At 68.3% G+C, this 112797-nt stretch carries 102 protein-coding genes, 2 tRNA genes, 1 pseudogene and 2 riboswitches (1 of these 107 only partly in view); of the genes and pseudogenes, 52 read left to right on the top strand and 53 right to left on the bottom strand.

Features of this window, described 5'->3' with window-relative positions:
• Window positions 1-215: 215 nt before the first annotated feature.
• Window positions 216-710, bottom strand: a complete 495-nt coding sequence (locus AC1PZ7_RS00005; protein WP_482357476.1) for an Lcl C-terminal domain-containing protein — start codon at window positions 708-710, stop codon at window positions 216-218.
• A 175-nt stretch (window positions 711-885) separates the two neighbouring features.
• On the opposite strand from AC1PZ7_RS00005, the pseudogene AC1PZ7_RS00010 reads away from it, so the two are divergent.
• Window positions 886-2055: pseudogene (locus AC1PZ7_RS00010) on the top strand (IS3 family transposase).
• A 47-nt stretch (window positions 2056-2102) separates the two neighbouring features.
• Here AC1PZ7_RS00010 and AC1PZ7_RS00015 read toward each other — a convergent pair.
• From AC1PZ7_RS00015 to AC1PZ7_RS00025, 3 genes are all read right to left on the bottom strand, one after another.
• A complete protein-coding gene (locus tag AC1PZ7_RS00015; protein ID WP_482357477.1) occupies window positions 2103-3710 on the bottom strand; it encodes a plasmid recombination protein in 1608 nt (535 codons plus the stop codon).
• Window positions 3711-4020: 310 nt separating this feature from the next.
• Window positions 4021-5217 (bottom strand): plasmid replication protein RepC, encoded by a 1197-nt coding sequence (repC, locus tag AC1PZ7_RS00020; protein WP_482359712.1) that lies wholly within the window; start codon window positions 5215-5217, stop codon window positions 4021-4023.
• Between the two features lie 278 nt (window positions 5218-5495).
• Window positions 5496-5570: transfer RNA gene (locus tag AC1PZ7_RS00025), tRNA-Thr, on the bottom strand.
• 238 nt (window positions 5571-5808) lie between these two features.
• Between AC1PZ7_RS00025 and AC1PZ7_RS00030 the strand changes: the two genes are divergently transcribed.
• From AC1PZ7_RS00030 to AC1PZ7_RS00080, 11 genes are all read left to right on the top strand, one after another.
• Window positions 5809-6003, top strand: a complete 195-nt coding sequence (locus tag AC1PZ7_RS00030) for a hypothetical protein (protein ID WP_482357478.1) — start codon at window positions 5809-5811, stop codon at window positions 6001-6003.
• A 187-nt stretch (window positions 6004-6190) separates the two neighbouring features.
• On the top strand, window positions 6191-7480 hold the full coding sequence (gene murA / locus AC1PZ7_RS00035) for a UDP-N-acetylglucosamine 1-carboxyvinyltransferase (RefSeq protein ID WP_482357479.1): 1290 nt from the start codon (window positions 6191-6193) through the stop codon (window positions 7478-7480).
• 89 nt (window positions 7481-7569) lie between these two features.
• Window positions 7570-8052 (top strand): DUF2948 family protein, encoded by a 483-nt coding sequence (locus AC1PZ7_RS00040; protein ID WP_482357480.1) that lies wholly within the window; start codon window positions 7570-7572, stop codon window positions 8050-8052.
• Between the two features lie 158 nt (window positions 8053-8210).
• Window positions 8211-9503 (top strand): histidinol dehydrogenase, encoded by a 1293-nt coding sequence (hisD, locus tag AC1PZ7_RS00045; protein WP_482357481.1) that lies wholly within the window; start codon window positions 8211-8213, stop codon window positions 9501-9503.
• A 10-nt stretch (window positions 9504-9513) separates the two neighbouring features.
• Entirely contained in the window at window positions 9514-10011 is a 498-nt protein-coding gene (locus AC1PZ7_RS00050; protein WP_482357482.1) for a UPF0262 family protein, read from the top strand.
• Between the two features lie 83 nt (window positions 10012-10094).
• Window positions 10095-10502: an arsenate-mycothiol transferase ArsC gene (locus tag AC1PZ7_RS00055; RefSeq protein ID WP_482359713.1), complete on the top strand. Its 408-nt coding sequence runs from the start codon at window positions 10095-10097 to the stop codon at window positions 10500-10502.
• 103 nt (window positions 10503-10605) lie between these two features.
• Entirely contained in the window at window positions 10606-11229 is a 624-nt protein-coding gene (locus AC1PZ7_RS00060; protein ID WP_482357483.1) for a Maf-like protein, read from the top strand.
• Window positions 11230-11245: 16 nt separating this feature from the next.
• Complete coding sequence (gene yacG / locus AC1PZ7_RS00065; RefSeq protein WP_482357484.1) at window positions 11246-11464, top strand: DNA gyrase inhibitor YacG; 219 nt, start codon at window positions 11246-11248, stop codon at window positions 11462-11464.
• A gap of 372 nt (window positions 11465-11836) precedes the next feature.
• Window positions 11837-11912 (top strand) — tRNA-Phe (locus tag AC1PZ7_RS00070).
• 156 nt (window positions 11913-12068) lie between these two features.
• The gene (locus AC1PZ7_RS00075) at window positions 12069-13304 is read left to right on the top strand and encodes a tyrosine-type recombinase/integrase (RefSeq protein ID WP_482357485.1); all 1236 of its coding nucleotides are present in this window, start codon (window positions 12069-12071) and stop codon (window positions 13302-13304) included.
• A 794-nt stretch (window positions 13305-14098) separates the two neighbouring features.
• A protein-coding gene (locus tag AC1PZ7_RS00080; protein WP_482359592.1) for an IS3 family transposase occupies window positions 14099-15462 on the top strand; the annotation gives its coding sequence in 2 pieces (ribosomal slippage) (window positions 14099-14446 and window positions 14449-15462; 1362 coding nt in all).
• 241 nt (window positions 15463-15703) lie between these two features.
• On the opposite strand, the gene AC1PZ7_RS00085 is transcribed toward AC1PZ7_RS00080, so the two are convergent.
• Window positions 15704-16099, bottom strand: coding sequence for a VanZ family protein (locus tag AC1PZ7_RS00085; protein WP_482357486.1), 396 nt, complete (start codon window positions 16097-16099; stop codon window positions 15704-15706).
• A 174-nt stretch (window positions 16100-16273) separates the two neighbouring features.
• Here AC1PZ7_RS00085 and AC1PZ7_RS00090 point away from each other — a divergent pair, with 174 nt between their 5' ends.
• A complete protein-coding gene (locus AC1PZ7_RS00090; protein ID WP_482357487.1) occupies window positions 16274-16498 on the top strand; it encodes an AbrB/MazE/SpoVT family DNA-binding domain-containing protein in 225 nt (74 codons plus the stop codon).
• A 14-nt stretch (window positions 16499-16512) separates the two neighbouring features.
• Window positions 16513-16890 (top strand): type II toxin-antitoxin system death-on-curing family toxin, encoded by a 378-nt coding sequence (locus tag AC1PZ7_RS00095; RefSeq protein ID WP_482357488.1) that lies wholly within the window; start codon window positions 16513-16515, stop codon window positions 16888-16890.
• 563 nt (window positions 16891-17453) lie between these two features.
• Here AC1PZ7_RS00095 and AC1PZ7_RS00100 read toward each other — a convergent pair.
• Entirely contained in the window at window positions 17454-17702 is a 249-nt protein-coding gene (locus AC1PZ7_RS00100; RefSeq protein ID WP_482357489.1) for a hypothetical protein, read from the bottom strand.
• Window positions 17703-18008: 306 nt separating this feature from the next.
• On the opposite strand from AC1PZ7_RS00100, the gene AC1PZ7_RS00105 reads away from it, so the two are divergent.
• Window positions 18009-19070 (top strand): DMT family transporter, encoded by a 1062-nt coding sequence (locus tag AC1PZ7_RS00105; RefSeq protein WP_482357490.1) that lies wholly within the window; start codon window positions 18009-18011, stop codon window positions 19068-19070.
• A 58-nt stretch (window positions 19071-19128) separates the two neighbouring features.
• On the opposite strand, the gene AC1PZ7_RS00110 is transcribed toward AC1PZ7_RS00105, so the two are convergent.
• On the bottom strand, window positions 19129-20022 hold the full coding sequence (locus AC1PZ7_RS00110; protein WP_482357491.1) for a helix-turn-helix transcriptional regulator: 894 nt from the start codon (window positions 20020-20022) through the stop codon (window positions 19129-19131).
• A 152-nt stretch (window positions 20023-20174) separates the two neighbouring features.
• On the opposite strand from AC1PZ7_RS00110, the gene AC1PZ7_RS00115 reads away from it, so the two are divergent.
• The 5 genes from AC1PZ7_RS00115 (at window position 20175) to AC1PZ7_RS00135 (ending at window position 24983) form a co-directional block, all read left to right on the top strand.
• Window positions 20175-21323: an ABC transporter ATP-binding protein gene (locus AC1PZ7_RS00115; RefSeq protein ID WP_482359714.1), complete on the top strand. Its 1149-nt coding sequence runs from the start codon at window positions 20175-20177 to the stop codon at window positions 21321-21323.
• Window positions 21304-22467 carry an ABC transporter substrate-binding protein gene (locus AC1PZ7_RS00120; protein WP_482357492.1) on the top strand — a complete coding sequence of 388 codons (1164 nt, stop codon included), beginning with the start codon at window positions 21304-21306 and terminating at the stop codon, window positions 22465-22467. The genes AC1PZ7_RS00115 and AC1PZ7_RS00120 overlap by 20 nt, the downstream gene beginning before the upstream one ends.
• A 68-nt stretch (window positions 22468-22535) precedes the next feature.
• Entirely contained in the window at window positions 22536-23399 is an 864-nt protein-coding gene (locus AC1PZ7_RS00125; protein ID WP_482357493.1) for an ABC transporter permease, read from the top strand.
• Window positions 23399-24214: an ABC transporter permease gene (locus AC1PZ7_RS00130; protein WP_482359715.1), complete on the top strand. Its 816-nt coding sequence runs from the start codon at window positions 23399-23401 to the stop codon at window positions 24212-24214. The genes AC1PZ7_RS00125 and AC1PZ7_RS00130 overlap by 1 nt, the downstream gene beginning before the upstream one ends.
• Window positions 24215-24221: 7 nt before the next feature.
• Window positions 24222-24983 carry an SDR family NAD(P)-dependent oxidoreductase gene (locus AC1PZ7_RS00135; protein WP_482357494.1) on the top strand — a complete coding sequence of 254 codons (762 nt, stop codon included), beginning with the start codon at window positions 24222-24224 and terminating at the stop codon, window positions 24981-24983.
• A gap of 36 nt (window positions 24984-25019) precedes the next feature.
• On the opposite strand, the gene AC1PZ7_RS00140 is transcribed toward AC1PZ7_RS00135, so the two are convergent.
• The 7 genes from AC1PZ7_RS00140 to AC1PZ7_RS00170 all read right to left on the bottom strand — a co-directional run bounded on the left by AC1PZ7_RS00140 (window position 25020) and on the right by AC1PZ7_RS00170 (window position 31767).
• On the bottom strand, window positions 25020-25292 hold the full coding sequence (locus AC1PZ7_RS00140; RefSeq protein ID WP_482357495.1) for a hypothetical protein: 273 nt from the start codon (window positions 25290-25292) through the stop codon (window positions 25020-25022).
• Window positions 25293-25448: 156 nt separating this feature from the next.
• Complete coding sequence (locus AC1PZ7_RS00145) at window positions 25449-26852, bottom strand: diguanylate cyclase domain-containing protein (RefSeq protein ID WP_482357496.1); 1404 nt, start codon at window positions 26850-26852, stop codon at window positions 25449-25451.
• A 120-nt stretch (window positions 26853-26972) separates the two neighbouring features.
• Window positions 26973-27194 (bottom strand): hypothetical protein, encoded by a 222-nt coding sequence (locus AC1PZ7_RS00150; RefSeq protein ID WP_482357497.1) that lies wholly within the window; start codon window positions 27192-27194, stop codon window positions 26973-26975.
• Between the two features lie 164 nt (window positions 27195-27358).
• Entirely contained in the window at window positions 27359-28189 is an 831-nt protein-coding gene (locus tag AC1PZ7_RS00155) for an ABC transporter permease (RefSeq protein WP_482357498.1), read from the bottom strand.
• Window positions 28190-28351: 162 nt separating this feature from the next.
• Entirely contained in the window at window positions 28352-29203 is an 852-nt protein-coding gene (locus tag AC1PZ7_RS00160; protein ID WP_482357499.1) for an ABC transporter permease, read from the bottom strand.
• A gap of 87 nt (window positions 29204-29290) precedes the next feature.
• Complete coding sequence (locus AC1PZ7_RS00165; RefSeq protein WP_482357500.1) at window positions 29291-30625, bottom strand: ABC transporter substrate-binding protein; 1335 nt, start codon at window positions 30623-30625, stop codon at window positions 29291-29293.
• 47 nt (window positions 30626-30672) lie between these two features.
• Entirely contained in the window at window positions 30673-31767 is a 1095-nt protein-coding gene (locus AC1PZ7_RS00170) for an ABC transporter ATP-binding protein (protein ID WP_482357501.1), read from the bottom strand.
• 350 nt (window positions 31768-32117) lie between these two features.
• Between AC1PZ7_RS00170 and AC1PZ7_RS00175 the strand changes: the two genes are divergently transcribed.
• Entirely contained in the window at window positions 32118-33080 is a 963-nt protein-coding gene (locus AC1PZ7_RS00175; protein WP_482357502.1) for a Bug family tripartite tricarboxylate transporter substrate binding protein, read from the top strand.
• A 117-nt stretch (window positions 33081-33197) separates the two neighbouring features.
• On the opposite strand, the gene AC1PZ7_RS00180 is transcribed toward AC1PZ7_RS00175, so the two are convergent.
• Together AC1PZ7_RS00180 and AC1PZ7_RS00185 are read right to left on the bottom strand one after the other, a co-directional pair.
• On the bottom strand, window positions 33198-34442 hold the full coding sequence (locus AC1PZ7_RS00180; protein ID WP_482357503.1) for a URC4/urg3 family protein: 1245 nt from the start codon (window positions 34440-34442) through the stop codon (window positions 33198-33200).
• A 258-nt stretch (window positions 34443-34700) separates the two neighbouring features.
• Window positions 34701-35969, bottom strand: a complete 1269-nt coding sequence (locus AC1PZ7_RS00185; RefSeq protein WP_482357504.1) for a GTP cyclohydrolase II — start codon at window positions 35967-35969, stop codon at window positions 34701-34703.
• Between the two features lie 220 nt (window positions 35970-36189).
• On the opposite strand from AC1PZ7_RS00185, the gene upp reads away from it, so the two are divergent.
• The 4 genes from upp to hemA all read left to right on the top strand — a co-directional run bounded on the left by upp (window position 36190) and on the right by hemA (window position 40401).
• Entirely contained in the window at window positions 36190-36855 is a 666-nt protein-coding gene (gene upp / locus AC1PZ7_RS00190; protein ID WP_482357505.1) for a uracil phosphoribosyltransferase, read from the top strand.
• Window positions 36856-36938: 83 nt separating this feature from the next.
• Window positions 36939-37058: riboswitch (guanidine-I (ykkC/yxkD leader) on the top strand.
• A gap of 93 nt (window positions 37059-37151) precedes the next feature.
• A complete protein-coding gene (locus AC1PZ7_RS00195; RefSeq protein ID WP_482357506.1) occupies window positions 37152-38375 on the top strand; it encodes an agmatinase family protein in 1224 nt (407 codons plus the stop codon).
• 142 nt (window positions 38376-38517) lie between these two features.
• A complete protein-coding gene (locus tag AC1PZ7_RS00200; RefSeq protein ID WP_482357507.1) occupies window positions 38518-39039 on the top strand; it encodes a hypothetical protein in 522 nt (173 codons plus the stop codon).
• Window positions 39040-39174: 135 nt separating this feature from the next.
• Window positions 39175-40401 (top strand): 5-aminolevulinate synthase, encoded by a 1227-nt coding sequence (gene hemA, locus AC1PZ7_RS00205; RefSeq protein ID WP_482357508.1) that lies wholly within the window; start codon window positions 39175-39177, stop codon window positions 40399-40401.
• Between the two features lie 75 nt (window positions 40402-40476).
• Here the strand turns inward: hemA and AC1PZ7_RS00210 are convergent, their stop codons facing one another.
• Window positions 40477-41592, bottom strand: coding sequence for an AbrB family transcriptional regulator (locus AC1PZ7_RS00210; RefSeq protein ID WP_482357509.1), 1116 nt, complete (start codon window positions 41590-41592; stop codon window positions 40477-40479).
• A 110-nt stretch (window positions 41593-41702) separates the two neighbouring features.
• On the opposite strand from AC1PZ7_RS00210, the gene hemN reads away from it, so the two are divergent.
• A complete protein-coding gene (hemN, locus tag AC1PZ7_RS00215) occupies window positions 41703-43022 on the top strand; it encodes an oxygen-independent coproporphyrinogen III oxidase (protein ID WP_482357510.1) in 1320 nt (439 codons plus the stop codon).
• A 127-nt stretch (window positions 43023-43149) separates the two neighbouring features.
• Here hemN and AC1PZ7_RS00220 read toward each other — a convergent pair whose 3' ends face one another.
• The 10 genes from AC1PZ7_RS00220 to mscL form a co-directional block, all read right to left on the bottom strand.
• On the bottom strand, window positions 43150-43791 hold the full coding sequence (locus tag AC1PZ7_RS00220; RefSeq protein WP_482357511.1) for a helix-turn-helix domain-containing protein: 642 nt from the start codon (window positions 43789-43791) through the stop codon (window positions 43150-43152).
• 174 nt (window positions 43792-43965) lie between these two features.
• On the bottom strand, window positions 43966-44280 hold the full coding sequence (locus AC1PZ7_RS00225) for a response regulator (RefSeq protein WP_482357512.1): 315 nt from the start codon (window positions 44278-44280) through the stop codon (window positions 43966-43968).
• 132 nt (window positions 44281-44412) lie between these two features.
• Window positions 44413-45030, bottom strand: a complete 618-nt coding sequence (locus AC1PZ7_RS00230; RefSeq protein ID WP_482357513.1) for a response regulator transcription factor — start codon at window positions 45028-45030, stop codon at window positions 44413-44415.
• An 11-nt stretch (window positions 45031-45041) separates the two neighbouring features.
• Complete coding sequence (locus AC1PZ7_RS00235) at window positions 45042-46193, bottom strand: PAS domain-containing sensor histidine kinase (RefSeq protein WP_482357514.1); 1152 nt, start codon at window positions 46191-46193, stop codon at window positions 45042-45044.
• 62 nt (window positions 46194-46255) lie between these two features.
• A complete protein-coding gene (locus AC1PZ7_RS00240) occupies window positions 46256-47464 on the bottom strand; it encodes a pyridoxal phosphate-dependent aminotransferase (protein WP_482357515.1) in 1209 nt (402 codons plus the stop codon).
• Window positions 47465-47580: 116 nt separating this feature from the next.
• Window positions 47581-48453, bottom strand: a complete 873-nt coding sequence (gene rfbA / locus AC1PZ7_RS00245) for a glucose-1-phosphate thymidylyltransferase RfbA (protein WP_482357516.1) — start codon at window positions 48451-48453, stop codon at window positions 47581-47583.
• Between the two features lie 23 nt (window positions 48454-48476).
• Window positions 48477-49370, bottom strand: coding sequence for a dTDP-4-dehydrorhamnose reductase (gene rfbD, locus AC1PZ7_RS00250; protein WP_482357517.1), 894 nt, complete (start codon window positions 49368-49370; stop codon window positions 48477-48479).
• The gene (rfbB, locus tag AC1PZ7_RS00255; RefSeq protein WP_482357518.1) at window positions 49367-50431 is read right to left on the bottom strand and encodes a dTDP-glucose 4,6-dehydratase; all 1065 of its coding nucleotides are present in this window, start codon (window positions 50429-50431) and stop codon (window positions 49367-49369) included. The genes rfbD and rfbB overlap by 4 nt, the downstream gene beginning before the upstream one ends.
• Window positions 50432-50434: 3 nt before the next feature.
• Window positions 50435-51019: a dTDP-4-dehydrorhamnose 3,5-epimerase gene (gene rfbC, locus AC1PZ7_RS00260; protein WP_482357519.1), complete on the bottom strand. Its 585-nt coding sequence runs from the start codon at window positions 51017-51019 to the stop codon at window positions 50435-50437.
• Window positions 51020-51115: 96 nt separating this feature from the next.
• Window positions 51116-51535, bottom strand: a complete 420-nt coding sequence (mscL, locus tag AC1PZ7_RS00265; RefSeq protein WP_482359532.1) for a large conductance mechanosensitive channel protein MscL — start codon at window positions 51533-51535, stop codon at window positions 51116-51118.
• A 174-nt stretch (window positions 51536-51709) separates the two neighbouring features.
• Between mscL and AC1PZ7_RS00270 the strand changes: the two genes are divergently transcribed.
• Window positions 51710-55249 carry a PAS domain-containing hybrid sensor histidine kinase/response regulator gene (locus tag AC1PZ7_RS00270; RefSeq protein ID WP_482357520.1) on the top strand — a complete coding sequence of 1180 codons (3540 nt, stop codon included), beginning with the start codon at window positions 51710-51712 and terminating at the stop codon, window positions 55247-55249.
• 13 nt (window positions 55250-55262) lie between these two features.
• Here the strand turns inward: AC1PZ7_RS00270 and AC1PZ7_RS00275 are convergent, their stop codons facing one another.
• Window positions 55263-55931 (bottom strand): response regulator transcription factor, encoded by a 669-nt coding sequence (locus tag AC1PZ7_RS00275; protein ID WP_482357521.1) that lies wholly within the window; start codon window positions 55929-55931, stop codon window positions 55263-55265.
• 139 nt (window positions 55932-56070) lie between these two features.
• Window positions 56071-56535 carry a secondary thiamine-phosphate synthase enzyme YjbQ gene (locus tag AC1PZ7_RS00280; RefSeq protein ID WP_482357522.1) on the bottom strand — a complete coding sequence of 155 codons (465 nt, stop codon included), beginning with the start codon at window positions 56533-56535 and terminating at the stop codon, window positions 56071-56073.
• Window positions 56536-56656: 121 nt separating this feature from the next.
• Here AC1PZ7_RS00280 and AC1PZ7_RS00285 point away from each other — a divergent pair, with 121 nt between their 5' ends.
• A complete protein-coding gene (locus AC1PZ7_RS00285; RefSeq protein ID WP_482357523.1) occupies window positions 56657-57649 on the top strand; it encodes an alpha/beta hydrolase in 993 nt (330 codons plus the stop codon).
• Between the two features lie 4 nt (window positions 57650-57653).
• Here AC1PZ7_RS00285 and AC1PZ7_RS00290 read toward each other — a convergent pair whose 3' ends face one another.
• The 3 genes from AC1PZ7_RS00290 to AC1PZ7_RS00300 form a co-directional block, all read right to left on the bottom strand.
• Window positions 57654-58172, bottom strand: a complete 519-nt coding sequence (locus AC1PZ7_RS00290) for a hypothetical protein (protein ID WP_482357524.1) — start codon at window positions 58170-58172, stop codon at window positions 57654-57656.
• Between the two features lie 31 nt (window positions 58173-58203).
• Window positions 58204-58818: a DsbA family protein gene (locus tag AC1PZ7_RS00295; RefSeq protein ID WP_482357525.1), complete on the bottom strand. Its 615-nt coding sequence runs from the start codon at window positions 58816-58818 to the stop codon at window positions 58204-58206.
• Window positions 58819-59039: 221 nt separating this feature from the next.
• Entirely contained in the window at window positions 59040-59471 is a 432-nt protein-coding gene (locus tag AC1PZ7_RS00300) for a MerR family transcriptional regulator (RefSeq protein WP_482357526.1), read from the bottom strand.
• 486 nt (window positions 59472-59957) lie between these two features.
• On the opposite strand from AC1PZ7_RS00300, the gene AC1PZ7_RS00305 reads away from it, so the two are divergent.
• Window positions 59958-63257, top strand: coding sequence for a hypothetical protein (locus AC1PZ7_RS00305; RefSeq protein WP_482357527.1), 3300 nt, complete (start codon window positions 59958-59960; stop codon window positions 63255-63257).
• Between the two features lie 96 nt (window positions 63258-63353).
• Here AC1PZ7_RS00305 and pdeM read toward each other — a convergent pair whose 3' ends face one another.
• From pdeM to AC1PZ7_RS00320, 3 genes are read right to left on the bottom strand one after another with little or no spacing between them, the layout of a single operon-like run.
• Window positions 63354-64076, bottom strand: coding sequence for a ligase-associated DNA damage response endonuclease PdeM (gene pdeM / locus AC1PZ7_RS00310; protein ID WP_482357528.1), 723 nt, complete (start codon window positions 64074-64076; stop codon window positions 63354-63356).
• Window positions 64042-66543, bottom strand: coding sequence for a ligase-associated DNA damage response DEXH box helicase (locus tag AC1PZ7_RS00315; protein ID WP_482357529.1), 2502 nt, complete (start codon window positions 66541-66543; stop codon window positions 64042-64044). The genes pdeM and AC1PZ7_RS00315 overlap by 35 nt, the downstream gene beginning before the upstream one ends.
• Before the next feature lie 46 nt (window positions 66544-66589).
• Complete coding sequence (locus AC1PZ7_RS00320) at window positions 66590-67516, bottom strand: class I SAM-dependent DNA methyltransferase (RefSeq protein WP_482357530.1); 927 nt, start codon at window positions 67514-67516, stop codon at window positions 66590-66592.
• A gap of 75 nt (window positions 67517-67591) precedes the next feature.
• Between AC1PZ7_RS00320 and AC1PZ7_RS00325 the strand changes: the two genes are divergently transcribed.
• The 5 genes from AC1PZ7_RS00325 to AC1PZ7_RS00345 all read left to right on the top strand — a co-directional run bounded on the left by AC1PZ7_RS00325 (window position 67592) and on the right by AC1PZ7_RS00345 (window position 72625).
• Entirely contained in the window at window positions 67592-68656 is a 1065-nt protein-coding gene (locus tag AC1PZ7_RS00325) for a ligase-associated DNA damage response exonuclease (protein ID WP_482357531.1), read from the top strand.
• Window positions 68653-70383 (top strand): cisplatin damage response ATP-dependent DNA ligase, encoded by a 1731-nt coding sequence (locus AC1PZ7_RS00330; RefSeq protein ID WP_482357532.1) that lies wholly within the window; start codon window positions 68653-68655, stop codon window positions 70381-70383. Before AC1PZ7_RS00325 ends, AC1PZ7_RS00330 begins: the two co-directional genes overlap by 4 nt.
• A gap of 4 nt (window positions 70384-70387) precedes the next feature.
• Complete coding sequence (locus AC1PZ7_RS00335; protein ID WP_482357533.1) at window positions 70388-70660, top strand: DUF6460 domain-containing protein; 273 nt, start codon at window positions 70388-70390, stop codon at window positions 70658-70660.
• 4 nt (window positions 70661-70664) lie between these two features.
• Window positions 70665-71990 carry an MATE family efflux transporter gene (locus tag AC1PZ7_RS00340; protein WP_482357534.1) on the top strand — a complete coding sequence of 442 codons (1326 nt, stop codon included), beginning with the start codon at window positions 70665-70667 and terminating at the stop codon, window positions 71988-71990.
• A gap of 122 nt (window positions 71991-72112) precedes the next feature.
• Window positions 72113-72625 (top strand): c-type cytochrome, methanol metabolism-related, encoded by a 513-nt coding sequence (locus tag AC1PZ7_RS00345; RefSeq protein ID WP_482357535.1) that lies wholly within the window; start codon window positions 72113-72115, stop codon window positions 72623-72625.
• Here the strand turns inward: AC1PZ7_RS00345 and AC1PZ7_RS00350 are convergent.
• The 3 genes from AC1PZ7_RS00350 to AC1PZ7_RS00360 are packed head-to-tail and all read right to left on the bottom strand — an operon-like array spanning window position 72622 to window position 75572.
• Window positions 72622-73710, bottom strand: a complete 1089-nt coding sequence (locus AC1PZ7_RS00350) for a quinone-dependent dihydroorotate dehydrogenase (RefSeq protein WP_482357536.1) — start codon at window positions 73708-73710, stop codon at window positions 72622-72624. The genes AC1PZ7_RS00345 and AC1PZ7_RS00350 overlap by 4 nt on opposite strands.
• A gap of 4 nt (window positions 73711-73714) precedes the next feature.
• Entirely contained in the window at window positions 73715-74086 is a 372-nt protein-coding gene (locus AC1PZ7_RS00355; RefSeq protein WP_482357537.1) for a DUF952 domain-containing protein, read from the bottom strand.
• 52 nt (window positions 74087-74138) lie between these two features.
• On the bottom strand, window positions 74139-75572 hold the full coding sequence (locus AC1PZ7_RS00360; RefSeq protein ID WP_482357538.1) for a pyridoxal phosphate-dependent decarboxylase family protein: 1434 nt from the start codon (window positions 75570-75572) through the stop codon (window positions 74139-74141).
• Window positions 75573-75730: 158 nt separating this feature from the next.
• Between AC1PZ7_RS00360 and AC1PZ7_RS00365 the strand changes: the two genes are divergently transcribed.
• Window positions 75731-76357 carry a S24 family peptidase gene (locus AC1PZ7_RS00365; RefSeq protein WP_482357539.1) on the top strand — a complete coding sequence of 209 codons (627 nt, stop codon included), beginning with the start codon at window positions 75731-75733 and terminating at the stop codon, window positions 76355-76357.
• A gap of 140 nt (window positions 76358-76497) precedes the next feature.
• Here the strand turns inward: AC1PZ7_RS00365 and AC1PZ7_RS00370 are convergent, their stop codons facing one another.
• Complete coding sequence (locus AC1PZ7_RS00370; protein WP_482357540.1) at window positions 76498-76758, bottom strand: YMGG-like glycine zipper-containing protein; 261 nt, start codon at window positions 76756-76758, stop codon at window positions 76498-76500.
• A 250-nt stretch (window positions 76759-77008) separates the two neighbouring features.
• Between AC1PZ7_RS00370 and AC1PZ7_RS00375 the strand changes: the two genes are divergently transcribed.
• Complete coding sequence (locus AC1PZ7_RS00375) at window positions 77009-77656, top strand: peroxiredoxin (RefSeq protein WP_482357541.1); 648 nt, start codon at window positions 77009-77011, stop codon at window positions 77654-77656.
• A 406-nt stretch (window positions 77657-78062) separates the two neighbouring features.
• Here AC1PZ7_RS00375 and AC1PZ7_RS00380 read toward each other — a convergent pair whose 3' ends face one another.
• Complete coding sequence (locus AC1PZ7_RS00380; protein WP_482357542.1) at window positions 78063-78707, bottom strand: TetR/AcrR family transcriptional regulator; 645 nt, start codon at window positions 78705-78707, stop codon at window positions 78063-78065.
• 244 nt (window positions 78708-78951) lie between these two features.
• Here AC1PZ7_RS00380 and AC1PZ7_RS00385 point away from each other — a divergent pair, with 244 nt between their 5' ends.
• From AC1PZ7_RS00385 to AC1PZ7_RS00395, 3 genes are read left to right on the top strand one after another with little or no spacing between them, the layout of a single operon-like run.
• Entirely contained in the window at window positions 78952-80121 is a 1170-nt protein-coding gene (locus tag AC1PZ7_RS00385; RefSeq protein ID WP_482357543.1) for an efflux RND transporter periplasmic adaptor subunit, read from the top strand.
• 7 nt (window positions 80122-80128) lie between these two features.
• On the top strand, window positions 80129-83290 hold the full coding sequence (locus AC1PZ7_RS00390; protein ID WP_482357544.1) for an efflux RND transporter permease subunit: 3162 nt from the start codon (window positions 80129-80131) through the stop codon (window positions 83288-83290).
• A 37-nt stretch (window positions 83291-83327) separates the two neighbouring features.
• Window positions 83328-84845: an efflux transporter outer membrane subunit gene (locus tag AC1PZ7_RS00395; protein ID WP_482359533.1), complete on the top strand. Its 1518-nt coding sequence runs from the start codon at window positions 83328-83330 to the stop codon at window positions 84843-84845.
• Between the two features lie 140 nt (window positions 84846-84985).
• Here the strand turns inward: AC1PZ7_RS00395 and AC1PZ7_RS00400 are convergent, their stop codons facing one another.
• From AC1PZ7_RS00400 to def, 3 genes are read right to left on the bottom strand one after another with little or no spacing between them, the layout of a single operon-like run.
• Complete coding sequence (locus AC1PZ7_RS00400) at window positions 84986-85435, bottom strand: GNAT family N-acetyltransferase (RefSeq protein ID WP_482357545.1); 450 nt, start codon at window positions 85433-85435, stop codon at window positions 84986-84988.
• Window positions 85432-86349 carry a methionyl-tRNA formyltransferase gene (gene fmt / locus AC1PZ7_RS00405; protein ID WP_482357546.1) on the bottom strand — a complete coding sequence of 306 codons (918 nt, stop codon included), beginning with the start codon at window positions 86347-86349 and terminating at the stop codon, window positions 85432-85434. Before fmt ends, AC1PZ7_RS00400 begins: the two co-directional genes overlap by 4 nt.
• 46 nt (window positions 86350-86395) lie before the next feature.
• Complete coding sequence (gene def, locus AC1PZ7_RS00410) at window positions 86396-86965, bottom strand: peptide deformylase (RefSeq protein WP_482357547.1); 570 nt, start codon at window positions 86963-86965, stop codon at window positions 86396-86398.
• 110 nt (window positions 86966-87075) lie between these two features.
• Here def and AC1PZ7_RS00415 point away from each other — a divergent pair, with 110 nt between their 5' ends.
• Window positions 87076-88272: a DNA recombination protein RmuC gene (locus tag AC1PZ7_RS00415; RefSeq protein ID WP_482357548.1), complete on the top strand. Its 1197-nt coding sequence runs from the start codon at window positions 87076-87078 to the stop codon at window positions 88270-88272.
• A 95-nt stretch (window positions 88273-88367) separates the two neighbouring features.
• Window positions 88368-89267, top strand: coding sequence for a LysR family transcriptional regulator (locus tag AC1PZ7_RS00420; RefSeq protein WP_482357549.1), 900 nt, complete (start codon window positions 88368-88370; stop codon window positions 89265-89267).
• Between the two features lie 120 nt (window positions 89268-89387).
• On the opposite strand, the gene AC1PZ7_RS00425 is transcribed toward AC1PZ7_RS00420, so the two are convergent.
• The gene (locus tag AC1PZ7_RS00425) at window positions 89388-90191 is read right to left on the bottom strand and encodes a class I SAM-dependent methyltransferase (protein WP_482357550.1); all 804 of its coding nucleotides are present in this window, start codon (window positions 90189-90191) and stop codon (window positions 89388-89390) included.
• 290 nt (window positions 90192-90481) lie between these two features.
• On the opposite strand from AC1PZ7_RS00425, the gene AC1PZ7_RS00430 reads away from it, so the two are divergent.
• Complete coding sequence (locus tag AC1PZ7_RS00430; RefSeq protein WP_482357551.1) at window positions 90482-90661, top strand: DUF1328 domain-containing protein; 180 nt, start codon at window positions 90482-90484, stop codon at window positions 90659-90661.
• A 120-nt stretch (window positions 90662-90781) separates the two neighbouring features.
• Here the strand turns inward: AC1PZ7_RS00430 and AC1PZ7_RS00435 are convergent, their stop codons facing one another.
• Both AC1PZ7_RS00435 and AC1PZ7_RS00440 read right to left on the bottom strand, forming a co-directional pair.
• Window positions 90782-91333 carry a sigma-70 family RNA polymerase sigma factor gene (locus AC1PZ7_RS00435; RefSeq protein WP_482357552.1) on the bottom strand — a complete coding sequence of 184 codons (552 nt, stop codon included), beginning with the start codon at window positions 91331-91333 and terminating at the stop codon, window positions 90782-90784.
• Window positions 91330-91569, bottom strand: coding sequence for a NepR family anti-sigma factor (locus AC1PZ7_RS00440; RefSeq protein ID WP_482357553.1), 240 nt, complete (start codon window positions 91567-91569; stop codon window positions 91330-91332). The genes AC1PZ7_RS00435 and AC1PZ7_RS00440 overlap by 4 nt, the downstream gene beginning before the upstream one ends.
• Before the next feature lie 199 nt (window positions 91570-91768).
• On the opposite strand from AC1PZ7_RS00440, the gene AC1PZ7_RS00445 reads away from it, so the two are divergent.
• From AC1PZ7_RS00445 to AC1PZ7_RS00470, 6 genes are all read left to right on the top strand, one after another.
• Complete coding sequence (locus AC1PZ7_RS00445) at window positions 91769-92572, top strand: response regulator (RefSeq protein ID WP_482357554.1); 804 nt, start codon at window positions 91769-91771, stop codon at window positions 92570-92572.
• An 8-nt stretch (window positions 92573-92580) separates the two neighbouring features.
• Window positions 92581-93906 (top strand): sensor histidine kinase, encoded by a 1326-nt coding sequence (locus AC1PZ7_RS00450; protein ID WP_482357555.1) that lies wholly within the window; start codon window positions 92581-92583, stop codon window positions 93904-93906.
• A 259-nt stretch (window positions 93907-94165) separates the two neighbouring features.
• Entirely contained in the window at window positions 94166-94609 is a 444-nt protein-coding gene (locus AC1PZ7_RS00455; protein WP_482357556.1) for a hypothetical protein, read from the top strand.
• A gap of 138 nt (window positions 94610-94747) precedes the next feature.
• A complete protein-coding gene (locus AC1PZ7_RS00460; RefSeq protein WP_482357557.1) occupies window positions 94748-95323 on the top strand; it encodes a PRC-barrel domain-containing protein in 576 nt (191 codons plus the stop codon).
• 290 nt (window positions 95324-95613) lie between these two features.
• A complete protein-coding gene (locus AC1PZ7_RS00465; RefSeq protein ID WP_482357558.1) occupies window positions 95614-98409 on the top strand; it encodes a [protein-PII] uridylyltransferase in 2796 nt (931 codons plus the stop codon).
• Between the two features lie 229 nt (window positions 98410-98638).
• Complete coding sequence (locus tag AC1PZ7_RS00470) at window positions 98639-100885, top strand: transglycosylase domain-containing protein (protein WP_482357559.1); 2247 nt, start codon at window positions 98639-98641, stop codon at window positions 100883-100885.
• Between the two features lie 113 nt (window positions 100886-100998).
• Here the strand turns inward: AC1PZ7_RS00470 and AC1PZ7_RS00475 are convergent, their stop codons facing one another.
• Together AC1PZ7_RS00475 and AC1PZ7_RS00480 are read right to left on the bottom strand one after the other, a co-directional pair.
• Window positions 100999-101763 (bottom strand): M48 family metallopeptidase, encoded by a 765-nt coding sequence (locus AC1PZ7_RS00475; RefSeq protein WP_482357560.1) that lies wholly within the window; start codon window positions 101761-101763, stop codon window positions 100999-101001.
• Between the two features lie 103 nt (window positions 101764-101866).
• Window positions 101867-102376 (bottom strand): GcrA family cell cycle regulator, encoded by a 510-nt coding sequence (locus AC1PZ7_RS00480; protein WP_482357561.1) that lies wholly within the window; start codon window positions 102374-102376, stop codon window positions 101867-101869.
• A gap of 414 nt (window positions 102377-102790) precedes the next feature.
• Between AC1PZ7_RS00480 and AC1PZ7_RS00485 the strand changes: the two genes are divergently transcribed.
• From AC1PZ7_RS00485 to AC1PZ7_RS00495, 3 genes are all read left to right on the top strand, one after another.
• Complete coding sequence (locus tag AC1PZ7_RS00485; protein WP_482357562.1) at window positions 102791-103999, top strand: acetylornithine transaminase; 1209 nt, start codon at window positions 102791-102793, stop codon at window positions 103997-103999.
• Entirely contained in the window at window positions 103996-104943 is a 948-nt protein-coding gene (gene argF / locus AC1PZ7_RS00490) for an ornithine carbamoyltransferase (RefSeq protein ID WP_482357563.1), read from the top strand. Before AC1PZ7_RS00485 ends, argF begins: the two co-directional genes overlap by 4 nt.
• A gap of 118 nt (window positions 104944-105061) precedes the next feature.
• Window positions 105062-106096, top strand: coding sequence for an Hsp33 family molecular chaperone (locus tag AC1PZ7_RS00495; protein ID WP_482357564.1), 1035 nt, complete (start codon window positions 105062-105064; stop codon window positions 106094-106096).
• A gap of 23 nt (window positions 106097-106119) precedes the next feature.
• Here the strand turns inward: AC1PZ7_RS00495 and AC1PZ7_RS00500 are convergent, their stop codons facing one another.
• The 5 genes from AC1PZ7_RS00500 to AC1PZ7_RS00520 form a co-directional block, all read right to left on the bottom strand.
• Entirely contained in the window at window positions 106120-107028 is a 909-nt protein-coding gene (locus AC1PZ7_RS00500) for a hypothetical protein (RefSeq protein ID WP_482357565.1), read from the bottom strand.
• Window positions 107029-107217: 189 nt separating this feature from the next.
• Window positions 107218-108381 (bottom strand): acetylornithine deacetylase, encoded by a 1164-nt coding sequence (gene argE, locus AC1PZ7_RS00505; protein ID WP_482357566.1) that lies wholly within the window; start codon window positions 108379-108381, stop codon window positions 107218-107220.
• A 114-nt stretch (window positions 108382-108495) separates the two neighbouring features.
• A complete protein-coding gene (locus tag AC1PZ7_RS00510) occupies window positions 108496-109947 on the bottom strand; it encodes a TrkH family potassium uptake protein (RefSeq protein WP_482357567.1) in 1452 nt (483 codons plus the stop codon).
• A 142-nt stretch (window positions 109948-110089) separates the two neighbouring features.
• Window positions 110090-110482, bottom strand: coding sequence for a Co2+/Mg2+ efflux protein ApaG (apaG, locus tag AC1PZ7_RS00515; protein WP_482357568.1), 393 nt, complete (start codon window positions 110480-110482; stop codon window positions 110090-110092).
• A gap of 191 nt (window positions 110483-110673) precedes the next feature.
• The gene (locus AC1PZ7_RS00520) at window positions 110674-111882 is read right to left on the bottom strand and encodes an O-succinylhomoserine sulfhydrylase (protein ID WP_482357569.1); all 1209 of its coding nucleotides are present in this window, start codon (window positions 111880-111882) and stop codon (window positions 110674-110676) included.
• Between the two features lie 47 nt (window positions 111883-111929).
• Window positions 111930-112010: riboswitch (SAM riboswitch) on the bottom strand.
• Between the two features lie 105 nt (window positions 112011-112115).
• On the opposite strand from AC1PZ7_RS00520, the gene AC1PZ7_RS00525 reads away from it, so the two are divergent.
• Window positions 112116-112797 carry the 5' portion of a 2'-deoxycytidine 5'-triphosphate deaminase gene (locus AC1PZ7_RS00525; RefSeq protein WP_482357570.1) on the top strand. Its footprint extends 437 nt past the window's final position, so the window shows 682 of its 1119 coding nt (coding positions 1-682); it begins with the start codon at window positions 112116-112118; its stop codon lies beyond the right edge, outside the window.

A 112797-nucleotide genomic window follows, 5' to 3' on the forward strand; every position in this document is an offset into this window, starting at 1 on the left:
GAGCCGCGGTCCGTGTGGTGGATACAGCCGGGCGGCGGTTCCCGCTTTTCAATGGCTGTGCGCAGGGCGGCCAACCACCGCGTTTCCCGGGGGGGATCGGCATCAAGGTTGCGCTTCCGGAAGGCGTTACGGTTGATCGTGAGAACTGGATGATGGCATTCTTGACAGCACTCGAGAACGACCGTTCGGCATCATGAGCGTCTGGCTCATTGTGTCTATTTATCCCGGACCAGAAGCACCGAGAGAGTAAAACCGGCCGAATGCATATCTGCATAGCCACTCATGAACTCGAAATAGTAGAACATTCTCGGTAAGGCTTCCGTCGATGTCCAGAAATTTGCACCTTCTCCGAAATCAGAGTTGCTGATGCCCGGGAATGCCGCGCTATCGATTTTGGGTCCCTCACATGTATCGAAAAGCAAGGTCTCAAGCTCACCGGCAGTCGGGACCCGCCACCCCTCACCGGCATTTTCTGCTGCTTTGCGGGCAGCCTGCTGATCCAGCCCTTCAGGTTCGCCTATGCAACGGCTTGCGTCTGCATTCCAGTCCATGCCAACTGCGCATCTCTTCCAGACGAGGTTCGACTTTCGATCGGTGACGAATTCCCCTCTCGCAACAAAATTGTCATTAGCCTTTTGAATGCACGCGGCAGAAACCGGAAACGTGAGGGCGATGATGAACAGTCCCGTGAGGAAGGAAGAACGACGCATGGCAAAGCCTGAGTAGATTCGGAGGCGAACTCCTTTTGACACAAAACTCGTCTTTTTTGTGAAGCGTAAGCACATAGGCCTCCTCAGAGCCTTTTTGGAAATTTATGGATGTGGCCTGCCCCCTGAAAAGTGGTCCTCCATGAAGTAGGCTTTCGGGTCTTTGGAGGATGGCGCCATGGCGCAGAAGAAGCACAAACCGGAAGAGATCGTCGCGAAGCTTCGGCAGGTCGACGTTCTGGTGTCGCAGGGGCGCCCCGTTGCCGAAGCGATCCGGGCGATCGGGGTGACGGCGTTCACGTATTACCGCTGGCGCAAGGAGTTTGGCGGGCTGAAGAGCGACCAGGTCAAGCGGCTGAAGGACCTCGAGAAGGAGAACGAGCGGCTGCGCAAGGCGGTCTCGGATCTGACGCTCGAGAAGCTGATCCTGAAGGAAGCTGCGGCGGGAAACTTCTGAGCCCCGCCCGGCGCCGTCGCTGCGTCGAACACGTCGTGAGCAAGCTCGGCGTGTCGGAACGGCTGGCCTGCCGGGTTCTGGGGCAACATCGATCGACCCAACGCAAGGTGCCGGTGGGCCGTGCCGACGAGGCGGCCCTGACCGCGGACATCGTCGAACTCGCCACCCGGTACGGACGCTATGGCTATCGCCGGATCACGGCCTTGCTACACGCCGCCGGGTGGGCGGCGAACGTCAAGCGGGTGGAGCGGATCTGGCGGCGGGAGGGGCTCAAGGTACCGACCAAGCAGCCGAAGAAAGGCCGGCTCTGGCTCAATGACGCGTCCTGCGTGCGGCTGCGGCCGGAATATCCCAACCACGTCTGGTCCTACGACTTCGTCGAGGATCGCACTCACAATGGCCGAAAGTTCCGCACGCTCGCGACAAACGCTGCGCGTTTGCGCTGGCGTGATCGACGAATATACCCGGGAATGCCTGGCGATCCGCATCGACCGGAAGCTCAACTCGACCGCCGTCATCGACGTCTTGACGGACCTGTTCGTGCTGCGGGGCGTGCCGGGGCATGTTCGTTCAGACAATGGCCCGGAGTTCATCGCCACGGCCGTCCGGGACTGGATCGCCGCTGTCGGGGCCAGGACGGCCTTCATCGAGCCGGGCTCGCCGTGGGAGAATGGCTATTGCGAGAGCTTCAACTCCAAGCTCCGCGACGAACTCCTCGATGGCGAGATTTTCTACAGCCTTGCAGAGGCCAGGATCGTCATCGAGAGTTGGCGGCAGCATTACAACACTGAGCGGCCTCATTCCTCGCTCGGCTATAAACCACCGGCGCCGGCCGTCATCGTGCCGCCACCGGCAACATCAAACCCGGCACAAAGGCCGACAATGCATTAGGGGCAAACTGGACCACTCAATCGGGGCAGGCCATTGACATTGCGGCGCTACATCGATGGGCCATCGGGCGTTGAAGGTGGCCGTTGACCCCGGTCGATGCCGGCCCGTGCGGCGGCGGCCTCCACCTCCGGCCGAAGATGCTCGAAGCCGAAGACGTGGCACAGGTGGAGAACGGCCCGCTCGAAGGAGCCGAGGATCAGGGCCACAAGGTCGAGCGCGCCGCGCCCGGCCTTGATGGCGGCTTCCCTGCCGCTCCTGAACTCCCATTTGCCGGCGTCGCCGAGTTTGACGCCCATGCCCGCAGCGCCGCGCCAGAGACCTCCCGGATGCGCGGTGAAATCCAGCGATTCGAGCACATCCCGCAGATCAAGCGGCCTCCGGCTCGCGTCGATCTGCTTCAGTCGCTCGATTGCGCGTCGGCCGGCGGCAAGCTCGGCGGCGCGGGCCTTCTCGGCCACCTCGACCTCCTGCCGGCGGCGGAGCCGGATCCCGTGGCTCCGCTCCGCTTCAGTCGCCACCCTGATCCGCTCCTCCACCTCCCGCTCGCGCAGGTCGAGATAGCGCTGCCGTGCCACTGTGCCGGCCTGCATTGCCTCCCATTTATCGGCGATCACGGCGCTCTGTTCAGCCGCCCACGCTTCCGGCGTGGCCGATGACAACGGGAGGAACACACGTGGGGGAACCTCCACCACGGGCGGATCCGGGAACGGTGTATGGGCGAGCGCGGCCTGCTTCGCTTCGGTCTCGGCCAGCGCCGCTCGCGACGCCTCTACCTTCGACTGGATCTCGCTCAACGACGCCTCAGCGGCCTCCAGATCGACGCGCGCCGCGTCCACGCGGCGGTCATAGGTCTCCACGCGCTTGCGTGCGGCATCCGATTTGGCGACATCATCAGCCAGCGTCTCGGCCTTGTATCGGGCTTCCCTCGCCAGGCGCTCATTCTTGGCCAGCTTGTCGCGGGAGGCCTCGATCCGCTGGTTCAGGGCTTCCAGCTCCGCCGGAAGGTCCTGGTGAAGCTGGCGCACGGAGCGGTTCACCACCTCGGACGGCTTCGCGCCGGCGGCCAGGCGATCGGCCTTCCGGTGCCCGCGCTCGATCCGGGGCTCGTGACGCTGGGCGACAGTAGCGGCGATGTCCTGAAGCTGGTTCAGCACGGCCTTAGTCGCGACCTTGGAAACCGGGCCGCCGGCCCGGGTGATCGCGGCGAGCTGGTAGTGGGCATGGATGGCGGATTCGTCGAGATGGACAACGAGGCCATGCAGCGTGGTGCCGAGGCGCTCGGCGATGGCTTCGGCGACGTCGCGGAACAGGCCATCCTGGCGCTCCGCCGGCAGCGCCTCGACCCAGCCCTGCGCCTGCTTGCCGAAGGTGATGATGCCGGCGACCGACACGGCCGCGCTGTCGCTGACCCTTCGTTGCCGGACCTGACCCGAGGCTTCGCGACGCTGATCGCAGATCAGCCGCAGCTCTCCTCCGGTGAGATCCGCGACGAGCACGCGGTTGCGAACCGTCCGGTCGGCATCGACATAGCCGGGCTGGCGGCCGAGCCGCAGATCGTGGTTGCGCTGGTTGTTGGTGGCGACCCGGTGCTTGCTCCTGATCCGGGTGGAGATGGCGCGTGGATTGGCGAGGGCCGCGGGGCGCAGGTGCGACATCTACATAACCTACTAGCCGCAACCAAGGTTGCGACGTAGGCGAAGGGGACCAGAGCCCCCTTTCGAAACCCCCGAAGGGCAGCAGTCCCGCACCGTGTTCGACGCGCCGCAGGCCGTCGATCTGACTGTCGGGACGCCCCGCGTCCCGACGCCCTCCGCGCCGCCGGCGCGCGCAGGGGCTGTCACCCGGCAGGGCCGAAGCGCAGCGAAGGACGGCGCAGCCGTTGACCGCCACGAGCACGCCGGCATCTCGGGCAGAAGGGACGATGGGCCTGCTCGTAAGCAAGTGCGACACCGCAGGTTGATCATCCTAGACTGCCTTTCGGTCATGAAGGTTCGAACGGAGCAGCGCCATGGTCATGGGCCAGATCGAGAATTGGCCCCGCTGGGCGCGCTGGGTCAGGCTCCGCAGATAGCCGTTGGCATTGCTGATCTTGTCACCCCGCTCGTAGATGGCCGCGAGCGTGATGGCAGCGTGCTGCTCGCCCAGAACCTTTCGAGCGTCGTTCCAGGCGCTTGGGCAAATTCCCAGCATCCGCCTAACCAGCTGCGTTGTGGCGACGAACTCCCGCCAGTGCCGGATCTGCCCCCCAGATGCCAGCTCCCGCACCGCCGGGCAGGCAGCGAGGACGATGCCGAGAGACAGTTTACGTGGCGAAGGACCGTCCGGGCACTCTGGCCGCTCGCCGTCGCCCGCCGTTCTCGCTGGCTGCTCGGCTGCTTCAATTTCCATTGGGTGGTCTGGTTTTGAATTCTGTATGTGCCCGCCAGATTGGCGTGCATTGGCGCCCGGAATCGATGAATTAGCGAATGATTCCAATGCTTCACGGATTCCGCTCAAGAGCTGGGCCAGGTCGACTGATATCGCCTCGATGAGCTGGCGCGGCGCGGAGCGCGGAAGCCGCGCGATGATCTCCTGATAGCTCCGCTCCGCCCGCGTCCAGTTGCCGGGAATGCCCTCGTGGACACCGACGTCGATCATCTTGACGATGTCGCGGCGAAGCAGCGTGAGACGCTCCCTGGCGACCCGGAAGGCCTTTTTCTCGGCGTGGACGGCTTCGGCGAGATCACGAAACTCCTGGGCGCGGGCGACCAGCGGGGCGAGATCGAAGCCATAGGCCTGCTCGATCTCGCCGCTGCGGCCTCTCCGGGCGAAGCGCTTGCCGTTGGGGCTGTCGCGGCGGATGATCAGGCCGCAATCCACGAGCACGCCAATATGCCGGCGCAATGTGGTCGGCGACATGCCGTTCGCGCGAGCCGCCAGTTGCTCGTTGGATGGCCAGACAATGGCTGCCGTGTCGCCGCCGAGAGCCGTCTCCGGATGGAAACTGAGCAGGGCGTTCAGCACCGAGAGGGATCGCTCGGTGGCGCCGATCAGCTCGCGGGCCTCGCGGATATCGCGGAAGACCTGCCACTTGTGGACGACCGCGTCCCGCTGGATCGCCCTCGCCGCCATCCGGCTCGCGAGCAGGCGAAGCGTCATCGGCTGCCGCCCGAATGGCGTTATTGTTCGCTCCGGAGACCTGTGATAATTTTCGTATTGGCTGTCTTTCGCAGGATCGCCGTTACGGATTGCCCCGCCAGCGTTGCCGCGCTTGGCGGGGTTTCCTTTTTGGGGGTCAGGCGGTTCCACCCTAATTCGTGCGCGCACGCCAGAACGGCCCGAGAACGAACTCCCCGGATTTTCTCCCAGCCCCGACGCAACAAACACGGTTTGTTCCGCTCCGATGCGTGGGGGAGCAGGGACGTGCTTCGCGCTTAAGTGCTGATTTTCCTTGGGAAAACTGGTGCTGCGAGAGAGGATTGAACTCTCGACCTCTCCCTTACCAAGGGAGTGCTCTACCACTGAGCTACCGCAGCGCCGGATCGTCGGCTGGCTGGCCGTCGAAGCGCGGCGACGTTTGCCACAGCGCGCCGGCCGGCGCAAGCGTCGGGCGCGCAATTCCCCGACAGGCTGTGCATGCCGCCTCGTCGCGGCGGCGCCGGGAGGGCGAAATCCCGCCTTCCCCGGGCACGGCCCTTCCGCTCCTGCGGCGGCGGCATTATGGCTGGAGGACGTGATGACGCCGGCCTGCCGGCATGATCGGGAGACAGCGGGATGAGCGGCCCCGACGATGACGCGCGCGCCGAACGCCTGGCGGCGGCGCTGCGGGAGAACCTCAAGCGGCGCAAGCAGCAGGCGCGCGGCCGGCAGGAGCCCGCGCCCTCGCCGGGCTCCTCCGGCGAAGCGCCGGCCGACGCCTCGCCCCACGCGCCGCAGGCCGATGCCGGCCGGCGCGGCGGCGAGGGCTGAGGCGCCCCGCGTTGTGGCGCCGGGCGACACGCGCTAGACCATTAGGCAACCAAGGGCGGGGGACGCCACGAATCGGCCCCATCGTCCGTTCATGCCGCTGCGGGAAGACGCCGGGCACGGCTCCGATATCCGGGTACCGGATCGGTGGCGTGCCGTCTGCCTCGGGCTGGAAGGAGTACTGAACCTCATGGACCGCATCCGCATCGTCGGCGGCAACCCGCTCAACGGGACGATTCCGATCTCCGGCGCCAAGAACGCCGCCCTGCCGCTGATGATCGCGGGCCTGCTTACCGACGAGAAGCTGGTGCTGGAGAATGTGCCGCGCCTGGCGGACGTGTCGCAGCTCCAGCGCATCCTCGGCAATCACGGCATCGACATCACCGTGGCCGGCAAGCGGCGCGGCGACGATGCCTATGCCGGCCAGACGCTGGAGATCGACGCCCGGGTGATCGTCGACACCACGGCGCCCTATGAGCTGGTCTCCAAGATGCGCGCGAGCTTCTGGGTCATCGCCCCGCTGCTGGCGCGCATGGGCGAGGCCAAGGTCTCGCTGCCGGGCGGCTGCGCCATCGGCACCCGGCCGGTGGATTTCCATCTCGACGCGCTGCGCGCGCTCGGCGCCGATATCGAGATCGACGCAGGCTATGTGATCGCCCGCGCCCCCAAGGGGCTGAAGGGCGCGCGCATCGTCTTCCCGAAGGTCTCGGTCGGCGCCACCCACACGGCGCTGATGGCGGCGAGCCTCGCCCAGGGCGAGACGATCATCGAGAACGCGGCGCGCGAGCCGGAGATCGTCGACGTCGCCGACTGCATCAACGCCATGGGCGGGCGCGTCGAGGGGCAGGGCAGCTCGACCATCCGCGTCGTCGGCGTGCCGCGCCTCAAGGGTGCGCGCCACTGCGTGCTGCCGGACCGCATCGAGACCGGTACCTATGCGATGGCGGTGGCCATGACCGGCGGCGACGTGCTGCTCTCGGGCGCGCGGGCCGGTCTGCTCGACGCGGCGCTCGACACGCTGCGCGAGGCCGGCGCCGAGATCACCGTTTCCAACGAGGGCCTGCGCGTGACGCGCAACGGCGCCGGCATCTCGCCGGTCGAGGTGACGACGGCGCCGTTCCCGGGCTTCCCGACCGACCTGCAGGCCCAGCTCATGGCGCTCACCACCCGGGCGCGCGGCACCTCGCACATCACCGAGACCATCTTCGAGAACCGCTTCATGCATGTGCAGGAGCTGGCCCGTCTCGGCGCGCGCATCCAGCTCGACGGCGAGACCGCGACCATCGAGGGCGTGGAGAGGCTCAAGGGCGCGCCGGTGATGGCCACCGATCTGCGCGCCTCGGTGTCGCTGGTGATCGGCGCGCTCGCCGCCGAGGGCGAGAGCATGATCCACCGCGTCTACCATCTCGATCGCGGCTTCGAGCGGCTGGAGGAGAAGCTCTCCGCCTGCGGCGCCGAGATCGAGCGCCTGGCCGGCTGAGCGCGCATATACGTGCTGTCACGGTGCCCCTTGCCGTGCACGCCTTGCAGCGCCATCTGGGCGTCACATGACGTTGCGGAGATGAGAACATGGCCGGGCTCAAGCTGATTGCGCTGGACGGCGAGGATCTGGCGGTCCTGTCGGTGCATTTGCAGGACGCGGTGGTCGCGGTGGGCGACATGGCCTTCCTGCCGAAGGAGCGCCGTTTCGTGCTCCTCGCCAACCGTTTCGACTGGGAGAAGGCCATCCAGGCCGAGGCGATGGCCGATGCCGACATGCCGGTCGGCGCGGCGGCCGCGGCGGCGGGCCCCTGCGTGCGCCGTCGCGCGGGGCTGCGCTTCGAGCGCGTGACGGCGGCGCGGGTGCGCGGCATCGACCTCAGGAAGAAGCAGGGCCTGCTCAACCTGCTGGCGCTGAAGTTCGAGGAAAGCGACGCGCCGTCCGGCACCGTCACCTTCCTGTTCTCCGGTGGCGGCGAGGTGCAGCTCGATGTCGAATGCATGGAGGCCGGGCTCGAGGATCTGGGACTCGCCTGGGACGCCAAGGGCACGCCCTGCCACGATGCCGGCTGACGGCGCGCCGCGCGGCCGGAGACGGCGCATGCGCCGTCAAGACCCTTGTGTTCGGCGAGCCCGGTTGCGATAGGACAGGCTGAACGACACCGCCGCCGTGGCGCGATCCGTCGCGCACGGCCGCACCCTTGCCCGCAAGCCTGCCCGCAGGACCCGACATGCCGCTCCGCCTCGATACACGCTCTTCCGACTTCGCCGAGCGCTTCCGCGCCTTTCTCGGCACCAAGCGCGAGGTTTCCGAGGATGTGGCGCAGGCGGTGGCCCGCATCGTCGAGGATGTGCGCCTGCGCGGCGACGCGGCGCTGATCGAGCTTTCCCGCAAATTCGACCGCGTCGACCTCGGCGTGCTGGGCATTCGCGTCACCGAGGCGGAGATCGACGCGGCGACGAAGGCCGCGGACCCGGCGACGCAGGAGGCGCTCGCCTTCGCCCATCAGCGCATCCGCTCGCATCACCAGCGCCAGCTGCCGGTGAGCGGGCGTTATGTCGATGCCGCCGGCGTCGAGTTGGGCCATCGCTGGACCCCGGTCGACGCGGTCGGCCTCTACGTGCCGGGCGGCACGGCGGCCTATCCCTCCTCGGTGCTGATGAACGCCGTGCCGGCCAAGGTGGCGGGGGTGAAGCGCCTCGCCATGGTGGTGCCCGCGCCCGACGGGCAGATCAATCCGCTGGTGCTCGCCGCCGCCCGGCTGGCCGGCGTCGACGAGGTGTACCGCGTCGGCGGCGCGCAGGCCGTCGCCGCGCTGGCCCATGGCACGCAGACCATCGCGCCGGTCGCCAAGATCGTCGGTCCCGGCAACGCCTATGTCGCCGCCGCCAAGCGCCACGTCTTCGGCACGGTGGGCATCGACATGGTGGCCGGTCCCTCCGAGGTGCTGGTGATCGCCGATGGCGAGCAGAACCCGGACTGGATCGCCGCCGACCTGCTCGCCCAGGCCGAGCACGACACCGCCGCCCAGTCGATCCTGATGACCGACGATTTCGCGCTGGCCGAGGCCGTCATCGCCGCGGTGGAGCGCCAGCTCGCCACCCTGCCGCGCCGGGACATCGCCGCGAAGAGCTGGGACGAGTTCGGCGCGGTGATCCTTCTCGCCAGCCTCGACGAGGCGCCGGCGCTCGCCGACCGCATCGCCCCGGAACATCTGGAGATCATGGCAGCGGATGCCGAGGCGCTGGCCGAGCGCGTCCACCATGCCGGCGCGATTTTCCTCGGGGCCTACACGCCGGAAGCGATCGGCGACTATGTCGGCGGCTCCAACCATGTGCTGCCGACGGCACGCTCGGCGCGCTTCTCCTCGGGCCTCGGCGTGCTCGACTTCATGAAGCGCACCTCGATCCTGAAATGCGGGCCGGAGCAGCTTCGCGCGCTCGGCCCGGCGGCGATCGCGCTGGGCGAGGCGGAAGGGCTCGGCGCCCATGCCCGTTCGGTGGCGATCCGCCTGAACCTCTGACGGGCGTGCCATGGCGCAAGGCGAGGACCCGCACGCTGCGACCCGCCGGCTGGCGGCGGTGACGCTGGACACCGCCTCCATCGGCCGCTCCAGCAGCGACGTGGAGCATGAGCGCGCCGTCGCCATCTACGACCTGATCGAAGAGAACAGCTTCGCCCCGCTGGGCGATGTCGAGCCCGGCCCCTATTGCCTCGCCATTTCGCTGAGCGAGGGTCGCCTCGTGCTCGACGTCACCCGCACGGATGGCGCGCCGGTGGTGCAGCACAATCTCTCGCTGAGCCCGCTGCGGCGCGTGGTGCGCGACTATTTCCTCGTCTGCGAGAGCTATTATTCGGCGATCCGCACCGTCAGCCCGTCGCAGATCGAAGCCATCGACATGGGCCGGCGCGGCCTGCACAACGAGGGTTCCGAGGTGCTGCGCGAGCGGCTGAAGGACAAGGTCGCCCTCGATTTCGGCACGGCCCGGCGGCTCTTCACGCTGGTCTGCGCCCTGCACTGGAAAGGCTGAGCGTGTCCGCGCCTGGTGCCGAGCTGGGTGTCGGGGCGGGGCCGGCGGCGTCGCGCAAGCAGCGGCCGCAGGCGGTGCTGTTCATGTGCGGGCAGAACAGCGTGCGCTCGCCCATGGCGGCGGTGCTCGCACGGCACCTGTTCGGCCGCTCGCTCTATGTCGGTTCGGCCGGGGTGATGAAGGGCGAGGTCGATCCCTTCGTCACCGCCGCGATCGACGAGATCGGCCTCGACCTGCACCGCCACCGGCCGCAGACGCTGGAGGAGCTGGAGGAGAATGAGGGCCTCGCCTTCGATCTCGTCGTCACCCTCTCGCCCGACGCCCATCACCGTGCCCTCGAGCTGACCCGCACCAACGCCATCGATGTCGAGTACTGGCCGACGCCCGACCCGACGCTGTCGAGCGGCAATCGCGAGCAGCGCATGGACGCCTACCGCGCGGTGCGCGACGAACTGGAAAGTCGCATCCGCATGCGCTTCCGCCCCCGTTGAGCGACATCACCGACATGATAAGACCGTTCTGTTTTCCCCCGACATGCTCTAGCGTGCCGGCCGATCGGACCGCCGGGCCTGCCGGCGGAAAAGGAGTTGATGCGTGAGCGCCCGCCCGAAACTGGTGCTGGCCTCGGGATCGCCGCGCCGGCTGGCGCTGCTCGCCCAGGCCGGAATCGAACCCGATGCCCTGCTGCCGGCCGATATCGACGAGACGCCGGAGCGCGGCGAGCTGCCGCGCCGTCTGGCGCTGCGCCTGGCGCAGCAGAAGCTCGCCGCGGCCGACACCCGTCGCCGCGCCGCCGGCGAGCACGAGGGCGCCTATCTGCTGGCGGCCGACACCGTGGTGGCGGTGGGCCGGCGCATATTGCCCAAGCCCGACCTCGCCGAAGAGGCGGCCGATTGCCTGCGCCTGCTCTCGGGCCGCGCGCACCGCGTCTATACCGGCCTCGCGCTGATGACGCCGAAGGGCGGCGTGCGCACACGTCTCGTCGAGACGCGGGTGCGCTTCAAGCGGCTCTCGCGCGAGGAGATGGACGCCTACATCGCCGCGCGCGAATGGGAGGGCAAGGCCGGTGGCTACGCCATTCAGGGCCTTGCGGGCGTGTTCGTGGTGAAGCTGGTCGGCTCCTACACCAATGTGGTGGGGCTGCCGCTGGCCGAAACCGTGGCCCTGCTCGGTGGCGAGCGTTTCCCGGTCTATCAGCGCTGGGGCAACCCGGAATGAGCGCGGGGGATCGTTCATGAGCGCCGACACGCCATCCGGCGGCGCGGCGGCGCGGCCCTGCCCGATCTGCGGCAAGCCCATGGTCGAGAAGTACAGGCCGTTCTGCTCCGGCCGCTGCGCCGATGTCGACCTGCACCGCTGGCTCACCGGTGCTTATGCCATCCCGGTGACGGAGAATGACGACGAGGACGGCGAGGAGCCCTCGCTCGCCCCGAAACCGCCGGGCGAGCGCTGAGCGCCGTGCGTCGTCCCTGCAGCGCGGGGCGGCCCCGTCCCCACAATGTATGCGGCTGTGCCGACATGACAGGGGAGTAGCGGAGGCCGCGCCTGCGCGCCGTCACCCGCGGCGACCGTGCGACCGCCGCATCAAGGGTCGACAGGCCGCGTCGCCCTGCATCGGCGGCGCCGCCTTCGTCGCTCGCTCACGTCGTGGAAATGTCCGGAGAATCTCCTTCCGGCGCGCGAGCTTCCACCGGCGCGGCGCGGCGCGGTGCGGCCGGGCGTGGCTGGGGAAAGGCGGAATTTCCCTTTCCCGGCATATGGACAGGGCGCGGCCGAAACTCTATAACCCGCCCGCTCCGCACGGCCCCGCGCCGTTGCCGGCTACGCCCAGGTAGCTCAGTTGGTAGAGCATGCGACTGAAAATCGCAGTGTCGGCGGTTCGACTCCGTCCCTGGGCACCACTACTCTTAGCCGGACGTATCCGGAAGCACGCTAAACTACTATAATCAAAGAATTTTTGGCGATCGTCGCATTTGCGCGTATCGTCGGGCCTGTTGGCATTTTGGAACGTTTGTTGGCATCCTTCGGTACCAACTCCCAGACCGGGTACCAACAAAATGCCCCTGTCAGACGCTGCAGTCCGCAATGCCAAGCCGAGCGCGAAGCCGCGCAAGCTCTCCGATGGGGGAGGATTGCACCTCCTCGTCACGCCAACCGGCAGTCGCCACTGGCGCCTTCAGTATCGCTTCGAAGGCAGGCAGAAGATGGTGACCTTCGGATCCTATCCCGTCGTCTCCCTTACCGAGGCCAGGGAGAGGCGGGACGCAGCCAAAAGATTGCTGGCAGCGGGACAGGACCCAAGGGTTGAGGCTCGACTGACGAAGCTCACCAAAAGCATCGTTGACGCGAACACCTTCAACATGGTCGCGGACGAATATCTCGCCAAAATGGCTCGAGAGCGTCGAGCCGACGCGACGATCGAGAAGACGCGCTGGCTCCTCGATCTGGCACGCGTCGACATTGGTGAGCGGCCAATTGCCGACATAAAGCCTGTTGAGGTCTTGGCTGTGCTGCGCAAAGTCGAGCTGCGCGGCCGTTATGAAACAGCACGTAGGCTCCGCGGCACGATGGGTACGGTGTTTCGCTATGCCATCGCTACCGTGAGGGCTGAACACGATCCTACCTATGCCCTGCGCGGAGCTCTCACGACCCCCACGGTCAAGCCGAGAGCTGCCATTACGGACGCGAAGGCGTTTGGAGGACTGCTTCGGGCCATCGATGGTTTCGATGGCCAGCCCGTCACGCTCGCGGCCCTTAGATTAATGGCCCTGCTTTTCCCCCGTCCCGGTGAGCTCCGACTGGCGGAATGGCGCGAGTTCAACCTTGAGAAGGCTGAATGGGTTCTGCCCGCCAGCCGCACCAAAATGCGCCGGCCGCACCGGTCACCGCTGCCTACTCAGGCCATTGCGATTCTGCGTGATCTTCGTCAGTTCACGGGAACTCGCGAGCTCGCACTACCGTCAGTTAGCGCGCCGCGTCGACCGATGTCGGAGAACACGCTGAATGCCGCCTTGCGCCGATTGGGCTACGGCAAGGACGAGGTGACGGCCCATGGATTTAGGGCGACCGCTTCCACGCTCCTCAATGAGAGTGGCCTGTGGCATGCCGACGCGATCGAAAGGCAGCTCGGCCATGTGGAGAATAATGATGTACGGCGGGCTTACGCTCGCGGCGAACACTGGGAGGAACGTGTCCGGATGATGCAATGGTGGGCTGATCGCATCGATAAGATGCGATCGGACATCGACAGAAAGGATGGAGCGGCAGTCGACTCCCAGGGAGAGGGCACTTGAGCCTCGTCCATAATGAGCGGACCAAGTTGCTCGCGAATGCGCTTGATCGGGCTTCGACAGCCTCCCTGACGGTTGGCGTATTGGGACCGTCCGCCGCCGCATTATATGGGATTGGCGGAGGAGCATCGATCATCGCTCCCCTGGTAGCGATCGGCAGCCTGTTTTGGTTGGGCGCCGCCGCCGTGCTACATTGGCTTGCGAGGCTCGTTCTTGGGAGACTCAAATGACTGGTCTATGGCTCTACGCTTACGTAGTCCTCCCGCTCATTGTCGTGGCAATGGGCTATGCGGCGGTGCGTCTGACTGACGGCCAGCCTCTTCATCCAGGAGAGTAAGGCAGATTTGGCGAGCTGGCCGGCCCTAGAGCAGTCATTTGAATTTTGCCGCCATCGCCGCGACACCCCGAGTGCACCACTACCCCCTGCAGTCGGCAATCTGCACAGGTAGATTTTTGACTTACCATGTGACTCGTTGGGACCGTGAAATGGTCTGATTGCCGGGCCGCATCTAGCCGAAACAACCCCATAGGAATGACAAAATCCCTGATGATCGGCAGTTTGGGCAACGCGGTATTGCCGCCTGCTCCCTAGCGTGCATCTCTTAGTCGTGGCAAACCACGCATGAACCTGCGATTCATGCGTGGGCATGGCGACTTTTTGAATCCGGAGTGTGTAGTGCTGCTGAGCCTGTTTTGTGGTGCGGGCGGCCTTTGTCCGCCGTCAGCACCAATGGCACAGATTTGAGGTTGTGATTTAAGGAGGGTTGGGGCTTCGTCGTAGTGACGAAGGAACGAAGATGAAGGCCCAACCCTCCTTGAAAAAATCGCCGACAAAGGCCCCTGCTGAGCGTGTTGTGAAGGATATTCGGCGGCAGACGCGTCGCCATTTCTCGGCCGAGGACAAAATCCGCATCGTGCTCGATGGGCTGCGCGGCGAGGACAGCATTGCGGAGCTGTGCCGCAAGGAAGGCATCGCCCAGAGCCTGTACTACACTTGGTCGAAGGAGTTCATGGAAGCGGGGAAGCGCCGCCTGGCCGGCGATACTGCCCGCGCGGCGACCACCGGTGAGGTCCAGGATCTGCGCCGCGAAACCCGTGCTTTGAAGGAATGCGTGGCGGACCTGACGCTGGAAAACCGGTTGCTCAAAAAAAGCATGATTGCGGATGGGGGCGACGACGAATGAGGTATCCCGCATCCGAAAAGCTCGAGATCATCCGGATCGTGGAACAGTCGCACCTGCCCGCCAAACGCACGCTCGACCAGTTGGGCGTCGCCCGTCGGACGTTCTACCGCTGGTATGACCGTTATCTTGAGGGCGGGCCGGAGGCGCTGGAGGATCGGCCATCGGCGCCGAGCCGGGTGTGGAACCGGATCGGCCGCGACATCCAGGATCAGATCGTGGAGATGGCGCTGGAGGCGACCGACCTCAGCCCCCGCGAACTGGCGGTGCGCTTCACCGACGAGAAACGCTACTTCGTGTCAGAATCCGCGGTTTACCGCCTGTTGAAGGCCCAGGATCTGATCACCAGCCCGGCCTATGTCGTGATCAAGGCCGCCGATCAGTTCCACACCAAGACCACCCGGCCGAACGAGATGTGGCAGACTGATTTTACCTACTTCAAGATCATTGGGTGGGGCTGGATGTACCTGTCGACCGTCCTCGATGACTTCTCGCGCTACATCATCGCCTGGAAGCTGTGCACCAACATGCGGGCCGAGGACGTGACCGACACGCTGGACCTGGCTCTGGCGGCTTCCGGCTGCGACAGCGCCACGGTGCTGCACAAGCCCAGGCTGCTCAGCGATAATGGTCCCAGCTACATCGCCGGCGAACTTGCGGAATACATTGAGGCCCGGAAAATGAGCCATGTGCGCGGCGCCCCGATGCATCCCCAGACCCAGGGCAAGATCGAACGCTGGCATCAGACCCTGAAGAACCGCATCCTATTGGAAAACTACTTCCTGCCCGGCGATCTCGAGGCCCAGATCGAGGCCTTCGTCGAACACTACAATCACCAGCGTTACCACGAGAGCCTGAACAATGTGACGCCCGCCGACACCTACTTCGGAAGGGCTCCGGCGGTCATCCAACAGCGTGAAAGGATCAAGCGACAGACCATCGAACATCGGCGCTTGCAGCACCGCAAGCTCGCCGCCTAACATCAACCCCCAGACGAGGCCCGCACTCCGCTAATTTACCCCGCGAGTTGCGCCAAATGTTCTGACGACGGACAGGCGACACTCTTGGCGGTCATGGCATTGGCCTCGCTTGGAACGACATACCGAATACAATTGGTTTTGGTATATCGTCAAGCGGCCTCGCGAGGCGTTGGAAATGCTGAGGCGGGAGAGGCGATTTCCGAGGGGGTTATCGGTATAGGCTATTGGAGGGAGGAGCGACCTAGGCGCGCATGGTCTTGCGGATAGTCCTGAGCAGGCGAACCGCCAAGGTCCCCATGGCGAGCCCGACAAGCGCCCCTGCGCTGCTCATGAGGAAGTCGCTCAACATGGGGGTGCGCCCCGGAGAGAGATGCTGGAGCACCTCTAGGAGCCCCGCGAGGGCGACAAGTCCCATCGCTATCCCCGCCAGTGTCCGGGCCCCTTCCCGGAAGGCCAGCACCATAAGGCCACCCGTGCCCCAATAGGCAATGAAGTGGTCCGTGCCCTTGGGAATGCCCGTATGCGGCATCTCCTGCGCCGGAAGCAATGACAGAACCAAGATGAGTACCACGCAGCCGAGCGCGGCGCTGGTCAACAGGGCGTTCAGGGGCGAAGCGAGGAAGGCGGGCTTGGACATGTCTCGCCCATACAGCATTCCGGCAGCCATAGCCGGGAGCGGCTCTTCACAATGGCCTGAGCAGGGCGGGCGAGAAGGTCGGAGGTGCGGGGGCTCTAAACCCTCCCCTTGCCCTGCGCGACGTACCTACATATGTTCATACACCGTTCACCTAAGCCCCTAGGAGCCCCCCTCATGGTCGCCCTGAAGCTCAGCAAGGTCGGCAACTCGGTGGGAGCCGTGCTGCCCAAGGAAGTCCTCTCCCGCCTCAACGTCGGGCAGGGAGACACCCTCTATCTGACCGAGGCCCCGGACGGGTATCGCCTCACACCCTATGAGCCGGAGTTCGCGGAACAGATGGAAGCGGCACGGCGGATCATGAAGAAGCGCCGCAACGCGCTGCGGGAGCTGGCCAAGTAGTGGAACCGCGATGGGTGTCGAAGGCGGTCATGCTCGCCGTCCACGATGCGCAGATTGCCGAGCATGGTGGTGGGCAGGGCGTGCGGGACGAAGGCTTGCTGGAAGCGGCGCTGGACCGGCCAAGAAACCTCTTCCACTACGGACACCCCGACATGGCCGACCCCGCTGCCGCCTACGCCTATGGGCTGACGAGGAACCATCCTTTCGTGGATGGCAACAAGCGCACCTCGTTCGTGGCCTGCGAACTCTTCCTCGCCCTCAACGGCCATGAGCTGACCATGGAGGACGCCGAGGCGGTGACGACATGGCTGGCCTTAGCTGCCGGGGAGCTGGAGGAGGAGGAGCTTGCCGGGCGTATCCGGCAGGCGATGGCTCCCATGGAAGAGGATTGAGGTTGCGGCTGATGATGGTGATCATCTCCAAGACCACCTCCACGGCCCTCTCTAGGTAAGAACCTTCCCTCCCTATGCAGGACCCATAAGGCCCTCGCTCAGGGGCCGCGAACGGGCTCTCTCTAGGGACGGCTCTGCTCCATCTACAGGAGGCATAACTTTCCCTTCCCCTTCAATGGGTTAGAGGATTGCTCATTTCGGGCTCGTTCATGCGCGCCTGATGGTGGCCTCACGGTTTGCCGAGGTCTATTACCCGCGCCCACAACACGGCCGGGAACAAACCGCACCGGGGCGCCTCAATCGCAACGCATTGACGCGGTAGTCATTCCGCCGTCGCAACTGCGACCTAAGCCCCATCGCATGATGCAGGGCACTACCCACTCTCACATGGACGCACCAGCGTCAGCCGCCGACCACGGGTCGATGCGGCCAAGAGGATATATGCGTACTCACAAGTTCACCCCGCCCGCGCCTTCCATCGTCCGCTCTAGCCCGGATTGGAAGCCCGAGCCCTGCGGCCTCACGCGCGAGCAAATCCGCGCCATCATCATTGAGCAGATCGGCTAGTCAGCCGCCTCGCGGGGGCGCTCCGCGCGCTCCTGCTCCTGCCGTTCCAGCCACCCATTCAGATACTCCGCAAGCGCCGCGTTGTGCGTGGCGATGACGCCCGCGTTGTCCTTCCGCTTGCCTTTCTTCCGGCGCCTCGCGCTGAGCTCACTGCGGAGCTGTTCGAGAAACGCCTCCCGCTGCTCGGGGGTGGGCTCGGCTGGGGAGCGTTGGGGCTGCGGTTCGGCGGGAGCGTCGGGTGTCATGATGCCCGCGAGGATGCCGCGCGAGGCGGCACCGAGGAAGGCACTCAGGGCGAGTCAGATTGACTCACCAACGGCCGGAAGCGGCGCCCGGCAGGGTGCGGAGCGGCGGGACTGAGCGGCGGTGTACGGGACTCGCAGGGGCGCCCTGAAGGGGTCGCAATGCGGGACTGGAGGCCCCCGAGGGGGAAACGCGCGCTTCTTCTAATTCAGATGGGCGCTCAGATTTTTGCGGTGAATTATCCTGAGTCTCTCCATTCCTTGCCTGCCGCAACGGATACACGCCCTCAAGCATGCTAGCCTTCGGAGATGGCACGCACATATTCCCACCTTTGGCCCGGCGTACCGCTGGCGCTGCTATCGGCTCTCCTGTTCGGCGCCTCCGCGCCCTTCGCCAAGATGCTTGTGGGCTCGGTCGCGCCCCAGCTACTCGCTGGTTTGCTCTACATTGGCGCAGGCGTCGGCTTGGCTTTGGTACATGGTGGCAGAGCCGCCTTCGGCATTCCAGCGGCCGAGGCCCCTATCCGCCGCCATGACCTGCCGCTGTTGACAGCCGTTGTCCTGTGCGGCGGGCTTGTCGCACCACTCCTTTTGATGTTGGGCCTTCAGCGCACGTCGGCCGCCTCCGGTTCACTGCTGCTGAATTTAGAAGGCTTGGCCACCATGTTGATTGCATGGGCGGTGTTTCGCGAGAACGTCGACAGGCGGCTGATGCTGGGAGCGTTCGCCATCGTCTCGGGCGCAGTTGTGCTGACATGGACCGGACAAGGCGCGCGTCTCGATACTGGCGCCGCGCTCATCGCTGGCGCGTGTCTCGCATGGGGGATCGACAATAATCTGACGCGCAAGCTGTCATCGGCCGATCCGGTTGTGATAGCGACCATCAAGGGGCTGGCGGCAGGTAGCGCAAACATTGCCCTAGCCTTGCTGCTCGGCGCGTCAATGCCCTCGCCCTTGGTGGTAGGCGCGGCGGCGTTGGTCGGCTTCCTCGGTGTCGGCGTGAGCCTTGTGCTCTTCATGCTGGCACTACGCCACCTCGGCGCAGCCCGAACGGGTGCTTATTTTTCGCTTGCCCCCTTCATTGGCGCGCTCATCGCCGTCGCGCTGCTGGCCGAACCAGTGACGGCCCAACTTGTCACGGCCGGTGCGCTAATGAGCGTCGGTCTCTGGCTCCACCTCACTGAGCGGCACGAACACGGACATGTCCACCACGCGACGGAGCATGAGCACATTCACGTCCACGACGAACATCACCAGCACGACCACGACGGCCCGGTGACGGAGCCGCATTCACACCGACACCGGCATGAACCTCTGCGTCACACCCACCCGCACTATCCTGACCTCCATCACCAGCATCGCCACAGCTAGAACCACCGACCTTCGGCGCTCACGGCCACCGTGCCGGCGCGGCGCGGCCGGCACGGGGTCAGTTCGTCTTCCTCTCCATGATCGCGACGAAATGCGCGAACAGGCCCGCCTGCGAATTGATGTTGAGCTTGCGATAGATGTTCCGGCGGTGAACCTTGGCGGTGCCGGGCGAGATCGACAGTTGGCGGGCGATCGAATCCGCCGAGTGGCCCTGCAGGATGAGGTCGACCACCTCGCCCTCGCGCGCGGTGAGCGACAGGTCCTGCCAGATCTGCCTGCGGTCGACGGCGCGGCCGCCCGCGCCGATGCCGGGATGGCTGCGGCCCTCCGTCCCAATGACCTCGGCGGCCCAGCGCAGCCGGCACAGGGCGACGACGATCGGCGCGAGATCGCGCAGGATCCGCACTTCCGCCGCCCCGAAGGCGCCGGCGCTCGGCTTGCGCATCAGCGACACCACCGCGCTGGCGCCGCTGGCCAGCGGCACGAAGAAGCCGACCTCCTCGGCCAGCACGGTCTGGCTGTAATAGGAGCGGTAGTATTCGCTGGCATAGAAGCGGTCCGGCGCCAGCTCGCGCATGCGCCGGAAGCCTTCGATCCGCTCGATGGCCGCATGGTAGAACGGATCGAGCAGGTACGGCCCGATCTGGTAGAGCGCGACATAGATGTGGCTCTCCTGCGGGTTGAAGGTCTCGAACAGCAAGGGCGGGCGCGCTGCGCCGCGATAGCCGAACGCCACGCAGTGGTCGAACGGCAGATGGGCGCGCAGCCAGGCGATCAGGGCATGGCCGAACCCGTCCTCGCCGGGCTCCAGCCGGACGCTCGCCGTGCGCTCATGCGCCGCCGCGATGGCCGCCGCCAGCAAGCCGGCCGCGTCGGCGCGCGCGACATCCCTCGCACGTCGACTGGCGCTTCGGACGACGCCTTTCCGGATGGTCCGCGTGCCATTGCTCACCAGCTATACCCCTCGTGACGAATAAATAGGCGCAATCTACCACTCAGAAGGTATATACCCTGTAACGCGCCGCTATTAGCTTTTTTGTCCATCGACGATCCCGGCCGCGCTCCTTCCGGAGGATGCGCCGGAGAGCTGCGGAGATGGTGCCTGTGGCAGGCCAGCAGACCCTCGACATCGAATTTCGCGGCGTCAGCAAGCGCTATGGCGAGGTTACGGCGGTCCACCCCACGGACTTCGCCGTGCCGAGGGGCGCCTTCGTCGCGCTGCTCGGCCCGTCGGGCTGCGGCAAGACCACCTGCCTGCGGATGATCGGCGGCTTCGAGCAGCCCAGCACCGGGCAGGTGCTGATCGGCGGCGCCGACATGTCCGGCGTCCCGCCCTACCGGCGGCCGGTCAACATGGTGTTCCAGCAATACGCGCTGTTCCCGCATTTCGACGTCAGCGCCAATGTCGCCTATGGCCTGCGCCAGATCCGCCCGCGCCTCTCCTCCTCGGAGATCGCCAAGCGCACCGCCGACGCGCTCGCCATGGTGCAGCTCGCCGGCTACGGGCAGCGCAAGATCTTCGAGCTGTCCGGCGGCCAGCAGCAGCGCGTGGCGCTCGCCCGCGCTCTGGTGAACCGCCCCTCCGTGCTGCTGCTCGACGAGCCGCTCGCCGCGCTCGACAAGAAGCTGCGCACCGACATGCAGATCGAGCTGCAGAACCTGCAGCGCGAACTCGGCATCACCTTCGTGCTCGTCACCCATGACCAGGAAGAGGCGCTCTCCATGAGCGACGTGGTGTGCGTGATGAATGGCGGGCGCATCGTCCAGCTCGGCGCGCCGCACGAGATCTACGACCGGCCGGCCGACCGCTTCGTCGCGGCCTTCGTCGGCAAGACGAACTTCCTCGACGGCACCGTCGTGGAGGCGGACGCGGCGACGGCGCGCGTCGCGCTCGCCGACGGCACGGTGCTGACGGCCCGCGCCAGCGAGCGGCTGGCGCCGGCGGTGGCGGTCGCGGTGAGCATCCGGCCGGAGGCGCTGCGCCTGGGCGCACGGGTTCCCGCGGGCCAGCCGGTGCTGAGCGGCGTCATCCACAACCGCATCTTCCTCGGCTCGACGGCCGAATACGCCATCGCGGTTCCCGGACTGGGGACCCTGCTTGCCACGGCCGACCACGACGCGGCCGACAGCGACCTGCTGAAGCCGGGCGAAAGCATCGCCATCGGCTTCAGCCCCGGTGCGCCGCTGGCGTTTCCGGCATCGGACAACAAGACCAGACAGAGGGAATCCAGCAATGTCGAAGTCGTATCGTGACGGCCTGCCGATATCGGCACGGGAATTCATCGATCAGCTGCTGCGCTTCCGCCGCGGCTCCATCAGCCGCCGGCACTTTCTCGGCGTGACCGGCCTCGGCGCCGCCACGGCGGTGCTGGCCAGCGAGTTCGGCCTGCGGCCGATGCCGGCCTATGCGGCGGGCGAGCTCGGCGACCGCATGTCGATCGCCACCTGGCCGAACTACCATGACCCCCAGACCTTCGTGGATTTCCAGAAGAAGACCGGCGTCGCCGTCGAGGTGAACGTGTTCGGCTCCAATGAGGAGATGCTGGCCAAGCTGCAGGCCGGCGCCTCGGGCTGGTCGCTGTTCGTGCCGACCAACTACACCATCTCGACCTATCGCCAGCTCGACCTCATCGATCCGCTCGACCTCGCGAAGCTGCCGAACTACGACGCCGCCGCGCAGAACACCCGCTTCACCGGCGAGGGCACGGTCGACGGCGCGGTGTGCGCGGTGCCGAAGAACTGGGGCACCACCGGCTTCGCGGTGAACACCAAGAAGCTCACCAAGCCGATGACCAGCTGGAAGGACTTCTGGGACACCGCCGCCGGGGCCGGCAGCGGGCGCGCCATGGTGCATGACTACCAGCTCACCACCATCGGCAACGCGCTGAAATATTACGGCTATTCCTTCAACTCGCTGAAGCCGGACGAGCTCGCCAAGGCCGAGGAGCTGCTGCTGAAGGTGAAGCCTCACCTCTTCGCCATCTCCAGCGACTACCAGCCGCCGATGCGCAATGGCGACGCCTGGCTGACCATGTGCTGGACCAATGACGGCGCCCAGCTGCACCGCGACATTCCCGCGATCGACTATGTGCTCGGCAAGGAAGGCGGCGAGATCTGGACCGATTTCTACGCCATTCCGAAGGACGCGCCGAACAAGCCGGCGGGCTATGCGCTGCTCAACTACCTGATGGACCCGCAGGTCGCGGTGAAGGAGCACATCGCCAACGGCGCGCCCTCGACCGATGCGCGGGTCAACGCGCTGCTGCCGAAGGATCTGCTCGACAACCCGATCCTCTATCCGGCGGCGGACCTGCTGGCCCCGCTCGAATTCGGCGCGGCGGCGACGCTGACCGACCCGGCGCGGGCCGAGCTGATGGCGCGCTTCAAGTCGGCCTGAGGCCGGCTCGGCCGATCACGGGAGCGCCGCGCGCGCTCCCGCCCCCCTCGTACGGATTGGGTTTTCGCATGTCGAGCGCGCGCGAGCGCAAGGGACTGGTGACGGCGCTGCTGCTCGCTCCGGCGGCGGTGTGGCTGTTTCTGTTCCTGGCGCTGCCCTTCGTCGCGGTGGTGGTGTTCAGTCTGGGCGAGCGGGCGCCGGCCGGCGGCTACCAGCCCGCCCTCACCCTCGCCCAGTACGCCAACCTGCCGGCGCGGGCGACGGCGTTCTGGAACACGCTGGTGCTGGCGCCGGTGGGCGCCTTCGCCTGCCTGCTCGTCGCCTACCCCGTGGCCTATTACCTGGCGCTGCGGGCCTCGCCGCAGCGGCGCCTGCTGCTGGTGGCGCTGATCGTCATCCCGTTCTGGACCAGCCTGCTGATCCGCACCTATGCCTGGATGTTCATCCTCGGCGCGCGCGGCATTCCCGCGCTGCTGGAGATGATCGGCCTGCCCGACATACGCCTCATCAACACGCCGGGCTCGGTGCTGCTGGGCATCGTCTACGGCTATCTGCCGCTGATGATCCTGCCGATCTACATCAGCCTGGAGCGGCTCGACCGCCGGCTGCTGGAGGCCTCGGCCGATCTCGGCGCCACGCCGGCCTCGACCTTCTTCAGCGTCACGCTGCGCCTGTCGCTGCCCGGCGTGATGACCGGCTTCTCGCTGGTGATGATCCTGCTGCTCGGCGAATATCTCATCCCGACGCTGCTCGGCGGCGGCAAGGTGTTCTTCATCGGCAATGCGCTGGTCGATCTCTTCCTGCAGTCGCGCAACTGGCCGTTCGGCTCGGCCATCGCGGTAGCGCTGGTGGTGATCGCGGTGCTGCTGCTGCTCATCGCCAACCGCGTCACCGCCCGGCTCTCCGGCGCCCGCCAGGTCGACCTGCTATGATGCGCGCCTTCGTCGTCGCCGTTTACGGCTTCCTCTATCTGCCGATCGCGCTGGTCGTGCTGTTCTCCTTCAATGCGGGGCGGCACGCGAGCGACTTCACCGGCTTCTCAGTGCAGTGGTACGGCCGCGCGCTGGCCAATCCGTTCCTCATGGAGGCGCTCAGCAACAGCCTGGTCGTGGCGACGTCGAGCGCGGCGCTCGCGGCGCTCTGCGGCACCGCCGCGGCCATCGGGCTCGGCCGCGCCGGCCCGCGCACGCGCGCCGTGTTCGACGTGCTGTTCGGCGCCGCCATCGTGGTGCCGGGCGTGGTGATCGGCATCGCGACGCTGGTCGCGCTGGTGCAGCTCTTCGGCATTGTCAATCCGCTGATCGCCGCCGCCTGGCCCGGCGACGCGCCGCCGCGCCTCTCCCTCGGCTACGGCTCGATCATCGCCGCGCACGGGCTGTTCTCGACCGCGCTCGTCACCATGATCGTGCGGGCCCGGCTCGGCGCGCTCGGCCGCGACATCATCGAGGCGTCGGGAGACCTCTACGCGACGCCGCTGACCACCTTCCGGTCCATCATCCTGCCGCAGATCATGCCGGCCATCCTCGCCGGCTTCCTGCTGGCCTTCACCTTCTCCTTCGACGATTTCATCATCGCCTTCTTCGTCGCGGGCTCGCAGACGACGCTGCCGATCTACGTCTTCGCCTCGATCCGGCGCGGCGTCACGCCGGAGATCAATGCGATCGGCACGCTGGTGCTGGCCGCGTCCATCGTCCTCGTCATTCTGGCGCAGGTGCTGCTCCGCCGGCGCAAACACACAGCCTCATAGGTAGATCATGATTTTGAAGGACAGGATCGCCATCGTCACCGGTGCCGGGTCGGGCATCGGCCGCGCCGGCGCGCGCGCCATGGCCGGGGAAGGGGCGCTCGTCGTCGTCGCCGACCGCGACGGGGCGGCCGGGGCGGCGACGGCGGAGGCGATCCTCGATGCCGGCGGCCGCGGCGAGGCGGTGACCACCGACGTCGACGACGACGCCCAGATCGAGGCGCTGATCGCCGGCGTGCTGGCGCGCCATGGCCGCATCGACATCCTGCACAGCCATGCCGGCGTGCAGGTCGGCGGACCGCTGACCGGGGTCGAGCCGGCGGGCATGGACCTCTCCTGGCGGATCAATGTGCGGGCGCCCTTCCTGGCCGCCCGCCTCGCCATGCCGGCGATGATCGCCCAGGGCGGCGGCGTCATCCTCAACACCGCGTCCAATTCCGGCATGTTCTATGACCGCGAGATGATCGCCTACACCACCTCCAAGCACGCGGTGGTCGCGATGACGCGGCAGATGGCGATCGACTACGCCCACCATAATGTGCGGGTGAATGCGCTGTGCCCGGGCTGGGTCGACACGCCGTTCAACGAACCCTTCATCGCCCAGATGGGCGGGCGCGGCGCCATCGAGGCCTATGTGCGCGAGAAGATCCCGATGGGGCGCTGGGCGTCGGCGGACGAGATCGCCCAGGCCATCCTGTTCCTGGTCTCGGACCGCTCCTCGTTCATGACCGGGCAGGCTCTCGTCGTCGACGGCGGCGAAAGCATCGCCTGAGCCCGCGGCGGTTGAGCCCGATGTCCTCGGTCGGCCTCAGCGGCCGTTGTTCATGCGCTCCTGGCAGTGATAGCCGACGAGGCACTGGCTCGTGTCGGCGCTGGGAATCCAGCTCGGCATCGCGGTCTGGTCGGCGTCGCAGTAGCCGGGGCCGGAGACGAAGCGGGCAAAGATGTTGGGGCCGCTGGCGATGACCACCTGGCCCTGCTGCTGCACCAGCGCACTGACGGCGGCGCAGCTCATGCTCAGGGAGTTCGGCATCGCCTGGGCGGCGCCCGCGCCGCCCGCCAGAACGAGCGGAATGGACATCAAAAGGGTTCGCATCACTCGGCCCCACACTCTTCCTGTTCGCATTCCCGCTCGGGGAACCTGTCGCGGCCCGTCCACCGGGTGGACCGTCGCACGGACCATTCTAGGCCTCGCCCGGCCGGGCGCCAGTCCCAGCTGCGTCATGAGGCGGCGCGCCTAGCCCTCCCGCGGCGCGGCGGCCGGGCCGGGCGGGCGCTGCCCAGAGGGGAGAAGCTCCACCGGGTTGCCGGTCGCATCGGCAATGTGCCAGCATCCCCGCCCCTGCTGCTTGGCGCGGTAGAGTGCCTGATCGGCCGCCTGCAGCAACCCGTCGGGATCGACGCCGTCCACCGGCGCGATCACGGCGCCGACACTGAGGCCGACGGCGATTTCGGCTCCACCGATGACGATGGGCTCGGCCATGGCCCGGATCAGCCGCGCGGCGAGCCGCGCCGCCCCCTCGACCCCGCTTCCGCCGCTGCCCTGGATGACGATGAACTCGTCGCCGCCGATACGCGCCACAAGGTCTTCGGTGCGCAGGACCCGGCGGAACCGCTCGGCGGCGCGGCGCAGCACGACGTCGCCGGCCGCATGGCCATAGGTGTCGTTCACCTGCTTGAAACGGTCGAGATCGAGGGCCAGCACCGCGAAGTGCATGTCCTGCCGACGGGCCCGCGAGATTTCCTGTGCCAGCCGGGTCTGCAGCAGGACGCGGTTCGGCAAGTCCGTGAGAAGATCATGCGAGGCGACATGGGCGAGCTGCTGCTCGACCGCCTTGCGGCGGGAGATGTCGCGCACCGAGGCGACATAGCCGTCGGGCTGGCCCTGCGCATCGCGGGTGAGCTTCACCAGCGCCTCGAGCCAGACCCAGTTGCCGTCGCGCCGTCGCTGGCGCTGCTCGCTGACCACGATGTCCATGCGGCCGTCGAACAGCTCGGCCATCGCGCGGCGGAACTCCTCGACGTCGTCCGGATGCGTGATCTCGATCGCCTGGCGGCCGATCAGCTCGTCCGGCTCATAGCCGAGAAGGCCGCGGACGGAGGGCGAGATGTAGCGCCGCACGCCATCGAGATCGCCGCGCACGATGGTATCGGTCGCGTTTTCCGCCAGCAGCCGGAAGAGCGCCGCGCGTTCGGCGGCATCATGCCTGCCGATGGCGAGGTACACCAGCTCGGCGGCAACGGCGGCGAGGCACGAGAGGCGGCGGCGGTCGACCGGCTCAAGACGGCGCGGCGCGCCGTCCGCCAGCAGCAGCGCCCCATGATGGCCAATGGGCAGATCGAGCGGCACGCGGACGAAGAAGCGCTGGCCGAGCGCGAGCAGGCGCGTCGCGCGCGCCTCCTCCAGCGCGTCCTCGACCACGTCCATGGCGCTCTCGCCGGGTGAAGGCTCGGAGACGGCTTCGACGGGCAGGGCCCCCGCCAGGCTGTCGCCGGCCGCTTCCGGAGGCAGCCCGCAGAGCCGCCGCGTGTCCGGATCGAGCCACAGCTCGGCGTGCGACACGGCGAAGAGTTCGCGTAGCAGAGCGCCCAGCGCACCCAGCGCACCGGCCAACCGGGCATCTGTCGAAGTCGAATCCAAGAGCGTCGCTCCCGCCAGCAACCGGAGGTATTTATACCGTCTCCGCAGCGGCAAATCCACGCGCGCGCATCGTCCGACATTTCGCCGGCCGGCTGTGCCGCCGGAGGGAGCGGGCAACCGTCAGCGGATGAACTCGATCGTATCCAGCGCGATAAGCTGGCTGCCCTCGTAATTGCTGTCATGCAGCCGGCACAGCATGAAGCGGTCGGCCACCTCGATCGGCCCATAGGCGGTGATCATGTCACCGCTGCGCAGCTTGATGGTCAGCGCGTGCTTGCGATCGTCCTTCGCGACTTCCTTCAGAAGATCGCAGATGGTGCGATCCGTGGTTGAAATGTTCATGGCGCTCTCCCGTGACGTCCACCGCCGCTTCGCCCCGCCGAACACGCCGACGATGCGGCTTATTTGGGACGACAACCGGCCGCGAACCATCCGGTTCCCTACCGATACGCGCACTCCAGCCGCCAGCAAGAGACTGACGTTACGTAATTTCTTTGCCGGATGGCTCAGCCGGCCAGGCGGCGGGCGCGGCGCTTGCGCAGCACCGCGATGGTGGCGAGCGCGATCAGGATGACCGCCATGGAGAACACCGTCGTCACCGTGCCCAGCGCATAGAGCACCGGCGTCGTGACATTGGTGGTCATGCCGTAGATCTCCAGCGGCAGCGTGTTGAAGCTGCCGGAGGTCATCAGCGTTCGGGCGAACTCGTCATAGGAGAGGGTGAAGCCGAACAGGCCGACGCCGACGAGGCTCGGCAGGATGATCGGCAGCACCACATGGGCGAAGGTCTGCCACGCGCTGGCGCCGAGATCGCGCGCGGCCTCCTCATAGGCCGGGTTGAAGCGGTTGAAGACCGCGAACATGATCAGGAGGCCGAAGGGCAGCGTCCAGGTCAGGTGGGCACCGAAGGCCGAGGAATACCAGGCCGGCTCCAGCCCGAACACGTTGAAGGCGAGGCCGATGCCGAGCGAGATCAGGATCGAGGGCACGATCAGGCTGGCGATGGTGAGGTAGAACAGCGGCCCGCTGCCGAGGAAACGGCGGCGGAAGGCGAGGCCCGCCAGCAGCGAGACGACCACCGTCGTCAGCATGGTCATGACGCCGAGCACCAGCGAACGGGAGAAGGCGCCGCCGAAATCGCCCACCGCCTGCTGCTCGAATAGCAGGTTCTGGAACCAGCGCAGCGACACCCCGTTCATCGGGAAGGTCAGCCCGCCATTCGGCCCCTGGAACGACAGGATGAAGATCGTCGACAGCGGCCCGTACAGGAACAGCACGAACAGCACGAAGAAGGCGGTGAGCACGTAGAAGCCGGGGCCGCGCTTTTCGGAGTTCATCGGCTGATCCTCCCCAAGGGCCTGCGTGCTTCGAGGCTCGCTTTCGTTCGCACCTCAGCATGACGTGCCGTTGCTCCCGCCGGGTCGACGTCATCCTGAGGTGCCCGGCCAGCGGCCGGGCCTCGAAGGATGTTCACTGCGCGCGCCATTCCCGCTCGCATCTCACAGCTCCTTGCGGATGTTGACGATGCGCAGGATGGCGGCGACCAGCAGCAGCACGAGCACCAGAAGGATCACCGCATTTGCCGCCGCCGCCGGGTATTGCAGCAGCGCGATCTGGTTCGCCATCATCAGCCCGACCGAGGCCGACTGGCCCCCCGACATGAAACGCACGGTGATGAAGTCGCCCATCACCAGCGTCACCACGAAGATCGAGCCGATGGCGATGCCGGGCTTGGCCAGCGGAATGATGACATTGGTGAGGATCTGGAAGGCGCTCGCCCCCGCGTCGCGCGCCGCTTCGATCAGCGCGCGGTCGATGCGCATCAGCGTGTTGAAGATCGGCGTCACCATGAACAGCGTGTAGAGGTGCACCATGGCGAGCACCACCGCGAAGTCCGAGAACAGCAGGAACTCCAGCGGCTGGTCGATGACGCCCATGGTCATCAGCGTCTGGTTCAGGAGCCCGTTGCGGCCGAGGAACGGAATCCACGAGATCATGCGGATGATGTTCGAGGTCAGGAACGGGATGGTGCAGATCAGGAACAGCACCATCTGCATCGTCGCCGAGCGGATGTGGAAGGCAAGGTAGTAGGCGACCCAGAAGCCGACCACGAGCGTCACCGCCCAGACGATGACGGTGTATTTGAGCGTGTTGAGATAGGTGTTCCAGGTCACCGGGGAGGTGATCGTCTCCTCGTAATTGGTGAAGACGAAATCCGGGAAGATCTGGATCGAATCGTAGTCCCAGAAGCTCACCATCACGATGGTGGCGATCGGCAGCACGAGAAATGCCGCCAGGATCAGCGTGAGCGGCGCCGCCTGCAGGTAGGGTGCGATCCGGGACAGGGTCATGCGGCGTGCCATGAAGGGACCGGTGCTGCAAAGCCCTCTCCCCGCCGGGGAGAGGGAGAAGAAGATGCTCGTCCCGCATCGCTTTCCTCACGCGGCGATGAACTCGTTCCAGCGGCGGACCATGTAGCGGTCCTCGTCCATCACCGAGTTCCAGCAGGCCACCGCACCCATGCGCTCCTTGAAGGAGCCGCCGTCGCGCACCGCGCCGGCCGTGTACATCACCTTGCCCTCGGGCGAGAGAATGTCGGTCTTGGCCGGCTGGCCGAGCATCCAGAACGCCCATTCGTCCGGCGACATGTTCTTCTCGGCGGTGGAGAGCACGGCGGAATAGTAGCCCTGCCGGTTGAGATAGGCGCCGACCCAGCCCGACAGATACCAGTTGATGTATTCATAGGCCGCGTCGAGCTGCGCGCCCTTCAGGTGCTTGGCGATGCCGAGGCCGCCGCCCCAGGCGCGGTAGCCCTCCTCCAGCGGCTGGTAGACGCAGGGAATGCCCTTCGAGCGCACCGCCGCCACCGCCGGCGACCACATGGACTGGATGACCACCTCGCCCGACGCCATGAGGTTCACGCTCTCGTCGAAGGTCTTCCAGAAGGCGCGGAACTGGCCGGCCTTCTTGGTCTTGATGAGGAAATCGATCGTGGTGTCGATCTCCGCCTTGGTCATGTTGCCCTTGTCGCCGTACTTGATGATGCCGGCGCTCTCGCAGATCATCGCCGCGTCCATGATGCCGATGGACGGGATGTTCAGAATCGAGGTCTTGCCCTTGAAGGCGGGATCGAGAATGTCCTTCCAGTTCTTGATCGGCCGGCCGACGAGGTCGGGGCGGATGCCGAGCGTGTCGGCATTGTAGATGGTCGGGATCAGCGTCATCCACTGGGTCGGCGCGGGGGCGAACTTCTTGGAGTCCGGCCCCTCGACGAAGCCGACCGTGTTGGGCGCGGTGCCCTGGGCGATCTTCGATTCCGGGGTGAGCTTGCCGGTGGTGAAGATCGGCACGATCTGGTCGTAATACTTGATCTTGTTGACGTCCATCGGCTGCAGCGTGCCGGCGGCGAAGACCTTCTTGCAGATCCAGTACTCGATGTCGGCGATGTCGAAGGAATTCGCCTGCGTCACCACGCGCTGCGACACCGCGTCCGAATCCAGCGCCGTCATCTGCAGCGTGATGCCGAGATCGGCCTTGCACTTCTCGGCGATGGCATTGAGGTTCGACACGCCGGTGCCGAACTGGCGCAGCGTGATCGGGTTCTGCGCCCAGATGGTCGGGAAGCCGGTGACGGCCCCGCTGCCGACGGCGAGGCCGCCGAGCGCGGCGGCGCCCTTCAGCAGGCCGCGACGGCTCACCCCGGCGCCGGTTTCCGCAGGCTTGCCGGCCTTGCCGGCCCTGGCGCCGGTGCGATCCGTGGTCTTCTGGCTCATGACTGTCTCCCGAACATTATCGGCGGTGGCGTGGAGCGGTTAAGGGTTCAGGCCGAGGGCGAGGCCTCGAGGATGTGGATGTCCTGCGGCGTCCAGGCGAGCGGCACGGCGTCGCCCACGGAGAGCGGCGTCTCGAAGAAGGCGGTCTCCGGCACCTGCACCGAGAACTCGTCGACGCCCGGTGCGGCGAGCGCGATCTGCACCTTCTGGCCGTGATATTCGATGTTCTGCACCAGCCCGGTCAGGCCACAGCCCGGCACCACACCTTCCGCCAGCCGCACCCGGTCGGTACGCACGGCGATCTCCACCGGCGCCCCGGGCTCCAGCCCCGGCGTGCCCGGCGCGCGGAAGGAGGCGCCACCCGGCACCTCGAAGGTCACGCCCTCCGCGCCGACCGTGGTCACCCGCCCGGCAAGCACGTTGTGATCGCCCATGAAGCGGGCGACGAAGGCGGTGGCGGGCCGGTTGAACACCTCGCGCGGCGTCGCCGCCTGCTCGATGCGCCCGCCATTCATCACCACCACCAGGTCGGAGAGCGCCATCGCCTCCTCCTGGCTGTGGGTGACGTGGATGAAGGAAATGCCGAGCTGGAGCTGCAGCTTCTTCAACTCCTGGCGCACCTTGATCTTCAAAAAGGGGTCGAGCGCGGAAAGCGGCTCATCGAGGAGGAGCGCCTGCGGATCGGTGATCAGCGCCCTCGCCAGCGCCACGCGCTGCTGCTGGCCGCCGGAAAGCTGGGCGGGGCGACGCTCGGCGAGATGGGCCATCTGCACCAGCTTGAGCATCTCCATCGCCTTGGCCCGGCGCGCCGCCTTTTCGACGCCCTTCATCTTCAGCGAGAAGGCGACATTGTCGACGGTGTCGAGATGGGGAAACAGCGCGTAGCTCTGGAACATCATCGCCGTGCCGCGACGGGCAGGCGGCAGGTCGGTGACGACCGTCGGGCCGAGGCGGATGTCGCCCTGAGTGACGCTCTCATGCCCGGCGATCATGCGCAGCGTCGTGGTCTTGCCGCAGCCGGAGGGCCCGAGCAGGCAGCAATAGGTGCCGGCGGGGATCTTCAGCGAGACGGCATCGACCGCCAGCGCCGCGCCGTAGCGTTTCGTAACCTCGACGAGTTCGATTTCGGCGCCCTTGCTCATGTGGTCGGCATGGCCCCCTGCTGGTTCGAACGGTCAGCTATCAACGCAAGCGATATGCCAGTCGAGCAATGGCGGGGAGAAAGGCGCCCGGCGACGCCCGCCGTGGAGACGTCGCGCGCGCGCCCCGCGCGAAAGACCCGCCACGGGAAAACAATGCCGCGATAATAGGCATCATTGTGCGGCATTGCCCAGAACGGAACCCGCCGCGCGCACGGGGCATACAATTTCATCCGCTCACCTTCGACACTCGAAGGATTGAGCGTGACGACGCGATGCCGCACTCTAGATCAGGGACGGGCCCCGCAGAGGCCCCGCCGCGCATTGGGCGCGGCCGACAGGGAGATCGCCGGATGATCCGTACGTTCTATGCAGCCGCCATCGCCTCGCTTTTCGCCATCGGACCCGCCGCCGCGCAGGACTTTCCGACCCGGCCGGTGACGCTGGTCATCCCCTTCGCCGCCGGCGGTTCGACCGACCTCGTCGGCCGGCTGATCGCCGAGCGGATGAGCGCCGAGCTCGGCCAGCCCGTCGTGGTCGAGAACAAGGGCGGCGCGGGCGGCAATCTCGGCGCCGCGCAGGTCGCCAAGGCGAATCCGGACGGCTACACGATCCTGATGGGCACGGTCGCCACCCACGCGCTCAACCCGACGCTCTACAAGAAGATGCCCTACGACCCGGTCACCAGCTTCGCGCCGGTCTCGCTGCTGGTCATCGTGCCGAACGTGCTGGTGGTGAACCCCGACTTCCCGGCCAAGACCACCGAGGAGTTGATCGCGCTGCTGAAGAAGGATCCGGGCAAATATGCCTATGCCTCCTCCGGCAACGGCACGCCGCTGCACCTCTCCGGCGAGCTCTTCAAGAGCATGGCCGGCGTCGACATGCAGCACATCCCCTATCAGGGTGCCGGCCCGGCGCTGATCGACGTGCTCTCCGGCCAGGTGCCGATCATGTTCGACAACCTCCCCTCCTCCTCCGGCCACATCAAGAGCGGCAAGCTCAGGGCGCTGGGCGTGACCACCGCCAAGCGCGCGCCCTCCTTCCCCGACCTGCCGGCCATCGCCGAGACCGTGCCCGGCTACGAAACCTATACGTGGAACGCCGTCTTCGCCCCGGCGGGCACCCCGCCGGAGGTGGTGGCCAAGCTCAACGCCGCCGCCAACAAGGCGCTGGCCGACCCGAAGGTGCAGGCGCGCCTCGCCGATTTCAGCGCCGTCTCGGTCGGCTCGACGCCGGAGGAACTGGGCGAGCATGTGAAGAAGGAAATCGCCAAATGGGCGCCGATCGTGAAGGCGACCGGCGCGCAGCTGGACTGAGACGGGCCGATCGGGCATTGGCCGTCATCCCGGACGAAGCCAGCGCAGAGCTGGGATCGTCCGCAATCTCGTGCGCGATCCCGGATCGGCCTTCGGCCATCCGGGATGACGGATAGCTCAGAACACCGTGCCGTCGGCGTCGATGGCCAGAGGCGGCGGCCCGGCGGGCGGGCGGCGTTCGGCGGCGATGCGCCGCCCCGCCGTCCAGGTGCCGCCCTGCAGCAGCTTGGCGAGCGGGAACTGCGAGGCATCGAAGCCGAGGCGCTCACGCACCCGGTCGGCGAGCAGGTCCATCAGCGCCACGGTCAACGCCCGCCATTCGACGACCAGCTCGCTGTCCACCGGGTGCTTCCGCGCGGGATCAAGCGGCCGGCGCGGCACGATGGCGCCGAGATCGACCAGCAGCCCGCCATTGCGGTATTCCGGCAGCGCGGTGAGCGCGTCGAGATCGGTGATGGCGAGCCCGGCCGCCTCGAAGGGCTCGATCAGTGAATAGGTGAGCCATTGCGACAGCTTGTGGAACGGCACGAGCTGATCGGAGAGGTCGTCGACCCGCACCGCCGGATGGCGCCCGACATCGCCCAGCGCCACGCCATCGACCTGCAGCCCCGACGGCCAGATGGTGGAGAGCCCGTCGAGCAGCGCGGCGAGGATGCGCGCCGCCGGCAGCCGGCCGATCCTCGCCGTCGGAGCGAGCGCGTCATAGAGCCCGCCCGGCCGCGCCACCTCGTCGCAGAACAGGTCCGGCCGCGCGGCGAGCGCATGGCCGAGCCGGTTGAGCAGCGCCGCCCGGCCCGCCAGCCCCACCAGCGGATTGTCGTCCGCCATCTGGAAGAACCGGCCGAGCGTCTCCGCATCGAGGCCGATCAGCGCCGGCGCGTCGGCCCGCAGCGGCTCGGCCGGGTCGGAGGAGAAACCGCCGGCCTCGAACATCCGCAGGCTCGCCACAGCGAGCCCCTCGGAGCGGCCGAGCGTGAGACCGGTCTCGTCCTCGTGGTAATGCCAGGCATCGCCCGCGCCGGCGTCGAGCAGCACGCTCACCACCGCGAGGTCGATCATGATGCGGGCGCGCCCGGCGGCGTCGACCGTCTCCAGCGTCGCCTCCAGCGCCGGCCAGCGGCCGACCCCGCCGGCATCGAAATGCCGCCAGCGGCTGTGATAGGGGATGTCGAGCGTCGGATAATCCTGCCGCGTCACCTGCGCGACGTAGTCGGCCACCGTGTCCAGCGCCGCCTCGTCGACAGCGAAATGCGGCGAGCGTCCCGCCCGCACATGGTCCAGCACCTGATGGCAGCGGGCACGGACAGCGGCGGACGAACGCAGGGCGGCGAGTTCGGGCGGGAGATTCTGGGGCGGGATCATCACGTCACACTCTTCTGTACATCCCTCATGGCCGGGCTCGACACGGCCACCCAGAGACGAAACGACCGGGAACGGCCCGGCGATGGATCCCCGGATCAAGCCCGGGGATGAGGGTGGAATGGGGGCATGTTGCGCTCTGGCTTCCACTGCCGTCATCCCGGACGGGCCGCCGGCCCGATCCGGGATCGCAGAAAATTGGGAGAACGATCCCGGCTCATGGCTGCGCCATGTCCGGGATGACGAAACCCTCGTTGAAACCTACTCCTTCAGCGCCCGGCCCTGCGTCGCGTCATACTGGCTCTCGAAGCCGACGCCGTAATAGCCGGCGGAGACCTTCGCCTCCATCTCGACGCGGGCGTCCGGCGGGATGAGATCGGCCGGGATAGGCACGCGCTCCACCACCTCGATGCCGGCACGCTCCAGCGCGTTGAACTTCATGTCGCTCATCGAGGCGAAGCGGTCGATCTTCGAAATGCCGAGCCAGTGGAACACGTCCGGCATCAATTCCTGGAAGCGCATGTCCTGCACGCCGGCGACGCATTCGGTACGCTTGAAATAGGTCTCGGGAAGGTCGCCGCCCTCCTGCCGCTTGCGGGCGTTGTAGACGAGGAACTTCGTCACCTCGCCCAGCGCGCGGCCTTCCTTGCGGTTGTAGACCACGAGGCCGACGCCGCCCGCCTGCGCCATCTCCACGCACATCTCGATGCCATGGGCGAGATAGGGCCGGCAGGTGCAGATGTCGGACGAGAACACGTCCGAGCCGTTGCACTCGTCATGCACGCGGCAGGCGAGCGGGGTCACGCCGTCGCCGATTCTCGCGGGATCGCCGAACATATAGAGCGTCATGCCGCCGATCGGCGGCAGGAACACCTTGAGGTCGCCGCGCGTGACAAGTTCGGGGAACATGCCGCCAGTATGCTCGAACAGCGCCCGGCGCAGCGCGCCCTCGGCCACGCCGAAACGCGCGGCGATGCCGGGCAGGTACCAGACCGGCTCGATCGCCGCCTTGGTGACGCGCACGTCGCCCTTCGGCCCGATGATGTCGCCGTCGATCTTCAGCCGCCCGGCCCTGAGCGCGTCGCGAATCTCCGGCATGTCGATATGGGCGCGGGTGATGGCGATGGAGGGGCGCACGTCGAGCCCGGTGGCCACGGCGTCGGCAAAGGCCTCACCGATCCTGTGGCCGAACGGATCGAGCGAGACGATCTTGCCGGGATCGCCCCATTGCGGGTGCGGGCCGATGACGTCGGAGGGCGCCGTGTTGGTGAGATCCGCCTTGAAATCGGCCGGTAGCGCCCCGGCGGCGATGGCGAGGGCGCGATAGACCGCATAGCCGCCGGCATGGGTGCCGATGGCGTTGCGCCGCTTCATGTCGGTGAGGGTGGCGACCACCGGGCCGCGCAGGGCCGGGTCGGGGGCCCCCCAGTTCAGCGCCGGGGCATCGGCGGAAACGCCGGTCGACGCGCCATGGGAGGTGAGGACGATGTGGTTGCGGGAACGACCGCCTGCACTGGCATTGACGGACATGTTTGGCTCGCTTCGAAGTCCGGCGACATCGCCAAGGCTCTGGAAGCAATGGATGTGAGCGCGAAATCCGCCGTTCCGCAAGGGGGAGGGTGCGATGTGGCGAAAAAATCGGACGGAGTGGTCCGTTTCTTGTATCGCATTTCGCGCTATCCTAACGTCAGAGGAAGGGGACGGCACGCCGCCGCGCGCCGTGGCCCCCAGCTTGAGCGAGACGCCGACCATGAACGCGCCCACCGTCCTGACCGAGGCCGCCCTGCCGCCGACCACCGTCGTCGTCGATCACCCGATGATCCAGCACAAGCTGACCCTGATGCGTCGCTCGCGCACGCCGGCCAACGAGTTCCGGCTACTGCTGCGCGAGATCAGCATGCTGCTCGCCTACGAGGTGACGCGCGACATGCCGATGGAGCTGATCGAGATCGAGACGCCGCTGGCGACGATGCAGGCGCCGGTGGTGGCCGGCAAGAAGCTGTGCCTGGTCTCGGTGCTGCGCGCCGGCGGCGGCATTCTGGAAGGTATGCTGGAGATCCTGCCAGCCGCGCGCGTCGGCCATGTCGGGCTGTATCGCGACCCGGTCTCGCTGGCGGCGGTGGAATATTATCTCAAGCTGCCGCGCGACATCGCCTCACGCACCGCCATCGTGCTCGACCCCATGCTCGCCACCGGCAATTCGGCGGCGGCGGCGGTGTCCGAGGTCAAGGCGGCGGGCTGCCAGTCGATCAAGTTCGTCTGCCTGATCGCCGCGCCGGAGGGGTTGAAAGCCTTCCACGAGGCGCATCCGGACGTTCCGGTCTACACCGCGGCGGTCGACAGCCACCTCAACGATCACGGCTACATCGTGCCGGGCATCGGCGATGCCGGCGACCGCATCTTCGGCACCAAATAGGCCGCGCCGAAACTTTCGGCGCCCGCGCCGGAAAATGCCGCTTATCCGGGCTTCCGTCCGGGGGCGGGCCGATCTACGCTCGCGGCAAATGTCCCTAGGGTTCCGGCGCCGAAGACCTTATGTCCGCGGCGTGGCTGGTCCGAGAGGGGCAGCCGGGCGATCGACGATCGCCAGGTCCACGGCGGGACAAAAGCCCGGGAGGTTCGCGCGGCGGCATTCGCGGCGAAGACCCTCCGGCCGTCCGCCCGGGTCTCCTCCCGAAGCCGTCAAGACCCTTCGGCGGATGGAGACACAGGATGCCCCACTCTCCCCAGCGTTCCACCCCACCCCATCGCTCCACCCGTGTCGCGGGCCTGCCTCCCGCGCCCGAGCGGCTTCGCCGGCATCATCCCAATTTCGAGATCAGGGGAATGCAGGGCTGGAAGGCGCTGGAGGCCGAGGAGAAGCTCTCCGAGGATGGCTGGCGCAAGGAGCAGCAATGGGCGCTCGACATGGGCCTGCCCGGCGCCGACTCGATCACCGACAAGTCGATCCCGACCTTCGCGCGCGGCGAGCTGCCGCATTTCGCCGGCATCAACACCTTCATGAAGGCCCCTTACGTCGAAAATGTCCGCGACGTCGGCAAATACGACGCCGCCGTGCTGGGTATTCCGTTCGACAGTGGCACCACCTACCGTCCCGGCACCCGCTTCGGGCCGCAGGGCATACGCCGCATCTCGGCGCTCTACACGCCCTACAATTACGAGCTCGGCGTCGACCTGCGCGAGCAGATGACGCTGTGCGACGCCGGCGACGTGTTCACCATTCCCGCCAACCTGGAAAAGAGCTTCGACCAGATCTCCAAGGGCGTTTCCCACGTTTTCTCCTCCGGCGCGCTGCCGATCATGCTCGGCGGCGACCATTCGATCGGCTTTCCCTGCGTGCGCGGCATCGCCGAATGCACCTCCAAGCGCATCGGCATCATCCATTTCGACCGCCACATCGACATCCAGGAGAAGGATCTCGACGAGCGCATGCACACCACGCCCTGGTACTGGGCGACCAACCTGCCGAACGTCTCGCCGAAGAACCTCGTGCAGCTCGGCATCGGCGGCTGGCAGGTGCCGCGCTACGGCGTGCAGGAGGCGAGGAAGCGCGGCACCAACGTGCTAACCATCGACGACATCGAGAAGATCGGGCTGGAAAAGGCCGCCGAGATCGCCCTCGAGCTCGCCTGGAAGGACGCCGACGCGGTCTACATCTCCTTCGACGTCGACAGCATCGACTGCGGCTTCGTGCCGGGCACCGGCTGGCCGGAGCCGGGCGGCTTCCTGCCGCGCGAGGCGCTGAAGATCCTCGGGCTGGTGGCCGCCGAGGGGCTGTGCGGCCTCGAAGTGGTGGAGGTCTCGCCGCCCTACGACACCTCGGACATCACCGCCCTGTTCGCCACGCGCGTCGTGGTGGAGGCGCTCGGCTCCATGCTGGCCCATGGCAAGCTTGGCAGCCACAAGCACATGATCGACAAGCCGGTGAGCTTCTGACGAACACGACAGCACTCCCTCTCCCCGGCGGGGAGAGGGTTGGGGTGAGGGTCTTCGACAGACGGAGACCAGCCAACCCCTCACCGACCCGCTGAGCGGGCCACCTCTCCCTGACGGGGAGAGGGAAGCAAAGGAACTCCCCATGCATCGCGGCCACGACCATCATCACCACGACCACGGCGCCGGCGGGCACAGCCACGCCAACGCGGAATCGCATTCGCATTCGCACGGCCACGCGCATCAGGCCGGGCACAATCACGGCGCCTCGCCGCGCCCTGCCGCGCAATGGCAGACGCCGCATTTGCCGCACGCGCCGGAGGAGAGCGACGAGCCGCATGTCGAGCCCGATCTCGACCTCGTCGAGACGGCCTTCGTCGAGAGCTTCGCCACCGCCAGCGACCCCACCAGCTTCCTGCGCCTCGCCCGCGTGCCGTTCGACGCGGTGACGACGCAAGGTGTGCGCGTCAGCCTTCTGCGCGTCGAGACCGGCGAGACCACCGACATCGGGGCGGTGATGCCGCATCTGGGCGGCGGCAGCTTCCGCTACGACCCGCTGCCGGCCGCCATGACCTCGCGCCGGCGCACGCTGCGCTTCGTCTATTTCGACGGGCAGGCCGCCGTCCCGATGACGCTGGCGCAGGTGCGCGCGCTCGCGGAGACGTGAGCGCGCGGCGTTTTCAATAGGCGCGCCCGATCGCCGCGTCCGGGGTTTGCCGGGTTGATCGGAACCTCTCCAAAGTTCATGGTGCCCAAGGAGTGCCCCGCCCCGTCGCGGGCGGTGGCCGAGTTGGGATGCGCCATGGACTACGCACGTTTCTTCCAGGATGCCGTCGACACGCTCAAGAACGAGCGTCGCTATCGCACCTTCGCCGAGATCGAACGCGACACCGCGCGCTTCCCGCACGCCGTCTGGCACTCGCCGCAGGGCGAGCGCGACATCATCATCTGGTGCTCCAACGACTATCTCGGCATGGGCTGCCATGACGACGTGGTCGAGGCCATGTGCGCCACCGCGCGCCAAGCCGGCGCCGGCGCCGGCGGCACCCGCAACATTTCCGGCAACAGCCACGCCGTGGTCGAGCTCGAGGCCGAACTCGCCGACCTGCACGGCAAGGAAGCCGGCCTCGTCTTCACCTCCGGCTACATCTCCAACCAGACCGGCATCTCGACGCTGGCCAAGCTCATCCCCGACTGCCTGATCCTGTCGGACGCGCTCAACCACAATTCGATGATCGAGGGCGTGCGCCAGGCGGGCCGCGACAAGCAGATCTTCCGCCACAACGACCTCGCCCATCTCGAGGAGCTGCTGCAGGCGGCCGGCGACCGGCCCAAGCTGATCGTCTTCGAGAGCATCTATTCGATGGATGGCGACGTCGCCCCCATAGGCGCCATCTGCGACCTCGCCGAGCGCTACGGCGCGATGACCTATCTCGACGAGGTACACGCGGTCGGCATGTACGGTCCGCGCGGCGCGGGTGTGGCCGAGCGCGACGGGGTGATGTCCCGCGTCGACGTGATCGAAGGCACGCTCGGCAAGGCGTTCGGCGTGGTCGGCGGCTACATCACCGGCAAGCGCGCGGTGATGGACGCGGTGCGCTCCTACGCGCCGGGCTTCATCTTCACCACCGCGCTGCCTCCGGCGGTTGCCGCCGCCGCCGTCGCCTCGGTGCGCCACCTCAAGAATTCCGGCGCGGAGCGCGCCCGCCAGCAGGCCCAGGTCGCCAAGGTCAAGCGGGCGCTCGACCTCGCCGGCCTGCCGCAGATCGTCACCGAGACCCACATCGTGCCGATCATGGTGGGCGACGCGGAAGCCTGCAAGGCGGCGAGCGACATGCTGCTCGCCGAGCACGGCATCTATATCCAGCCGATCAACTACCCCACCGTGCCGCGCGGCGCGGAGCGGCTGCGCATCACCCCCGGCCCGTTCCACGACGACGCGCTGGTCGCGCATCTGGCAGACGCGCTCACCGATGTGTGGACCCGGCTCGGCCTCGGCTTCGTGGAGCGCGCCGAAGCCGCGGAATAGGCCGCCCCGCGGTCATCCAGCGACGCGGCGGAACGATCCGCCGCCGGCCGGCTCTCCCGGCATGGTCGATCAGACTCAGTCCTTCGGCTCGGTCTTGTCGATCTCGACATTCTCCGACGGGATCTCCGCCCGTCCGAAGAACAGCCGCGCCACGACCGGAATCGCCAGGGCGAGGCCGAGGAAGCGCGTGAGGTGGTGCGCGGCGACGAAGGCGGGGTCGATGCCGAGCACGAAGGCCATGATGGTCATCGCCTCCAGCGCGCCGGGCACATAGGCCAACAGCACCTTGGGCAGCGGCTCGTCGGCGAGCCAGGAGCCGAGCAGCGCGAAGGCCAGCGCCACCGCTGTCGCGATCAGCAGCGCCGCCAGCGAATCGACCAGGAAGTGGCGCAGCGTCTCCAGTCGCGTGCCGGCGAAGCGGCTGCCGGTATTGGCGCCGAGCACCACGAAGCCGACGATGAGGAAGATGTCCGGCAGGCGTCCTTCGATCAGCCCCGCCCCGTGCACGAGGCCGCTCGCCAGCATCGAGCCGACCATCGCCCCGCCGGGAAAGCGCATCCGCTCGGCGAGGAGGCCGCTCACGATGCCGACGCCGAGCGAAAGGAAGAAGCTGGTAAGGTCCGGCACCACCGGGTTGATCGGCAGGGTGCCGGCCGGCTGGTGGCCGAGCCCGCCCATCGCCGCCGGCAGCAGTGCCACCAGCACGAACAGCCGCAGCGACTGGCCGAACACCACCCGCCGCGTATCCGCGCCCGAACTCTCCGCCATGATCAGCACGGTCGACAGCGCGCCCGGCGCGGCGGCGAAGAAGGCACTGCGCCGGTCCCAGCCGGCGACCTTCTCGAGATAGACGATCACCGCCCCCATCATCACCGGGACGGAGGCCACCAGCACCAGCATCGTCACCGGCCAGGTGGTGATGCCCTGCAGCGTGTCGGGGGTGATGGACGAGCCCATCGAGGTGCCGAGGATGATGTAGATGCCCAGGCGCAGATTCTTCTCCACCCCGACCGGGGCGCCGAGCAGTGCCGCGACCGCCGTCGCCACCAGCGCGCCGGACAGCCAGCCCGCCGGCATGCCGAGCCAGGCAAACAGCCAGCCGCCGGCAAAGGCGAGCACGAGGGTCGCGCCGAACCAGGCGAATCGGTACGGCGAGGAGATCAGCTTCGTCAGCAAAGGCGGCAGGGGCATGGAGCGGAACCGGCGGGGGCACGGAAGACGGGCGCCCCGGGGGCATCCGCGACGCGCGACGTTTGCGGCGGATCAATGCGACGAATGACTGCATCGGTCAAACCTTCCGCATGCATAGCGCGAACCTCATCCATGCAGAGCGGGCCGTGCCCCGCTACACGTCCTTTCCGACCGCCCCGCACTTCACCAGCGAGATCGGGCCGGAGCAGCACGCGCGCTGGCTCGACCAGCTTCCCGGCGACGCCACCGTTTCACTCTATCTGCACGTCCCCTTCTGCCCGGCGCTTTGCTTCTATTGCGGCTGCACCACCAAGGCGACGCGCCGGCCCGAGCCGGTGGCCGCCTATGCCGAACGGCTGGAGCGCGAGATCGACTTCGTCGCCGCCCGGATCGGCCCGCGCCGCATCACCCACATCGCCTGGGGCGGCGGCACGCCGAGCCTGCTCGGACCCGAGACGCTGAGGCGCCTCGGCGCGCGCATCGCCGACAGGCTGGACCTCGACCACCTCGCCGAATACGCCTTCGAGCTCGACCCGCGCGAGACCGACGCCGACATCGCCGACGCGCTCGCCGCCATCGGCGTCGACCGGGTCAGCCTGGGTGTCCAGGATTTCAGCGCCCACGTCCAGCGCGCCATCGGCCGGGTGCAGCCCTTCGGCACGGTCGAGCGCGCCATGAACCTGCTGCGCGAGGCCGGCATCGTCTCGATCAATCTCGACCTCATGTACGGCCTGCCCTACCAGACCGAGCGCGACATTCGCCGTACCGCGCGCCTCGCCACGCTGCTGGCGCCCGAGCGCCTCGCGCTGTTCGGCTATGCGCATGTGCCGTGGATGCGGCCGAACCAGAAGCTCATCGACGAGAAGGGGCTGCCCGGTGCGGCCGAGCGGCTGGAACAGTCGGAAGCTGCCCGCGGCGTCCTGCTCGACAATGGCTATGTCGCGATCGGCCTCGATCACTTCGCCCGGAACGACGACCCGCTGGCGCGCGCGGCGGCGACGGGGCGGCTCAAGCGCAATTTCCAAGGCTACACGGTCGATCAGGCCGACGTGCTCGTCGCCATGGGAGCCTCGGCCATCAGCCGTTTCCCGCAGGGCTACACGCAGAACGCGCCGGATGTCGCCTCCTATCTCAGAGCGATCGACGCGAACCGCTTCGCCACCGTGCGCGGCATCACCTTCACCTCCGACGACGTCACGCGCGGCGCCCTCATCGAGCGGCTGATGTGCAATCTTGAGGTCGACCTCGACCCCACCACCCTGGCCGCGGCGGCACCGCGCCTGGCCGACCTCGCCGCCGACGGGCTTCTGACCATTGACGGTCGCCGGGTCGCCATGACACCCGCCGGGCGTCCCTTCGTGCGCCTTGCCGCCGCCGCCCTCGATCACCGGCTGCAGATGCAGGCGGCGCGTCACTCGGCGGCGGTGTGACCGACGGACGATGGGCGGAGCCGGTCGCAAAAAGAAAAAGGGCGCCCGCGAGGTGGGGCGCCCAGGTGCTGGAGGGTAGGGTCGTCGCACATGAACCGGCGCTACGCTGCCGGGATGGAAATCCTGCTCAGAGCGCGCCGGCGAGGCGGCGCATGCTGCTGCGATCCTGGATGCGCACCTCGTCGGCGCGCTGCAGCACGACGAAGCCGCGCCGCTTCAGTTCGGAGAAGGCCCGGCTCACCGTCTCCAGCGTCAGGCCGAGGAAATCGGCTATTTCCTGCCGGGTCATGGACAGGTGCAGCGTGCCGCCGACCATGCTCTCGGGCATCAGGCGCAGCAGGAAGAAGGCGACGCGCTCCAGCGCCGACATGCGGCCGAGCACCAGCGCGTGGGAATGCATGACGCAGAGCTGCGCCTCGAAGCGCCGCAGCAGGCGGGCGCCGATCACCGGATCACGCTCCAGCGCGCTGCGCTCATGGGTGGTGATCGTGGCGGGCGTCAGCGTCTCGGCCGAGCAGGCATAGGCGTCGGCATGGGCGAGGCCGAACACGTCGCCGGGGCCGAGCAGTTCGACCACCTGACGGCGCCCGTCCGGCAGCAGCTTGGTCAGCATCACCGCGCCGTCGACCACTTCCATGATGCGGCGGGCGGGGTCACCCTCATGCAGCACCGTGACGTGAGCGGCGGTCCGAATGGTCGAGCAGTGCGGCTCCACGCAGCTTGGCTGGCGCGACGGGCTGCCGGTGCGTTCCTCGATGATCTGTCGCATCTGTTCGCTCCACCTTTGATCTGGCGCAACATTAGTGGTCGAAGCGGACCGGCACAGTTCGGGGGGCTGCGTAAGGGACTTTCCGGAAGCGGCGTCCGAAATCCATGCGCCGGCGAATCGGATTCCGGGCGAGCGGCGCGGTTCCGGCGGGACGGATCCCGCCGGCGGGCGGCCTCACTCGGCCGGCAGGACGCGGGTGATCGCTTCGACGTCGAGCGGCTTGCGTACCAGCCAAGTCGGCTGGAGACCGCGCAGCTGATGGTCGATGAAGCTCTGCGACTGGCCGGTGATCACCACGACGCGCGGTGGCGAGGCGAGGCTGAGCAGCCAGCGCACGAGCTGCGCGCCCGGTATGCCGGGCAGGCTGAGATCGACGATGACGGCATCCCCTCCCCCCGGCACCGGGGCCTTGAAAAGGCTTTCGGCGTCAGGGTGGGAGATCACCTTATGACCGATATTTCCGAGGATCAGAGCGAGGGAATCGCTCACCCCGGCATCGTCCTCAACCACATGAACGCGCAAAGACTCTCTCCCGGCCATTTCCTCTGAAAGTGAGAAAATGCGGCCGGATCAGCAATTCGTAGGGATGCGTAGAGCCGGTGCTTTGCGCGCCGTGCCCGCTCAGTCGCGCATGTCCTTGAGGACGATGCGCACCAGATCGGCCGCGTTCTTGGCGCCGAGCTTCTCCATGATGCGGGCGCGGTGCACCTCGATGGTGCGCGGGCTGATGCTCAGCTTGCGCCCGGCCTCCTTGTTGGAGGCGCCGGAGGCGATCTGCACCAGCACCTCGCGCTCGCGCGGCGTGAGCAGGTCGTGCCCCGGGAAATGCGCGGTCAGCAGGTCGCCCGGCTCGGCCGAGCCGCGGCGGGCATGGGCGGCGATGGCATCGCGCACCCGCTCCAGCACCGTATCGGCGTCGAACGGCTTCTCGATGAAATCGAGCGCGCCATGGCGGATGGCGTCCACCGCCATCGGAATGTCGCCCTGGCCGGAAATGACGAAGATCGGCGCCGGGTAACGGTCGGCTTCGAGTTCCTTGAGGATATCGAGGCCCGAGCGGCCCGGCATGTGCACGTCCAGCACGATGCAGGCCGGCACATGGGTGCGCGCCACCGAAAGGAAAGCCGCGCCGTCCGAGAACCCTCGCACATGGTAGCCTTCGAGGCTGAGCACCAGCGAGAGCGCGTCGCGCACCGCAGCATCGTCGTCGACGACGAAGACCTCACCCAACTGCGCCATCGACGGCTCCCTCACCCAACCTCGTCCGGTACCGACGCCGCTGGCAGGACGAGCGAGAAACACGCGCCGCTGCCATTGCCGCCCGGATCGACCACAAGATCCCCACCGTGGTTCTGGGCGATCGTCCTCGAAATCGCAAGGCCGAGCCCCATGCCGCGACGTTTTGAACTAGCGAAGGCCTCGAACAGCTTCGGCAGCGCCTCGGGCGCGATGCCGGGGCCGTTGTCCTGCACTTCGAGCACCACGCTGTCATCGGCCGCGCGCGTGCGGATATGGATCGCCGGATCGGCCGCGCCGGCGGCCGCCTCGATGGCGTTGCGCACCAGATTGACCACGATCTGCTGGATCTGCACCGGATCGACCGAGACCGGCGGCAGATTCTCGCCCTGCTTGCGATGGATGCGGATGCGGTGGCGCTGGCCGAGCAGGGTCAGGTCGATGGCCTCGTCGATCAGCGGATCGAGCTGGCGCACATGGCGCTCGGGGTCGCGCTTCTCCACGAATTGCCGCATGCGCTGGATGATGTGCCCAGCGCGCTCGGCCTCGCCCGCCGCCTTGTCGAGGATGTCGCCCACGACGCGGACGATGTCGACGCCGCGGCTATGCGCGCGCCGGATCGCCTGCAGGTAGAGCATCAGCGCGGTCAGCGGCTGGTTCAGCTCATGGGCGATGGCGGCGCCCATCTCGTCGATGGCGGAGACGCGGGCGAGATGGACCAGCTCGCTCTGCAGATCGGCGAGGCGCTGCTCGCTCTCCTTGCGCGGGCGCAGGTCGCGCAGGATGCCGATGAACTGGCGCCCGTCCGGCGTCGCCGCCTCGCCGACCGACAGTTCCAGCGGAAAGATGGTGCCGTCGGCGTGCCGTCCGCGCACCTCGCGGCCGATGCCGATGATCTTCTTCACGCCGGTGCGAATGTAGCCGCCGACATATTCGTCGTGCGCCTTCGCATATTCCGGCGGCATGACGATCTTGACGTTCTGGCCAAACGCCTCGGCGGAGGCGATGCCGAACATCTGCTCGCAGGCCTTGTTGAAGATCAGGATGCGGGCGCGCTCGTCGATCACGATAATGCCGTCGGCCGCCGTATCGAGGACCGACAGGAGCCGGGCCTCCGACACGGTCGGCAGGTCGTGCGACGCTAACGAGTCGAGGATATCACGCATGGCGACACTCTGCGTCGCCGGCCTGCCGCCCGCAAGTTACCTCCGGCGATATTTCCCTTTCGTCACCTCTGCAGCCAGCGCACGAGCCGGTCGGTCGCCTCGACGATCTGCGCCTCGCCGCGCGCGAAGCACATGCGGATGTAGTTCTCCCCGCCCGGCCCGAAGGCGGTGCCCGGCGCGAGGCCGATGCCGGCTTCGTCGACCAGCCTGAGCGCCAGGGCGCGCGTGTCGCTCGCGCCCTCGACGCCGAAGAACATGTAGAAGGCGCCGGGCGGCGGAGCGAAGCGCACGCGGTTGGAGGAGGCCAGCCCCTGCGCGACGACGTCGCGCCCGCGCCGTGCCCGCTCGATCTGGTGGGCGACGAAGCTCTCGCCGCGCTCCAGCGCCGCGATGCCGGCGCGCTGCATGAAGGCGGCGACGCCGGAGGTCGAGTACTGGATCAGGTTCTCCAGCACCGGCCCGAGCGAGGGGTGCGCCTCGATCCAGCCCAGCCGCCAGCCGGTCATCGCCCAGTTCTTGGAGAAGGTCTGCACGAACAGGATGCGGTCGTCCGGCTCCATGACCGCGTGGAAGGACGGCGCCACGCCGCCCTCGCCGGCCTCATAGAAGAAGCGGCCGTAAATCTCGTCGGCGACGATCCACAGGCCATGCCGGCGGGCGATGTCGAGCACGCCGCGCAGCGTGTCGAGCGAAGCGACGAAGCCGGTCGGGTTGGCCGGCGAATTGATGAAGATCACCCGCGTGCGCGGCGTGACCGCGCTTTCCAGCCGGTCGAGATCGAGCCAGAAGCCGCGCGTCTCGTCGAAGGAGAACGGCACGAAGACCGGGCGCGCGCCGATCACCTCGGCCGCGGCCGCCGCGTTCGGCCAAGAGGGCGAGGGAATGAGGATTTCTTCCCCGGCGGACAGGGTCAGGGCCAGTGCGATCTGGATCGACTGCATGCCCGAGCCGGTGACGAAATAGCGCTCGGGATCGTCCGCCACGCCGTAGAGCCGGCTCATGTAGCGGGCGATGGCGGCGCGCAGCTCGGGAATGCCGCGCTGCCAGGTGTAGAAGGTCTCGCCGGCCGCCAGCGAGCGCGTCGCCGCCTCGCTGATGAAGGCGGGTGTGGGCAGGTCGCCCTCGCCGGCCCAGAGCGGGATCAGCCCCTCATGATTGCGGCCGTAGTTCATCACCTCGACGATGCCGCTCTCGGGGAGCGAGAGCGCCTGCGGGCGGATATGGTCGAGCAGCGAGGGGGGCGTGGAGAACGAGGCGACGTCGGCGGACATGGAAGAACCTGTGAAGGAGGCGCGGGCCGCCAGCTTACAACCAGCGGGCGGTCGGCAATCATCAAAAGACGTGACCCGGAAATGAGCGGAAGCGATGGATCCGGGCCGGCTGCGGCTCAGTTGCCCTCTTCGGCCAGACGCAGCAGATAGCCGCCATAGTGCGACTTCCTCTGCGCCTCCGCGAGCGTGCGCAGCTGCGCGGCGTCGATGAAGCCGGAGCGGAAGGCGATCTCCTCCGGCGAGGCGATGCGCAATCCCTGGCGGCTTTCAAGGATCTGCACGAACTGGCCCGCTTCCAGCAGCGAATCCGGCGTGCCGGTGTCGAGCCAGGCGAAGCCGCGCCCCATCATCAGCACGTCGAGCTCGCCCCACTCCATATAGGCGCGGTTGACGTCGGTGATCTCGATCTCGCCGCGTGCCGAGGGCTTCAGATTGGCGGCGATGTCCACCACGCGGTTGTCGTAGAAATACAGCCCGGTGACGGCGAGGTTGGATTTCGGCACCGCCGGCTTCTCCTCGATGGAAAGCACCTTGCCGCCCGGCCCCATCTCGACCACGCCGTAGCGTTCCGGATCCTTGACCGGATAGCCGAACACGGCGGCGCCCTTCTCGCGCGCCGAGGCCTTGGCCAGCAGTTCGGGCAGGCCATGGCCGAAGAACAGGTTGTCGCCCAGCACCAGCGCCACGCGCTCGTCGCCGATGAAGTCACGCCCGACGATGAAGGCGTCCGCCAGCCCGCGCGGGCTGTCCTGCACGGCGTAGCTCAGCGAGAGGCCGAACTGCGAGCCGTCGCCGAGCAGCTTCTCGAACAGCGCGCCGTCATGCGGGGTGGTGATGACCAGAATGTCCCGGATCCCCGCCATCATCAGCGTGGAGAGCGGATAGTAGATCATCGGCTTGTCGTAGACCGGCAGGAGCTGCTTCGACACGACGAGCGTGATCGGGTGCAGCCGGGTGCCGGAGCCGCCGGCGAGGATGATGCCCTTCATGTCGGTTCTCGGTCCGTGTCCGTTCAAGTCTGGGTCGCCGCCGAGGCGAGAAGCTGGTCCACGACCTCGTCGACCCGCTGCGGCCACGGCGCGGCGCGAAAGCCGGTCGCCTGCGCGAAGCGGTCGCTCGATAGCTGCGAATTGGCGGGGCGGCGCGCCGGCGTGGGGTAGTCGGCGGTGGTGATCGGTACGACGTCGGGGTGCCGGCCGGTATGGGTGGCGGCGCGGGCCACGATGGCGCGGGCGAAATCGAACCAGGTCGTCACCCCGGTGCCGGCGAGGTGATACGTGCCGGGCTCCATCGCCCCGGCCTGCAGTGCCGCCGCGGCGGTCAGCAGCCCCTCGGCGATGTCCGCGGTGGCGGTGGGGCAGCCGACCTGGTCGGCGACGATGGTCAGCCGGTCGCGCTCGGCGGCGAGCCGCAGAATGGTCTTGAGAAAGTTCGCGCCATGCACGCCATAGACCCACGAGGTGCGCACGATGAGATGCTGCGCCAGCCCCTCGCGCACCGCCCGCTCGCCCGCCTCCTTGGAGGCGCCATAGACGCCAAGCGGGGCGACCGGGTCGCTCTCCACATAGGCGCCGCTCTTGCTGCCGTCGAAGACGTAGTCGGTCGAGAGGTGGATCAGCGCCGCGTCATGCGCCGCGCAGGCCTGCGCGATCAGCCCCGGGGCCGTCGCGTTGATGAGCTGCGCCCGCTCCGGCTCGCTTTCCGCCCGGTCGACGGCGGTATAGGCGGCCGCGTTGATCACCACGTCCGGCCGGTAGGTCGCGAGCGCCCGCTCGAGCGCCCCGGCATCGGTAATGTCGAGCCCGGCATGGTCGAGCGCCGCGAAGGCATCGACGCGGCCGGGCGCGCAGGCGGCGATCTCGCGGCCGACCTGCCCGCCGGCGCCCAGCAGCAGCAGCCGCGTCATGGGACGAGCCCGATGCGCTGGCGGTCGTAGCGCGCCTTCAGCGGCCCCCACCAGGAGGGGTTGTCGAGATACCAGCGCACCGTCTTCTCGATGCCGCTCTCGAAGCTCTCCGCCGGCACCCAACCAAGTTCACGCTGAAGCTTGGTGGCGTCGATGGCGTAGCGTGCGTCGTGGCCGGGGCGGTCGGTGACGAAGGCGATCAGCTTCTCGCGCGGTCCGATGCGCGCATCGGGCACCACCTTGTCCATGATGGCGCAGATGGTACGCACCACGTCGATGTTCCGCCGCTCATTGTTGCCGCCGACATTGTAGCTCTCGCCCGGCCGCCCGCGCGTGGCGATCAGCTCCAGCGCGCTCGCGTGGTCGTCGACATAGAGCCAGTCGCGCACATTCTCGCCCCTGCCGTAGACCGGCAGCGGTGCGCCCTCCAGCGCGTTGAGGATGGTGAGCGGGATCAGCTTCTCGGGGAAATGGTACGGCCCGTAATTGTTCGAGCAGTTCGACATCACCACCGGCAGGCCATAGGTGTGGAACCACGCCCGAACCAGATGGTCGGACGAGGCCTTGGAGGCCGAATAGGGCGAGTTCGGCTGATAGGGCGTGTCCTCGCGGAACAGACCCTCCGCGCCGAGCGTGCCATAGACCTCGTCGGTGGAGATGTGGTGGAAGCGGAAGCGCGCGCGCGCCGCGCCATCGAGCGAGCGCCAGTAGGCGAGCGCCTCCTCCAGCAGGGTGTAGGTGCCGAGGATGTTGGTGCGGATGAAGTCGCCGGGGCCGTCGATCGAGCGGTCGACATGCGACTCGGCCGCCAGATGCATCACCAGGTCGGGGCGAAACTCCGCCAGCGCGGTGCGAAAGGCGCCGCCGTCGCAGATGTCGGCCTGCAGGAAGCTGTGGCCGGGCAGGTTGTGCACCTCGCCGAGCGAGGCGAGGTTCCCGGCATAGGTGAGCTTGTCATAGGTCAGCACCTGCCGGCCCTGCCGCACCAGCCGGCGCACCACCGCCGAGCCGATGAAGCCGGCGCCGCCGGTGACGAGAACCCGCTGGGCGATGCTGGTCATGCCTCACGCCTCCCCTGTCTCGGCGCCGCCATGGACGAAGGGCGTCGCATAGTCGCGCAGAAGCGGCGTCCGTCGGTCCTTCTCGGACAGGACCGCCTTGCCGGCCTCGACCGGCCAGTCGATGGCGAGATCGGGGTCGTCCCAGCGTATGCCGGCGTCATGCGGCGGCGAATAGGGCGCGTCGACCTTGTAGGCGACGATGGTGTCCGGCTCCAGCGTGCAGAAGCCATGCGCGAAACCGTGCGGCACCAGAAGCTGCTCGCCCTTGGCGGCGGTCAGCGTCGCCGCCACCCATGTGCCGAAGGTCGGCGAACCCCGGCGGATATCGACCGCCACGTCGAAGATCGACCCGCGCACCGCGCGCACCAGCTTGGCCTGCGCCTGCGGTGGGGTCTGGAAGTGCAGCCCGCGCACCACGCCGGTCTCGCGCGAGAGCGACTCGTTGTCCTGCACGAAGACGATGTCGAGGCCGAAGGCGTCGAATTCCGGCTTCTTGTAGGTCTCGCAGAAATAGCCCCGCTCGTCACCGCGCCGCACCGGCTGGACAAGGATGACGTCGGGAATGGCGAGGCGGGTGAAGGAGGTCATGTCGCTATGCGCCCGGCTGGAACTGCGCGCTTCTAGCCGTTCCTGCGCACCAGTCCCAGCCCCCTCTCGGCCGCCGATGTGCCGAGATGGGCATCGTCAGGCCTTTTTCGCCAGTATGTCGCGGATCTCGGTCAGCAGCACCTCTTCCTTGGTCGGCGCGGCGGGTGGCGCCGGCTCGTTGGCCGCGTTGCGGCGCAGCCGGTTGATGCCCTTGACGACCAGGAACAGGATCCAGGCGATGATGATGAAATTGATGACGATGGTGAGGAAGTTGCCATAGGCGAGCACCGCGCCCTGCTCGCGCGCGGCGGCGAGGCTATTGGCCGTGACGTTCGCCGACAGGCCGACGAAATAGTTCGAGAAGTCGAGCCCGCCGAGGACAGCGCCGACCATCGGCATGAACAGGTCGGAGACGATCGATTCGACGATTCGGCCGAAGGCCGCGCCGATAATGACGCCGATGGCGAGATCGACCACATTGCCCTTCACCGCGAATTCGCGGAATTCCTTCAACACCTTGCTCATGGCAACCCCTGCTCACCTATGCCCGTCCGGTCACTGTGATACGCCGGGCGCGGATCGGCAACCCTGGCCCCCGCCGCCGGCACCGCTACCCCGCCGTAGCGGCGCTTGCCGATCCGCGCCGGCGCGGCGCATAAAGGGCCACTCCCTAGGCTGCCCGGAGAGCTCATGCTTCAGGCATGGACCATCATCTTCGTCGCACTCGTCTATATCGGCTTCCTCTTCGCCGTGGCGAGCTTCGGCGACCGGCGCGCGCCACGCGGGAAACGCCAGGGGCGGCCCTATATCTATTCGCTGTCGCTGGCGGTCTACTGCACTTCCTGGACCTTCTTCGGCTCGGTCGGCCTCGCCACCACGCAGGGCGTCAACTTCCTCACCATCTATATCGGGCCGATCCTGATCTTCGCGCTCGGCACGCCGTTCCTGCTGCGGATCGTGCGGATCGCCAAGGCGCAGAACATCACCTCGATCGCCGATTTCGTCGCCGCCCGCTATGGCAAGAGCCAGGGGGTGGCGGCACTTGTGGCGGTCGTGGCGATCGTGGGCTCGCTGCCCTACATCGCGCTGCAGCTCAAGGCGGTGTCGGCCGCGCTGCTGGCCATGCTGGGCGACTTCGAGGGCCTCGGCCTGCCCTATCCGGTGGTCGGCGACCTCGCCCTCACCATCGCCGTGGCGATGGCGGTGTTCGCCGTGCTGTTCGGCACCCGCCACATCGACGCCACCGAGCATCAGGAAGGCATGATGCTGGCGGTGGCGACGGAATCCATCGTCAAGCTGGTCAGCTTCCTCGCGGTCGGCCTGTTCGTCGTCTTCGGCATGTTCTCGGGGCCGTTCGACCTGTTCGAGAAGGCCGCCGCAAAGGGCGTCCTGCCGGTGCTGACCGAGGGGTTCTCGCTGGGAAGCTGGGGCGCCATGACGCTGCTCTCGGCGATGGCCATCCTGCTGCTGCCGCGCCAGTTCCATGTCGCCGTGGTCGAGAACACCTCGGAGAACGAGATCCGCACCGCGCGGTGGCTGTTCCCGCTCTATCTCGTGCTGATCAACCTCTTCGTCATCCCCATCGCCGTCGCCGGCCTGGTCGCCTTCCCGCCCGGCTTCATCGACGGCGACATGTATGTCGTCACCCTGCCGCTGTCGGTCGGCGCGCACGTCATGGCGCTCGTCGCCTTCGTCGGCGGGCTGTCGGCCGCCACCGCCATGGTGATCGTCGAGACGGTGGCGCTGGCGGTCATGGTGTCGAACGACATCTTCATGCCCCTGATGGTGCGCGGGCGGCGGATGCGCGAGAGCGAGGAGGCCAGCCGCACCGGCGCGCCGCCCGACCATGTCGACATGGGCCACCGCCTGCTCACGGTGCGCCGCATCGCCATCTTCGCCATCCTGCTGGCGGCCTATCTCTACTACCGCGTCACCGGCGAGGCGCAGCTGGCGCAGATCGGCCTGTTGTCCTTCGCCGCCGTCGCCCAGTTCGGCCCGGCGCTGCTGGTCGGCCTCGTCTGGCGGCGCGGCACGGCGGCCGGCGCGCTGGCCGGCATCGCCGCCGGCATCGCCCTGTGGGCCTATACGCTGCTGCTGCCCAACCTCGTCGATGCCGGGCTGTTCACCCCCGCCCTGATCGAACAGGGCCCCTTCGGCCTCGCCGCGCTGCGCCCGCAGGCGCTGCTCGGCGTGCAGGCGAGCCCGCTGGTGCACGGCGTGCTGTGGAGCCTCACGGTCAATGTGCTGGCCTTCTTCGCCGTCTCGCTGATGCGCCGGCCGACGCCGATCGAGCGCCTGCAGGCCAGCGTCTTCGTGCAGAGCGAGCACGCGCCCTCGGCGCCGAGCTTCCGGCTGTGGCGCTCGCCGGTCACGGTGGGCGAACTGCTCGCCACCGTCTCGCGCTATCTCGGCGAGGATCGCACCCGCGCCTCCTTCGAGAGCGTCTCGGCGATGCGCGGCGTCTCGCTGGAGCCGGGCCGCGAGGCCGATTTCCAGCTGATCCGCTATGCCGAGCACCTGTTAGCTTCCGCCATCGGCGCCGCCTCCTCGCGCCTGGTGCTGTCGCTGATGCTGAGGAAGCGCACCGTCTCGACCAAGGCGGCGCTCAAGCTGCTCGACGACGCCTCCGCCGCCATCCAGTACAATCGCGAGATCCTGCAGACCGCGCTCGACCATGTGCGCCAGGGCATCGCGGTGTTCGACCGCGACCTCAGGCTCGTCACCTGGAACCGGCAGTTCGGCGAGATGCTGGACCTGCCGCCGGAAATCCTGCGCATCGGCGTCGGCATCGACCAGATCATTCGCTTCAACGCCACCAGCGGCCAATTCGGCCCGGGCCCGGTCGAGGAAACCGTGCGCGACCGGCTGAGCCGCTACGCCCGCCGCAACGTGGTGTTCCAGGAACGCCTCGCCCCGCGCGGCGTGGTCATGGAGGTGCGCGTCAACACCATGCCGGACGGCGGCGTCGTGGTGACATTCACCGACATCACCCCGACGGTGGAGGCCGCCGAGGCGCTGGAGCGCGCCAACGAGACGCTGGAACGGCGCGTGCGCGAGCGCACCAAGGCACTGGAAAACCTCAACGCCCAGCTCGCCCTGGCGAAATCCGAGGCCGACGAGGCCAACATCTCCAAGACCCGCTTCCTCGCCGCCGCCAGCCACGACATCCTGCAGCCGCTCAACGCCGCCCGTCTCTATGCCACCAGCCTCGTCGAGCGCGCCGACGGCCGGGAGGAGGCGCGGCTCGCCCACAATGTCGACGCCTCGCTGGAGGCGGTGGAGGAGATCCTTGGCGCGCTGCTCGACATTTCCCGGCTCGACGCCGGGGCGTTCAAGCCCGACCTCGCGCCGTTCCGGCTGGACGAGATCTTCCGCCAGCTCGAACTCGAATTCGCCCCCATGGCGAAGGAGAAGGGCCTGCGCCTCATCTTCGTGCCGAGCGCGGCGGCAGTGCGCTCGGACCGCCGGCTGCTGCGCCGCCTGCTGCAGAACCTCGTCTCCAACGCCATCAAATACACCCCGAAGGGCCGCGTGCTGATCGGCGTGCGGCACCGGCGCGGCAAGCTGCGCGTCCAGGTGCTCGACACCGGCGTCGGCGTGCCGACCAGCAAGCAGAAGCTCATCTTCAAGGAGTTCCAGCGGCTCGACGAAGGTGCCAAGGCCGCGCGGGGGCTGGGACTGGGCCTGTCCATCGTCGAGCGCATCGCCCGCGTGCTCGACCATTCCATCCTTCTGTCGTCCATTCCCGGCAAGGGCAGCGTGTTCACGATCGAGATGGCTGCGGCCCCGCCCATGCCCGCGCGCGAGCAGCCCTCGCCGCGCGCCTCGGTGCCGTTGGCGACGCTGCAGGGCCTGAGCGTGCTGTGCATCGACAACGACCCGGCCATCCTCGACGGCATGGAGACGCTGCTCAGCGGCTGGGGCTGCGAGGTGCTCAAGGCGCCCGGCGTCGACGAGGCGCTCGCCATGCTGCGCGAGCGGCGGACCCCGCCCCATGTGCTGCTGGTCGACTACCATCTCGACAAGGGCGACGGCATCGACGCGGCCAAGCAGCTGCGCTGGAAGCTCGGCCAGTCGCTGCCGGCCGTGCTGATCACCGCCGACCGCTCGAAGCGGGTGCGCGACGGCGCCCGCGCCACCGACATGGAAGTGCTGAACAAGCCGGTGCGCCCGGCCGCGCTGCGGGCCCTGCTGGCCCAGTGCCGCGCCAGCCGCGCGGCGGCGGAGTGAGAGGCCTGCGCGCTCAGCCCACCGACTGCGCCCAGGTGCCGCCCTCGATCTTCGAGGCGGCGATCACCGCCTGGGTGCGGCTCTCGACCCCGAGCTTCTGCAGGATGGCCGAGACATGCGCCTTCACCGTCGCCTCGGAGACGCCGAGCTCATAGGCGATCTGCTTGTTGAGAAGCCCTTCCGACAGCATCATCAGCACCCGCACCTGCTGCGGCGTCAGCGTGGCGAGGCGGGCGACGAGGGCCTGCGTCTCCTTGTCGGAGCCGCCGGAGAGGTCGACATCGGGCGGGATCCAGGTGCGGCCCTCCAGCACGGCGGCGATCGCCTCGCGCATGGTCTCGACCGCGCTGGTCTTCGGGATGAAGCCGGAAGCGCCGAATTCCATACAGTTGCGGATGACGCCGGCCTCCTCATTGGCCGAGACCACCACCACCGGAATGCCGGGATATTGCGCGCGTAAGTACATCAGCCCGGAAAAGCCCCGTACCCCGGGCATGGTGAGATCGAGCAGGATGAGGTCGAGATCGCTCTGGCGCTCCAGAAACGCCTGAAGCTCCTCGAAACCGCCGGCCTCGAACAGCTCCGCGGCGGGAAACTGACGGGACACCGCTTCGCGCAGCGCGCCCCGGAACAGCGGGTGATCGTCCGCGATCACCAGCCGGAAACTCGTCGTCGTGTCCACGCGCAGCGGCCCTCTCCACCCACGCGGGCATGCGCTCTCCACAGGCCCGCGCCGCGATCATGGTGCGATGGAACCGCTGCCGCAAGCGGCGTTTCCGGCCAGGCCGGCGGCGAGCCCATCACAAGTCTCGCAACGACCTTTAGTGGGCCGCGCCGACAAACGCTACAACCAATTCGCGACGATGCGGCCGCGCCCGGTGCTCGACCAGATAGATTCCCTGCCAGGTGCCGAGCGCCATGCGCCCGTCGCTCACCGGCACGGCGAGGCTGATTCCGGTAAGGACCGCCTTGATGTGGGCGGGCATGTCGTCCGGCCCCTCGAGGTCGTGCACCCAGCCGGCGCCTTCGGGGGCCAGCCGCTGCAGCGCCGTGAGCAGGTCGACCCGCACGTCCGGATCGGCATTCTCCTGGATGGTGAGCGAGGCCGAGGTGTGCCGGCAGAACACCGACACCTCGCCCTCGCCCGCCCCGACGCTGTCGAGGAAGGCCGCCACCGCGCGGGTGATCTCGACGAATCCGCGGCCCTCGGTGTCGATCGAGAGCCGGGTCGAAAAACGCCGCGTCACCGCGCTTTCGCGCACCTCGCCTTGCCGGATCCGCGCCATCGGCATGCCTCCTATTTCCCGGCCGGCGCTGGACGAACGAAGCCGGCTGGGTTTGGATAGAACGGAACAACCCCTGATGACAGGTGCTTCCCCCACGCCATTTCCGGAGCGTCCCTTCCTCATGACCGTCGCGCTTCCCGAAACGTCCATGCCCGCCGCCGAACCGCTCGTCGTCGATCCCGCCCTGTTCGACCCCGCCTCCATCGCCCCCGACACGCGGGCGGTGAATGCCGGCATCGTCAAGGCGCTCGGCGCGATCCCGGACCGCTGGGTGTTTCCCATGGCGGTGCTGCGCAAGCTGCGCCTGGAAGGCAAGGGCCCGTTCCCGCTGGCGCCGGAGAGCCCCTATGCGCAGGTGATCGAGATCGACGGGCCGCACGGACCGGTGCCGCTGCGCATCCTCACCCCGCCCGAGCCGGCGCGCGGCGTCTATCTGCACATTCACGGCGGCGGCTGGTGCCTCGGCTCGGCGCGCGAGAATGACGGGCTCAACCACCGCTTCGTCGAGGCGACCTCCTTCGCCGTGGTCTCGGTCGACTACCGGCTCGCGCCGGAGCGGCCCTATCCCGCCGCCCCGGACGATTGCGAGGCGGCGGCGCTGTGGCTGCTGCGCGAGGGGCCGGCGCGCTTCGGCACCGACCGCTTCGCCATAGGCGGCGAATCGGCCGGCGGCACCCTCTCGGTCGCCACCCTGCTGCGGCTGCGCGACAAGCACGGGCTGAGCCCGTTCCGTGCCGCCAACCTCACCGCCGGCTGCTACGATCTCGGCCTCACGCCCAGCGCGCGGCAATGGGGCGACGAGCCGCTGGTGCTCAACACGCGCGACATCAACGTCTTCGTCGGCCACTATCTGCGCGAGGGCGGCGACCTGGCGACGCCGGACGTCTCGCCGCTGCACGCCGACCTCAAGGGCCTGCCGCCGGCGCTGTTCACCATCGGCACGCGCGACGCATTGCTGGACGACACGCTGTTCATGGCGCCGCGCTGGCTGGCCGCCGGCAATGGCGCGCAGCTCGCCGTCTATCCCGGCGGCTGCCATGTCTTCATCGGCTTTCCCGGCAGCCTGACCGACCAGGCGTTGGCGCGCAGCCACGCCTTCATCCGCGCCTGCTGAGCGGCTAGAGGGTCCCGTCCGGCGGCGTGTCGCGGCGCAGCCGGTCGACCATCTCGAAGAAGCGGCGGAACACATGCTCGGCCATGTCCATCGCCTGGTCGAGCCGCTTGTCCGCCTCCTTGGTCAATCCCGGCTCGTCGGCGGGCGGCGTCGCGCCGTCAGGCGCCTGCGCCGCCGGCGGCGTGCCGGGCGGCGCGGGTTCGGGCGGCGCCATGATGTCGGGCACCCCGGCGCCGGGACGGCCGCGCTCCAGCACCGCGATGCGCGCCTGCAGCCGGCCGATCTCCGCCTCCAGCGCCGCGCGGTCCTCCGGCACGGCCTCGCAGACCCAGGCGCCGGACCTGGCCGAGCAGAACGACATGGCGCCGCTGCGGGTGTCGAGCTTCATCAGCCCGCCCTCGACCGGCTGCGTGGTGAAGCGCGGCCCCTCGGCCGCCTGCGCCGCGGCGGGAGAGGCGCCCGGCAGGGCGAGCGTGAAGGCGAGCGCCAGCGCCGCTCCGGCGCCGGTCACGGTCAGCCGCATGTCCGGCCCTCCTTCGTGCGGCGCGCCCGCCTCACGGCGTGAACGGCGCGCGCCCGCTCGACAACGCCCGGTCGAGCAGTTCGATCCGATCCTGCCCCCAGAACACCTCGCCGTCGAGCACATAGGCGGGCGAGCCGAACACGTCGCCCTCGACGGCGTCGTCGTGATTGGCCTGGTAGATCGTCGCCGTCCGGTCGCCAGCCGAGGCCTCGAGGAGTTCGGCCGGCAGGCCGAGCTCGGCCAGGATCGCCGCCAGCGTCGCCGGATCCGCAAGGTTCTCCTCGCGCTGCCACACGCCGGACATCAGGCGGGCGATCAGCGGCGCGACGTCATGGCCGGCGATCTGCGCGGCGATGATCAGCCGGTCCGCCGCCCGGGCGTCGATCGGCCAGTGGGCCGGGTTCAGATGAAAATCGAGCCCGCGTGCCTCGCGCCAGCGCTTCATCTCGACCAGGCGGTAGCGCTGGCGGGCCGGGTGGCGCTTGGCCAGCGGCAGGCCGCCGGTCTCGGCGAACAGCTCGCCCAGCAGCACCGGGCGGAAATTGATCCGCGCGCCGTGACGCCGCGCCACGTCGAGGAAAGGAACATGACCGATGAAGGCCCAGGGGCTGACGACGGAGAAATAGTAATCGATCGAACGGGACATGGGGGCACTCGACTGGCGAATCTGACGGGCGGCGAGGCCGCGACGCGCACGCTAGATCACCGACCGCGTCGAGGGAATGACCGACGCCGAAAATGCCGACGGCGCCCGCAAGGGGCGCCGCCGACAGCGTGTCGAGGAGGAGAATGAAGTTCCGGCAATGCCGGATCGTCTGCGCCGGATCGTCCGGGATGCCGTACCGTCCGGCATCCACCGGCGGCTGGTCAGGCCGCCGTGCGCGCGGAGAAGGCGGCGACCATCTGGCGGAGCTCGCCGATGGCTTCCTCGATCTCGATCTTCTGCTGCTCCAGCAGCGCGAGTTGCTCGGCGCATTTCTCACGGGTGAGGGCGAGGCCGCCGGCCGGCACCACGCCGCCTTCGCGCAGGGCCACCATCGCCTTGATCTCGGCGAGGGTGAAGCCGAGCTTCTTGCCCTTGAGGATGATGGCGAGGCGGGCGCGCTCGGCCGCGCTGTAGAGGCGGGTCAGGCCCTCGCGGCGCGGAGCCAGCAGGCCCTTGTCCTCATAGAAACGCAGCGCGCGCAGCGTCACGCCGAATTCGCGGGCAAGATCGCCAATGGTAAAAAATCCGCTCTCGCCCGAGGGGGCGTTTGACGTGTCGGCGGTGCGTTCGGCCTCGTAGGAGGTGAAATCCATAGTCGGCAACTCCGAATAAGGGGGGCAACGCGTCAGCGATGTTGCCGCACTGTCGCAGAGAGGTTGCCGCAAGGGGAGAAAGTCACACCCGACGTTAGGGCAACTTACTGTTAAATGGCGAACCAACAAATTGATATCACTCACCTTTTCAAAAGACCGCATTCACCCTTGGCCTCGGGCCAGCTCCTTGCGGCGCCGCCGAGCGACCTTCCGACCCTGCCGTCGCCAGCCTTTCGAGTGGCGCTTCACTGAGGCGTCTGCGCATTGCGACGGCGGCGGCGGCGAGGAAACGCCCCGACGGTTCATGGCGTCGGCGGTAGCGCATTAACGCGGCATTTACCAAAAATCGAAACAGTTGCGTCGGCAGCCGCCAGTGCCGCCGCGGTGATTCCCGCCGCCATGGTGCCTGACGCGACGGAGAACACGGTGAGGCAAGGGGCTCCTTCCACGACGGCCGGGCAGATCGCTCCCGAAGCCTGGCGAGCCATGAGCGAGGCCGCCCAGCGGGCCGGCTTGCCGCTGGAGCATTGGCTCCGCAGCCAGCTTTTCGGCACGACGGCCGCCGGCACCGGCGCCTCGGCCGCCGGGCCGGTCGGCAATGTCGCCGAATTGCAGCGCCGCATCGAGGAACTGGCCGGCCAGCTCGATCAGCTCGGCGCCGCCGCGCAACCGGCCACCGCACAGCCGGCCGCCGAGATGCCCGCGCCGGCTGCGGCCGTGCAGGCCCCTTCGCTTTCGCCGGAAATGGCGTCGCCCGTCCCGGCGCCACCCTCCACCGGCTCGACCTATGCCGACGAGCGGCTCGAAGCCGCCATCCGCGAGATCGATCAGCGGCTCGAATCGATGCATCTGACCCGGCCGCGCGAGGCGTTCCGCGCCGCGCCGCTCGCCATGGCGAGTGCCGTTCCCGACGCCTCCACCTCGCCCGGTTCCATCGAGGCGGCGGTCGCGGAAATCGCCGCCCGCCAGCATGAGCTGGACAGGGAGTTCGGCGTCCGCCGCACCGAGACGGTTGCCCGCGAGTCGCTTCAGCGCGAAGCGCCCGTCCGCGAAACCTCTGTCCGCCGCGAAACGTCCGCTCGCGAAGCGCGTCCGGCCGCACCGGCCCGCGAGAGCGCCATCCGCGACGCGATCAGCGAGCGCTTCGTCCGCGACCCGTTCGCCAACGGACCCTTCCCCACCCGCGCCACGATCGCGCCCGCCATGAGCGCTCCTGCCACGTCCGCGCCCGCCACGAGCGCTCATGCCCCGGCGATGCCGGCGCCGACAGCGCAGGCTCCCGTCGCGCCCGGCACCGCTTCCCCGGCGCGCTCGTCCTCGATCAACGAGACGCTGGTCTCGCTGCAGGGCGAACTCGGCAGCATGCGCCAGTCGCTCACCCTGCTCGCGCCGCGCCGCGCAGTGGACGAACTGCAGCGCGTCGTGCAGCAGCTCGCCGACCGGGTCGAGCATTCCGGCACCCGCGACGAGGACCTGCGCGGCACGCTTGCCGCGCTGCGCGACATGATCGGCGGTCTCAAGCTGCCCGAGCATCCCGCCCTGCTCATGGGCCGAATCGACGCGCTCGAGCGCAAACTCGACATCGTCAACGCCAAGATGGTGGACGGGGCGACCATGGCCCGCCTGCAATCGCAGGCCACCGAAATCCGCGAGCTTCTGGCCCGCGCCCTGTCGTCGGATTCGGTACGGCTGCTGGCCGAGCAGGTCTCGCTGCTTGCCACCAAGGTCTCCGAGGTCGCCGCCAATGAGGACCGGGCGATCCGCTCCGCCGTCGGCTCGCTGGAGCGCCGCATCGACACGCTGGCCGACAAGATCGGCAGCCAGCCGGCGCCGACCATTCCGCTCGACGACCTCGTCAATCGGCTCGACGCCATCCAGACCGGCCTCGCCAGCGCCCGCCGCGAACTGCCGGCCGGCATGGAGGCGCTGATCAAGGGCCTCTCCGACCGCATCGAACGGATCGAGCGGCCGATCGCCCTGCCCGATGACGGCCCGCGCTTCGACGCGCTCGGCCGCCAGATCGGCGAGCTGACCCAGAAGATCGAGAAGGCGGTGGCCGGCGCCGAAGTCGCCAGCCAGCTGGCCGGCATCGAGCGCGCGGTGAACGACCTCTTCATCCAGATGGAAGAGACCCGCGCCACCTTCCTCGCCGCCGGACCCCGCGCCCGCCCGCCCTCGGGCAATGGCAGCGGGCCGAATGGCGGCGCCGCCCGCATCAAGCGCGAGATCGCCGCCGTCGAGGCGGGCCGCGAGGCCGCCGCGCCGGACGAGCCTCATGCCGTTGTCGCCGCGCCGCCCGCCACCATGGCGCCCACCGTCGCGCCGGTTGTGGCGGTTGCGGCAGTTGCCGAGGCGGTCGCGCCCGCACCGGCGCCGGCCGTGCGGACCGCGCCGGAGGCGGTGTTCGCGCCGCCGCCGGCCTCGATCCCCAAGCCCTTCGAGCCGCAGCTCATGCGCGCGGCGCTAGAGGAGCTGAACCGCTCGGCGGAGGCCGCGGTCGCCCTGCGCGCCCAGCCTGCTCCGGTGGCCGACGCTGTGGCTGCCCCTGTGGCCGCCCCTGTAGCGACGGCGACCGTGGCGGCGTCGCCCACCCTCCTCGACGACGAATTCGACTTCCGCCCGGTCGATCTCGACGCGGAAGCCGCCGCGCGCGGCATCACGCCGAGTGCCGAGCCGCCTGCGGCCGCCGCCGGCGCGCCGAGCCGTGCCGCCTTCATCGCCCAGGCCCGCCGCGCCGCCAAGCCGGCCAATGTCGTGGCGCCCGAATTGCGCAGCCATATCGCCGCCGAGCGCCACCGCCGCAAGCCGGGCCGCTGGCTGGCCCGCATCCGCGCCATGCTGTTCATCGGCCTGTGCGGTTCGGCCCTCGCCTATGGCTCCTGGCACCTGCTGGCGCAGCTGCGCGAGGCGCAGTTGCGCGCCGCCGCGCCCGCCACCTCGTCGACGGCCAACCTGCCGCCGGCCGCCCGTCCGGCGACGCCCGCCTCGGCCCCCGCGCCGGAGGACATCACCGGCTCCGTCGGCAAGCCGGCGCCGCGCGCCCAGCCACCGGTCGAGGCCCCCGCCGGCCAGCCCCCGGCACCGGCCCCGATCGGCCCCTCCAGCCTGTCGCTGCCGACCGAATTGCCCGGCGGCATCGCCAGCCAGACGCTGCGCGCCGCCGCGCTTGCCGGCGATCCCGGCGCCGCCTTCGAGATCGCCCGCCGCTTCATGGACGGCGAAGGCGTCGCGCCCAGCGCGGCCCGCGCCGCCGAATGGTACGCCTATGCCTCCAGCAATGGCTCGATGCCGGCGGCCTACCGCCTCGGCACGATCTATGAGAAGGGCATGGAAGGCGTGCCGCGCGACGTCGCCAAGGCCCGCGAGCTCTACGAGCAGGCCGCCAAGGCCGGCAATGTCGCGGCCATGCACAATCTCGGCGTGATGCTCGCCTCGGGCGTCGACGGCCAACCCGACTACCGCACGGCGGCGGCCTGGTTCACCCGCGCCGCCGAGCGCGGCGTGCGCGACAGCCAGTACAATCTCGCCGTGCTCTACGCCCGCGGCTTCGGCGTCGCGGCCAATCCGATGGAGGCGTGGCGCTGGTTCGCCCTCGCCGCCGCGCGCGGCGACAGCGAAGCCGCCACCAAGCGCGACGAGATCGCCGCCCGGCTCGACGCCCGCACGCTCGCCACGGCGCGTCAGGAGGTGGAGAGCTGGGCGCCGCTGCTGGTCGACGCCAAGGCGAACGACACCACCGCCATGAGCTTGGCCGACGGCACGCCGCGCAAGACCGCCTCGCGCTAGACCGCCTCGCGCCGATCGCCCGAGGCCGCGCGCCACCGGCGCCAACACATCCCTCGCAGAAGCCCAGCCCCGCGCCGGGCTTTTTGCTGTCCGGGGCTAGCGATCCGGCAGGCAGGCGTGGTGGGCGATGCGGTAGGTGCGCGCCGCGCCGACCAGATGGGCTTCGTAATCCCCCGCGAACAGGCCGGCCAGAGCCGCGTCGCGGATGTTCAGCCCGCCCGCATAGGCGCCGAGCGCCGGCATGACGAGACGCATCCCGTCCGTCGCGAAGCAGCGCCGCCGCAGGCTCCGTCCGCGCAGGACGAGGCGCGCCACCGGGTGGAAATGCCCGGCGACCTCGCCCTCGGTGTTGCCGGCCTCCGGCTCGTGGCGCAGCGTCAGCGGGCCGAGGCGCAGTTCCCCGGCATGCAGGCCGCCGAGGCCCGGCATGGGATCGGGATCGTGATTGCCGGCGATCCAGATCATCTCGCGCCCGCGCGCCACGGCGTCGAGCATGGCGCGCTCCTCGCCGCCGAGCCGGGCCATCCCGCCGCGATCGTGGAAGCTGTCGCCCAGCGCGACGACGACGCGCGGCCGCCGGCGCTCCACGATCCGCGCCAGCACGGCGAGCGTCGCCCGGCTGTCATAGGGCGGCAGCGGCACGCCGCGCGCGGCGAAGGCCGACCCCTTCTCCAGATGCAGGTCGGCGACGATCAGCGCCCGCTCGGCCGGCCACCAGAGCGCGCCGCCGGGATCGAGCACGAGGCGCGCCCCGGCAAGCGCGATCTCTCCCTCCGGCGCAGGCTCATCCGCCAGAGGCGCGGTCGTCGTCGGCACCACTCATGGCCTCCCTGATCAGTTCGTCCTCGGCCTCGGCCAGCAGGGCCTCGGCCGCCGCGCCCGCCACGATCTCGCGGCCGATCTCCAGCATCACCGGCACCGCCAGCGGCGAGACGCGCGGCAGGGCGACATGGTCGATTCGGTCTCTTACGCGCACGAGCATGTCGGACAGGCGGCGGATGTCCAGCAGCCCGGTCGCGGCATCGGCGCGGGCGGCGCGCAGCAGCACATGGTCCGGCTCGTGCCGGCGCAGCACGTCATAGACGAGGTCGGTCGACATCGTCACCTGCCGGGAATTCTTCTCCCTACCGGGAAAGCGGCGCTCGATCAGCCCGGCGATGACGGCGCACTGCCGGAAGGTGCGTTTCATCAGCGCCGATTCCGCCAGCCACTCCTCCAGATCGTCGCCGAGCATGTCGGCATCGAACAGCGCATCGAGGTCGAGCTTTCCCCGCGCCACCGCCAGCGAGAGGTCGGAGAGGCCGTAAATGGCGAGCGCGTAGTCGTTGGCCATGAAGCCGAGCGGGTGCAGCCCGGCGCGGTCGAGCCGGCGGGTCAGCAGCATGCCGAGCGTCTGGTGCGCCAGCCGCCCCTCGAAGGGATAGGCGACGAGATAGAACCTTCCGCCGCGTGGAAAAGTCTCGACCAGCAGGTCCTCGCGGCCGGGCAGGCGCGAGCGCAACCTTTGTTGGTCGAGCCATTCGTGCACCTGCGCGGGCAGGCTCGACCAGCGCGCCGGCTCGGCCAGCAGCGCCCGCACCCCGGCGGCGAGGAAGGTCGAGAGCGGGAACTTGCCGCCGGCATAGGAGGGCACCTTCGGTTCGGTGGCCTGTGTGCGGGCGACGCGCACCTCGTCCTCGACGATGGCGAGATATCGCAGCACCTCGCCGGCGAAGACGAAGGTGTCACCCGGGCTCATCGTCTCGACGAAATACTCCTCCACCTCGCCCAGCACCCGCCCGCCGAAGCGCGACTTGGCGCCGGAGAGCCGGACTTTCAGCATGGTCGACTCGACGATGGTGCCGACATTGAGCCGGTACTGCTGCGCCACCTGCGGATTGGCGACGCGCCAGCGCCCGTCCTTCATCGGCCGGATGCGGGCAAAGCGCTCATAGGCGCGCAACGCATAGCCGCCAGTGGCATTGAAGCCAACCACATCGTCGAAATCCCGGCGGGACAGGCCGGCATAGGGCTCGGCCGAGGTGACCTCGGCATAGAGATCGTCGGCCGCGAAGGGCGCGGCGCAGGCCATGCCGAGCACATGCTGCGCCAGCACGTCGAGCGCACCCGTGCGGATCACCGCACTGTCTTGCGCCCCCGCCCGCACCGCTTCCAGCGCTGCCCGGCACTCCAGTACCTCGAAGCGGTTGGCGGGAACGAGCACCGCGCGCGAGGGCTCGTCCAGCCGATGGTTGGCGCGGCCGATGCGCTGCATCAGGCGCGAGGAGCCCTTGGGCGCGCCGACATTGACCACGAGGTCGACCGCGCCCCAGTCGATGCCGAGATCGAGCGAGGAGGTGCACACCACCGCCTTCAGCCTCCCCTCGCCCATCGCCGCCTCGACCCTGCGGCGCTGCGAGACGTCGAGCGAGCCGTGATGCAGGGCGATGGGCAGATTGGCGTCGTTGACGCGCCACAGCTCCTGGAACAGCAGCTCCGCCTGCATGCGGGTGTTGACGAAGACCAGCGTCGTGGTGTGACGCCCGATCAGGCCGTAGATTTCCCGCAGCGAATGGCGCGCCGTGTGCCCGGCCCAGGGCACATGGGCGACGCTCTCCAGCATGGAAAGGTCCGGCGCCGCGCCGGATTCGGCCACCACCAGCTCACCCATCTCGCCTTCCCCGCGCTGCGGCACCAGCCAGCGGCGCAGCGTGTCGGGATCGGCGACGGTGGCGGACAGGCCGACGGTCTGGACGGCCGGGGCGATGCGCCGCAGCCGCGCCAGCCCGAGGCTGAGCAGGTCGCCGCGCTTGGAGACGGCGAGCGCGTGCAGTTCGTCGAGCACAATGCGCTTGAGATCGGCGAAGAGGTGTTCCGCATCGGCCGAGGCAAGCAGCAGCGCGATCTGCTCGGGCGTGGTGAGCAATATGTCCGGCGGGTCGCGGCGCTGGCGCTGGCGGCGCGAGGCGGGCGTGTCGCCGGTGCGGGTCTCGATGCGGATCGGCAGCGCCATCTCCTGCGCCGGCCGTTCGAGATTGCGGGCGACGTCGACCGCCAGCGCCTTCAGCGGCGAGATGTAGAGCGTGTGCAGGCCGCCCGGCCGGTTGGCGGGACGGGTGAGCTCGACCAGCGTCGGCAGGAAGCCGGCGAGCGTCTTGCCGGCTCCCGTCGGCGCGACCAGCAGGGACGAGCGACCCGCCCGCGCCCTGGCCAGCAGATCGAGCTGATGCGCGCGCGGCGTCCAGCCGCGGCCGGCGAACCAGCTTCGGAACGGCTCGGGCAGGAGATCGTCGGGCGCAGAATCCATGATCGGCACCGCGAGAAGCTAATGGCTCGGCGCGGAAATTCGAGCCCTATTCGGGCCGCATCGCCACGGCGACGAGCCCCGGCACCGGCATTTCCTTCTCCTTGCGGGTGCTTTCATCGGCGAGGAGGAGCTCGGTGAGCCCCGCCTGCGCCAGCGCGGCGCGCACATAATCGGGCGCATGGGCGAAGCGCAGCGTGTCGCGCAGCAGCACGCCCTCGCCTTCATGCGTCTCGGTGGTGAAGGCCAGAAGCCCGCCCGGCTCCAGCACGCGGCGGGCCTCCGTCAGGATGGGAGCGAGATCGTCGAGATAGCAGAAGGCGTCGCCGGCGAAGATGATGTCGGCGTCGCGCGCCGGGCGCTCGCGCAGAAAGGCGACCATCTCGCCGGCCACCACCCCGTCATAGATCTTCCGGCGCCGCGCCCGCAGGATCATGTTGGGCGACAGGTCGACGCCCTCCATGAATCCGACGCGATCCGCCAGCCGCACCCCGACCAGCCCCGTGCCGCAGCCCAGATCCAACCCGCGCGCGAAGGCATAGGCGCGCCCCAGCCGCACGCAGGCTGCCGCCAGCGCGGCGTCGATCACCTCCGGCCCGCGATAGTCGAGCCGGGCCAGCGCGGTATCGAAGCGGTCGGCATACTGGTCGAACAGGGTGCGGACATAGGCCTCGCTCATGCTCGCCACCTCGCCCTCGAGCCGGGCGAGGCGCAGCGCTGCGCCGAGCCTGTCCTCAGTGTCGAGCGTCAAGGCCTGCTCGAAGGCCGCCCGCGCGCCGGCTGCGTCGCCGGCCGTCTCGCGCGCCTCGCCGAGCAGGAACCAGCCCGGCGCATAATGTCCGGCCCGTGCCACCGCCTCGGTCAGCAACTCGGCGGCGTCGGCCGCGTTGCCTTCCTCCATCAGCGCGCGCGCCCAGTCGATCCGGCGGTCGACCAGAGGGTCGCCGGACGAGAGGATGAGCCTGCCTGCACTCATGCGGGTGGTTCTCTGAGGGGGCCCTTCGCGAGGGCGTCTCGCGGATGGGGAGGGCAGCCCTATATATCTTCCGCGATGCGCCCGGAAGAGCTTCTCCACTCCACGCCACAGGGACTTTATTCGCCCGCCGGCGACTTCTTCATCGACCCCACCCGCGCGGTGGCGCGGGCGCTGGTCACGCATGGCCATTCCGACCACGCGCGCGCCGGCCATGGCGCGGTGCTGGCGACGCGCCAGACGCTCGACATCATGGCCATACGCTACGGCGAGGGCTTCGCGGGCGCGACGCAGGCGGCGGATTACGGGCGGCGCGTCGAGGTGAACGGTGTCGGCGTCACTTTCCATCCCGCCGGCCATATCCTCGGCAGCGCGCAGATCGCGCTGGACTGGCGCGGCTGCACCATCGTCGCCTCGGGCGACTACAAGCCGGGCGCCGACCCGACCGCCGCGCCCTTCGCCCCCGTGCGCTGCCACGTCTTCATCTCGGAGGCGACCTTCGGCCTGCCGGTGTTCCGCCATCCCGACCCGGCGCGGGAAATCGCCAAGCTCACCGCCTCGCTGGCGCTGTTCCCCGAACGGGCGCATCTGGTCGGCGCCTATGCGCTCGGCAAGGCACAGCGGGTGATGGCGCTCGTGCGTGCGGCCGGGCACACGCGGCCCATCCTCATCCACGGCGCCATGGTGCGGCTGACGGAGTACTACCAGTCGCAGGGCATCGACCTCGGCGAGGTCCGCCTCGCCCGCGACGCCACGCCGGCGGAACGCGCCGGCTCAGTCGTCATCTGCCCGCCGAGCGCGCTGAGCGATGTCTGGTCGCGCCGCTTCCCCGATCCGGTCACCGCCTTCGCCTCGGGCTGGATGCGCATCCGCGCCCGCGCCCGCCAGCACGGCGTCGAACTGCCGCTGATCCTCTCGGACCATGCCGACTGGGACGAGTTGCAGGCCGCGATCCTCGCCACCGGCTGCGAGGAGCTGTGGGTCACGCACGGGCAGGAGGACGCGCTGGTGCACTGGGCGACGCTGGCCGGGCTGCGCGCCCGCCCGCTGCACATGGTCGGCTATGGCGAAGAGGAGGCCGAGAGCGGGCCATCTCCCGATGCCTCCGCGTCCGATCCGGCCAGCGGCGGGGCCTCGCCGTGAACCGCTTCGCCGCCCTGCTCGACCGCCTCGCCTATGAGCCGCGCCGCAACGGCAAGATCGCGCTCATCGCCGATTATTTCCGCCATACGCCGGACCCCGAGCGGGGCTGGGCGCTGGCCGCGCTCACCGGCGCGCTGTCGTTCCGCAACGCCAAGCCGGGGCTGATCCGCCAGCTCATTTCCGAGCGCACCGACCCGGTGCTGTTCGCCCTCTCCTACGATTATGTCGGCGACCTCTCGGAGACGGTGGCGCTGATGTGGCCGGCGCCGCACGGCCTGAACGATACCGAGCCGCCGCCGCTCGACGCCATCGTCCATGCCTTCACCCATATGGGCCGCGCCGAGATGCCGGCGGTGCTGGCGTCGCTGCTCGACCGGCTGGACGAGACCGGGCGCTGGGCGCTGCTCAAGCTCATCACCGGCGGCCTGCGCATCGGCGTGTCCGCCCGTCTCGCCAAGACGGCGGTGGCGGCGCTCGGCGAACAGGCTCCGGACGAAATCGAGCTGGTCTGGCCGGGACTGGAGCCGCCCTATGAGGCACTGTTCGCCTGGGCCGAGGGGCGCGGCCCGCGCCCCGAGACCGACGATCCCGCCCCGTTCCGCCCGGTCATGCTGTCGCATCCGGTCGAGGACGCGGATTTCGCCGCCCTCGACCCCGCAGCCTTCCGCGCCGAATGGAAATGGGACGGCATCCGCGTGCAGGCCGTGCGGGCCATCTGCGCCGAGGGCTGGCCGGTGACGCGGCTCTACAGCCGCACCGGCGAGGACATCTCGAACACCTTCCCGGACCTTGCCGAGGCGCTGGCCTTCGACGGCGCGGTGGACGGCGAGCTTCTGATCCTGCGCGAGGGGCGGGTGCAGTCCTTCAACGTGCTGCAGCAGCGGCTGAACCGCAAAGCCGTCTCGCCCAAGCTGCTGGCGGAGTTTCCCGCCCATATCCGCGCCTACGACCTCCTCGTCGAGGCGGGCGAGGATCTGCGCGACCTGCCCTTCCTGACCCGCCGCGCAAGGCTGGAGGCGCTGATCGCCGCCCATCCGCAGGACGGGCGCATCGACCTCTCCCCGCTGGTGGCGTTTTCGAGCTGGGACGACCTGGCCGCCGCCCGCGCCGACCCCGCCGCGCATGGTGCGGGCGCGGATGCCGAGGCGGTCGAGGGCGTGATGGTCAAGCGCGCCGACAGTCTCTATGTCCCCGGCCGGCCGAAGGGACCGTGGTGGAAGTGGAAGCGCGACCCGTACAGCGTCGACGCCGTGCTGATGTATGCCCAGCGCGGCCACGGCAAGCGCTCCTCCTACTATTCCGACTACACTTTCGGCGTGTGGACGCAAGCCGGCGAGCTGGTGCCGGTCGGCAAGGCCTATTTCGGCTTCACCGATGCCGAGCTGATCGAGATCGACCGCTTCGTGCGCGGCAACACGGTCAACCGCTTCGGCCCGGTACGCGAAGTCGTGCACACCCCGACCGAGGGGCTGGTGCTGGAAGTCGCCTTCGAGGGGCTGGCCCGCTCCAGCCGCCACCGCTCGGGCCTTGCCATGCGCTTTCCCCGCATCGCGCGGCTGCGCTGGGACAAGCCGCCCGGCGAGGCCGACCGGCTGGAGACGCTGGAGCGCATGATCGGCCCTGGCGAGGCGCTGGGTGACGGCCCGCCGGGCGATGCTAACCGCCGCGCTCCCCGCCGAGCCTCCGCCATGCTAGGGAAGGACCGTTCGCCTGCCTCGGGAGCGTGATTCCATGTCCGATCATCACAATATCGCCCGCTGGATGGGCGGCTCGCCCTTCTGGGTGCTCATACGGCTCCTGCTGCTGTCGGTCGTGGTCGGCGTCATCCTGTCTGCCCTCGGCCTCGACCCGATGAACATCCTGGCGAGCCTGGAAAGCCTCGTCCGGCATCTGTTCAATTTCGGCTTCGACACGGTCGAGCGGCTGTGGCGCTACTTCCTGCTCGGCGCGGTCATCGTCATCCCGCTATGGCTCATCACCCGCCTCGCCAGCCGGGGGCGTTGATCCCGTGAGCCACGCGGTCGCCGGCCGGGTGGACGTCACCTCCCGCCGGTTCCTCACCATCGCCCTGCCGGCGACGCTGGCGCAGATGACGACGCCGGTCCTCGGCCTCGTCGCCACCGGCGCCATCGGCCGGCTGGGCGACGCGGTGCTGCTCGGCGCGGTCGCGGTCGGCGCGCTGCTGTTCGACTTCGTGTTCTGGGTCTTCGGCTCGATCCGCATGGGTACCGCCGGGCTCACCGCGCAGGCGCTCGGACGTGGCGAGACGCTGGAACTGCGCGCCGTATTGGTGCGCTCGCTGCTGATCGCTGTCGCCGTCGGCCTCGCGCTCATCCTGCTGCACCTGCCGCTCGCCCATCTCGCCTTCCTGGCCATGGGTGCCAGCGAGGGCGTGCATGCGGCGGCGGCGCTGTATTTCTCCGTGCGCATCCTGTCGGCGCCGTTCGCCATCGGCAATTTCGCCCTGCTCGGCTGGCTGGTCGGCATCGCCCGCACCGATATCGGCCTCGGCCTGCAGGTCCTCATCGCCAGCGTCAACGCCGTCGCCACCGTGCTGCTGGTGCTCTACTGGGATTTCGGCATCGCCGGCGCCGCCACCGCCAATGTGCTGGCGGAGATGACCGGCATGCTGTTCGGACTGGGCGCCGCCGCGCGGCTGATCGGGCGCGACTGGCGCCTGCCCTGGCGCACCGTGCTCGACCGCGCGCGGCTCATGGAGACGGTGGCGGTCAATGGCGACATCATGATGCGCACCGCGCTGATCATGTGCGTGCTGCTGTTCTTCACCGCGCAAGGCGCCCGCCATGACGACGTGACGCTCGCCGCAAACGCCGTGCTCTACAATATCGTGATGGTCTCGGCGTTCTTCCTCGACGGCTTCTCCACCGCCGCCGAGCAGATCTGCGGCCAGAGCATCGGCGCGCGGGACCGTACCGGCTTCCGCCGCGCCGTGCGCCTAGTGCTGTTCTGGGGCTTCGGCTTCGCCGTACCGGCGACGCTGCTTCTCCTGGCCGGCGGCGGCGCGCTGATCGACCTTCTGTCCGCCAATCCGGACGTGCGCGAGGTCGGCCGCGCCTTCCTGCCGCTGGCGGCGCTCACCCCGCTGCTCGGCGTCGCCGCCTTCGCCTATGACGGCATCTATGCCGGCGCCACCTGGGCGCGCGACATGCGCAACCTGATGTTCCCGGCGGTCGTGCTGTTCTTCCTCGCCTGGTGGCTGACCCTGCCGCTCGGCAATACCGGGCTGTGGCTGGCCTATCTCGCTTTCATTGCCGGGCGCGGCATCTTCCTCGCGCTGCGCCTGCCGGCGCTGGAGCGACGCAGCTTCGCCTGACAGGCGCCCGGCAATCATCAGCCTGCCGCTTGACGACCCGCGCCGCCAGCGGGACGATCACCCGCCTCCGGCCCGCCACGACGCCACAGAAGAAGGAGCCGGGGCGCGAGGGAGCAACACACATGGCCATGCGCACCGGGGCTGTCGCCGCCGCGCTTCTTCTCGTGCTGTCGTCGCCGGCCGGGGCGGACGGATCGGGCGATCCGGCTGCCGTCAGTTCCTCCGACGGCGAGTACAGCGACAAGCAGGGCAACCCGACCTACAAGATCGACAAGGACGGAACCGTCGACTGGTACACATCGGTCGGCTACATCCGCTACACCGCGAACTGCATGCAGTGCCACGGCCCCGACGGGCTCGGCTCGAGCTTCGCCCCATCGCTGGTCGACGCGCTGCAGAGGCTCAGCTACAGCCAGTTCCTCGACACCGTGACCAACGGCAAGAAGAACGTCAGCGCGAGCCAGGATCTCGTCATGCCGGCCTTCGGGGTGAACCCGAACGTCATGTGCTACATCGACGCGATCTTCATCTATCTGCGGGCGCGTTCGGACGGCGCGCTGGGCCGGGGCCACCCGCAGAAGAACGCGCCGAAGCCGGCCGGCTACAGCGCCGCCGAGGACGCCTGCATGGGTTAGGCCGGGAACCGCTCGGCAACTCGCTCGCGCGCCCGGCGCCCGGTCAGCGCGGCGAGCGTCGTGTCCTCGCTGCGCAACCGCGCGAGGAGGCCCTGCTTGATGCGGCCGGCCAAGCCCAGCCCCTCATAGACGAGGCCGGAATAGAGCTGCACCAGGCTCGCGCCGGCCTCCAGCTTGGCGATCGCCGTCTCGGCGCTATCGATGCCGCCGACACCGATCAGCGGGAAGGCCCCGTCCACCCGTACATAGGCTTCCGCCAGCATGCGGGTCGACAGCGCGAAGAGCGGCCGCCCGGACAACCCGCCGGTCTCGCCCCGGAACGACGAGCGCAGGCTGGCGGGGCGGGAGATGGTGGTGTTGGAGACGATCAGCCCGTCGAGGCGGCGCCGGCGCGCCACCTCGACCACGCCGTCGAGATGGGCGAGCGCGAGGTCGGGCGCGATCTTCAGCAGCAGCGGCACGCCCGGCGCCGCCCGGTCGCGCGCTTCCATCGCCCGCGCCAGCAACTCGTCGAGCGCGTGTTCCTCCTGCAGATCGCGCAGGCCCGGCGTGTTGGGCGAGGAGACATTGGCGGTGAAATAGCTGGCGAGCCCGGCAAAGGCGCTTATGCCGGCGACATAGTCGGCCGTCCGGTCCGCCGAATCCTTGTTGGCCCCGACATTGACGCCGACGATGCCGGCGCTGTTCGGCCCCCTGCCCTTGCGCGCGACCAGACGCGCGGCGGCCGGGCTATGCCCGCCGCTGTTGAAGCCGTAGCGGTTGATCACCGCCCGGTCCTCGGTGAGGCGGAAATTGCGCGGGCGCGGATTGCCGGGCTGCGGGCGCGGCGTGACGGTGCCGACCTCGACGAAGCCGAAGCCGGCGCCGAGCATCGCGTCCGGCACCTCGGCCTCCTTGTCGAAGCCTGCCGCCAGCCCCACCGGATTGGGGAAGGAAAGACCGAACGCCGCCACCGCCAGCCGGGGATCGTCCGCCGCCGCCGGGCGCGCCGGCAGGCAGGAAAGCGTACGGATGGCGAGGCCGTGCGCGGTCTCGGGATCGAGCATGCGAGCGAACGGCAGGGCGAGATCCAGAAGCGCGCTCATGCGGTCAGCCCTCAAGCTCGGGAAAGATGTGATGGCCCTCGCCGTCGCGCGGCAGGGGATGGACGGAAGCCACCGCATCGAGGGCGAGCGGTCCGTAGAGATGGGGGAACAGCGCGCCGCCACGCGAGGGCTCCCAGCGCAGCCGCGCAGGATCGAGCCGCTCCGCATGCACTGCGACCAGCAGCAGATCCGGCTGCCCGGCGAAGTGCTTCGCCGCCGTCTCGGCGACCTGCGCGGCGGTGGAGAAATGGATGAAGCCGTCCTTCAGGTCGACCGGCGCGCCCTCGAAGCACCCGGCCGCCTCCGCCGCCTGCCACAGCGCACGCGGCGCGATCTTGTAGATCAGGGTCGTGTCCCGCGTCGCGGCGGCCGTCATGAGTCGTCCCCGTGCGCGGCTTGCGCGCCCTGCTTGGCTTGCCCGCGTCGTCCTAGCGGGGCGCGGGCGCGCTGGCAACGGACCTCCAGCAGCGGATGATCGCCTCGGCCGACTGGCGGATGTCGTCCTCGGTCGTGGAATAGCCGATGATCGAGACCCGCATCACCCACCGCCCGCGCCATCGGGCGCCGCCGGCGAAGCAGGTGCCGTCGGCCTGCAGGGCCGCGATGGCGGCGAGGGTGAGGGCGTCGCCGGCCTCGTCGCTCTCGCCGGCACCGAAGCGCACCACCAATTGGTTCAGCACCACCTCGTTGAGCACGGCGATGCCCGGCTCGTCGCCCAGCAGCGCGGCGAGCCGGCGGGCCTGCTCGCAATGGCGCTCGACCATCGCGGCGATGCCGGCCCGCCCGAAATGGCGCAGCAGCGCCCAGGTGGCGAAGCCCCGCGCCCGCCGCGACAGCTCCGGCACGTAATGGGACGGGTCGCGCTCGGCGCCGCTGACCGGCGGCAGATAGCTCGCCGCGATCGTCACCGCGCGCCGGTGCGCCTCGGCGTCGCGCACGATGACATAGCCGCAGTCGAACGGCGCCTGCAGCCATTTGTGCCCGTCGGTCGCCCAGGAATCGGCGGCGTCCACGCCGCGCGCGAGAGCGGCCCGCGCCGGGCAGGCGCGCGCCCACAGGCCGAAGGCGCCGTCGACATGCACCCAGGCGCCGCGCGCCTGCGCCAGCGGCACGATCCGCTCATGCGGATCGAAAGCGCCGGTATTGATCTGCCCGACCTGCGTCACGACGATAAGCGGCCCGCCATCCGGCAGGGCCCGCTCGAACGCCTCCGGCCGCATCGCGCCCGCCGCGTCGGTCGCCACGCGCACCAGGCTGGCCTGGCCGAAGCCGAGATATTGCAGGGCGGAGATCACGCTCGTGTGGGCGTCGGCGCCGATCAGCACGCGCACTGGCGGCGCCCCGAACAGGCCCTTCTCCTCGACGTCCCAGCCGGCCCGGCGCAGCACCTCGCCCCGGGCGGCGGCGAGGCCGACGAAATTCGCCATGGTGGCGCCGGTGACGAAGCCGAGCGAGGCCTCCGGCGGCAACCGCAGCAGGTCGAGCAGCCAGCGCGCGGCAACCGTCTCGGCCGCGGCGGCGGCCGGTGCCGCGACATGGTTGGCGGCGTTCTGGCCCCAGGCCGAGGTCAGCCAGTCGGCGGCGACGCCCATCGGGTGCGAATTGCCGATCACCCAGCCGAAGAAGCGCGGGCCGGTGGTGGCGTGCAGACCCGGCTCGGCACGGCGGACGAGTTCCCGGAGAACGTCGGCCGCTGCCTCGCCCTGCTCCGGCACCGCGTCGTCGAAGGCAGCCACCGCCTCGGCATAGCTCGCCTCGGGATGCCCGCGGAAACGGTCTCCGGCGCGGAAGATTGCGGCGAAACGGGCCGCCTCCAGCAGCAACGCCTCGGCATCCACAGGCTGTTCGTCACTCTCCGGCATTTCGGCTCCTGCGCGAGGGCCGGCCATCCTAGGGACCGCGCCGTTCCTGTCCAGAGGCCGCCGCCCGTCGTCCAGAACCTGATCATGCAAGGCTGGACCTTGGCCGAAATAGGGTATAATTCCTATTGTCAGATAAAAGTCCGATTCTGGGCCGTGCCATGCTCACTCATTCGCAGATATGGCGGGCCGTCGACCGCCTGGCGGAACGCCACGGCCTGAGCGCCTCGGCGCTGGCCCGGCGGGCGGGGCTCGACGCCACCACCTTCAACCGCTCCAAGCGCGAGGCGCCGGACGGCCGGCCACGCTGGCCCTCCACCGAGAGCATCGCCAAGATCCTCGCCGCCACCGGCACCCGGCTGGACGACTTCATGGCGCTGATCGACGGCGCGGGCGCGGCGCGGCGGGCGATACCGCTCATCGGCTTCGCGCAGGCGGGCGGTGGCGGCTATTTCGACGATGCCGGCTTCCCGGTCGGCGGCTCGTGGGACGAGATTGAGTTTCCCAATGTCGGCGACGAGCACGCCTATGCGCTGGAAATCTCCGGCGATTCCATGCTGCCGCTCTACCGCGACGGCGATGTCGTGGTGGTCTCGCCGGCGGCGCCGGTGCGGCGCGGCGACCGCGTGGTGGTGAAGACCCGCGAAGGCGAGGTGCTCGCCAAGGAACTCAAGCGCCGCACCGCCCGCACGCTGGAGCTGCGCTCGCTCAACCCCGAGCATCCCGACCGGCTGCTGCAGGAAAGCGAGATCGCCTGGATCGCGCGGGTCTTGTGGGCGAGCCAGTAGACAATGGCGGGCAGGCGGGCGGACCCTGCACACTGGGCAAGGCACGCGGGGGCAAGGCACGCGCGGAAACGGCCCTCCATGGAGGGCCGCTCCTCATTCTCCCCTAGACTTGGGCCGCCGGAAGAGGGGCCCGGCCTGCGCTAGCGGCAGCGCACCGCGACGCGGCGGCCGTAGCCGTCATAGGCGTAGCAGTCGCCGGGCGAGGTCGCCGCGCCGATCAGCGCGCCAGTGCCCGCGCCGATGCCCGCGCCGATCGCCGCGCCCGTACCGCCGCCGGCAATGCCGCCGATGACCGCGCCGGTGCCGCCGCCGATCAGCGCGCCGCCGGTGGCCCGGCGTTCGGTGGTGGTGCAGGCGGCGATGCTGAGCGTAGCCAGCGAAAGCACAACGATCTTGAGCATGATCCCTCTCCAGATTTGACCGCACCCCACCTCGACGGCTCTCCGTCGACAGGCTGCGGCTCCCGATTCCCGGCGGCTTCCAGGCGTGCGGCCCCGGTCTGCGGCCACTGGAGCGCCCGAGCGGTAACGTCCGGCAGGGGCACAGGTTCCATGATCGGCATAATCGCGTAGAATCGCGCTTCCAACGCCGCGCCCCGGCCATTACAATACAAAAATAGTAGACTTTTTGCTTCCATCCTTGGAGTCCGTCATGACCATCCGCCTTGGGGACGTCGTCCCCGATTTCGAAGCCCAGACCACCGAGGGTCCGATCAGCTTCCATAAGTGGCTCGGCGATTCCTGGGGCGTGCTGTTCTCGCACCCGAAGAACTTCACCCCGGTCTGCACCACCGAACTCGGTCAGGTCGCGCGGCTGAAGCCGGAATTCGACCGCCGCAACGTGAAGGTGATCGGCTTGTCGGTGGACGAGCTCGCCGCCCATGAGACCTGGTCGCAGGACATCGCGGAGACGCAGGGCTATGCGCCCAACTTCCCGCTGATCGCCGACGAGGACCGCAAGGTCTCCGACCTCTACGACATGATCCACCCGAACGCCTCCGACACCATGACGGTGCGCTCGGTCTTCGTCATCGGCCCGGACAAGAAGCTGAAGCTCTCCCTCACCTATCCGGCGAGCGCGGGCCGCAACTTCGACGAGATCCTGCGCGTCATCGACTCGCTCCAGCTCACCGCCCAGCATGCCGTCGCCACGCCGGCGAACTGGCAGGATGGCGACGACGTGATCATCGTCCCCTCGGTCAGCGACGAGGCGGCGAAGGAGAAGTTTCCGGGAGGATGGAAGACGCTGAAGCCCTATCTGCGCATCGTCGCGCAGCCGGGCAAGACGGCCGGCAAGTAGGCCGGAAAGTACGACCGAGGCGAGGGTGAGCCCGACCGCACATGGCGGGCCACAGGCCCGCTGCGGCAGGGGATGCTTGACGACAGAGCCATCCACCGATCTGGCGGACCTACGCAGCGCGACGAGGTCCGCCAGATTGCCGAGCCCACCGTCTTTTTTCGGCCGCGCCGCGGACCAGGCCGGGTTCGATGAGCTGCGGCGCCACCGGCTTCACACGCCGGTTGCGGCGCCAACGATGTCCGCCCGCATGCACCGCGCCGATACGTCGCCGCGCCTCTTCTTCCACCCCAATCTGCATCCACTTTTCCGCGGGGGCACGGCCTGCACGTCCGCCGCGCCCTTGTGCCCCTGAGCGGTTCATCGCCGGTTGCGACGAAGCGGGTATCCGGGGCTCCATCCGAACGGGCTATGCGCCTCGGCCGGCTTCGACACCTTTGACGAAAATCCTGATGCAGGCGCGCAGATAGGCCTTGCGATCGGCCTCGCCCGGCCAATCGGCCTCACCCTCCCGCTTCACCACGACGGCGCCGAAGGCCATGTCCATAAGGATCTTCGCCGCCATATCCGGCGCGTCGAGGCTCACCCGGCCACGCGCCTGCTGGTGCCGCAGCCAGTCGCCCAGCAGCGCCCACGACATGTCCCGCCCATGCCGGTCGCACATGTCCCTGAGCTCGGGATAGAGCGAGGATTCCAGCATCAGAAGGCGCAGGAATCCCATCCGCTCCTGATCCAGCGCCTCGTCGATGTCGATCCGGAAGATCTTCTCCAGCGCCTCCGTCAACGGCAGGTGATCGTAATCGCCCGGCAGATCGAGCAGGCTTTGCCGGTGCGCGTCGATGACGGCACCGAACAGCTCGGTCTTGCTGGGGAACAGCTCATAAATGGTGCGCTTGGAGACGTGACAGCGGGCCGCCAGCGCATCGGTCGTCGTGCCGGCATAGCCATGCTCCAGCATCATCTTGCGGGCGCCCTCGACAATATGCGCGACCTGCTCCTTGTCGGACTTGGTCTTGGGTCGCCCGCGACCTCGCCGGGGCTCGCTCGTCGACATGGTCGCCATTTTCCCCAACGGGTCTCCAGCCTGTCCTGCACCTCTCATGACCGCCCCCTTTCGCGATTGACAGCACCTTTTTTGCCAAATAATGGTACGAAACAGTTTTGTAAATGAGGCGAAGCCCGTGTTCCATCTTATGCCCGCTCGCACCCATTTAGGAAACCGGGCAGGACCACATTTCAGCCGAGCCGGGCGCGGTCTGCCGTCAAGGGGCGTCGGCGCCATCGCGGCGAGCCTGCTCGTGCTCACGCTCGCTGCATGCGGCGGCGAGGAGACCGGCGCCAAGGGGCCGGCAGCGACGCGGCCCGAGGTGAGCGTCGTCAGCCTTCATCCCCAGTCCGTGGCGATCACCGCAGAGCTTCCCGGCCGGACCACCGCCTCGCTCGTCGCCGAGGTCCGCCCACAGGTAGGCGGCATCATCCGGACGCGGCTTTTCGAGGAAGGCAGCGAGGTGAAGGCCGGTCAGGCGCTCTACCAGATCGATCCCGCGAGCTACCAGGCCGCGCTCGACAGCGCGGTGGCGACACGGCAGCGCGCCGAGGCCGCCGTGCCGAGCGCCCAGTCCAAGCTTGAGCGCTATCAGGGGCTGATCAAGCAGAACGCCATCAGCAAGCAGGACTATGACGACGCCGGCGCCGCGCTGGCGCAGGCCTTGGCCGATGTCGCTTCGGCCAAGGCCAGCGTCGACACCGCGCGGATCAATCTCGACCACACCGCGATCGTCGCGCCGATCGGTGGCCGCATCGACAAGTCCTCATTGACGCCCGGCGCGCTGGTGACCGCCAGCCAGGAGACCGTGCTGACGACGATCCGCACGCTCGACCCCATCAATGTCGACGTCACCCAGTCCAGCACCAATCTGCTCAATCTGCGTCAGGCCATTGCCGCCGGCCGGGTGAAGCTGAGCGGCGACAATGTCAGCGTGAAGCTGAAGCTGGAGAACGGCAGCATCTACCCGCATGCCGGAAAGCTGGAATTCGCCGAATCCAATGTCGACCAGACCACCGGCACCTTCGCCATGCGGGCACAGTTCCCCAATCCCGACCGCCTGCTGCTGCCAGGCATGTATGTCCGCGCCATCGTCGAGGAAGGCGTCGCGCAGAACAGCTTCCTGGTGCCCCAGCGCGGAGTGACGCGCAACACCCGCGGCGAGGCGGTCGGCCTGTTCGTCACGGCCGAGGGCAAGGTCGAGCAGCGTGTGCTGACCGTCAGCCGCAGCATCGGCAATAGCTGGCTGGTCGAGGCCGGCGTCACGGACGGCGACCGGCTGATCGTGGAGGGCAGCCAGCGGGTGCGCGCCGGCCAGGAGGCGAACCCGGTCGAGGTGGTGATCGACGACACCACCGGCGAGGTGCGCGAACGCAGGCAAGGCGCCGGTCACCCCGCCACGGCCATCGCCGCCAGCAACTGAGGCGCACATGTCGGGCTTCTTCATCAATCGGCCGATCTTCGCCTGGGTGATCGCCATCGTGATCATGCTCGGCGGCCTGCTGGCGCTGAACACGCTGTCGGTCTCGCAATATCCGCAGATCGCGCCGACCACCGTGCGCATCAGCGGCAGCTATGCCGGGGCCGACGCGCAGACGGTCGAGAACTCCGTGACCAAGGTCATCGAGCAGGGCCTGACCGGCATCGACAATCTCGACTACATGACCGCCACGTCGACCTCCACCGGCTCGGCGCAGATCACGCTCACCTTCACCAGCGCCGCCGATCCCGACGTCGCGCAGATGCAGGTGCAGAACAAGCTGCAGCTCGTCACCTCGCAGCTGCCGCAGATCGTGCAGAGCAACGGGCTCACCGTCACCAAGTCCTCGACCGGATTCCTGATGGTGGTCGGCTTCGTCTCCACCGACGGCAAGCTCAACTCCACCGACCTTGCCGATTTCGTCGACAGCACGCTGAACGACACGCTGAAGCGCGTAGAGGGCGTCGGCGAGACACAGCTTTTCGGCTCGGGCTATGCCATGCGGGTCTGGCTCGATGCGGACAAGCTGGCGAAATACGCGCTGATGCCGAGCGATGTCAGCACCGCTCTGGAGGCGCAGAACACCCAGGTTTCCGCCGGCCAGCTCGGCGCGATTCCGGCACGCGCGGGTCAGCAGCTCAACGCCACCGTCACGGCCCGCAGCCGGCTGCAGACGCCGGAGCAGTTCCGCAACATCATCCTGAAGAGCGGCACAGACGGCTCGCTGGTTCGGCTGAACGATGTCGCGACCGTCGAGCTCGGGGCCGAAAGCTACACCACGAGCTCGACCTATAACGGCATGCCGGCCGCCGGCCTCGGCATCAACCTCGCCACCGGCGCCAACGCCATCAGCACCGCCGAGGCGGTCCAGGCGACGATCAACCGGCTGGCCTCGACCTTCCCGGAAGGTGTCGAGGTCGTTTATCCCTACGACACTACGCCGTTCGTCCAGCTCTCCATCGAGAAGGTGGTTCACACGCTGATCGAGGCCATCATCCTCGTCTTCGTGGTGATGTTCGTCTTCCTGCAGAATTTGCGCGCCACCCTGATCCCGACCCTGGCGGTGCCGGTCGTGCTGCTGGGCACGTTCGGGGTGCTCGCTCTGTTCGGCTATTCCATCAACACGTTGACCATGTTCGCCATGGTGCTGGCGATCGGCCTGCTCGTCGACGACGCCATCGTCGTGGTCGAGAATGTCGAGCGCGTGATGCAGGAGGAAGGGCTTTCCCCGAAGGAGGCCACCCGCAAGTCGATGGGCGAGATCACCGGCGCGCTGGTCGGCATCGCCACGGTGCTGTCGGCGGTGTTCGTGCCGATGGCGTTCTTCGGCGGCTCGGTCGGCGTGATCTACCGCCAGTTCTCCGTCACCATCGTCTCGGCCATGGTGCTGTCGGTGGTCGTCGCGCTGGTGCTGACGCCCGCGCTTTGCGCGACCATGCTTCGCCCGGTCCGGAACCACGGCGCCCGGAAGGGTGTCTTCGGCTGGTTCAACCGCACTTTCGAGCGCGGCACGCTGGCCTATCGCGATGGCACGGGTGGCATGATCGCGCGCCCCGGACGCTTTCTCCTGCTGTTCCTCGCCATCGTGCTCGCCATGGGCTGGATGTTCGTCCGGCTGCCCGGTTCGTTCCTGCCGCAGGAGGACCAGGGCATCCTGATCACCAGCGTGCAGCTTCCCGTGGGCGCCACGCAGGACCGCACGCTCGCCGTGCTCGCGCAGGTGAAGGACTATTACCTCAATGAAGAGAAGGATTCCGTCGATGGCGTCATGACGATCTCCGGCTTCGGCTTTGGCGGGCAAGGCCAGAATGTCGGCATCGCGTTCGTCCGGCTGAAGGATTTCGACCAACGCGCGCACGCGGCGCAGTCGGCACAGGCCGTCGCCAACCGCGCCATGGGAGCATTCTCGCAGATCCGCGACGGCAGCGTCTTCGCACTCGCCCCGCCGGCGATCCAGGGCATGGGCAACTCCAATGGCTTCACCTTCTACCTGCAGGACATCAATGGCGCCGGTCATCGGAAGCTGATCGAGACGCGCGACGCCTTGCTGGCGAAGGCCGGCGCGCACCGGCAGCTCGCCAACACCCGCCCCAACGGACAGGAAGACGAGCCGCAATTCTCCATCGACATCGACCAGGAGAAGGCGAGTGCGCTCGGCGTCGGCCTTGGCGACATCAACGACACGCTCTCGACGGCGTGGGGCAGCGATTACGTCAACGACTTCATCGACCGGGGTCGGGTGAAGCCGGTCTATCTGCAGTCGGACGCGAACTTCCGCATGCAGCCGGAAGACCTCGAGAAGTGGCATGTGCGCAATGCCGACGGGGTCATGGTGCCGTTCTCGTCCTTCGCTTCCAGCCGCTGGACTTTCGGCTCGCCGCGCCTCGAGCGCTTCAACGGCTCGTCGGCGGTCGAGATACAGGGCGAGGCCGCATCCGGCGTCAGCTCCGGCGACGCCATGAATGCCATCGACGCGCTCGTGGCACAGCTCCCCACCGGCTACGCGCATGAGTGGACCGGCCTGTCCTATCAGGAGCGGCTGTCCGGCAACCAGGCGGCATCGCTTTATGCGATCTCGGTGCTGGTCGTCTTCCTGTGCCTCGCCGCGCTCTATGAGAGCTGGTCGATCCCGTTCGCGGTGATGCTGTCGGTGCCCATCGGCATCTTCGGCGCCCTGCTGGCGGCACTGCTGTTCGGCCAGACCAACGACGTCTACTTCAAGGTCGGACTGCTGACGACGATCGGGCTGGCGGCGAAGAACGCCATTCTCATCGTCGAGTTCGCGATCGAACGACAGGCCGCCGGCATGGGGCTGGTCGAGGCGACCCTGGAGGCCGCGCGTCAGCGGCTTCGGCCGATCCTGATGACGTCATTCGCCTTCATCCTCGGCGTTACCCCGCTTGCCGTCGCGACCGGAGCCGGCTCGGGCGCGCAGAACGCCATCGGCATCGGTGTGATGGGCGGCATGATCGCGGCCACCACGCTCGGCGTGTTCTTCGTGCCGCTGCTGTTCGTCGCGGTACGCCGGATATCCGGTGGCCGGGCCACGCCCGATCCGGCTGGAAGGCCGGCATCCGCGCCCGAGCCGACGGCTTCCTTCCCTTCAAACTAGTTCCGGCCGCTTCGGCAGGCTTTCGACATGGACCGCGATGACGATGACGAAACATGCCCTGATCACCCGATCCGCCGCGCGGGCCGCCCGGCTTGGCGTCGTGCTGCTGGCCGGCACCTGGCTGGCGGGCTGCGCGGTGGGGCCGGATTACCAGACGCCGTTCCAGCCGCTGCCGACACAATGGGGCACTTCTCGAAAAGCCGAGCCGATCAAGCCGGCGGAGCTGTCACAATGGTGGCTGAGGCTGCGCGATCGGGCGCTCAACGACATCGTCAAGGAGGCGGTCGAGGGCAATCTGGATGTCGCGACCGCCAAGGCGAAGATCCGCGAGGCCCGCGCCACCCATCGTCAGGCCATCGGAACGCTGTTGCCGCTGGTCACCGCAAGCGGCTCGGCGACGCGCGCCGATGATGGATCGAATGTCTCGAGCGGCGGCGATGTCACGGTCAGCGGCCCCTATGCCTCCTATCAGGCCGGGTTCGACGCCAGCTGGGAGCTTGATCTGTTCGGCGCCAATCGCCGGGCGGTCGAGGCCGCGCGCTACGGTCTCGATGCCGCCGACGAAGAATTGCGCGCGACCCTTCTGACCCTGATCGGCGATGTCGTCGGGAACTATGTCGAGGCGCGCGGCTATCAGGCCCGTATCGCGCTCGCCCGGCGCACCGCCACGTCGCAGCGCGAGACCGCAGCGCTGACGCAGAGGAAGTTCGAAGCGGGCGCCTCGTCGGCCATGGATGTCGCCAATGCCACGGGTCAGGCAAGCAGCACCGAAGCCAACATTCCGGAGCTGGAAGCCGCCTATGCCGCCTCGGTGCATCGCTTGAGCGTACTCACGGGGCAACCACCAACGGCGCTTGCCGCGCGAATGAAACGCGTGGCGCCGATACCGACGCCACGCTTTCCGATGGCGACCGGCGTGCCGGCGGACGTGCTGCTGAGCCGGCCCGATGTGCGCCTCGCCGAGCGCCAGCTGGCGCAATATACCGCCAAGGTCGGCCAGGCCGAGGCTGCCCGCTATCCGAGCGTGAGCCTGACGGGCAGCGTCTCGACGTCCGGCCTGAAGCTCGGCGATCTCGCCCAAGGGTCCTCCATCGGCTGGTCCTTCGGCCCCACCCTGACCGTGCCGATCTTCAATGGCGGCCAGTTGAAGGCCGCCGTGGAGGTGTCCGAGGCGCAGCGCGACCAGTACTTTCTCGCCTACCGCGCCTCGGTGCTGACGGCGCTGGAGGATGTGGAGAACGCCATCGTCTCGCTGGCGCAGGAGCGGATCAAAACCGGAAAGCTCGCTGCATCCGCCTCGTCCTATCGCGAGGCGGCTTCACTGGCCCGCTCGCTCTACCAAAGCGGCTCGTCGAGCTTCCTCGACGTGCTCGATGCCGAACGCTCGCTCTATTCGGCCGAGGATGCGCTGATCGAGAGTCGCGTCGCGATCGCGACCGACTACGTTTCCCTCAACAAGGCTCTGGGCGGTGGCTGGGACGGTCTGGTGGACGCCTCCAAGCCCGCCGTGGTCGATACCGATACGGGGCCGCACCTGGCACAGATTCCGCAATGAGATCGGTGCCGCCTGACGGCTGATGCCCCTTGGATGACCCGGCCTGTCGGTACGACGACTTTCTCGCGCGTGGCGGCAACGGATGCGGCGCGGGCGGGCGCCGGGGATGCGGCGCCGATGCGGCAGGTGCGCAGTGCCCCTCAGCAGCCGGTCAGCTTCCGGTACTGGATGAAGCCGGTGCGCTCGGCGACGGCGTTGTAGAGCCGCTGCGCGGCGGTGTTGGTCTCGTGGGTCAGCCAATAGACCTTGGAGCTGCCCTTCGCCGCCGCGTCGGCCCTGACATGGCCGATCAGCGCCCGGCCGAGCCCCTTGCCGCGCTGGCCGCCATCGACGAACAGGTCGTTCAGATAGCAGACATCGCCCACCGCCCAGGTCGAGCGGTGGAACAGCCAATGGGCCAGGCCCACCGCCTGCCCGTCCGCGTCGACGGCGATAGCTCCATGCACCGCTTCAGCGGGATCGTTGAGGCGCCGCCACGTGGTCCCGGTCACCTCCGCCGGCAGGTCGACCTCATAGAAGCGCTGATAGGCCTGCCAGAGCGGCAGCCAGAGCGCGTAATCGTCCGGATTAAGCGGGCGGATCGCGCTCATGCCAGCACCGTGCCCGCGGAAAGGTCGCTGCCGCGCAGGAACTCGTCGGCCGCCAGGGCCCGGCTGCCCGCCTTCTGCACCTCCACGAGCCGCACCGCGCCCTCGCCGCAGGCAATGGTGAGCCGGTCGTCCAGCAGCGTGCCGGGCACGCCCTCCCCTTCCACCCGCGTCGAGCGCAGCACCTTCACCCGCGTGCCGGCAAGGTCGAACCAGGCACCGGGAAACGGCGAAAGGCCGCGTATATGGTCGTGCACCGCCCCGGCCGGCTTCGACCAGTCGATGCGGGTCTCGCTTTTGTCGATCTTGGCGGCGTAGGTGACGCCCTCTTCCGGCTGCGGCGTGAAGGACAGAGCGCCGCGCTCCAGCGCCGCCAGCGCGCGCACCATCAGGTCGCCACCGACGCTCATCAGCCGGTCATGCAGTTCGCCCGCCGTCATGTCGGCGCCGATGGCGACGCGCTCGACGAGGCCGACCGGGCCGGTGTCGAGCCCGGCTTCCATCTTCATCACCGCGACGCCTGTCTCGGCGTCGCCGGCCATCACGGCACGCTGGATCGGCGCGGCACCGCGCCAGCGCGGCAGCAGCGAGGCGTGCAGATTGAGGCAGCCGAGCGTCGGCAAATCGAGGATGGTCTGCGGCAGGATGCGCCCATAGGCCACCACCACGGCGGCATCGGCCTCATGCGCGGCGAAGGTCGCGGCGGCTTCCGGCGTGCGCAGCGTCGCGGGCGTGAGCACCGGAATGCCGAGCCGCTCGGCCGTGCGATGCACCGGCGAGGGCACCGTTTCCAGCCCACGCCGCCCCGCAGCGGCCGGCGCGCGCGTATAGGCGGCGACCACCTCGTGACCGCTGCCGACGATCTCGGCCAGCGTCGGCACCGCGAAATCGGGCGTGCCCATGAAGACGATGCGCATGAGAACTCCCGGTGGGTAGCGAAGGGCGAAGCGATCGGCGGCGGGGTCAGACCCCGTCGCGCTCCCTGTCCTTGGCGAGCTTGGTGAACTTCTTCACCACGCGGTCGCGCTTGAGCTTGGAGATGTGGTCGATGAACAAGACGCCGTTGAGATGGTCGATCTCGTGCTGCACGCAGGTGGCGAGCAGGCCGTCGGCGTCGATCTCGCGGATCTCGCCATCGAGGTCCATGTAGCGCACCCGCACGCTGGCCGGACGCTCGACATCGGCATAATATTCCGGGATCGACAGGCAGCCTTCCGAATAGACCGACATGTCGTCGGAAGCGGCGATGATCTCCGGATTGATCAGCGCGAGGGGACGCTTCTCCCCGGCCTTCCCGTTGCCCTTCTCCTCTCCCCCATCCTGCTCCTCGGCCTCGCGCGGGCCGAGATCGACCGTGACGATGCGCTCGGGGATGCCGACCTGCACCGCCGCCAGCCCGATGCCCGGCGCGTCGTACATGGTTTCGAACATGTCCTCGACGATGGCGCGCACGCGGGCGTCGACCCGCACGATGGGGTCGGAGATCAGCCGCAGCCGGGAATCCGGGATGATGACGAGAGGGCGTATTGACATGCCGTCCAGATAAGCGTTGCCCCGTCCGCGGTCAACGGAGAGCTTGCGCGGAAAAGGCAACGTGTTCACGCTACGTTCGCGCCCTTGTCCGAATCTGCTAGAAGGGCAGGATGGATCAGGTTCTCGTCGTTCTCGGCTCGCATCCGGTGACGCTGGCGCAGGCGCTCGCCGGCGCGGCCGCGCTCGCCTTCCTCCTGCTGATGGCGGTCCTGCGCGCGGTCTCGCGCAGTGCCCGGCAGAACGCCGCCGAGGCCGACGAGCAGGCCCGCCGCGCCGACGAGATGGAGGAGCGGCTCGCCGAACTCGCCCGTACCCAAGCGGAAACCATCGGCCGCATGCAGTCCATGACCGAGGTGCTGGCGCAGCGCCAGGGCGATCTCGCCCGCGCCGTCGCGGAGCGGCTCGACGCCTCCAGCCACCGCATGGGCGAGAGCCTCGCGCGGGCCAGCGAGGCGACGCACGAGAATCTCACCAAGCTCAATGAGCGCCTCGCCCTGGTCGACCAGGCGCGGGCGAGCCTGGGCGAGCTCTCCGGCCAGGTGATGAGCCTGCGCGAGACGCTCTCTAACAAGCAGGCGCGCGGCGCCTTTGGCGAGGGGCGGCTGCAGGCGATCGTCTCGGACGCACTGCCGCGCGACAGCTTCGCCTTCCAGCACACGCTGTCCAGCGGACGGCGCGCCGACTGCGCGATCTACCTGCCCGGCGACAAGCGGCCGCTGCTGGTCGATTCCAAGTTCCCGCTGGAGGCCGTCACCGCCTTCCGCGAGGCGCGGACGCCGGAAGCCCGCAAGCCGGCCGAGGCGCGGCTGAAGGCGGATGTCGGCAGGCATGTGAAGGACATCGCCGAACGCTATCTCGTCAGCGGCGAGACGCAGGACGTGGCGCTGATGTTCGTGCCCTCCGAATCCGTCTATGGCGAACTGCACGAGCATTTCGACGACGTCATCCAGCAGGCCTTCCGCGCCCGCGTCATCCTCGTCTCGCCATCGCTGCTGATGCTGGCGGTGCAGGTGGTGCAGGCCATCTGCAAGGATGCGCGCATGCGCGAGCAGGCCGATCTCATCCGCGCCGAATGCGGCAAGCTGGTCGCCGACGTGATCCGCCTGCGCGACCGGGTCGGCAATCTGCAGAAGCATTTCGGCCAGGTGAACGAGGACGTGGCGCAGGCGCTCACCTCCGCCGACAAGGTGGCCAAACGCGGCGCGCGCATCGAGCAGCTCGAATTCGAGGGCGCAGTGCGTCCGGCCGACGAGCCGATGACCGACCTGCTGCCGACCCCGCTCGGCCTGCGCGGCGCGGCGGAATAGCGCGCCCGCCTTTAATCCCTCCAATTCGCAGACGCTGCGCTTTCTGATAGTCTGATAGAATCCTTCTATCGTGCCCGCGTCAGGAAGCGTCCCGCGTGATCGACCGTTTCGAACTTCTGCTCGCCCTCGCCAAGGAACGCCATTTCGGCCGCGCCGCCGAATCCTGCGGCGTCACCCAGCCCACCCTCTCGGCCGGCCTCAAGCAGCTCGAGGAGCAGCTCGGCGTGCGCCTGGTCGAGCGCGGCTCGCGCTTCATCGGCTTCACGCCGGAGGGCGAGCGCGCGCTGCAATGGGCGCGCCGGGTGATCGGCGACGTGCGCGCCATGCGCCAGGAGATCGCCGGCATGCGCAAGGGCCTCGCCGGCCATCTGCGCATCGCCGCCATCCCCACCGCCATGCCGATGCTGTCCGAGTTGACGACGCCCTTCCACGAGAAACACGCCGATGTGCGCTTCACCCTGATCTCGGCCAGTTCCAACGAAGTGCTGCGCCTGATCGAGAATCTGGAGGCCGATGCCGGCATCACCTATCTCGACAATGATCCGCTCGGCCGGGTGAAGACCGTGCCGCTCTACCGCGAGGGCTACCGCTTCCTCACCTCCGCCGACGCCCCGCTCGGCGACCGCGCCAAGGTGACATGGGCGGAGATCGGCCAGGTGCCGCTGTGCCTGTTGACGCCCGACATGCAGAACCGCCGCATCGTCGACAAGCAGCTCGCCGAGTCCGGCCACGCGGTCGCGCCCATGCTGGAAGCCAATTCCACCATCGCGCTGCTCTCGCATGTGCGCACCGGCAAATGGGCCAGCGTCGTCGCCAACACGCTGGCCGATGTGTTCGCCTTCCCCGCCAGCATCCGCTCCATCCCGATCGAGGGGCCGGAGGTGCTGCACCAGATGGGCCTCGTCGTGCTCGACCGCGAGCCGATGACGCCGATCGTCACGGCGCTGCTGGCCGAAGCGCGCGCCATCGCCCCGGCGCTGTCCCAGCGCATCTGAGGCCCGTCCCGATCAGGACGAACCGATCCGCCGCGACCACCCGCGCCGCGGCCTCTTCGGCGTCATGGCGGCCCATGCCGCCGGGCGAACCGCAGCGCCTCCCGCAAGCAACGGAACAGACTACGCACCAATATGCGAATGAACTGGCTGGTATACGGTTCCCTTTTCAAGAACAACCAGCGAATCGTGAATGTGAATGCCGGTACAATTCGCGCTGACGGTCGGATGTATCAATTTCCGTCCATGGTACCAGCGATGCATATCGTCGAACAGATCCCTGACATAATTGAAGAAATTGCCCCTGGCGCGGTATCCGCCACCATATTCGCGCCAATAGGCCGTATGCAGATCCTCGATCATATAGATCCCGCCATCATTCAAATGGCCGAACAGGAACTCCAATGAAACGGGAATATGCTTCATGTGGTGGCTTCCATCGTCGAGAACGATGTCCACACCACCCATTTCGGCGATGACGGATTGAAGGAACGCCGGGTCATCCTGCGATCCTATGCGCACCTGCCCGGCAATCCCGTCAAATTTCCGGCAGGTCGGATCGATATCAATTCCATAAATGATCGCGTCGGGGCCGAAATATTTTCGCCACATCTCCAGGCTTCCGCCCTTGCTTACCCCGATTTCCAAAAATCTTATATTCTTCCCTCTGAAATCTGCAAAATATCTATCATACAGAGGAATGTAATGGTGCCACTTATGGACAACCCCGCTTGTGTTTCCTGCAAAGAAATCAACTAGATCTCCTTTATATCTATATTTACGATATATATCGTCGCTCACGGAATCGTTTGTAGAAAATGAAAGACTTGAAAGATCGAAGCGTTGTAGTATTTTATTAACGAACTCACGTGTTGTTTTCCACAAACTATCCGGGACGAACGGCTTTACAAATTCTTTTACGCTCATATCACCATCCCTCACCCAGGATAATATTTACCTCTCTCCGCATCACAAGGGATCGAGATATATTCAACAATCATTTCAGACCGGAAGAGGAAAAGCGACACGACTCTCGGCCGCCTGAAGCATAGGCGCGCGACACACCAATACAAGGGAGATGTGACGAGGCAGGGCCGTGCCCGCGCGCGCCATCGCGCCTTCAGCCTCGACGGGAACCTTGTCGGTCCTTGGTGGTTGTCGTGGCAACGCGGCGGCGGCCCCTTACCCGGCGCCGCTACATAGAGCGGAGGCCGTCCATGCTGGGTTGGGCCCTTACCTTTCTCGTCATCGCGCTGCTCGCGGCGGTCCTCGGCTTCGGCGGGATCGCCGGCACCGCGATCGAGATCGCCAAGATCATTTTCTTCGTTGCCATCATCCTGTTCATCGTATCGGCCGTCATCGGCATGGTGCGCGGCCGCTCCGGCCGGGCGCCCTGACCGCCCCTGCCATTGCAACGGCGACGACGACGGGAACGGACGGCTTTTCAGGAAGGCGGATCAGGCAGGCGACAGGGCCCGCTCCCCGCGGGAGGGCCCGCGATCAGGCGCGTCCGACTGTCAGGCACGCTCGGAGGCGAACACCGCGCGCGTCGTCTTGTCGGGACCGAAATCCTCGTCATTCTCGATGGCGAGCAGTTCGCCGAGCCGCTTGCGCGCCCGGTTCACCCGGCTCTTGATGGTGCCGACCGCGCATTTGCAGATGTCGGCGGCCTCCTCATAGGAAAAGCCCGACGCGCCCACCAGCACCAACGCCTCGCGCTGGTCCGGCGGCAGCCTGTCCAGCGCGGTACGGAAATCCTCGAAGTCCAGATGGGTGGTCTGGTCGGGATTGCTGGTCAGCGTCGCCGCGAACGCGCCGTCCGAATCCGGCACCTCGCGGCGCCGCTTGCGATATTCGGAACGGAACAGATTGCGCAGGATCGTGAACAGCCACGCGGAGAGATTGGTGCCGGGGCGGAAGCTCGTGATGTTGGCGAAGGCGCGCAACAGCGTCTCCTGCACCAGATCGTCGGCGCGGTCGACGCTGCCTGAGAGCGATATGGCAAACGCCCGCAGGTTGGGAATCGCGGCAATGATGTCATCGCGCAGCGTCGGGGCGAACTTGCTCACCGCCGCCCTCCGCCCCCGCCCTCGGGCGTGTCGTCCGCCTTGTCGAGTTGCGCCAGAAGGTCCATGAATCGATCCGGTACGCCCTGGCGCACCACGTCGTCATACATGGCCCTCAGATGCTGGCCGATCTTGGACTGGATGTCACTTCCGAGCGCGGAAAGGTTGTTGCCGCGTCCGGGCGCTTGCGCGAGCGCGTCCGCGATTGCGGACGGGCTCTCGGACTGATCGTCATTCATAGGCTTTTTTCCCGACATTGAGCCTCCGGCTGCAAAAGGGAGGACGGCTCCGTCGCTTCGTACCCATCCACAACGAGCCAGCGAGGGAACGGTTCCGAAAATAATCCGAATTTCGGCTAATTATTTACGCCAGTCTGGAACCTCATGCGTCGCGATGCGTTAACGAACGCTTCACAGTCGCAGCTTCGGGGAGACGCAAGTGAGCACTTCTCAACTTGTCGCACAGCACCTGCCTTTCCTGCGCCGCTACGCGCGCGCGCTCAGTGGCAGCCAATCCGCCGGCGACGCCTATGTGACGGCCCTTCTCGAAACCCTCATCGCAGCCCCCGGCACGCTGGACCGCGAGGTGGATCCGCGCGTCGCGCTCTACCGTCTGCTTACGCGCCTGTGGGACTCGGTGACGCTCAACGCGCATGTCGAGACGGCGCCGGTGCAGATGCAGGGCGAACGTCGCCTCAGTCACATCACCCCGATGGTGCGTCAGGCCTTTTTGCTGGTCTCGCTCGAGGGCTTCAGCGAGGAGGACGCCGCCGCAATCCTGTCCATCGACGTGCCGACCCTTCGCAACCTGGTCGAGGATGCCGGGCGCGAACTGGCGGCGGAAATCGCCACCGACGTGCTGATCATCGAGGATGAACCCTTCATCGCCCTCGACCTCGAAGGGCTGGTCGAGGGTCTCGGTCACCGCGTGACCGGCATCGCCCGCACCCATTCGGAAGCGGTCGAACTCGCCCGTCGCAAGGCACCGGGGCTGATCCTCGCCGATATCCAGCTCGCCGACGGTTCGTCTGGCCTCGATGCCGTCAACGAACTGATCGAGAAGACGGAAGTTCCGGTTATCTTCATCACCGCCTATCCCGAGCGCTTCCTCACCGGCCAGCGCCCTGAACCGGCCTTCCTGATCGCCAAGCCGTTCCAGCCGTCGACGGTGGCGGCGGTGATCAGCCAGGCGCTGTTCTTCGAACGGCGAGCCCGCCCCCGCGAGGAGCGCGCGACCGCCTGAGCCCGCCCATGCCCCCGCCTTCGATCGATCTCTTCGACGATGCGGCGCGATGGATCACGGTCCTGTCGTCGTTCGCCATCGCGGCAGGGCTCGTGCGCCTGCTGTATCTGCGTCCGAACCTTTCGCGGCGCGCGCGATTGCTCGGCGCACTCCTGGCGGCTCTGCTGTCGCTGTTCGGCCTGCTGTCGCTGCTCGTCATCTTCGACAGCGCCAACAGCCTCCCGTGGCTGGCGACCGCGGTGCGGGTCGGCATCGCCGCCCTCAACGCCATCGGCGCGATCGCGCTGTGGAGCAATTTCCGGGCCCTGGTCAGCCTGCCGACGCCAAGCCATGTGGTCAGCGAGCAGCGCCGCCTCACCCTCGAGCTGGCCACCGCGCTGCAGCGCTACGAGATGGCGCTGCGCGGCTCCAACGTCGCGATCTTCACCCAGGATCGAGACATGCGGTATACTTCGGTGAGCAAGCCGCTCTTCGGCCACCCCGTGGAGCAGGTGCTGGGCGCGACCGATTCCGAGCTTCTCGGCGAGACGCGCGCCCAGCCCATCAACCTGCTCAAGCGTGAATCGCTCGCCACCTCCGCCGCCCGCAAGGGCGAGACCGAGGTCGAGGAGAGCGGGCGCAAGCAGTGGTACGACATCCACATCGAGCCGCTGCGCGACCTGTCCGGCACGACCATCGGGTTGACCGGCGCCGCCGTCGACGTCACCGAGCGCAAGGAGAACGAGCAGCATCTGCGCCTGCTGATGCGCGAGCTGACGCACCGTTCCAAGAACCTGCTGGCGGTCATCCAGGCCATGGCGCGGCAGACCGCGCGCCATGCCGGATCGATCGACGAGTTCGTCGAGATCTTCAGCGCCCGCCTGCAGGCGCTGTCGCGCTCGCACGACCTGCTGGTGCAGGAGAGCTGGCACGGCGCCTCGCTCACCGACATGGTGCGTTCACAGCTCGGCCACCACATCGACAGCGAGAACAGCCAGGTCACGATCAAGGGGCCGAACATCTTCCTCAAGCCGGAGGCGGCGCAGAACATAGGCCTCGCCCTGCACGAGCTGTCGACCAACGCCGCCAAATACGGCGCGCTTTCCATGCCCAGCGGCCATGTGCGGATCACCTGGGCGCGGCGCATGGCGGAAGCGGGCGGCGGCTTCGAGCTGTCCTGGCGCGAGAGTGGCGGCCCGCCGGTGTCGCCCCCCAGCGCGCGCGGCTTCGGCTCGCTGGTGATCGAGCGCAATCTTGCGCGCGCCCTCGACGGCACGGTCGAGCTCGACTTCGCGCCGGGTGGCCTCGTCTGCACCGTCAGCGTGCCCGAGCATCACCTGACGAGCGAGCGCTAGAGTATTTTCTTGTCGATCAGGTGAGCCCGCCTGATCGGAAAAGGCTCTCGGCGACCGCCCTCCCCACCGCGCGAGAATGTGATCGCGCAAGGGAACGCGAGTCCTTTCCGCGCGTTAACCATCCGACGGCGGCGTCGATACTGACCCGTCCTTTTTCAAAGAAGCATTCGCCCGCGGAAGAAATCCGGCGGCAGGGAGCGCTATGCACCTGCGGTCCCGGCATTTCCGTGCCTGCGAGACATCGGCCGAGGAGAGCGTCATGACGGGCATCGACAGCGTCTTCAAGGGTTCCACCTACCTGCTGGGCGCGGCGACCGGCGTCGTGCTGATGGTGCCGCTCACCGTCGGGGCGCTCGGCGCCGGCGCCATGGCGCGGCTCTCGCCGCAACCGGTGGCGATCGAGGCGATCGGGCCTCAGGGAGGGCCATCGCGCAACGTGATTCAGGCGCCGATGGTCAACCGCGCGGCCAAGGGTCCCCGCCTCGACATCGCGCCCGTGCCTCCCGCGGCCGCGACGACCAAGGCGGGTGACGTCCGACCGGTCGTCGATAATGGCCCGGCCCCCCTCCCCGCCGCGCCGCCGCGTGCAACGCGCACCCCGAAAGGCTGCCTTTCCGCCATCGGCGTGACCAAATCCAGCCTCACCACCGAGGACCTGACGGTCTGCGTCGCGGATGCGTCGATCATCGACCGGATAAACTGAGAATGTCCTAAATATATACCTCTACAAACAAATCTCGGTATACCACGGAACCTGAGCCTCTATTGTTCGTTTTCTCCGCAGACGATCCGTTGATCGCAACACTCACAACAGATCACGAATTCACAACGGGAGAAGACGATGACCAGCAAGCTCGCGACCTTTACCGCCGCCGCTGCCCTGGCGCTCGCCCCGGCGGTCGCCTTCGGCCAGAGCCCGGCGCCTGAGACCACCACCCCGCCGGCGGCCAGCCCGGTTCAGCCCGATGCCGGCACGCCGCAGGCCCCGGCCTCGGAGATGCCCAACACGCCCAGCGCGACCCCGAACCCCGCCGTGCCGGGGGACAATGCCAACGCCGTGCAGACCACCGTGCCGGCCACGCCGAAATTCGTCAGTGCGCAGAGCTCGGGCCAGTGGCTCGGCTCCGACTTGGTAGGCACCGACGTCGTCACCTCGACCGACGAGAAGCTCGGCTCGATCAGCGACCTGGTGGTGGAACGCGACGGCAGCATCATCGCCGTGGTGATCGACGTCGGCGGCTTCCTCGGCATCGGCGCCAAGCCGGTCGCGGTATCCTTCGACTCGCTGACCCCCTCGCCCACCGAGGACGGTCAGAAGATCGTCGTCGCCCTCACCAAGGAGGAGCTGAACACGGCGCCGGAGTTCAAGACGCTGGAGCAAATGCGCAGCGAAACCTCGGACGCGCGCACCAACTGACGCGTCACGATGTCCGGTTCGGCCGCCGCCGGCGGCCCCGCCTAGCGACCGCCCGGCGCGAGCCGTGCCGTCAGGATGGACATGCCCGGCCCCGCGCCGGGCATGTCGCGTTTTAGGTAAGCTCATCTGCCCGGCCCCGCGCCGGACATGCCGCGTTCTGGACGGACCCATTGGCCCGTTCCCGTGCCGGACACGCATTCGCGCGCCCGCATCGACGCTTCCGCGGCGGCGCACGATGACGGCGCCCGCCGGATCGGCTAAAGCGGATATCCGATCAGCCGGACCCCGTCATGACCGAATCCCGCCGCCGCCGCACCGACCACCCCTTCAAGGAACTGTTCGACATCGACACCATGCGCGTGGAGCTCGGCGCTCTCGCGCGGCAAGTGATCGACAAGGGCCAGCCCGGCCGTGAGATCGAGCTGCGCGGCCAGCTCGCCAAGCGCCTCAAGGCCGCCTACCAGCACGGCCACAAGACTGCCGAGCGGTGGCTGATGGAGGAGGGCTCCGGGCGGCGCTGCGCCGAGCGGCTGTCGCGCCTGCAGGACGAGATCATCACCGTCGTGCACGAGGTGGCGGTCAAGTATCTCTACCCCTCCGACAACCCGTCCACCGCCGAACGCATGGCCATCGTCGCGGTCGGCGGCTATGGCCGCGGCCTCATGGCGCCGGGCTCGGACACCGACATCCTGTTCCTGCTGCCCTACAAGCAGACCGCCTGGGGCGAGAGCGTCGCCGAGGCGATCCTCTACGTGCTCTGGGACATGGGGCTGAAGGTCGGCCACGCCACGCGCTCGGTCGACGAGTGCATCCGCCAGGCGCGCGGCGACATGACCATCCGCACCGCGCTGCTGGAGGCGCGGCTGCTGATCGGCGAGCGCGCGCTGTTCGAAGAGCTCGCCACCCGCTTCGACAAGGACGTGGTGCAGGGCACCGCCGCCGAATTCGTCGCCGCCAAGCTCGCCGAGCGCGAGGACCGCCTCAAGCGCGCCGGCCAGTCGCGCTATGTCGTCGAGCCCAATGTGAAGGACGGCAAGGGCGGCCTGCGCGACCTGCACACGCTGTTCTGGATCGCCAAATATGTCTACCGCGTGCACGAGACACGCGAACTCGTCGCCAAGGGCGTGTTCACCGCCGACGAAGCCAAGATCTTCCGCCGCTGCGAGGATTTCCTCTGGTCGGTGCGCTGTCACCTGCACTTCCTCACCGGCAAGGCCGAGGAGCGCCTGTCCTTCGACCTGCAGCGCGAGATGGCCGAGCGGCTGGGCTACATGGCCCACCCCGGCCTGAAGGACGTCGAGCGCTTCATGAAGCACTATTTCCTCGTGGCCAAGGATGTCGGCGACCTCACCGCCATCGTCTCGGCGGCGCTGGAGGACCGGCACGACAAACCGGTACCGCGGCTCGACCGCATGATCGCCCGGCTGCGGCGCTCGGGCCGCCGCACGCTGAAGGAAAGCCGCGACTTCATCGTCGACAATGACCGCATCAACGTCGCCGACGCCAGCGCCTTCGGCCGCGACCCGGTCAACCTCATCCGCGTGTTCCATCTCGCCGGCAAGCACGGCCTCGCCTTCCATCCGGACGCGATGCGCCTGGCCACCCGCTCGCTCAAGCTGATCGACCAGCAGGTACGTGAGAACCCGGAGGCGAACCGGCTGTTCCTGGAGATCCTGTGCTCGAAGGACACGCCGGAGATCGTGCTGCGGCGGATGAACGAGACCGGCGTGCTCGGCCGCTTCATCCCGGAATTCGGCCGCATCGTCGCGATGATGCAGTTCAACATGTACCATTCGTACACGGTGGACGAACACCTCATCCGCTCGATCGGCGTGCTCTCGCAGATCGAGCGCGGCGACCGGCCCGATTACGGCCTCGCCAACGAGGTGATGACGCAGATCAAGAACCGCCAGCTTCTCTATGTGGCGGTGTTCCTGCACGACATCGCCAAGGGCCGCCCGGAGGATCACTCGATCGCCGGCGCGCGCGTCGCCCGCAAGCTCTGCCCGCGCTTCGGCCTGAGCGCGATCGATACCGACACGGTGGCCTGGCTCATCGAGCAGCACCTCACCATGTCGACCATCGCCCAGTCGCGCGACCTGTCCGACCGAAAGACCATCGAGAACTTCGCTGCCGTGGTGCAGAACCTCGAGCGGATGAAGCTGCTGCTCATCCTCACCACCGCCGATATCCGCGCCGTCGGTCCCGGCGTGTGGAACAACTGGAAGTCGCAGCTGCTGCGCACGCTCTATTACGAGACCGAGCCCGTCATCACCGGCGGCTTCTCCGAGAGCAACCGCAACCTGCGCGTCGCCCGCGCCCAGGCCGATTTCCGCGCCGCCCTGCCGAATTGGGACGCCGCCCAGCTCGACGCCTATGTCGGCCGCCACTACCCGACCTACTGGCTGCAGACCGACCGCACGCACCAGGTCGAGCACGCCCGCTTCATCACGCAGGCGGAAGCTGACGGCAAGGCGCTCGCCACCAGCACGAACACCGATCCCAGGCGCGGCATCACCGAGCTGACGGTCTTCGCGCCCGACCACCCCAAGCTGCTGGCGGTCATCGCCGGCGCCTGCGCCAGCGCCGGCGCCCACATCGTCGATGCGCAGATCAGCACCACCACCGACGGGCGCGCGCTCGACACCATCTCGCTGACCCGCGCCTTCGAGCAGGACGACGACGAGGTGCGCCGGGCCGACCGCATCGCCTCCGCGATCCAGAAGTCGCTCGCCGGCGAAATCAGGCTGCCGGAGGTCGTCGCCCGGCGCATGCCCAAGCGTCCGCGCGCCTTCACCGTGGAGCCCGAGGTCACGCTCAACAATTCCTGGTCCAACCGCCACACCGTGGTGGAGGTCTCCGGCCTCGACCGGCCCGGCCTGCTCTACGGGCTGACGCAGACGCTCTCGCGCCTCAACCTCAACATCGCCTCGGCCCATATCGCCACCTTCGGCGAGCGCGCGGTCGACGTGTTCTACGTCACCGATCTCATGGGCGCGAAGATCATGGGCGCCGCCCGCCACTCCGCCATCCGCCGCGCCCTGCTGCAGGTACTCGACGCCGACGACGAGGCGAACGCGGCGTGAGGCGGACGCCTGCGCAGTCGAGGTGATCAGCCGGACATTCCCCGGCCCGGTGCCTGCGCGCCGCTTGAGGACCTTCGGGTAGCTGGCGTCCGCGCCCGGGACCGGCGCTCACCCTTCACGTCCGTGCACCGCCGGTGCAAACACAAACTCTCCGCTTAACGCCCCCTTAAAAGCCCCGATTTAGAGTTCGTTTACCGCTCATGGCGCGGGGCCCGAAGGGTGGAGACCTATGTTCGGACGACGGGGCGACAGGGAGAGGCGGGAGCCGGTGCTAGGAGCACCCGGCGGCTACGCTGATCTACGCCTCACGCCTGACGACCGCCCGACCTTTGCACCCGCGCCGCTGGAACGCGAACGCGCCGGCGCCGGCCGCAAGAATGGTGCGAAGAGCGGCGAGAAGACCCGTCCGGCTCCTGAACGCGCCGCCCGCCGCAGCCGCGACGACGACTGGGACGAGGACGACCGGCGCGACAGCCGGCGCGACCGAGGCCGAGGCGGGAATGGCGGAGGCTCCGGCCGGGGTGGCGGGCGCCGCCGCAAGCCGCGGCGCGGCCTGTTCGGCCGGCTGATCTACTGGGGCGTGGTGCTCGGCATATGGGCCGTGCTCGGCCTCGCCGGCCTCATCGCCTATGAGGCGAGCCAGCTGCCACCGATCCAGAACCTCGCCATCCCCGAACGCCCACCCACCGTCATCATTCAGGGGGCGGACGGCAAGGCGATCGCCACGCGCGGCGAGATGGGCGGCACCAGCGTGCCGCTGCGCGCCCTGCCGCCCTATCTGCCACAAGCCTTCGTGGCCATCGAGGACCGGCGCTTCTACGCCCATTTCGGCCTCGACCCGCTCGGCCTCGTGCGCGCGGTCTTCGTCAACCTCACCTCGGGCCGGTTGCGCGAGGGCGGCTCGACGCTGACCCAGCAACTCGCCAAGAACCTGTTCCTCACGCAGGAGCGCACGCTTTCGCGCAAGGTGCAGGAACTCGTCCTCTCGCTCTGGCTGGAGGCCAAGTACTCCAAGAACGAGATTCTCGAACTCTACATGAACCGCGTCTATTTCGGCGCCGGCGCCTATGGCGTGGAAGCCGCCGCGCAGCGCTATTTCGGCAAGTCGGCCCGGCAGGTGACACTGTCGGAAGCCGCCATGCTGGCCGGGCTGGTCAAGTCGCCCTCCTCTCTCGCCCCGACGCGCAACCTGGAGCGGGCGCAGGCCCGCGCCGAGGTGGTGCTGGCAGCCATGCAGGAGGCGGGCTTCATCACCGCGGAAATGCGCCAGACCGCGCTCGCCCGCCCGGCGACGCTGGCCCGGGCGCCGGGAACCGATTCCTTCGGCTATGTCGCCGACTGGGTGATGGAGCAGCTCAAGACGCTGGTCGGGCCGATCGAGGGCGACCTCACCGTCCAGACCACCATCGACCCGTCGCTGCAGGCCACCGCTGACAAGGCGCTGAAGGATGCGCTGGCCAAGAGCGGCAAAAAGCTCGGCGTCGACCAGGGCGCGATCGTCCTGATGGACACCGAGGGCGGCGTGCGCGCGCTGGTCGGCGGGCGCTCCTATGAGGAGAGCCAGTACAACCGGGCGGTGACGGCGCGGCGCCAGCCGGGCTCCGCCTTCAAGCCCTTCGTCTATCTCACCGCCATGGAGCGCGGCCTGACGCCGGAGACGGTGCGCGAGGACGCGCCAATCCAGCTCAAGGGCTGGAAGCCGGAGAACTTCTCCAAGGAATATCGCGGCGCGGTCGATCTCAGAACGGCGCTGGCGCTCTCGCTGAACACCGTGGCGGTGCGCCTCGCGCTGGAGGTCGGGCCGGACGAGGTGGTGAAGACCGCGCACCGGCTCGGCATCCATTCCAAGCTGGAGCCCAACGCCTCCATCGCGCTCGGCACCTCGGAAGTCTCGGTGCTGGAGATGGCCAGCGCCTACGCGCCCTTCGCCAATGGCGGCGTCGGCGTCACCCCGCACGTCATCGAGCGGGTACGCAACGCCTCCGGCAAGGTCCTCTACGCTTACGATGGGGCAGGCCCCGGCATGGTAATGGCGCCGCCGCATGTAGCGATGATCAACCGCATGCTGCGCGAGACGCTGATCACCGGCACGGCGCGCCGCGCCGACCTGCCGGGCTGGCCGGCGGCCGGCAAGACCGGCACCAGCCAGGATTACCGCGATGCCTGGTTCGTCGGCTACACCGGCCGCTTCATCACCAGCGTATGGCTCGGCAATGACGATTCCTCCCCGACCCGGAAGGCGGGCGGCTCGGGCCTGCCGGTCGAGATATGGAGCCAGGTGATGAAGGTGGCCCACAAGGACCAGCCGGTCGTGGCGCTGCCCGGCACGCCGCTCGGCCCGGCATCGCCCGGCCAGTTGCCGCCCGGCGACGTGCCCGAGGACCCGGTCGTCACCGGCGGCCCGCAGCGTGCCCCCGCCAGTCCCCGCCCCAGTCTCGACAACTGGCTGCTCGACAAGCTGTTCGGGCGCGGCTGAGAACGGCGCTTCGCCGTCCCGGCCGGGCGGATCGCAGCCGGGATCGTGTGCAGCAATGGAACGCGGTCCCGGATCGGCCTGCGGCCGGCCGGGATGACGGATGACGGTCCCGGCTACTCCGCCCCGTAGCGGTGCAGCCCGGCGCCGTTCTTCTTCAGCCACAGCTCGGCGGCATGGCGTTCGGGGAAGAGCCGGTCCACCGTCGCCCAGAAGCGCGGGCCGTGGTTCATCTCGCGCCGGTGCGCGACCTCGTGCGCGGCGAGATAGTCGAGCACCGAGGGCGGCGCCAGGATCAGCCGCCAGGAGAACGACAGCGCGCCCGTGCCCGAGCACGAGCCCCAGCGGCTCGCCGTGTCGCGCAGGGTGACGCGGGTGATGGAAACGCCGAGCACCGCCGCGTGGCGATGCGCGGCCTCGACGAGGTCCTTGCGCGCCTCGCGCCGGAGATAGTCACCGAGGCGCCGGGCCACATGCGCCGCCTCGCCGGCGACGCAGAGCACCGTCTCGCTCTCCTCGGCCTCGGCCCACACCGTGCCGCGCGCGCCGGGCCGATGGACGATGCGATGGGGCGCGCCGCGTAGCGGGATCACCGCGCCGGGCGTAAAGCTCACCAGCTCGGGCAGCCGGGCGAGCCGGGTCTCGACCCAGCCGGTGTGCCGCACGGCGAAGTCGAGCGCCTCGCGCAGCGTGCCGCGCGCGGGAATGGTGAGAACCACGTCGCGCGTCGCCGCGCGCACCCTCAGCGTGTAGCGGCGGGCGCGTGGATTGCGGCGCAGCAGGACAAGGATTTCCTCGGCCGCCAGGCGCAGCCGGAAATGGCCGGGCTCGGGCTCGGCCGGGGTCTTGTGGCGCGAAGACTGGGAAGCGCGGAACAGCATGCGACGACCGGGCCGGGAAAGTTGGTCCCAATTATGGCGCCGGCTCGGCCGGCGCCACCATCGTCATGCGCCCGAAAGACGCGGCGCGTTGTGCGCGGGTCGCTCAGCGGCCGGCGACGGCGCGGCGGCGGTTGCGATCCTGCACCGGCTGATAGGCGATGCGCGCGTGATAGGCGCAGTAGGGCAGACCGGTCTTGGTGCGGCTGCCGCAATAGAAGAAGTCCGACTTGCCCGGCTCGCCGACCGGCCAGCGGCAGGTGAACTCGGTCAGGTCGAGAATGGTGCAGCGCTCGCCCATCGCGATCACGTTGGCGACCGGATCGGGCAGCACTTCCGGCTCGGGCTCGGCAACCGGCCGCATCACCTGCGCCAGCGCGTTGTTGCCCTGTACCATGGGGCGCATCGCCGCCGCGCTCGGTGCCGGGCGCGGCTTGCGCGGGCGTGGCGCCGGCGAGGCGACCGCCTTGGCGCGACCGGACAATCCGAGCCGGTGAACCTTGCCGATGACCGCGTTGCGAGTAACGCCCCCAAGCTCCGCCGCGATCTGGCTCGCCGAGAGCCCGTCCGACCAGAGTTTCTTGAGCAGCTCGACGCGCTCGTCCGTCCAGTTCATCGCTGTGCCTCCTTCGCGCTTCCGACCGGGAGGCGGAATCCCTCACCCTTCCGGCAAAGCGAACTCCACCGGATCAAACGCCGCAAACGCCACTTGAGGAATGCCGCCGCACGAGATGTCGTATCTCACTGGAGGAAGGCTACAATATGCGTAGACTCGCGGCGAGTAGGTTCACGTCCGAAACGATCGTTTTCCCCAGCTAGAGTCCGCGCTGCAACACTGCTCGCGCAAGCTGAGTCGGATCAATGACTTGATCTGGCCCCATGCGGGGATCGGCGACGGCGATATTGACCGCAAGCCCCTATTCTATAAAATCCACAGCATCGGGTGCCGCCCCCGCAAGGGCGGCACGTTTCGTTTTGGGACGGGCGTAGGCCACACGGCGCGCCGCAAGTTGAGAGAGGGAGGGGAGAGGTGATCACCCCCATCCTGCCGACCTATAATCGTGTCGACCTGATCTTCGAGCGGGGCGAGGGCGCCTGGCTGTTCACGAAGGACGGCGCGCGATACCTCGACTTCACCGCCGGCATCGCGGTGAACGTGCTCGGCCACGCGCATCCCCATCTGGTGGCCGCGCTGACCGAGCAGGCCGGCAAGCTCTGGCACCTGTCCAACCTCTTCCGCATCGAGGGCGGCGAGCGCCTTGCCGCGCGCCTCGTCGAGGCGACCTTCGCCGACACCATGTTTTTCACCAATTCGGGTGCGGAAGCGCTGGAGTGCGCCATCAAGATGGCGCGCAAGTACCACTACGCCGAGGGCCATCCCGAGCGCACCCGCATCATCACCTTCGAGGGCGCCTTCCACGGCCGCACGCTGGCCACCATCGCCGCCGGCGGCAACCCGAAATATCTCGAGGGCTTCGGCCCGGCCATGCCCGGCTTCGACCAGGTGCCGTTCGGCGACCTCGAGGCGGTGAAGGCCGCCATCGGTCCGGAGACCGGCGCGATCCTGATCGAGCCCGTGCAGGGCGAGGGCGGCGTGCGCACCGCGCCGTGGTCCTTCCTGCGGGCGCTGCGCCAGCTCTGCGACGAACACGGCCTGCTGCTCATCCTCGACGAGGTGCAGTGCGGTGTCGGCCGCACCGGCAAGTTCTTCGCCCATGAATGGGCCGGCATCACGCCGGACATCATGGCGGTGGCCAAGGGCATCGGCGGCGGCTTCCCGGTCGGCGCCTGCCTCGCCACGGCGGACGCCGCCAAGGGCATGACGGCGGGTACGCACGGCTCAACCTATGGCGGTAACCCGCTCGCCATGAGCGTCGCCAATGCGGTGCTCGACGTGGTTCTGGCCGATGGCTTCCTCGACAAGGTGCTGGCCAGTTCGACGCGGCTGCGCCAGCGCCTCGCCGAGCTGAAGGACCGCCATCCGGCGGTCATCGCCGAGGTGCGTGGCGAGGGCCTGCTGCTCGGCCTGCGCACGCTGGTGCCGAACACCGATCTCGTCACCGCATTGCGCGAGGAGGCGATGCTGGCCGTCGGCGCGAGCGACAATGTCGTCCGCCTCCTGCCGCCGCTCACCATCGGCGAGAGCGAGATCGACGCGGCCTTCGAGAGGCTCGACGCCGCCTGCACGAAGATCGAGCAGGGCCTGCGGGCCGATGCCGTGAAGGGAGCGGCAGCATGAGCGCGACCGAAGGGACGGCGCCCGGCGCCGTGAAGCACTTCCTCGACCTCGACCTGCTGCCGGCCGACGAACTGCGCGCCCTGATGGACTTCTCGAAGGACCTGAAGAGCCGCCGCCACGCCGTGGCGATCGAGAAGCCCTTTGCCGGCAAAATTCTGGCGATGGTGTTCGACCAGCCCTCCACCCGCACGCGCATCTCCTTCGACGTCGCCATGCGCCAGCTCGGCGGCGAGACGATCATGCTCACCGGCGCGGAGATGCAGCTCGGCCGCGGCGAGACCATCGCCGACACCGCCCGCGTGCTCTCGCGCTATGTCGACGCGATCATGATCCGCATCCTCGACCACGCCGCGCTGACGGAGCTCGCCGAGCACGCCACCGTGCCGGTGATCAACGGCCTCACCCGCGACTCCCATCCCTGCCAGATCATGGCGGACGTGATGACCTTCGAGGAGCACAAGGGGCCGATCAAGGGGCGCACCGTCGCCTGGACGGGCGACGCCAATAACGTGCTGACCTCCTGGGTCCACGCCGCCCAGCGCTTCGACTTCGCGCTCAACGTCGCCTCCCCGCCCGAGCTGGCGCCGCGCCCGGCACTGGTGAACTGGGCGCAGCGCAGCGGCGCGCGCGTCACCTTCGGCCACGACGCCGAGGCGGCGGTCGACGGCGCGGACTGCGTCGTCACCGACACCTGGGTGTCGATGGGCGATGCCGAATATGAGCGCCGCCACAACCTGCTGCGCCCCTATCAGGTCAATGGCGCGCTGATGCGCCGGGCCGCGCCGGGCGCCATCTTCATGCACTGCCTGCCGGCTCATCGCGGCGAGGAAGTCACCGACGAGGTGATGGACGGCCCGCAATCGGTGGTGTTCGACGAGGCGGAGAACCGCCTCCACGCGCAGAAGGGCATCCTCGCCTGGTGCCTGGAAGGCGCCGGCAACTGAGCCCGGCCCTGACCGGCGAGCGACAGGATGACCAGGGCCCGCCTTCGCGCGGGCCCTGCCATATCCGGCCCCCTCGCAGAGTCTGCAACGCGCTCCTATATGGGCGGACGGAGCCAACATGACATCACATCCTGAATCCCAGAACCGCTCGCCGGCCGCCCATGCGGTCGACGACCGCGTCACCCCCTTCCACATCGACGCGCTCGACGTGCGCGGGCGCGTCGTGCGCCTCGGCACGAGCCTCGACGCGGTGCTCGCCCATCACGACTATCCCGCGCCGGTCAAGCGCCTGCTCGGCGAGGCGGTGGCGCTGACCGTGCTTCTGGGCTCGACCCTGAAGATCAGCGGCCGCTTCATCCTGCAGACCCGCACCGACGGGCCGGTCGACCTGCTGGTGGTGGACTTCGCCGCCCCGCAGGAGGTGCGCGCCTATGCCCGCTTCGACATGGAGCGGCTCGACGCGATGCAGGCGGCCCTGCCCTCCGGCGCCGGCTTCGACAGCGGCGCGCTGCTCGGGCGCGGCCACCTCGCCATGACCATCGACCAGGGTCTCAGCGTCAATCGCTACCAGGGCGTCGTCGCGCTGGAGGGCGAGGGGCTGGAGGCTGCCGCGCACCAGTATTTCACCCAGTCCGAGCAGATTCCGACGCGGGTCCGCCTCGCCGTCGCCGAGGAGGTCCGTCCCGGCGGCGCCGCCTCGTCCTGGCGCGCCGGCGGGCTGATGGTGCAGTTCCTGCCGAGCGAGGGCGGGCGCGTGCGCCCAGTCGACCTGCATCCCGGCGACGCGCCGGAAGGCACGGAGCTGCCCGAGGCGATCGAGGACGATGCCTGGGCCGAGGCGCAGTCGCTGGTCGGCACGATCGAGGACATCGAGCTGGTCGATGTCGACCTGTCGAGCGAGCGCCTGCTGTTCCGCCTGTTCCATGAGCGCGGCGTGCGCGTGTTCGACGCCGAGGGCGTGGTCGCCAAATGCTCCTGCTCGCGCGAGCGGGTGATGGCCGTGCTCGGCAATTTCTCGCGCGAGGAACGCGAGAGCCTGGTCGAGGACGGACGAATCTCCGTCACCTGCGAGTTCTGCGGCCGCAGCTACGGCTTCAACGCCGAGGAGATCGTGGAAGCGGGCGACGAGGGCGAGGCGGCGGGCGAAGGCTAGGAGCCCCGCCCGGTGCGCGGGCGTCAGAACGCCCGGTTGATCGAGATCGCCACCGCCTGCGTCGTCACGCTGCCGGAATAGTTGCCGCTCAGGATTCCGACGTCGTCATAGCCGTCGGAGGAGCTGGAGAACGGCGCCGAGAACGAGCTGCCATAGCTCGCGGTCCGGGCATAGGTGTAGTTGATGTCCACGAACCACGACGCGTCGAGGAAGTAGGTGACGCCAATCGTGGCGGCGCCGCCGAACACCCATTCGGAACTCGAGAAATTGCTCGGCGTGCCGGTGATGTTCTCATGCGTGCCGTTGATCGCCGCGAAGCCGATCACGCCATCGAGGTTGGTTTCCACCTGCGACAGGGTCGGGCCGGCGCCGGCATAGACGAACAGCTTCTCGAAGGAGCGCCCGATGAACGGGACAAAGCTCATCTGGTGGGTGATCCTGCTCTCATAGGAATGGACCACGACATTGCCGCTGAAGCTGGTGACGGGATCGTCGGTGAGGTTCTTGAATGAGCCGGACTGCGGCACGGGGATGTTGGCGACGTTCGAGCTGGCGTCCAGATAGGCGTAGGAGAATTTCGCGCCCCACAGCCAGTTGCTGTCGGCGAAGTGCCGGAAGCCGCCGAACTGCACGATCGGCGCCAGCGTCCCATCGCTGCCCAGGCTGGGATAGGTGGATCCGCCGGCCGCCCCCACCGCGACGGGAACACCGCCCTGCGATATCTCGGAAACGCCCTGCGCATAGAGATACGGATCGTTGAAGCTGGTGGAGCCATAGCTCCCGCCGACGCCGAGGAAAAGCGCCTCGAACGGCACGGTGGACGTGCCTGTCGGCGCCGGCGCCATGGGGGCGGGCGCATCGGCCGCCCGGCCGGCCGTGCTGAAGCCGATGACAGCCGTAACAATCACAGCGACGGCGGGTAGGGTCTTCATGTGGCGTGCCCCCTTAGGTCATTATCTTGCATTGGAAAGCACAAGCGCACGAATTCGGGGCCTCACCCGAAATCGCGCAAGCAACAATGTCCGCCGCGACGCTCGCGTCCGCGGACAAGATGAATCAGATGCAGGAAGTACGTAATCCCACCGATATGGGCATGCGGGCCGGCATCATGCAAGCGCGGCCTATCCCGCGCATTCCCCGATCAGCCCCTTGAGGAAGCGCTCGCAGGCGCGCAGCTGGCTCACCTCGATATACTCGTCCGGCTTGTGCGCCTGGTCGATCGAGCCCGGCCCGCAAATGATGGTCGGCACGCCCTGCGCCTGGAAATGCCCGCCCTCGGTGGCGTAGGAGACCGCGAAGGTGCGGTTCTGCCCGGCGAGGCGCAGCGCGAGAAGTTCCGCCTCGGAACCGGTCTGGGGGCCGAGCGGCGGCACCTTGTAGATGAAGTCGGTGACGATGTCGGCTTCCAGTGCGCTCTCGCGCAGCTTCGGCAGCACCACCTCCCGGCCGAAGCGCTCGAAACGGTCGAGCAGGGCATTCTCGTCGAAGCCCGGCAGGCCGCGCACATTCCAGCGTATGGCACATTCGCGCGGCACGATGTTGCCGGCCGTGCCGCCATGCACCACCGTCACCTGCACGGTGGTGTTGGGCGGATCGAAGCGGCCGGACGGGTCGCCCAGCGCGATCAGCTCGGCGCGGGTGCGGTCGAGCTCGCCGATCAGCTCGGCGGCGGCGAAGATGGCGTTGGCGCCCAGCTGCGGCATGGAGGAATGCGCCTCGCGGCCCCTCACCGTGGTCACATAGGCGATGCCGGACTTGTGCGCGTCCACCACCCGCATGGAGGTCGGCTCGCCGACGATGCAGGCGCGCGGCAGCGGCAGATCCACGCCCAACCGGCGCACCGCCGGCACCACGCCGGTGCAGCCGATCTCCTCGTCATAGGAGACGAGCAGGTGGATCGGCGTCGAGAGCCTCGCCGCCAGCATGTCCGGCACCATGGCGAGGCAGCAGGCGAGGAAGCCCTTCATGTCGCAGGAGCCGCGCCCGTACAGCCGGTCGTCCTTCGGCGTCAGGGTGAAGGGCGCGGAGGTCCAGGGCTGGCCGTCCACCGGCACCACGTCGGAATGGCCGGAAAGGCAGACACCGCCGATGCCGGCCGGGCCGATAGTGGCGAACAGGCTGGCCTTGTCGCCCTCCTCGCTCGGCACGGTGACACTTTCGATCCCGAACGCCGCGAGATAGTCGCGCACGAAGGCGATGAGGTCGAGGTTCGAGTTCCGGCTCGTCGTGTCGAAGGCGACCAGATAGGCAAGCAGTTCCTCGGTCGTCGTCTGTCCGGCCAGCATGGAAGATCCTCGTGTCGATTGAGCCCCCACCATAAGGGGGATTGCTGCACGGCCCAACCGGATGTCGCCCCGGCACGACGAATATCCAAGCGATTCCCCCTGTCGGAGAAGGCTCTAGCGCCGCCAGAAGCTTGGCAGGAACAGCACGAGAACCGTGAACAGCTCCAGGCGCCCGATCAGCATGCCGAAGGACAGCAGCCAGATCACGCTCTCGGGCAGGGCGGCGAAGTTCTGCGAAGGGCCGACCACCGGGCCGAGCCCCGGTCCGACATTGGCCACCGCGGTGATCGAGGCAGAGAAGGCGGTGATGAGATCGTAGCCAAGCGCATTGATGACGATGCCGATCACCATGAAGCTGGCGAGATAGAGGAAGGCGAAGGACAGCACCGAGGCCACCACGTCGTCGCCGATCGGCTTGCCGCCATAGAGCACCGGAAACACGCCGTTGGGGTAGATGACGCGCTTGAGGTGCTGCTTGAGCGCCGAGCCGAGGATGGCGATGCGAAAGCTCTTCATGCCGCCAGCGGTCGAGCCGGTGCAGGCGCCGAGGAACAGCAGGATGAAGAACAGGGCCTCAGTCGGCGGGCCCCACTGGCCGAAATCCACCGCCACGAATCCGGTGGTCGACATCACCGACACGACGCTGAACATCGCATGGCGCAGCGCCGTCTCGCCGTCGGCGATGCCGCCGCTGACCTGCTGCACCGTCGAGAGCAGGCTGAACAGCACCACCAGCGACAGGAACAGCCGCACCTCGGGATTAGCGAACATGCGGCTGAAATCGCCGGCCAGAACGCGCACATACAGCACGAAGGGCAGCGAGCCCGACAGCATGAAGAAGATCGCCGCATATTCGATCGCCGGGCTGTGGAAATAGCCGATCGAGGCGTCGTGCGTGGAGAAACCGCCGGTAGAGATCGTCGCCATGGCGTGGGCAATGGCGTCGAACACGCTCATGCCGCAGAAGGCATAGGTTAGGGCACAAGCGAAGGAGAGGATCAGGTAGGAGGCGAGGATGCCTTTGGCCATCTGCGCTGCGCGCGGCAGCAATTTCTCGGACTTGTCGGAGGATTCGGCGCGGAACAGCTGCATGCCGCCGATGCGCAGCATCGGCAGCAGCGCCATCGCCATGACGATGATGCCGATACCGCCATACCAGTGCAGGAAGGCGCGCCAGATCAGCACGCCGGGCGGGCGCTGGTCGAGGCCGGAGATCACCGTCGCGCCGGTGGTGGTGAGCCCGGACATCGCCTCGAAATAAGCCCGGGCGAAGGAGAGGTCGGTGTCCGCCCACATGAAGGGGATCGCCGCGAAGACCGACAGCAGCAGCCAACTCGCGGTGGTGAGCACGAAGGCCTGCCGCAGGCTGAGCTTCTCGACCGCGCCCGACCGACCCGCCAGCCAGAGCGACAGACCGACGAAGACGGTGATGACGGCAGTGGCGGCATAGACGATGAAGTCGCCCTGTCCGGCGGCTAGGTCCACCAGCGCGGGAATCATCATCGTCGTGCCGAGAATAGCGAGCAGCACGCCGAGGATCGCGGCGATCGGGCGCAGGTCGATCACGGGAGCAGGAAACCGTTCGGCACGGGCGGGACGCTCAGCGGCTGATGGATCGGAGGCCCGGAGGCTCGCGCCACCCCAGCTGCCGTCACCATAGCTGCTTCGCCGGGCCGCCGGAAGCCGGCGCGGCCCCGGTCGTCCCGCGTCAGTTCAGCGTGCGCGCTTCGCCGGGAACGTCGAGCGAAAAGGCCGGCACCTCGGCGTCGAAGACCTCGCCGGCCTGGGTCACGAGGCTGTAGCTGCCTTCCATGATGCCGGTGGAGGTCGGCAGCGGAACGCCGCTGGTATATTCGAAATGCGCCCCCGGCGGCAGCAGCGGCTCCTCGCCGACCACGCCGGCGCCGCGCACTTCCTGCACCCGGCCGAGCGCGTCGGTAATGATCCAGTGGCGGGATTTGAGCTGCACCGTGTCGGCGCCGAGATTCACGATCTCGATGGTGTAGGCCCAGAAATACTGACTGCGCTCGGGATCCGAACGCTCGGGTGCGAAGCGTGGCGTCACCGTTACCTGTACGCCCCTCGTCGTCGCCCGGTACATGCGCGTGCCTCCCTGCCGCCCCCCCTGAGTCGCCCAAGTCATCCCAATGAAAGGCTTTTATGCCACGAGGGCAAGGCGGGCCCGGGTCACGGGCGCGTTTCGCACAGATGGTTGCAGCCTACCTTGACCCGCCCCCGCCCTTCCCCATCGGCCTAAGGGCGGGTTGTGAGACGGCGCGGATGCGGGCCCGCTCACACCACCTTCAGCGCGCGGACGACGTCGTCGGTCAGGTCGTCGACATGCTCCAGCCCGACCGAGAGCCGCACCATGCCGTCGGAGATGCCCATTTCCGCCCGCGCCTCGGGAGCGAATCGCTGATGCGTGGTCGTCGCCGGATGGGTGATCAGGCTCTTGGCATCGCCGAGATTGTTGGAGATGCGCACCACCTTCAATGCGTTGAGGAAGCGGAAGGCGCCCGCCTTGCCGCCGGCGACCTCGAACGTCACCAGCGTGCCGCCGCCGCGCATCTGGCGTTTGGCCAGGGCGTGCTGGGGATGATCGGCGCGGTAGGGATAGATCACCTTGGTGATGCCGGGCTGCGCCGCCAGCCGGTCGGCCAGCGTTGTCGCGCTCGCCTGCGACCGCTCGACGCGCAGCGGCAGCGTCTCGAGCCCCTTCAGCATCACCCAGGCGTTGAAGGGCGAGACCGAAGGCCCGGTCTGGCGCAGGAAGGTCTGCAGATGATCGGCGAGGAATTTCTCCGAGCACAGCACCACGCCGGCCAGGCACCGCCCCTGCCCGTCAATGTGCTTCGTCGCCGAATAGACCACCACGTCGGCGCCCAGCGCCAGCGGGCTCTGCAGCATCGGGGTGGCGAAGACATTGTCGACGATGAGGCAGGCGCCCGCCACCCGTGAGATTTCCGCCACCGCCGCAATGTCGACCAACTCCAGCGTCGGGTTGGTCGGGCTCTCCAGGAAGAACACCCTGGTTTCCGGCCGCACCGCCGCCTTCCACGCGGAAAGGTCGGTACCGTCGACCAGCGTCGAGGTGATGCCGAAGCGCGGCAGCAATTCCTCGATGACATAGCGGCAGGAACCGAACAGGGCGCGGGCCGCCACCACATGGTCGCCGGTCTTCAGCTGGCACAGCAGCGCCGCCGTCACCGCCGCCATGCCGGAGGCGGTGGCGCGCGCCGCTTGCGCGCCTTCCAGCAGCGCGAGGCGGGTCTCGAACATCGCCGCCGTCGGGTTGGAATAGCGGGTATAGATGAAGCCGGGGTCCTCGCCCTTGAAGCGCGCTTCCGCCTGTTCCGCTGTGTCATAGACATAGCCCTGCGTCAGGTAGAGCGCCTCCGACGTCTCGCCGAAGGGCGAGCGCAGGATGCCGCCCTGCACGAGGCGGGTATCCGGCCTCAGGGCGGCGATATCGGCGGGGGAAAGCTTGTTATTGTCGGTCATCGGGCGGCTCCGGTATCTCGCATAGACCGGGAACGCCCACGCGCTTGCGCTGCGCGGCCCCGACCTTTTTAGCAACCTTATTTAGCGTGGCGGCAAGCCGGCCGGCTCAAATGACCACGTAGGTCGGAATTACTCCCGCGCGCGGCTTGGCGTCAAGGGGCGCGTCCGGTAAAGCGAACAACACGATTGAGCAAGCGATCATCAGCGGAGCGACGGGCGTGGCGGATTCAGGCATGGCGTTCTCGGGTCTTGCCGGCGAGGGGATCCTGCCCGGCCATGCCATCCAGGCGCTGGCGGCGCGCGGCGCCATCCTTACCCGCCGTCCCTTCGACACCGATCAGGTGCAGCCGGCAAGCCTCGACCTGCGGCTCGGCCCGACCGCCTGGCGCATCCGCGCCAGCTTCCTGCCCGGCCCGGGCGAAACCGTCGCCGACCGGCTGGAGCGGCTCGCCCTGCACAGGCTCGACCTCACCGATGGCGAGGTGCTGGAAACCGGCTGCGTCTATCTGGTCGAGCTGGAAGAGGCGCTGGCACTCCCCTCCGACATCGCCGCCTCGGCCAATCCGAAAAGCTCCACCGGCCGGCTCGACGTATTCACCCGCGTCATCGCCGACCGCTCGCGCGCCTTCGACATCGTTCCCGCCGGCTATGAGGGCAGGCTCTATCTCGAAATCAGCCCGCGCACCTTCCCCATCCTGGTGCGGCAGGGCTCGCGCCTGTCGCAGATCCGCTTCCGGCGCGGCGACGCGCGGCTCGGCGAGGCGGAACTCGCCGCGCTCAACGCCACCGAGCGTCTGGTCGACGCCGCCGAGGCCGACGTCGCCGGCGGCGGCATCGCGGTGAGCGTCGATCTCTCGGGCGAGGGCTTCGGCGGCCTGCTCGGCTTCCGCGCCAAGCGCCATACCGGCGTCATCG

It is taken from the genome of Ancylobacter sp. TW_SC_1 (assembly GCF_056836805.1).

Excerpts from the sequence above, each read along its gene's own strand:
- AC1PZ7_RS00005 (WP_482357476.1), bottom strand. The coding sequence starts at position 710 with ATGCGTCGTTCTTCCTTCCTCACGGGACTGTTCATCATCGCCCTCACG.
- AC1PZ7_RS00015 (WP_482357477.1), bottom strand. The coding sequence starts at position 3,710 with ATGTCGCACCTGCGCCCCGCGGCCCTCGCCAATCCACGCGCCATCTCC.
- AC1PZ7_RS00030 (WP_482357478.1), top strand. The coding sequence starts at position 5,809 with ATGAGCGGCCCCGACGATGACGCGCGCGCCGAACGCCTGGCGGCGGCG.
- murA (WP_482357479.1), top strand. The coding sequence starts at position 6,191 with ATGGACCGCATCCGCATCGTCGGCGGCAACCCGCTCAACGGGACGATT.
- AC1PZ7_RS00040 (WP_482357480.1), top strand. The coding sequence starts at position 7,570 with ATGGCCGGGCTCAAGCTGATTGCGCTGGACGGCGAGGATCTGGCGGTC.
- hisD (WP_482357481.1), top strand. The coding sequence starts at position 8,211 with ATGCCGCTCCGCCTCGATACACGCTCTTCCGACTTCGCCGAGCGCTTC.
- AC1PZ7_RS00050 (WP_482357482.1), top strand. The coding sequence starts at position 9,514 with ATGGCGCAAGGCGAGGACCCGCACGCTGCGACCCGCCGGCTGGCGGCG.
- AC1PZ7_RS00055 (WP_482359713.1), top strand. The coding sequence starts at position 10,095 with ATGTGCGGGCAGAACAGCGTGCGCTCGCCCATGGCGGCGGTGCTCGCA.
- yacG (WP_482357484.1), top strand. The coding sequence starts at position 11,246 with ATGAGCGCCGACACGCCATCCGGCGGCGCGGCGGCGCGGCCCTGCCCG.
- AC1PZ7_RS00075 (WP_482357485.1), top strand. The coding sequence starts at position 12,069 with ATGCCCCTGTCAGACGCTGCAGTCCGCAATGCCAAGCCGAGCGCGAAG.
- AC1PZ7_RS00085 (WP_482357486.1), bottom strand. The coding sequence starts at position 16,099 with ATGTCCAAGCCCGCCTTCCTCGCTTCGCCCCTGAACGCCCTGTTGACC.
- AC1PZ7_RS00090 (WP_482357487.1), top strand. The coding sequence starts at position 16,274 with ATGGTCGCCCTGAAGCTCAGCAAGGTCGGCAACTCGGTGGGAGCCGTG.
- AC1PZ7_RS00100 (WP_482357489.1), bottom strand. The coding sequence starts at position 17,702 with ATGACACCCGACGCTCCCGCCGAACCGCAGCCCCAACGCTCCCCAGCC.
- AC1PZ7_RS00105 (WP_482357490.1), top strand. The coding sequence starts at position 18,009 with ATGGCACGCACATATTCCCACCTTTGGCCCGGCGTACCGCTGGCGCTG.
- AC1PZ7_RS00120 (WP_482357492.1), top strand. The coding sequence starts at position 21,304 with ATGTCGAAGTCGTATCGTGACGGCCTGCCGATATCGGCACGGGAATTC.
- AC1PZ7_RS00125 (WP_482357493.1), top strand. The coding sequence starts at position 22,536 with ATGTCGAGCGCGCGCGAGCGCAAGGGACTGGTGACGGCGCTGCTGCTC.
- AC1PZ7_RS00130 (WP_482359715.1), top strand. The coding sequence starts at position 23,399 with ATGCGCGCCTTCGTCGTCGCCGTTTACGGCTTCCTCTATCTGCCGATC.
- AC1PZ7_RS00135 (WP_482357494.1), top strand. The coding sequence starts at position 24,222 with ATGATTTTGAAGGACAGGATCGCCATCGTCACCGGTGCCGGGTCGGGC.
- AC1PZ7_RS00140 (WP_482357495.1), bottom strand. The coding sequence starts at position 25,292 with ATGTCCATTCCGCTCGTTCTGGCGGGCGGCGCGGGCGCCGCCCAGGCG.
- AC1PZ7_RS00150 (WP_482357497.1), bottom strand. The coding sequence starts at position 27,194 with ATGAACATTTCAACCACGGATCGCACCATCTGCGATCTTCTGAAGGAA.
- AC1PZ7_RS00155 (WP_482357498.1), bottom strand. The coding sequence starts at position 28,189 with ATGAACTCCGAAAAGCGCGGCCCCGGCTTCTACGTGCTCACCGCCTTC.
- AC1PZ7_RS00160 (WP_482357499.1), bottom strand. The coding sequence starts at position 29,203 with ATGACCCTGTCCCGGATCGCACCCTACCTGCAGGCGGCGCCGCTCACG.
- AC1PZ7_RS00165 (WP_482357500.1), bottom strand. The coding sequence starts at position 30,625 with ATGAGCCAGAAGACCACGGATCGCACCGGCGCCAGGGCCGGCAAGGCC.
- AC1PZ7_RS00170 (WP_482357501.1), bottom strand. The coding sequence starts at position 31,767 with ATGAGCAAGGGCGCCGAAATCGAACTCGTCGAGGTTACGAAACGCTAC.
- AC1PZ7_RS00175 (WP_482357502.1), top strand. The coding sequence starts at position 32,118 with ATGATCCGTACGTTCTATGCAGCCGCCATCGCCTCGCTTTTCGCCATC.
- AC1PZ7_RS00180 (WP_482357503.1), bottom strand. The coding sequence starts at position 34,442 with ATGATCCCGCCCCAGAATCTCCCGCCCGAACTCGCCGCCCTGCGTTCG.
- AC1PZ7_RS00185 (WP_482357504.1), bottom strand. The coding sequence starts at position 35,969 with ATGTCCGTCAATGCCAGTGCAGGCGGTCGTTCCCGCAACCACATCGTC.
- upp (WP_482357505.1), top strand. The coding sequence starts at position 36,190 with ATGAACGCGCCCACCGTCCTGACCGAGGCCGCCCTGCCGCCGACCACC.
- AC1PZ7_RS00195 (WP_482357506.1), top strand. The coding sequence starts at position 37,152 with ATGCCCCACTCTCCCCAGCGTTCCACCCCACCCCATCGCTCCACCCGT.
- AC1PZ7_RS00200 (WP_482357507.1), top strand. The coding sequence starts at position 38,518 with ATGCATCGCGGCCACGACCATCATCACCACGACCACGGCGCCGGCGGG.
- hemA (WP_482357508.1), top strand. The coding sequence starts at position 39,175 with ATGGACTACGCACGTTTCTTCCAGGATGCCGTCGACACGCTCAAGAAC.
- AC1PZ7_RS00210 (WP_482357509.1), bottom strand. The coding sequence starts at position 41,592 with ATGCCCCTGCCGCCTTTGCTGACGAAGCTGATCTCCTCGCCGTACCGA.
- hemN (WP_482357510.1), top strand. The coding sequence starts at position 41,703 with ATGCATAGCGCGAACCTCATCCATGCAGAGCGGGCCGTGCCCCGCTAC.
- AC1PZ7_RS00220 (WP_482357511.1), bottom strand. The coding sequence starts at position 43,791 with ATGCGACAGATCATCGAGGAACGCACCGGCAGCCCGTCGCGCCAGCCA.
- AC1PZ7_RS00230 (WP_482357513.1), bottom strand. The coding sequence starts at position 45,030 with ATGGCGCAGTTGGGTGAGGTCTTCGTCGTCGACGACGATGCTGCGGTG.
- AC1PZ7_RS00235 (WP_482357514.1), bottom strand. The coding sequence starts at position 46,193 with ATGCGTGATATCCTCGACTCGTTAGCGTCGCACGACCTGCCGACCGTG.
- AC1PZ7_RS00240 (WP_482357515.1), bottom strand. The coding sequence starts at position 47,464 with ATGTCCGCCGACGTCGCCTCGTTCTCCACGCCCCCCTCGCTGCTCGAC.
- rfbA (WP_482357516.1), bottom strand. The coding sequence starts at position 48,453 with ATGAAGGGCATCATCCTCGCCGGCGGCTCCGGCACCCGGCTGCACCCG.
- rfbD (WP_482357517.1), bottom strand. The coding sequence starts at position 49,370 with ATGACGCGGCTGCTGCTGCTGGGCGCCGGCGGGCAGGTCGGCCGCGAG.
- rfbB (WP_482357518.1), bottom strand. The coding sequence starts at position 50,431 with ATGACCAGCATCGCCCAGCGGGTTCTCGTCACCGGCGGCGCCGGCTTC.
- rfbC (WP_482357519.1), bottom strand. The coding sequence starts at position 51,019 with ATGACCTCCTTCACCCGCCTCGCCATTCCCGACGTCATCCTTGTCCAG.
- AC1PZ7_RS00270 (WP_482357520.1), top strand. The coding sequence starts at position 51,710 with ATGCTTCAGGCATGGACCATCATCTTCGTCGCACTCGTCTATATCGGC.
- AC1PZ7_RS00280 (WP_482357522.1), bottom strand. The coding sequence starts at position 56,535 with ATGGCGCGGATCCGGCAAGGCGAGGTGCGCGAAAGCGCGGTGACGCGG.
- AC1PZ7_RS00285 (WP_482357523.1), top strand. The coding sequence starts at position 56,657 with ATGACCGTCGCGCTTCCCGAAACGTCCATGCCCGCCGCCGAACCGCTC.
- AC1PZ7_RS00290 (WP_482357524.1), bottom strand. The coding sequence starts at position 58,172 with ATGCGGCTGACCGTGACCGGCGCCGGAGCGGCGCTGGCGCTCGCCTTC.
- AC1PZ7_RS00295 (WP_482357525.1), bottom strand. The coding sequence starts at position 58,818 with ATGTCCCGTTCGATCGATTACTATTTCTCCGTCGTCAGCCCCTGGGCC.
- AC1PZ7_RS00300 (WP_482357526.1), bottom strand. The coding sequence starts at position 59,471 with ATGGATTTCACCTCCTACGAGGCCGAACGCACCGCCGACACGTCAAAC.
- AC1PZ7_RS00305 (WP_482357527.1), top strand. The coding sequence starts at position 59,958 with ATGAGCGAGGCCGCCCAGCGGGCCGGCTTGCCGCTGGAGCATTGGCTC.
- AC1PZ7_RS00315 (WP_482357529.1), bottom strand. The coding sequence starts at position 66,543 with ATGGATTCTGCGCCCGACGATCTCCTGCCCGAGCCGTTCCGAAGCTGG.
- AC1PZ7_RS00320 (WP_482357530.1), bottom strand. The coding sequence starts at position 67,516 with ATGAGTGCAGGCAGGCTCATCCTCTCGTCCGGCGACCCTCTGGTCGAC.
- AC1PZ7_RS00325 (WP_482357531.1), top strand. The coding sequence starts at position 67,592 with ATGCGCCCGGAAGAGCTTCTCCACTCCACGCCACAGGGACTTTATTCG.
- AC1PZ7_RS00335 (WP_482357533.1), top strand. The coding sequence starts at position 70,388 with ATGTCCGATCATCACAATATCGCCCGCTGGATGGGCGGCTCGCCCTTC.
- AC1PZ7_RS00345 (WP_482357535.1), top strand. The coding sequence starts at position 72,113 with ATGGCCATGCGCACCGGGGCTGTCGCCGCCGCGCTTCTTCTCGTGCTG.
- AC1PZ7_RS00350 (WP_482357536.1), bottom strand. The coding sequence starts at position 73,710 with ATGAGCGCGCTTCTGGATCTCGCCCTGCCGTTCGCTCGCATGCTCGAT.
- AC1PZ7_RS00355 (WP_482357537.1), bottom strand. The coding sequence starts at position 74,086 with ATGACGGCCGCCGCGACGCGGGACACGACCCTGATCTACAAGATCGCG.
- AC1PZ7_RS00360 (WP_482357538.1), bottom strand. The coding sequence starts at position 75,572 with ATGCCGGAGAGTGACGAACAGCCTGTGGATGCCGAGGCGTTGCTGCTG.
- AC1PZ7_RS00365 (WP_482357539.1), top strand. The coding sequence starts at position 75,731 with ATGCTCACTCATTCGCAGATATGGCGGGCCGTCGACCGCCTGGCGGAA.
- AC1PZ7_RS00370 (WP_482357540.1), bottom strand. The coding sequence starts at position 76,758 with ATGCTCAAGATCGTTGTGCTTTCGCTGGCTACGCTCAGCATCGCCGCC.
- AC1PZ7_RS00375 (WP_482357541.1), top strand. The coding sequence starts at position 77,009 with ATGACCATCCGCCTTGGGGACGTCGTCCCCGATTTCGAAGCCCAGACC.
- AC1PZ7_RS00380 (WP_482357542.1), bottom strand. The coding sequence starts at position 78,707 with ATGTCGACGAGCGAGCCCCGGCGAGGTCGCGGGCGACCCAAGACCAAG.
- AC1PZ7_RS00390 (WP_482357544.1), top strand. The coding sequence starts at position 80,129 with ATGTCGGGCTTCTTCATCAATCGGCCGATCTTCGCCTGGGTGATCGCC.
- AC1PZ7_RS00395 (WP_482359533.1), top strand. The coding sequence starts at position 83,328 with ATGACGATGACGAAACATGCCCTGATCACCCGATCCGCCGCGCGGGCC.
- AC1PZ7_RS00400 (WP_482357545.1), bottom strand. The coding sequence starts at position 85,435 with ATGAGCGCGATCCGCCCGCTTAATCCGGACGATTACGCGCTCTGGCTG.
- fmt (WP_482357546.1), bottom strand. The coding sequence starts at position 86,349 with ATGCGCATCGTCTTCATGGGCACGCCCGATTTCGCGGTGCCGACGCTG.
- def (WP_482357547.1), bottom strand. The coding sequence starts at position 86,965 with ATGTCAATACGCCCTCTCGTCATCATCCCGGATTCCCGGCTGCGGCTG.
- AC1PZ7_RS00415 (WP_482357548.1), top strand. The coding sequence starts at position 87,076 with ATGGATCAGGTTCTCGTCGTTCTCGGCTCGCATCCGGTGACGCTGGCG.
- AC1PZ7_RS00425 (WP_482357550.1), bottom strand. The coding sequence starts at position 90,191 with ATGAGCGTAAAAGAATTTGTAAAGCCGTTCGTCCCGGATAGTTTGTGG.
- AC1PZ7_RS00430 (WP_482357551.1), top strand. The coding sequence starts at position 90,482 with ATGCTGGGTTGGGCCCTTACCTTTCTCGTCATCGCGCTGCTCGCGGCG.
- AC1PZ7_RS00440 (WP_482357553.1), bottom strand. The coding sequence starts at position 91,569 with ATGAATGACGATCAGTCCGAGAGCCCGTCCGCAATCGCGGACGCGCTC.
- AC1PZ7_RS00450 (WP_482357555.1), top strand. The coding sequence starts at position 92,581 with ATGCCCCCGCCTTCGATCGATCTCTTCGACGATGCGGCGCGATGGATC.
- AC1PZ7_RS00455 (WP_482357556.1), top strand. The coding sequence starts at position 94,166 with ATGACGGGCATCGACAGCGTCTTCAAGGGTTCCACCTACCTGCTGGGC.
- AC1PZ7_RS00460 (WP_482357557.1), top strand. The coding sequence starts at position 94,748 with ATGACCAGCAAGCTCGCGACCTTTACCGCCGCCGCTGCCCTGGCGCTC.
- AC1PZ7_RS00465 (WP_482357558.1), top strand. The coding sequence starts at position 95,614 with ATGACCGAATCCCGCCGCCGCCGCACCGACCACCCCTTCAAGGAACTG.
- AC1PZ7_RS00470 (WP_482357559.1), top strand. The coding sequence starts at position 98,639 with ATGTTCGGACGACGGGGCGACAGGGAGAGGCGGGAGCCGGTGCTAGGA.
- AC1PZ7_RS00475 (WP_482357560.1), bottom strand. The coding sequence starts at position 101,763 with ATGCTGTTCCGCGCTTCCCAGTCTTCGCGCCACAAGACCCCGGCCGAG.
- AC1PZ7_RS00480 (WP_482357561.1), bottom strand. The coding sequence starts at position 102,376 with ATGAACTGGACGGACGAGCGCGTCGAGCTGCTCAAGAAACTCTGGTCG.
- argF (WP_482357563.1), top strand. The coding sequence starts at position 103,996 with ATGAGCGCGACCGAAGGGACGGCGCCCGGCGCCGTGAAGCACTTCCTC.
- AC1PZ7_RS00495 (WP_482357564.1), top strand. The coding sequence starts at position 105,062 with ATGACATCACATCCTGAATCCCAGAACCGCTCGCCGGCCGCCCATGCG.
- AC1PZ7_RS00500 (WP_482357565.1), bottom strand. The coding sequence starts at position 107,028 with ATGAAGACCCTACCCGCCGTCGCTGTGATTGTTACGGCTGTCATCGGC.
- argE (WP_482357566.1), bottom strand. The coding sequence starts at position 108,381 with ATGCTGGCCGGACAGACGACGACCGAGGAACTGCTTGCCTATCTGGTC.
- apaG (WP_482357568.1), bottom strand. The coding sequence starts at position 110,482 with ATGTACCGGGCGACGACGAGGGGCGTACAGGTAACGGTGACGCCACGC.
- AC1PZ7_RS00520 (WP_482357569.1), bottom strand. The coding sequence starts at position 111,882 with ATGACCGACAATAACAAGCTTTCCCCCGCCGATATCGCCGCCCTGAGG.